This window comes from Deinococcus puniceus (assembly GCF_001644565.1).
Classification (GTDB): Bacteria; Deinococcota; Deinococci; order Deinococcales; family Deinococcaceae; genus Deinococcus; species Deinococcus puniceus.
In genome coordinates this window covers 1,794,113-1,907,774 of the sequence record NZ_CP011387.1, presented here as the reverse complement: position 1 = coordinate 1,907,774, position 113,662 = coordinate 1,794,113, and the positions used below count along the sequence as shown (strand labels likewise).

Below are 113,662 nucleotides of genomic sequence, written 5' to 3'. Positions count from 1 at the left end.
CGGCGAAGTGGTGAGCATCGTGGACTGCCCGCATTGCCGCGCCCGCATAGAGCTGGCCTTCGAGGATGAGGAGCCGGAAGACGTCTCACTCCGCTAATCTGTCTAGGCAACATCGTTTGCAAAGCTTAAGCTGCGCTAACCTAGCATCCGTAAGGAGATAGACATGACTACCATTCAATTTGAAAACCCTGAAACGGGTGCAACAATCGAACTGACCAACCCAGAATTGGGCGAACTCGTGATAGACGACGAAACGGGCGTGGAATACGAAGTAGTGTCGGTAGATCCGCCCCGGCTGGCACAGGCCCCGCAAGAAGCCGAAGACTGGGGCGAGTGAGTCTAGGGCGTTGGTAGTCGGTTCAAGTTTCTGCCGCTGCTGACGCTCTTTTTGACTGCTTCTGGGACGGTGACGCGCAGGTTGGAAGGAATGCCCGCTGTGGGTGTCCTGAACCGAATGCAGCGTGACCGTCTTTTTTCTGTGTTCTGCCTGATTCTGGAGGTTTCCTATGGCCGATCTCGCCATTATTTATGACCGCATTCGCCCCGACGAAAAAATGTTATTTGAAGCCCTCGACGCTCTTGGTGTGGCCTACGACAAGGTTTACGCGCCCCAACTGACGGTGACGTTCGATGATGCGGGCCGCGCCGCCGTGCCGTGGAAAGTGGCGCTGGAACGCTGCGTTTCTCAGTCTCGCGGGCACGCCGTCACGCGGGCGCTGGAAGGCCTCGGCGTGCGCGTGGTCAACCCCAGCCACGTTATAGAACTGTGCGGCGACAAGTTGGCGACCAACGCGCGGTTGGCGGCGGCGGGTCTGCCTACGCCCCGAACGGCGGTGGCCTTTGATGGAGAAGCGGCGCTGGCCCTGATTGAGCAGATGGGCTACCCCGTCGTCATTAAACCCACTGTCGGCTCTTGGGGCCGCATGGTCAGCCGGGTCAATGACCGCGACGCCGCCGAAGCCATCATCGAGCATAAGGAAGTGTTAGGCGGGCCGCAGCATCAGGTCTTCTATATTCAGGAACTGATCCGCAAGCCCGAGCGCGATATTCGGGCCTTCGTGGTGGGCGGCGTGTGCATCGGCGCGATTTACCGCACCTCCGAACACTGGATCACCAACACGGCACGCGGCGCGAAGGCCAGCAATTGCCCTGTGACGCCCGAGATAGAAACACTGGCGCTTCAGGCTGCCGCCGCCGTACACGGCGAAATCGTAGCCATCGATCTGGTGGAAGACCCAGAGCGCGGCCTGCTGGTCATCGAGATCAATCACACGATGGAATTCAAGAATTCGGTGTCTACCACAGGCGTCAACATTCCGCGCCTGATGGGTGAATACGCGCTGGGGCTGATCGGCTAGGGCCAATAAGCTGAGCTCCACGGCGTGAGCTGAAGATTTGCTGTGTGGGCGGCGGTTTCCTGAAAATGGGAGCCGCCATTTGTCTTGATCTAATTCTCCGTGTTCAAGCCATTTCAAGCACACTTGACTTCTCAACACTGTCGGTTCATCATAACCATCTTATGAATGAGACAGTTGCGAGCTTGAAACTATGACGGACATCGAACCGCTCGCCAACGCGCCCAACGCTGAAACGCCCAACAACCAAGCGGAAGCCTCGGCGGAAAACCGCGCCGCCGCCGTGCATCTGGGTCAGGCCATGAAACGGCTGCACCGCCATATCAGCAGCCGTGTGATGACCGGAATGCAGGACGAATTGCAGGAACGCGACCTGAGCTTCACGCAAATTGCCGCGCTGCATCAGCTCCGGGCGCTCAGTCCGCTCACGGTCACGCAGCTTTCCGAGCGTGCCCGCTTGAGTGTGCCCGCCGCCAGCCACCTCGTAGAACGGTTGGTGCAGCGCGGGCTGGCTGGGCGGCAAGAAAACCCCGAAAACCGCCGAGAAAAGCTGGTGGCCCTCACCGCTGATGGCCGTGACGTGCTGACCCGCATGGACGCCGGATTCGTAGACGCCTATATCTCGGTGTTTTCCACGTTGCCCGCCGAGTCTATTCACGCCGCAGACCGGGCCATTCGCACCCTGCTGGATCAGCTTGACCTGAACGATCCGGCTCTGTGCTCTGTCCATTCGTCCCAAACGTCCCTATCAGAACCCGCCCCGGAGAACACATGACCGCACCCACCCAACCCGGCGAACCCGCTGGGCGCATCGATTACGCCAAAACGCTGGATTTGCCTACCAAACGCCTGATCTTGGTCGGCGTCTTGCTGGGCCTGTTTCTCAGCGCCCTTGACCAGACCATCGTGTCCACGGCCATGCCCAAAATCGCGCAAGACCTGAACGGTTTTAGCCTGTATTCGTGGGTCACCACCGCGTATCTGCTGACCAACACGGCGCTCGTGCCCATTTACGGCAAGCTGTCTGATTTGTACGGACGCAAGCCCATTCTGATGATCGGCATCGTGATCTTCCTGATCGGCAGCGCCCTGTGCGGGCTGGCAGGCGAACCCTTCTTCGGCAACCTGTTCGGCGGCGGCATGATGCAGCTCGTGGTGTTCCGTGGCCTGCAGGGTGTGGGCGCGGCAGCGCTGGGTGCGGTGGCGTTTGCCATCATCGCCGACTTGTTCGAACCCATTGACCGTCCCCGCTATCAGGGCCTGTTCGGAGCCGTCTTCGGCCTCAGCAGCGTCATCGGGCCACTCTTGGGCGGCTTTCTCACCGATCAGGTCAATTGGCGCTGGGTGTTTTACGTCAACTTGCCCATCGGCCTCATCGCTTTGGCGTTCATCTACTCCAAGATGCCGCGCCTCGCTTCCGGGTTGCAGGCCAAAGTGGACTGGCTGGGCGCCTTCCTGATCTTGGTCTTCACTATCCCGCTGCTGCTGGCGCTGACTTGGGGTGCGGACGGCAATTTCGCTTGGACAAGTCCCACCATTCTCGGCTTGTTCGCCCTGAGTACGGTGTCTCTGATCGCCTTCCTGTTTGTCGAAAGCCGCCATGAAAGCCCCATTTTGCCGCTGAGCCTGTTCAAAAACCCCACCTTCGCTTGGGGAGCTTTGGCCCGTTTCATGATCGGCGCGGGCTTTTTGGGGGCCATCCTGTTCCTCAGCTTGTACTTGGTGCAGGTGCAGGGCGTGTCGGCCACCGCCGCCGGAACCGCCACCATTCCGCTCACGGTGGGCCTGATTATCGGGGCCATCGGCAGCGGGCAACTGGCCAGCCGCGTCGGGCGCTACAAATTCCTGATGCTGATCGGCCTGATGACCTCGGCGCTCGGCTTCTTCTTCCTGTCCACCCTGAATGCCGATTCCTCGTATGGCAGCGTTATTACCCGCATGGTGTTGCTGGGCCTCGGCCTCGGCCCCGCGCTGCCGCTGTATACCACTGCCGTCCAGTTGGCCGTCAAGCCTTGGGAAATTGGCGTCGCCACCAGCGCCGGGCAGTTCTTTCAGCAGATGGGCAGCACCATCGGCACAGCCATTTTTGGGGCAGTGCTGACCGCTGGCCTGACCTCTAATCTGTCCACTCAATTTGCGGCGCAGGCGCAGGCCAACACGGGCAGCGTGGCCGCGCAATTGAATACCATTGGCACACAGATCAAAAACGGCACGGGCGGCACGGGTGACCGCAATGCCGCGCCCCGCAGCCCCGAACAGATCAAGGCCAGTTTTGACGCCCTGCGTGCCAACGTGACCAAAGCCATCGAAACGGGCGACGCGGCGGCAATTAAGGCCATTGGGAGCAGCGCCCTGCCCGCCGAGGCCAAAGCCCAACTCACCAACATTCCCACAGGCGGCGTGCCTGCACAGGCCCGCCCCGCTGCGTTGGCCGGAGCCTTAAGCGGCGTCAACGACGGTGAGAAGATTGCCGTCGCCAGTGCTCGCGCCCAAAAAGTGGCGTTTGCCGACACCATCTCCACCATCTACCGCTACGCCATCATCGTGGCTATCATCGCTTTCCTCGCCACCCTGATGATGCCCAATCTGGCGATTCCCACCCGGCCCAAGGGTGAAAAAGCCGCGCCCGTTCACGTTGAGGTTTGAGGGTGAGAACGTGAATCGTGGAGGGTAGAACGTAGGAAAAGACCATCATCCGAGTTGGGAAGAGTGGGGGAGAGGCGAGCAGGACGGCCTTTCTCCCACTCTTCCCTAGGCTTTTCCCGCTTCCCACCCACCCTTCTCGACAAGCCCCCGCCCCCGCCTTTGCGTCCCGCGTACACTTGGGGCATGACGCACCCCTCTGCCGATGCCCCCGCCGCCTCTCTTGTTGCTCCTGTGGCCGACATCGGCGTGATCGGCCTCGCGGTGATGGGCGAAAACCTGATTCTGAACATGGCGAGCAAGGGCTTCACGGTGGCGGCCTTCAACCGCACGGTCAGCAAAGTCACGGCATTTACGGGCGGGCGGGCCAGTGGCCTCACCATCGTGGGCGCGGATTCGGTGGAAGGCTTCGTGGCGCTGCTCAAGCGGCCCCGCAAGGTCATGCTGATGGTGAAGGCGGGCGCGGCAGTCGATGAATTCATCAATCACGTCAAGCCCTTCCTCGAACCCGGCGACATCATCATTGACGGCGGCAACAGCCACCCCGCCGACTCCACGCGGCGCACCAAGGAACTGTCTACCGAAGGATTGCTGTTTATCGGTACGGGCGTGTCGGGCGGCGAGGAAGGCGCACTGACCGGCCCCAGCATCATGCCGGGGGGCAATCCGCTGGCGTGGGAAGCCGTCAAGCCTATTTTTCAGGGCATTGCGGCGCGGGTCGAGGACGGCACGCCCTGCTGCGACTGGGTGGGCGAGGAAGGCGCGGGCCATTTCGTGAAGATGGTTCACAACGGCATCGAGTACGCCGACATGCAGATGATCGCCGAGAGTTATCACCTGCTGCGCGATGTGGCGGGCCTCAGCGCCCCCCAGATTGCCGACGTGTTTGCCGAGTGGAACCGGGGCGAACTGAATTCCTACCTGATCGAAATTACCGCCGACATTCTGACCAAGATTGACGACAAGACTGGACAACCGCTGGTAGACGTGATTCTGGACGCCGCCGGACAAAAAGGCACGGGCAAATGGACGAGCGTGGCCGCGCTGGACGCCGGAAGCCCCGCCGCCACCATCACCGAAGCCGTGTACGCCCGCGCCATGAGCGCCCTGAAAGAGGAGCGCATGGCCGCCAGCCATTTCCTGAAAGGCCCCGAAATTGTAGCGCTCACCGATCAGGCCGCGTTTATCGAAAATGTACGCCAAGCCCTCTACGCTTCCAAAATCGCTGCTTATGCACAGGGCTTTCAGCTTCTGCGTCTGTCGGCCCAAGATGCAGGCTGGACACTGGATTTCGGCGCAATCGCCCTGATGTGGCGCGGCGGCTGCATCATTCGCGCCCAGTTCCTAGACCGCATCAAGGAAGCCTATGATGCCCAGCGCGACTTGCCGAACCTGCTGCTGGCCCCCTACTTTCAAGAGGCCATTCAGGGCGTACAAACCGCGTGGCGTCAGACGATTGCGGCTGCGGCCCTAAGCGGCATTCCTACGCCTGCTTTTGCCAGTGCGCTCGCTTACTACGACGGCTACCGCACCGCCAAGTTGCCTGCCAACATTCTTCAGGCCCAGCGCGACTACTTCGGGGCACACACCTACGAGCGCACGGACGGCCCACGCGGAGAGTTTCATCACACCAACTGGACGGGACGCGGCGGGGAAACGGCGAGCAGCACGTATAACGTCTAAAAGCTGATGTAGAGGGTGGATCGTAGATCGTGGGGAAGGCCAAACCACGTTCCACGATCCACCTTCCATTCACGTTCTACACTCCACCCATGACTCCTCAGCCCGTCAATCTCGCCGCCGCGTTTGCCAGCTTCGCTGAGGTCTACGCCCCGCGTGTGGCCGCCGAACTGAACGGGCAGATGGTCAAACTGGCCCAGATTCAGGGCCGCTTCGTCATGCACTCTCACCCGCACGAGGATGAGCTTTTTCTGGTGCAGCGCGGCGAACTGCTGATGCATTTTGAAGACGGCCCCACCCGCACCATCCGCGAGGGCGAGTTTATAGTCGTGCCGCGTGGCGTGCGGCATTGCCCTGACGCGGTGGACGTGTGCTGGGTGCTGCTGTTCGAGCCTGCCAGCACCCTGAATACGGGCGACGTAGGCGGCGAACGCACCCGCGACGCCGTGCCACTGGCGGTTTCTACAGATGAGGCCCAGTCTTGACCCGCGCCCTGTACTACGAAGACGGAACGCACTTAACCTTCGACAGCGTGGTGAATGACATCAACGGCTCTGAAGTCGCGCTGGACGCCACCGCCTTTTATCCCGAAGGTGGGGGGCAAAATGGGGACGCGGGCTGCCTGACGTGGGCCGGGGGGACGGCTGCCGTACTGGACACCCGCAAAGACAAGGCCACCGGGCAGATTTGGCACCTGCTCAAAGACCCGCCGCCGCCTGTGGGCACGCCCGTTGCGGGACAGGTGGGCGCGGCGCGGCGTTGGCGGCAGATGCAGCGGCACAGCGGCGAGCATCTGCTGGCGCAGGCGTTCCGGCGCGTGAATCCGGCGTTCAGCGTGGCGGCGGTGGGCATGAGAAACCCCGAATGCACGCTGGATTTGGAAGGCGACCCAGCAGAAATTCATGTGCAGGCCGCCGAAGCCCTGCTGCGCGAAACCTTGGGCCGCACTGATTTGACGCTAGAGACGCCCACCGTTTCCGAAGACGACTTGCACCTGTACGCCCCGCGCCGTGAAACCAAAGTGCGTGGGCAGGTGCGCCTCGTCATCTTCCGGGACGGGGCAGGGGAAGCCTTCGACGTGAGCGCGTGCGGCGGCCTGCATGTGCCGCGTGCCAGCCTCGCCGCCCCGGTGGTGATTCTGCGGACAGAACGCATCCGGGCGGGCCTGACACGGGTGGTGTTCATGGCCGGAGAGGAAGCCGCCGAATACCTGACCCGCGTGTACGAGGAAGCCCGCGCCCTCGCTCAAGGCTTCAGCGTGCCGGTAGACCGCTTGCCCGAACGGGTGGCCGCCGTGATGGCCGAACGGGACGTGCTGAAAGCCGAAGCCGCCGCCCTGCGCGACACGTTGGCCGGAGCGTTGCTGGGAGCCGCACCCATAGAAATCGTGAATGGCCTGCCCGTCCGCTGCGTCACTCTGGACGATGTTGCCCTGCTGCTGCCCACGCTGAATGCCGTGCCAGATGGGGAAGTCGTGCTGGCCTTGGCTCCGGGCGGGCGGTGCGGGATGGCTACGCCGCTTGCCGATGTGAATGCGGGGGCCGTGTTGGGCGCAGTGCTGAAGGCGACAGGTGGCAAGGGCGGGGGCAAACCCGCCATCGCACAGGGCACGACGCCTCAGTCAGACGGTTTTTTTGCAGCCGTTAACGACGCTTTATCGGTTCTCGTCTTTCAGCAAGTTCCCGAAGCTCAACCGGAGATGGTAGGAATGCTGAAGCCCAAGCCCTCGAACGAAGCTTAACAAGACCCACGTAAAAGCCTGACGCACCCGCCCACCCCGCCCTTCCCACGATCCACTCTCTACACTCCCTTCACCGCCACCGCACGCAGCCTTCGGTAATCCGCCACCCACTCCGCCCCAGTCCATATCTTCGGGCGGGCGTAAGCTTCGGCCTCGGCCAGCACTGCTTCCCGGTCTGCGGGACTCAACGGAGCCAGCCACGCGCTGCCGAAGCCTTCCAGCCATGCGCGGAAGCCGTCTTCTCCCCTTAGCCCGGTGGGGCGGGCAAACCAGTGGGTGCGCTCTACACGCAAGCCCGCCGATTCCAGGAGCGTCGCCAGTTGCGCGGTGGTGGGAAAGACCCACGGGTGAGGCAATTCGGGCAGGCCAAGCGTGGTGGTGGCGTGATTCACAGCGTCTATCACGGTTTGCACGTTGCCCGCGCCGCCCATTTCCAGCACCAGCCGCCCATCCGGTTTCAGGGCCTCGGCCACCCGCGCAAACACCGTGTCCAGCGGCTTCATCCAGTGCAGCGCGGCGTTGCTGAATACGGCGTCAAATTCGGATTGGTAGGCCAGCGCGTGCGCGTCTGTCACCTCAAACGTCAGACCAGCAACAGTGTGGGCAACCCGCGCGGCGGCGATCATGTCGGGGCTGGCATCCACGCCCAGCACCGCCGCACCCGACTGGGCCATGCGGGCGGTCAGTTCACCCGTGCCGCAGCCCAAATCCAAAATGCGCTCGTGTGCCTTCGGTTCCAGCCAACTCGCGGCAAGATCGGCGCTGGCCTCGAACACGAAAGCATGGCGGGCGCGGTACTGATCGGCGTCCCAGTGGTCGGCGGCGGCAGAGACAGAGGCAGGGTCAGTCATCGTCTGTGTACTGTAAGGGCTGGCCAGCTCAGGCCGCGCAGAGAAGATGCAGAGAAGATGTGGAGCGAGGGTTGACTCGGACAGGCTGCGCCCCCGCCGGGTGTACCCCCATCCCTGTCCCGCAGGCTGTCTCCGACTTGTGATTCACTGTATTTGTCAACAGGATGCTCACCCCCATCAGATAATCGGCCAGATGATCGGCGTCTTCACGCTTTGAATGTGACTCACCGAGTCGTCACGGTTCCTCTTCCCGCCTGTCTTCCAGCAGCATTTCTCAGCCTTGCCCGGAGGTTCTATGAATCGTTGTTCTTCGTTGCTGGCCTTGTCGCTGGCTCTGGCGTTTCCATCTGCGTTGGCGGGAAGCCTGACGGTCACGCAGTCCTACGCCCTCAATAACGGGGTGGCCCAAGACGCCGCGTGGTTCCGGGACGGCAAGCGGGTCGCCATTGCCGTAGAAAATACGGTGGTGATCGCTGACCCGGCAGGCAAGGCTCTGTCTACCCTGCGCGGCCCCACCGAACCCGTGACCCGCCTGAGCGTCAGCCCAGACGGCACGCTGGTGGCCGGACGTTCCGACGGTGTGCTGTACGTGTGGCGCGTGGCGGGCGGGGCAATAGTGCGGCGCTGGCCGCCTGTGGGCGACACCAAATCTTTTCCGGTGGTGCGCGGCGCGTTCCGGGCCGACAATTCCTTGTTGCTGTTGCAAGACGATCAGGACGCGCCCTTGCTGGTGCTGAATCCGGCAACCGGGGCCACCACCCAACTGGCCGAATACGGCCCCGAAGACCTGATCACCTCTGCCGACGGCAAAACGGCGCTGGTCGTGGATTACGGTAAGGCCTTCATCACCGACACCGCCACCTTCAAAAAGAAAGGCCCCAGCGCCACCTACACCAAAATCGGCAACGCGGCCCTCAGTCCGGACGGCACGGTGGGGGCCATTTCGGGCGACAGCGGCAAGGTGCAGATTCTGAGTGCCTCTGCCCCCGCCCGTACCCTTACCACCAGCCTGAAGGTGCCCGGAATCGCCTTCCTGAACAGTGCCAACCTGCTGCTGATGGAAGGCGGCAGTCTGGAGCAACTGGCCGTCGCCACGGGCAACAAGGTGGGCAGCGTGCTGAAGTCTCCGCTGGAAGAAGACCGCCTGATCGTGTCGGCAAGCGGCGTCGCCATCGGGCTGTCCAGCAATTTTCCGCCCAGTGTGTTGGCGGTCACGCAGCCTGCCGGAAGTAAGATCCTCGGCTTCCCGGCCAGCAAAGTGCAGAGCGTCGGATTGACCGGAACGCAGCCCACCGCGCTGCAATACAACGCGGGCACGGTGCTGGGCAGCGCCGCCGCCAACAACCGCCCGCTGGAAACGGGTGACGCCGCCGTGCCGATCTTGGCTTCGGCGGCGGGCGTGACGCTGGCCCTGATCGATGCCGAAGACGGCTACGAGGTCGGGCTGATGCAGGGGAGCAAGCTGGTGTCCGGCCCAGCCCTCACCGACTTCGAAGACGATCTTCAACTCTTTCAGATCAGCTCTGACGGCAAGTTTTTGCTGACCCACGACGGCTACACGCTGGCCGTCACCGATCTGGCCCGCAACACCACCTCTGTTCATAGCGCCGAAGACCTCGATTTTGGAGATGACCTGTTCGATCTGGTGGCGGTCAGCGCAGACGGCAAGGAAATCGCCCTCGTGACCTACGACGGCTACGCCCTGCGCGTCAATGCCCAGACCGACGAGATCACCACCGAGGCCCAGTTGCCCGAAGGAGCCGAGGCGAACCTCCTTGACCTCGCCCCAGACGGCACGATTGCCCTCGGCCTGCGCCGCGACGATGAGGCCGAGGTCTGGCTGTTCAAGAAGAACGCCACCACGCCGTTCAAGCAGCTCAAGTTTTCGGGCTGGGTGGATGACCTGCGCTTCAGTCCCAGCGGCAAGGAACTGGCCCTGAATGTCAGCGGCGCTTACTCCGGCATCATCGTTCTAGACCCCAGCAGTGGCACGGAACTGGCCCGCAGCGTGCCTCTGTCTTTGTACGACGGCGGCCTGACGTGGAATGCAGGCGGCACTCAATTGCTGGTGGGGCGCGGCGTCAACGGCAAAGTCGCCAGCGTGACCTTGCTGAATTTCAAACGCTGAACGGGACGGATGTCAGCGAGGGGAACTGGGGTAGAGACGGCCCCCGGTTCCTCTGTTTCTGGGAGGTGATCCTGATTCCGATTGAAAGCGCCATAGTTTGGCGCTTTAATCCGAGCAGAGCGAGGAGGAAAGAGTACGGGCTACGCGATATGGAGCCGTATCCGGTGCTGTCCCGGATATGGCGGAATGGAGCGGAGTCCGTATGAGGTGTTGGAGATGAGGCAGTGAAGGTGACTGGGCAACAGAGGGTCAACGCCCAAACGCGCCCGCTCTACTTCGCCGCTTGCTCCAGCTCCCGCAGATGCTCGATGCGGTTTGCTGTGCCGGGATGACTCTGCAATAGGTTTTCCAAGGAATTCCCCTCCTTGACGCTGTTTTCATCGGCCTCGGCGTCGTCGGCTTCTAGGCGGGCCAAGATGTCGCGCAGGGGCTTGGTGGTGCCGTACTTTTCCAGCATAAAGGCTCCGGCCACCTCGTCGGCCTGCGTTTCGGCAGCCCGCGAGTAGCCGCGTTGCAGCAGGGCGGCGGGTACGGCGGCGGCGAAGGTTCCGGCACTGATCAGATCGCCCGTGACCACCGTGGTCAGCAGCGTCAGCCCCAGCGCCTGATACACCCCCGCCAGCCCGTGCCTGCTGGTCACGTGGCCGGATTCGTGCGCCAGCACGCCCATCAGCTCGCGGTCACTGCGGGCCAGCGCCACCAACTGATCGGTCATGACGACTGTGCCGCCCGGCAGCGCGAACGCATTGGCCCCCAGCGGAAAGCCGCCGAAGCTGTCCTCTCCCTCGGTTTTCGGCTGGCCGTCGCGCAGCAGCAGGCGGTACGGGTACGCGCCGCCCGCCCAACCCACCACCTGCCGGAACCCGCGCTGCAACTCGGCCTGCCGCGCCGCACTCAGTTTGGACGGCCCCAGATACGGCGGCTGATCCAGCAATTCCACCGTTTCCCGGTCAAAGGTGGCCAGCACGTTGGGGGGCGTGGCTGCCGCAGCGGTGCGGGCTATGGCGGGCAGGCCAAAGGTAATAAAACCCCACACGAACGCCGCCATGACCGCCAGAGCGCCCAGCGCCAGCCCCCAACTGCCCTCCAGTGTCCGCACGGCGCCCAGCATCCGGTTGCGGCGGGTGCGCTGCTCTATGGCCCGAATCGCCGTGTCGTCTGCCGTTTCAAAGCGGGTTCGGTCTGGAAATTTCAGCACCCGGCGCACGCCCGGCAGCGGCGGCTCTATGGTCACCTGTGTCAACGGCCAGCGGGCTTCTGTGCCGCCAGCAATGCCGTCACTGTCGGCCTGCAGCGTCACCTGATCGCCCTGAACGGTCAGCCGGGCGGCGCGGTCACGGCTGCTGCGGCCATCAAAATAAATGCCCTCTATCTGCACGCGCTCAGGTGCATGGTCGGCTCCGTTGCCCGTCATCAGAACCCCAGATTGATGTCGAGAAGTTCGGTGGCGGCCTCGCCCAACGCATTCTCGCCCGGCGTCGCATCGGCGGCGAAGTCGTCGAGGCTGGCAATGGCCAGAACCTCTATCCCGCCCAGCACGTAGCGGGAGCGGCGCACGGCGGCCCAAGGCGTGGCCAACCCCAGCGTCAGCACCTGCACGGCGGCGTTGCTGAGGCCGATCCACGCCAGCATCCACGGGCTGAATGTTGCGCGGGTTCGCACCACGCCGCCCAGTTCGAGGCTGTTCAGCACCAGCTTCAGCGTCGCGCCCCGGATGTACTGCCACGACAAGGAGTAGGCCGCCAGAAAAGCCAGATACAGCACGGCTATTCCGGCAAAAGCCCCCAAAAATCCAACGTCGGTACTGTCCGAAAAAGGATTGTTGGACGAGAGCAGGGCGAACCCCGCGATCAGGGGCACAGCCAGCACCACCACCGCCCCGATGACCAGTCCCAGCGCCGTCAGGCCGATCACATAAAAGTTGCCCACATCGCCCCGGAAGGTGGCGCGGGCGCGGCCAAACGCGGCGTGTTCGACCTGATAGCGCCGCTGCATGTACCACGCCCAAGGCAGGGCCAAGCCGCTGGACAAGCCCGCCGCGATATTGGCGACCCCGTAGGCCAGATACGCCCCGCCTGCCTTGCCATGAAAGCGGAAATTCAGTCCCCGGTGCGCTGTGCTGGCCGCCAGAAAGCGCATGGATTTCATGACCAACCACGGATACAGCGCTACGAAACCAACGCCGATGATGCCCACCACCCATTCCCAGCCCTGAAACTGGAGATTGGTGGCCAGCGTGTACGCACCGAAAAACGCCGAGACGATCAGGTAGCTGCGCAGCAGGGCCAGCGGGTTGGCGGTGTATTCGAAGTTCTGGCCGTCTACCCACGTATGCCCGTAAAAATACTGCCGGGTTCTGACTCTGGCCCACGGCAAATACAACCCCAGCGTCACGATGGTCAGTGCCGTATTGACGATCCACAGCCGGAAAAATTCGCCTGACGTTCCAGTAAAACCGACAGGATAGGTGCTGATGGTGGGGGGAGGAGTGGGCGCGGTTGGAAGGTCAGGGGCCAGTGAATCTCGCCCCGGCTTGCTCAGGTTCACAGCGGGCGCATCGGTCTGACGCTCCGGCGCAGGGGAAGAAAAGGTGGGGTCAGACATGGGGGCAGTGTAAAGTCTGCGGGGGACACAGCAGGTCAGGTTTGCCTGTCTGGGGCCAAGGGGTTTGGCCGTGAGCTGTCTGCCCCCGACCTATTTGACCCCGAAACCGAAAAAGCGGGGCGACCCTTCGTTCTGGCCTGCGCCCCGCATCCACTTGATTTTTTTTTGGAGCCTGAAGTGCTCAGGCCCGCCCAGTTATACGGACTCCGCTCCATTCCGCCATATCCGGGACAGCACCGGATACGGCTCCATATCGCGGAGCCCGTAGTCTTTCCTACTCGCTCCGCTCGGATTGAAGCGCCAAACTACGGCGCTTTCAATCGGAAGCAGTGTTACCAGCGGTTGCCCCCGCCCCGGCTCTCGCTTCCCCCGCCCATCGGTGCGGGCGCGGCCTTGGTCACAACCACGTTTTTGGCTTGCGGGCCTTTGCTGCCCTGCCCGGCTTCCACTTCGAACTCCACTTCGTCGCCCTCGTTCAGCTTGCGAAAGCCGCCGCTCTGAATGGCGCTGTAGTGGACAAACACGTCTGGATTACCAGGATGCTCGATAAAACCGTAGCCTTTCTCGATATTGAACCATTTGACTCGCCCTTCTGCCATAACTCTCCTTGCTTCTCCATGAACCTGCCGCCGGGTCACTGGCCCACTGGGTCAGCGCCGCCAAATGGGGCCGGGGTAGAGATAGTCGGCAGTATCGCATAGAGACGGCCCGCACTGTGCCGAGAATGCGGGGAACATTAAAGGAAGCACGCCTGCCGATGCAAACCAACGAATTCCAGTGGCTCAGACCGATGTTAGTAAGGAGGAGGGTTCCATTGCGCCTTTTTGCCTGTCTCCTGTATTTTATCTGACCAAAAGATCAATAAAAGGCCTGTGCCGCTGTAGATGCCGCACTGCTCCGCCACCTTCACTCATGTTGTTCGGACTGAGTAGGCAGGTGCCATTTTCCTGTCCCTGTGTCCACTGCTTTAGACGGGCCTGTTCGTTCTCTGAGTTGGACGGCTTCAATGCTCATCAGATGCACCGATCTCGCGCCTCAAGCGGCGGCTCATGCGTATACTCCACCCATGACGGCGGCACGCGACAACTCTCTGGCTCCCAGTTCCGCCATTCCCGGTGCGGGCGGCGTGGTGTTCGATGCCCTAGGGCGCGTGCTGTTGGTGCGCTACCGGGGCAGCGGCGCGTGGGCTTTTCCCAAGGGGCACGTAGAACCGGGCGAAACGCTGGAACAGACCGCCGTGCGCGAGGTGCAGGAAGAAACGGGCGTCCGTGCCAGCGTGGTTGCGCCGCTGCACGTGACGCAGTACACCAATGACCGGGGCGAGGCCCGCCAGATCCACTGGTTCAGAATGGTGGTAGAGACCGGCGCTCCTACCCTAGAACATACCTTTGCAGAGGGCGGATTCGCCGAACCTGCACAGGCGCTCTCCCAGCTTTCCTACCCCGAAGATCAGCAACTCTTGCGTGCCGCGCTTGCCCAGTTGGGCGGGTAGGCCGCCACTCTGGAGGCCGAATGCCGCTCTACGCTCTCGCCGAATCCTCGCCCGATCTTCACCCCAGCGCCTTTATCGCCCCCAGTGCCGACCTGATCGGGCGCGTGAGTGTGGCCGAGGGAGCCAGCGTGTGGTTCGGTGCCGTGCTGCGCGGCGACCTCGAACCCATCGTTGTCGGCGCGGGCAGCAATATTCAGGACGGAGCCGTGCTGCACAGCGACCCCGGCTTTCCCTGCACGCTGGAAGCAGACGTGACCGTGGGGCACCGGGCCACCGTGCACGGGGCATGGTGCGGCGCGGGCAGTCTTGTGGGGATGGGAGCCACCATGCTGAACGGCAGCCGACTGGGAGAGGGCGCGGTGCTGGGGGCCGGGGCGCTGCTCCCCGAGGGCCGCGAGGTGCCCGCCGGAATGCTGGCGGTGGGCATTCCGGCGCGGGTGGTGGGGCCAGTGGCCGCGCCCGCCAATGCCGACAGGTACAGGCAAAACGCGGAGCGTTACCGGGCCGAGTTGAGACCCGTTCAGGCCGAGGCCGGGGCATGACCGGACGCGACGACGCCCGCAAACGCCCCGGCAATGGGGGCCGAGGCGGGGAAGACCGGAAAGACAGGCGGGAGAAAAAAGGCCAGTTGCCGGAACTGCCCACGAATGGGGGAGATCCTCCGCCAGAGCTGACCGCAGACGCCGCCCTGGTGCCCACTCCGCCTGCCAAACTGCCCCGCAAAACTGTCGTGCTGCCCGATCCTGCGGCCAGTCTTGCCGCACCTGCCGACAGTCTCAGCATCGGCCCAGTTGCCGACCCTGTTGTAGCTGCCCGCCCCGGCGAATCTGAAAACGACCCACCCGAACCCGGCCCGCCCGAGATTCAGAATTACGACGGTCAGGACGATCTGGCCGATCTGACACCCGAACTCGTCCCGATGTTCCCCGGTGCTGGCCCGTTTCTGGCGCGGTTTCTGCCCTATTCGCCCCCCACCCACGCGGGCCTGAATCAGAATTTTTGCGACCTGCACGCCTTCCTGAAGTATCTGCATGAGGCGGCGTGGTACGGCTACTTGCACGCCAGCTTGGGCGACCAAGCCGCGTATGTGCTGCTGTTCGAGGGCCGCACGGTCACGGCGGCGGCGGCGAGTGCCACAGGTGAGCAGGCGCTCGGAGAACTGCTGAATCTGTACGAGCAGGGTGCGGCTCTGAGCGCCCATCCGCTTCCAGCGGTGCTGGCGCATGTCCTCAGCGGCATCGGCAACCGTGCCTGGAAGTTTAACCTGACCGAGGATTTTACTGGACTGCACGCCCGCCCCACCGGAGCCATCTTCTATGCACGCGGCGAAATCGTGGCCACGTTGCCCGCCACCCTGCCTTACGAGGGCGCGTTTCCGGCCCCGCTGCGCCCCCAAACCTTGATTCTGCCGCGCAGCTTGGCGGGGTGGGCGCACCACCAGTACACGCTGACCCTGCGCGGCAAAGACTCCATGAACGCTATTACTGGCATGTATCAGCAGTTTCGCACCCAGCACGGCCTGGCTGGAATCGCCTTTTTACGGGCGCTGGGCGAACGCCTGACTCCCGCCGAATACGCCATGAGAAGCGACGTGGCCCTGCACGATCTGGAGCCACTGGTGCAGGAATTCATCAAGACAGGGTGCGTGCGGGAAGGAGGCTGACGGCTGCGCGACGCGGGGTGTCAGAAAAGCGTCTAAGGGTCTAAGAAAAGAGTTCAAGTCAAGCTAGAGCAGGTGTCCCCGCGCCTCTTGCGACTCCTAGAGCTGCGAAACAGAGGGAGCCACTTGGCCACCGAACCCGCTCCAGCACCTTAGAACCTTGTCCTTTATGCCCTTAGACGCTACACCCGCCTCAGCGCATCGTGCGGGGCAATTCCTGCGAGGCCAGAATTTTCTTCGGCTCGCGGAATTCTATGTTTTCCCACTCGCCTTCCTCGATCACTTCTAGGGCGGGATTCTGGCGGCGAAAGTGGGCCACGAGGTTTTGCACGAGGTCGTCGGGCGTGCTGGCAGCGCTGGTGATGCCTACCGAAGTCACGCCCCCTAAGTCCAGATTCACCACATCGGTGTCGGTTTCTAGGCGGTAGGCGCGGCCACAGGTATCCAAGGCCAGTTCCAGCAGACGCATCCCGTTGCTGGAATGCGTACTGGTCAGCACCAAGAAGGCGTCCACGTTGGGCGCGATGTTCTTCACGGCGTCCTGACGGTTTTTGGTGGCGTAGCACAGGTCTTCGCTGGGTGGAATCACGAGAGCCGGAAAGCGGGCCTTCAGGATGTCTACGGTGCGGCGGGTGTCGTCCACGCTGAGGGTGGTCTGGGTCAGCACCACGAGGCGGGTAGGGTCGGGCACTTCCACGGTGTGCGGATCATGCAACCCTTCGCCCGTTTTGCCCAGCACGCCCACGAGTATGGTGTTATCGGGGGCTTCGCCACTTGTGCCGATCACTTCCTGATGCTTGGCACTGTCCCCGATGAGCAAGATGGTGTAGCCCTCGCGTGCATACTTTTTGGCCTCGGTATGCACTTTGGTCACCAATGGGCAAGTGGCGTCAATGGTCGCCAACCCCAGTTGCCGCGCTCGCTCGCGCACCAGTGGACTGATGCCGTGGGCGCTAAACACAACGGTTTCGCTTCCGGCGGGCAGGGCGTCTATATTGTCCAGGCTCTCCACGAAATGCACGCCGCCCTGCCGCTCCAGCCGCTCTACCACCGTGTGGTTATGCACGATGGAATGGTACACGGTCACGGGTTTGGCCTCCTCGCGGGCCGCCCGCTCCACCGCGCCAATCGCCATGACCACGCCCGCGCAAAAGCCGCGTGGTTTGGCCAGATACACCCGCTGCACTGTCATTAAGCTAGACCTCTCACATGCCCAGTGTAGGTCTAAGCGGTGCGCCTAAGGGTGGGATAAACGGGAAACGGGCAGATCAGCTGGAGTCGCCGCGCTGCCGGACGCCACATTCCGCATCCACCATTCACGCGGTACGGGGCGGCTGCCGTTGGCCCACACGTCTTCAAAGCTGGCCTGCTGTCCCTGCACCGCCGCCGGGTCAGAGGTCGCCAGCGCCGCTTCCGCCAGCCCCAGCCCGCCCCACGCGCTGAAATGGAAGTTCATGCTGCCCGCCAAGACCATCCGGCCATCCACCGTCAGGGCTTTGGTGTGCATGGGGAAGGTGGTGTAGCGGGCCTCGAACAGGTCTTCTTTGCCCAGTTGCCGGGCCATCAGGCGCACCAACGCCGCTCCGCTGCGGTTGGCGGCCCTGTCTATGCCGTAGTCCACCATCAGCACCCGCACCCGCACGCCGCGCCCAATCGCGTCCACCACGGCCCGCAGGTACACGGGCAGGGTGTCGTAGGGGCATTCGTCGGGACTCAGGTAGGCGTACCAGCAGGGCAGCAGCGGGCTAAAGGAGGCCTGCATCAGGTCGATCTGGGTGGTGGCGGCCCCCAACAGGCCGAGGTGGGCGCGGTCTGCCTGATCGAATCCGGGGCGGCGATGCAGCATGAAAGCCCGCGCCGTGCCTGTGGGGAGGGCGTGGCGGGCGGCGGCGGGATGGGTCACGGGGCCGGGGTCGCCCAACGTGCAGGCCGCACTGACCTGCTCTGGGCGCACATCTGCGGGGCAGCGCACCTGCCGCGAGTGCCGCCACAGGTCGTCGAAGGCCGCCACGCCGTCTTGCGCCACTGGCCCACTCATTCTCAGTCCTAGGTCGTGCAAGTCGTGCAGGCCGCCATTTCGTTCGTTTTGGGGCAAATGGGTATCGGTAAAGTTGAAGCCCGCCACTGTCAAATTCTGCCCGTCGATGACGTGTAATTTCACGTGGCTGTGCGGAAAATAGCGGTAATTGAGGACGCTGAGGCTCCAGCCCACTGCCGCATCTTCTAGCGGCACGCCCAGCGCCCTCAGGTCGCGCACCAACGCCAGCGGCATGGTCGCCCAGTCGGCCCTCTGCAACTCGGGAAAATTGCCCAGCATCAAGCGCACGCTCATGCCCTGCGGATAGGCGGCGGGGTTGGCCTGCACCCGCCCGTACAGGTCGCGCACCGCCCGCGCCACCGTCCAGCCGGGGCGGCCCTCGCCCGCGTGCCATTCCATGCTCGCCAGCAATACCTCGTTTTTTGCCTCCCGAATCTGCGCCGCGATCTGGTCGAAGGCATCCACCGGCGTGCTGGGACTGCGCGGCAACCGCTGGTACTCCACGAAAGAATTGCCGCACGACAAATCCGGGCGGCCTCCCGCTGTGGTTACGCGCCACACGGCCAATTCCAGCGGGTCGGTGGGCGGCAGGCAGGCTACTTCCGGCAAATTCAGCGGCGCGGCGGGCGACGCCGTACCCAGAAACAGGGGCAATTCGGTGGCGTGGGCTTGGCCCAGCAGGGCGAGGGTCATCAGCGTCAGCAGTCCAGATCGTTTGCACCAAAACAACAAGCTGAGGACAGAGACACGCATGAATGCCCCACCCTATCCCCTAAGCCGTGAGACAAAAGCCGCAAATCTGACGAGTTGTTCATCTTGGTGCGGGTCGTCTGGACAGCTCGGTCAGCATGAGGTCAACCCACCCGGCGCGGCCTATGCTGAAGCCGATGCAACGACTTTCAGGTGGGCCAGCCAGCCGCAGACGGGCGATTCGGGCGCGGCGGGGCTGGATGTGGGCAGGCATTATTTTTGGCGTGCTGATCGCCCTGTTTTTGGCTTCAGCCCTGCGCTCCAGCCTCGCGCGGAATGCACAGCCTGCGGGCAATCTTTTTCTCGTGTCTCCGGCGTGGAATATCGCCCATCAGGGCGGCGAGTTGCTGTGGCCCAGCAATACGCTGCTGGCCTTCCGTGAAGCGGCGGCGCTGGGTGTGCAGATGCTCGACACCGATATGCACGCCACCGCCGACGGTGTGCTGGTCTTGTCTCATGACGAAACCGTAGACCGCCTCACGGATGGCAAAGGCCGGATACGGGAGCTGACGCTGGCGCAGGTGCGGGCGCTAGACGCTGGGGCACGCTTCAGCCGCGACGGGGGCAAGACCTTTCCTTACCGGGGGCAAGGCCACACCATTCCCACGCTGGAAGAAGCGCTGGCCGCCCACCCGGAGTTGCCGTGGATCATCGAAATCAAGCAGGAAGCGCCCAGCCTCGCCGCCCCGTTTTGCGCCGTGCTGCGTCAGAGAAAAATGACCGAGCGCGTCATCGTCGCCAGCTTCAGTGACCGTGCCCTGCAAGAGTTCCGCGCCGCCTGCCCCGAAGTGACCACCTCTATGACCGAACGGGAACTGCGCCCACTGGTGATTTTGAGCAAAGTGGGACTAGGAAGCGTGGGCCTAGCAGGGTTGGCCCCCGCTGCGGGCCGTGCGGCACAGGTTCCGGTGCGGGCGGGCGGCATAGAAGTGGTCACGGCCAGCTTTGTGGCCCAGATGCACGCACGCGGCATTGCGGTGCAAGTCTGGACTATCAACGAAGAGGCCGAGATGCGCCGCCTGCTGAGGCTGGGTGTAGACGGCATCAACACCGACAGACCCGATCTGCTGAAGCGCGTGCTGGCCGAGGAGCAATAACTCTAATCCACCACCGTAAAGCCCAGCACTTCGGCCTGCTCTACAAAAAAATTGATGTTCTCGGTCAGCGTCTGTGCGCCGAGGCTTTTGCGGTGATGCTCGCCGGTGGCCGCGATGATCAGCGTTTCGGCGAGGCAGGCAGGCACTGCGCCCTCGCCAAATTGCAAGTCGATGCTGGTGGTCATGGAGCCGGGGGGCCGCACCACACCGCCGGGAATCACGCGCACGCCGGGAATGGCCTCCACGCTCACGTCCACATCGGCGGGCCGTCCTTCATCAAAAATCCACGCGCCCGGTTTCACATGCTGAGGAAAAATGACCGGATTCGGGTCGCTGGTGGCCGTAAACATCAGGTCGGCCTCGCGCAGGGTGTCGTAACTGGTGGTCGTGATGATTTCGGTGTCCTTGTTGGCCCGGCGCAGGGTGGTCGCGCTGCGTTCCAGCTTCTCCAGGTCGCGCCCCAGCATGATCACCTTGGCGACTTGCGGGGCAATGGTACGGGCAATGCCAAAGGCCACCACACCGTTTGCGCCCACTACAGCGGCAGTGGCGGCTTTCAGATCGCGGCCCGAACCTTCAAAGTGGGCCAGAATGCCCGGAATGGCGGCCTTGATGGTGCCGCTGGTATACGCGCCGCCGTTGGTGATGGTGATGTCGGGCACGGCGGCCTGCACGTCTACGCCTTTATTGCCCACCACGCTCCAGAAGGCTCCCAGCCCGAACACTTCGGCCCCCAGTTCACGGGCCAGCCTCGCGCCCTCTATGGCGCGGCGGGTGGCGAGTTCGGGTGCGTCGCGGAAGCGGTCAGGCAGGAGCGGGCTGCTTAGCAGATAACAGCGAATTTCCTTCCCCTCTACCGTGCGGATGCCGTGCAGCTCGCCCACTTTCATGGGCCGCACGTGGTCGGCCAGATGGCGCACGCTGGCCTCACTGACCAGGCCGCGTTCCACCATCGGCTTCAGCCAGGAAAAGCGTCCCACCGACCAGAAATCCTTGAGGGTCATGGGGTGGATCATGAAGGCGGCCACCACCACGTCGGCGCGTTTTCCGGCCATCGGCACTTCCTCGCCCACTCGCGGTTCGGTGCCGTCCAGCATGCGGCCCAGGTTTTCCTTGAAGCGCCAGGTGGCGGCCACCAGCAACCCCAGCGCCGCCAATTTGGCCGGAACCCCCAGCGGCAACAGGGCTACTGCCCCGGCAAACGCCGCCAGGCCCGCCAGGGTAGCCGCGCTGATATAGCCCCAGAATCCAGCTACAGCCGCGAACACCAGCACGGGCAGGGCCGCCGCCCACAGCGGCACGGCTCCGGTGGCCGACAACCCCGCCAGCACGCCCAGCAACACCAAGTTGCCCCGGCCACGCGGCAAGGTGGGGCCGTACAGCGCACGCGGCGGGTTCAGGTGGCCCAGATACGCCGCCAGTGCCGCCAGAACCATGACGCTGGGGTTATCCAAGCTGGACGCCATCAGCACCGCGATAAACCCTTTTCCGGCGTCCAGAGTGGCTGTGGCTGCGGCCAGCCCCGGCCCCACGCGCCGCAACATGTTTTCTATGCCCAGATTGTGGGCATTACTGACCCGCGAATCCACGCCAGAGCGCCGTAGCAGCCAGTCTCCGAGCGGCAAACTGCCCACCAGAAAAGCAACGACGAGCAGCAGCGCGGAAAGAAACAGCATGAGCGTCAATATACCCCGTCTGTGAATTGGGCTGGATCGCCGCCTTTGCATTGCCGCCTCTGCCACGCCCACTTTCCTCCGTCCTCACCGCCTCGTCAGGTCTGCGGCCTAAACTGAGAGGGATATGAAACGCCCCCTACTGCTGCTGGGTTTGGCCGCCGCTCTCGCTTCCTGCGCCCCCGCCCTTGTCGGCCCTCCCACCGGGCGCATCGTGAATACCAGTAACGGGCAGGAGGGCACCGTCAGTTTTGTGGCAGGCTCGTTGCAACCCCGCAGCGGCGCGGGGCGGCTGGAAAACAACGTGACCATTCAGATTGGTGAGCAGACTTACGTGGGCCGCACCGTGATCATCGATACGGCCAGCCCTGTGCCCTCACCCTTCGATCTGGGGTTGCAGTTCAATTTCGGCAACACGTGGAACGGCACAGGCGACCGCGATCCCTACTACGGCGTCGGCGGCACGGCCCGCACCCCTGCCCCCCGCCTCGTTTCGCGCACCGGCAACCTGATTGCCCGCACCGATGGCAACGCCTCCCGCACCCTGACCTGCACCCTGACCGTAGACGCGCAGGAGCACGGCTACGGCGAATGCACCGACAGTGGTGGCGTGCGCTACGCCCTGCAATTCTGAATCAGGAACAGCGCCCGGCGGTGGTGTGCTTGTGCGGAAGCACGCGCTTTCTGGCCCAGTTCGACGCGGCGAGCTTGGCTGAAACGTTGGCAGGGCGAATCGTCCTCAGTCTCGGCAGTCACCGCACGCCAGATGCCGAGGCTTTGGCCCATCTGAATGCTGTGCAGCAGGCGGACACGTTGGCCCGGCTCGCCACCCTTCACCGTCACAAAATCGATCTGGCCGATGAAATCTTGGTCATCAACGTGGGTGGATACGTGGGCGAAAGCACCCGCGCAGAAATTGGGTATGCACAGCGGACAGGCAAGCAGGTGCGGTATCTAGAAGGAACCTGATCTGAAGGGAACATAACCTAGAAGCACCATGAAGAGACGCGGAAAGCTTGAGCCTCCGCGTCTTTGTGCTGGAATTTTGTGTTGGAGTAGGTTTTACGACTGCTGGTACATCACGGCCCGCTTGACTTCCTCGATCAGTTGCGTGATTGGGATGTCGCGGGGGCACGCTTCGGTGCAGTTGTAGGCCGTGCGGCAGCGCCAGACGCCCGTGTTCTGGTTCATGATGTTCAGGCGTTGCTGGGTGGCTTCGTCGCGGCTGTCGAAGATGAAACGGTGCGCCTGCACGATGCTGGCGGGGCCGAGGTAAGACCCGTTGACCCAGAAGATCGGGCAGGAGGTGGTGCAGCACGCGCACAGGATGCAGTTGCTGGAGTGGGCCATGCGCTCGGCCAGTTCCGGCGACTGGATCCGCTCTGCGGCGGGTTCCGGCGACTCGTTGATGAAGTAAGGCATGATCGCCTTATACGAGTCGAAGAACGGCTCCATGTCCACCAGCAGGTCTTTTTCCACCTTCAGGCCGCGAATGGGCTCCACGGTAATCGTGTCGCCACTCTTTTTCACCACGTCGCGCAGCAAGGTTTTGCAGGCGAGGCGGTTGCGCCCGTTGATGAGCATGGCGTCGCTGCCGCAGATGCCGTGGCCGCAGGAACGGCGGAAGGTCAGGCTGGGATCCATGTACCATTTCACGTGGTTGATCACGTCCAGCACGCGGTCTGCGGCCTGAGCCTCCACTTCGTAGGTCACCCAGTGGGCTTTCTTGTCTTTTTCGGGGTCAAACCGCAGCACTTTGACCTTCAGGGTCATCATCGCCGCAGCGGTAGCGGGCGTGCTGGGAGTGAGTTGTGCTTGGGTCATGTCAGTCCTTTTGGAAGGTGGCCCGTGGAGTGTGGATCGTGGTCGGTGTTGTTCCCACGTTCTCCGATCCATCTCCCACGTTCCCAATTAGTACACTCGGGGCTTAGGTTCAAAGGCCCGCGTATACCCTTTCAGGCTCACGTCCTTGTAACCGATCAGCACGTTATTGTCGTTGTTCAGGTCTTTATAGGCCATCGTGTGCTTCAGCCAGTTGGCGTCGTCCCGTTCCATAAAGTCCTCGCGGTCATGTGCGCCGCGCGATTCGGTACGGTTCAGGGCGCTGGCCGTCATCGCTTCGGCGCAGTCCAGCATAAAGCCGAGTTCCATGGCTTCCATCAGTTCGCTGTTGTAGCGCTGGCTGGGGTCAGACACGCTCACGTTCTTGTAGCGGGCCTTCAGTTCCTTCAGAATCTCGACTTGCTTCTCCATATCCGGGCCGTTTCTGAAGATACCCACGTTGTTCATCATGGTCTCTTGCAGTTCCTTGCGGATCAGGGCAGCGTTTTCAGTGCCGCTGGCATTCTTCATGCGGTTCAGCATGTCCTTGCTCTCGGCTTCGGGGTCTTCGGGCATGGTGGCGTAGTCCACCTGACGGGCGTACTGCGCGGCGTAAATCCCGGCGCGGCGTCCGAACACGATCAGGTCTCCGAGGCTGTTGGTGCCCAGGCGGTTCGCGCCGTGGAGGGACACGCACGCTTGCTCGCCCGCCGCATAGAGGCCCTCGATGCTGCCGCCGTGCCCGTCGCTGAGGCACAGGCCGTTCACGTCGGTGGGAATGCCGCCCATCGCGTAGTGCGCCGTGGGCTGAATCGGCACCAAGTCCTTAATCGGGTCGAGGCCGAGGTACGTGCGGGCCAAGTCCGTAATTTCGGCCAGCTTCTGCTCGATGGTTTCACGCGGCAGGTGCGTCAGGTCAAGGTTGATGGCGTCGCCGTCGCGGCCCACGCCCCGGCCTTCGCGGATTTCGGTGATGATGGAGCGGCTCACGATGTCGCGGGGCGCAAGGTCTTTGATGGTCGGCGCGTAGCGTTCCATAAAGCGTTCGCCCGTGCTGTTGCGCAAGATTCCGCCCTCACCGCGAATGCCTTCGGTGACCAGAATACCCAGCTTAGAGAGGCCCGTGGGGTGGAACTGATAGAACTCCATGTCCTCAAGGGGCAGGCCCTTGCGGTAGTAAATGCTCATCAGGTCGCCCGTGAGGGTCAGCGCGTTGGACGTGATCTTGAAGATGCGCCCGTACCCGCCCGCCGCCAGAATCACAGCTTTGGCGTGGTAGGTATGAATCTCGCCCGTAGACAGATCGTAGGCCACGACGCCCCGGCAACGCCCGTCTTCGATGATCAGGTCGGTGACGTGAAATTCGTTGTAGAAGGTGGTTCCGGCTTTTACGTTCTGTTGGTACAGAGTTTGCAAAATCATGTGGCCGGTGCGGTCTTTGGCGTAGCAGGAACGCTCCACGGCGGCCTTGCCGAACTCGCGGGTGTGGCCCCCGAACTTGCGCTGGGCAATCTTGCCTTCCTCGGTGCGTGAGAAGGGCAGGCCCATGTGCTCCAGCTCGTACACGGCTTCAATCACGTCTTTGGAGAAAATCTCGGCGGCATCCTGATCGGTCAGGTAGTCGCCCCCCTTGATCGTGTCGAACATGTGCCATTCCCAGTGGTCTTCCTGCACGTTGCCGAGCGCCGCGCCCACTCCGCCCTGCGCCGCGCCCGTATGGGAACGGGTGGGGTACAGCTTGGAGATACAGGCCACGCTGACATTGCCCTTGGCGGCGTACAGGGCGGCCATCAGCCCCGCGCCGCCTGCTCCCACCACCAGAACGTCATAACGATGATGCATAGTTGGTTTCCTTTATTCGGGTGAGAAGGGTGACGGCTTAGAAAGGCCGTTCAAATGGAGAACAGACCAATCGTGCCGAATGCGAACACCACGGCGATGACCGTATAGAACAGGCCCTTGACCCAAGCCCGGTTGGGCCGTGACCGCACGTAATCTTCGATGGAGTAGCGTGCGCCGTTGGCTCCGTGCATCAAGGACAAGGCCAAGATCAGCCAGTCGTAGAACTTCCACGCCGGGTTGCTGAGTTTGCTCACCACGGCATCAAAGGTGGCGTCGGCTTCACTGACCTGAATAAACGTCATGTAGATGTGGCCCAAGATCAAGAAGATCAAGATCAGACCGCTGATCCGCATGAAGATCCACCAGTTCAGTTCGGCGTTGGAGTGCGACTGCTGCCGCGCGTCCATAAAGGTGCGTGCGCGAATCATCAGAAGCCTCCGATCAGGCGGGGATACAGGTGGTAAGCCGCGTACAGGGCGCTCAGGACACTGAGTACCATCACGCCGTACCACATCTGACGCTGATAGGCCACGCCCGCGCCCGTGAAGTCCATGACGATGATCCGCAGGCCGTTGAAAGCATGGTAGACCACGCCCGCCGTAATGAAGACCAGACCGATACGGAACGGCCACAGGTCATAGGTGTGATGGATAGCCATATAAAAACGCTCGCCAAAGATGAATGATCCGATGCTGAACACATGCAGCAACAGATAAGACAAGATCGCCAGCCCGGACAGACGGTGGAGCAGGAAGGCCCACTGCCCCTCTCTTCCTCGGTACATTCCTCAGTCCTCCTCAACAGTTCGCGCCTACCGCACCGCTCAGATCACTGCTTGGCTACTTCCGAGTCGGTGCGTTTCCTCTGTGGGTGAAAGGTTCACGCCACCATGTCAGACTGCTCTAGAATACCACCCAAACAGGCAAAGATCAGGTTGCCACTGCGGTGTTTTGCCAGTCTGCCCCGCATAGATGGACGCGGCAAACACAGGACGGCTTGGCCTAGAACGGTCTGGGATGGCAGTAAATCTACGGTTCTTTTGCACTGGGTCTATTCTCTCCCGTATGACTCAAAACACCGTGCTTCCTGATGCAAATGCGGCGGGGCTGTGAGCCATTCGGGGTGCATCAAACTCGGCTACGAATAGGGTAAGGTAGCGGCCTATGACTCTCGGCGCTTCCCCCCCTCCCAACGACGGCGAGTACGCCCGGAAACTCGCGCTGGCTATTCTCGGCACCTTGCAGTCCAAGGGAATCTTGACGGCTGCCGAGGTGGATTCCATCATGCTGGCCGCCCGCCGCGCCGCGCAGACTGCGGCCACGCAAAACGCCGCCCGGATCGCCCAAACTACAACCCTGCCCCCGGTCAAGTTGGCCGCGCCGCGTGCCACTCAGGCCGCCGATGCACCGTCTGGCACGGCAGGCTGGGTCAGCGTGGCCGGAAGCCAGTCGGTCATGCCCGCGACGCCTATCACGCAGGCCCAGATCACGGCGCAGGAAAACACCTTTACGCCACGTGTGCGACCGCCTCAGCCCGCTCCGGAACCTACGCCCGAAGCAGCCCCAGCACAGCCGGAATCTGCTCAGCCTGAATCTGCACAGCCGAAAGGGGAAACAGACGCCAAAATGGATAAGCCCCCTGTCATTGACATGCAGCTGGATTGAAGCAGTCCGTCCTGAAATGCTGGACAATCTAAGATTCAGAGTGGGGGAGACAAGGCAGTCTCTCCCACTTTGGGTTTCTGCTCCGGCCAGTTTGCCCATGCCGCGCCGAGCAGGATCACGCCCGCCGCCACCCAGACCGCTCCGGCCAATCGCTCGTGCAGCACAGCGGCGCTGAGCAGCAGGGCCACCGCAGGCGCGAGGGTGTTCCAAACGGCAGTTCGGGCCGCGCCCAGAATGTTGGCTCCGTTGGCCCACGCCAAGTACGCCAACACATTGGCCCCCAGTGCACTCACCACGATGCCCAGCACGGTCAGCGGCGCAAGTTGATTCAGGTCATGCAGGTGCGGCACGGCCCACAGCAAGTAAGGGAGACAGCCCAGTAGGAGGCTGAACGCTACGAACGGCAGCGCCCCCAACTGCGCCGTGAGCGGGCGGTTGAACAGTGTGTAACTGGCCCACGCGCCCGCTGCCGCCAGCACCCACCCCAACCCGCCCAGCGAAACAGTGGCCCCCGGTTGCAGCGTAACCGCGAGCAACCCCAGCAGTCCTGCGAAGGCCACCGCCACGCCCGCTGCCTGTCGCCCACTCACTTTTTGGCCCAGCAGCAAGCCCAGTGGCAGCACCAGCACCGGCACGACTCCCGTGACTAGGCCGCCTACGCCCGCCGGGTTGGCGCGAATAGCGGTCAGAAAGAAGGCCTGAAACAAGGTATTGCCGAGGAAGCCTACGGCGGCCACCGCCAGCCACGTTCGGGCGTCCCAACGCGGCCAGCCGTGCGCCCGCACACTCAGCGTCACCAGCACACTCCCGGCAATAACAAAGCGCCCCACGTTGATGGTTTCGGCGTTGGTGCCGCCCAGCAGGGCTTTGAGGAGCACCACGTTCGCGCCCCACATCACCACGGTCAGCAGCACGCCCACCAGTGCCCGCCGTTGCAGGGCCACAGAAGGGGCCGTCATGAGCGGCGGCCAGCGCAGAAGAAGGCCCACCAAGAGGCGCTGAATTGTCGCGGAGTCACAGGCCAGAGCATACGCGGGCCGGATTGTGGGTGTCCCGATAGGCTGTCTGGTGGGGAGTCATAAGCAAGCAGAAGCGGGCAGCCTTGGCCACCCGCCCCGAGTTGTCGTCCGTGTTTACAGACTCACCGTATCGTTCTTGCCCATGTTCTGCTGCTTGCCCGTAATCGCGCCCTTCGCCATCTGAATAAAGCTGCGAATTCTGCCGTCGCTTTCCCAGTATTCCGCGCCGTGAGCGTGAATCTTGATCAGTTGGATGTTCGGGTCTTCCTTGCCGCCCTCGAAGTACGTCTTGTAAAAGTCGTTCCAGAGTTCGTCCAACTTGGCGCGGTCTTCCACCAATTCGGCCCGGCCCGTCAGGCTTACGTAGTTGCCCTTTTCGGGGTTGGAAAAGCTCAGATTCACTTCGGGGCGGTGGCGCATATCGTCAGTCGATTCGGCGTCTTTGTTGCCTAAAAACCAGATGTCGCCGTCAAATTCCTGCTCCTGCGTGGTCATCGGGCGCGAGTGCAGGCGGCCTTCCGAGGTGATGGTGGTCAACATGGCAAACTTCACGTCTTTGATGATGGCCGCGACAGCCTTGATGCTCTGCTCGGGCGTTGTTCCGGTGGCGTTCTGATCGTCGCTCATAGGCCGAGCTTGGCACGCCGCCTGCGCCGGACTTTGGCGGCTGAGGCACCGTCTCAATACCTTCTGAACTTTAGGTCAAGAAAATGGATAGACCGGGTGAGGGAACGCGGCTTACGCTTTGGCCGTTTTGACGTGGGCCGTATCGGGCACGTTTCTGACCAGCAGAACGCCCAGCATGAAGAAGGCGGCGGCGATCCCGAAGACCAATGTGTAGCCCAAATTGTCGCCCTGACGGTTGCCCCAGTCCAGCAAAGCGCCTTGCGGAGCGCCGATAAACTGCGGCCCTACGAAGGCCACGTGCCAGATGCCCATGTCGCGGGCATACGATTTGGCGCTGGGCATGGCGTCGCTGCCGAGGGCCCAGTCCACGCTAGTAAATGCGCCGAAGCCGAGGCCGAATACCACTGCCAACGCCAACGCCGTACCGAATCCCGGCGCGATCAAGAGCAAAATGGCTGTCAGGGCCATCGTGGTGCCCGCCACGTAAATCACCGGTTTTCGGCCCACCCGGTCGCTGATCCGCCCGCCCAAAAACGCGCTGAGGATAGAGGCCACGATGATGCAGCCTGCGAGGAGTGAACTCGCCGTCACGCCGTCTTTTTGGTTCAGCACATCTACGCTGTAGTACTGCAAAAAGGGCTGCACGCTGTACTGGCCCAGCGCAAACAGTACCCGCGTAATAAAGACCCACAGGAACGGCTGGTAGGAAAAAAGTTGTTGCCAAGACAGGGTGGGGCCAGCCGCCAATTCGGGCGCAGGGGTCGCGGTTTCGGGGACGCCGCGCATGGTGATCAGGGCGGGCACGAGCAGCACCACCGCGATGACCGCAAACGAGACGAAGACGGGCAGATTCAGCGTGCCCACCGCGAAGGCCACCACCGCGCCCAGCAGTTGGCCCACCGCTTGAAGCATGCCCATGACGCCGCTGTAGCGCCCGCGCAAACTGGGCGGCACCAGTTGTGGAATCAGGGCGCTATACGGCGCGGTGGCGTAATTGTTGCCGAACTGCACCAGCAAAAATCCCAGCACGTACACCAAGAATCCATTCGTGCCCGTCATCAGGGAGGCGGCCAGAGCCATGACGCCGAGGCCCGCCAGATTGACGGCTAAGCCCAGCCGGATATAAGGCAACCGCTTGCCCGTGCGGTCAGAATGTGCGCCCACCAGCGGCGGCAGCACCAGCGCCATAATCGCGCCCACCGCCGTCAGAGCGCCCAGATAGGTGCCTTTGTTGGCCTCGCCCACGAACCCCACCACGTTGGCCGGAATAAGAATGATCAGGAGCAGGAGCCAGTGAAACGCCGTGCCGAACCAAAACGCCGAGAGCGTCCACGGCGACACAGTGGGCGCGGCGGGCGCAGGGAGTGAAGAGAGGGTCATGTGAGGCGAGTATAGGACGGGCCGGGTCTGCTGCCTGTCTCGCAGCCTGCACCCGACTCACCTTGTTCACCCTAACGCCCGTTTGGTACCTCGCCCAGATTCGCTATGCTGCCAGCCTATGACCAGTTCCAAACTGAATAAGTTGTATCCCAGTGCCGAAGCGGCGCTCAAGGACATCGTGGCCGACGGGCAGACGGTGGCGGTGGGCGGCTTTGGCCTGTGCGGCATTCCCGAAGCCCTGATTGCCGCCCTACGTGACAGCGGTGTGCGCGGCCTGACCGCCGTGAGCAACAATGCGGGCGTGGACGGCTTCGGGCTGGGCTTACTGCTCGCCACCCGCCAGATTTCCAAGATGATTTCCAGCTACGTGGGCGAAAACAAGGAATTCGAGCGACAGTATTTGGCCGGAGAACTGGAACTGGAATTCACGCCGCAGGGCACGCTGGCCGAGCGCATGCGGGCAGGCGGCGCGGGCATTCCGGGGTTCTATACCAAAACCGGAGTCGGAACGCTGGTGGCTGAAGGCAAAGAACACAAGGACTTTGACGGCCAGACCTTCTTGCTGGAGCGCGGCATCGTGGCGGATATCGCGTTGGTGAAAGCGTGGAAGGCCGACGCTTCGGGCAATCTGGTGTTCCGCAAAACGGCCCGCAACTTCAATCCTCTGGTGGCGACGTGTGGACGGGTCACGGTGGCCGAAGTGGAAGAACTGGTAGACGTGGGCGAGCTAGACCCCGATCAGATTCACACACCGGGTATTTACGTGCAGCGCCTGGTGCTGAATGCCGCCCCTGAAAAACGCATCGAGCAACGTACCACTTCAGCAGGGACGGTGAAGCTCTAATGGCTTGGACACGCGATGAAATGGCCGCCCGCGCCGCGCAGGAATTGCAGGACGGCTTTTATGTGAATCTGGGCATCGGCTTGCCCACGTTGGTTGCCAACCACATCCCAGCCGGGATTGGGGTCATGCTGCAATCCGAAAACGGCCTGCTGGGCATCGGCCCCTTTCCCACCGAATCGGAAGTCGACGCCGATCTGATCAACGCGGGCAAGCAGACGGTGACGGCCTTGCCGGGGGCCAGCTTTTTTTCCAGCGCCGACAGCTTTGCCATGATTCGGGGCGGACACATCAATTTGGCGATTCTGGGGGCCATGCAGGTCAGCGCGGCAGGCGACCTTGCCAACTGGATGATTCCCGGCAAGATGGTGAAAGGCATGGGCGGCGCGATGGACTTGGTGGCGGGCGTGCAGCGCGTGGTAGTGCTGATGGAACACACGGCCAAGGGCGGCGCACCCAAGATTCTGGCCGAATGCGACCTGCCCCTGACGGGCAAAGCGGTGGTTGACCGGATCATTACCGAACTCTGCGTGCTGGACGTGACTGGGGCAGGGTTGCGCTTGGTGGAGCTGGCTCCGGGCGTGACGCTGGAAGAAGTGCGAGAGAAGACAGGAGTGGCGGTGCAAGAGCAGTAGAAAGAGCAGTTGTCCTCCCCTCAAGGGGGCGTTGCACAGGCACGGGGGGGGGTCACCTTCCAACGTTTACGTCAAAACCCCCCAGTCTGCTTCGCAGCCAGCCCCCCTTAGAGGGGAGCGCAACAGCTTTTAGTCCTCCCCTCTAAGGGGGAGTGTTGCGTCAGCAACGGGGGGTTCACCCAGAAACTCAACTCCCTCTCCATCCCTCGCTTTCCTAACAAGCGTTTGTTAGACTCTCCATCTCAACCGCTCCGCCCTTTCCACAAGTAGTCCCCGGAGGCTTCATGACCCAAGCTCCACCTCAACCCGAACTTTCGCCCGCTACGGCAGCTTGGGCCGATGCATTAGAGCGCCTTGCCGCTGACCGTCTGCGCGTGCATGCGGGCGGCGGTGCCAAGGCCCAGCAGCGCCAGCACGATAAAAACCGCCTGACCGCCCGCGAACGCATCGCCCGCCTGACCGACTCCGAAACGCCCTTTGACGAGCTGATGACCTTTGCAGGCTGGGAAATGTACGCAGACGTAGGCGGCTGCCCCAGCGGCGGCACGGTCACGGGCATCGGCCAGATCGGGGGCCGTCCGTGGATGGTCATCGCCAACGACGCCACCGTGAAGGCGGGCGCGTTTTTCCCTATTACCGCCAAAAAGGTAATCCGGGCGCAGACCATCGCGCTGGAAAACCATCTTCCGGTGGTGTACTTGGTGGATTCGGCAGGCGTGTATCTGCCCATGCAAGACGAGATTTTCCCCGATCAGGACGACTTTGGCCGGGTATTTTACCTGAACGCCCGCATGAGCGCACGCGGCATCCCTCAAATTGCCGCGATTATGGGCAACTGCGTGGCAGGCGGCGCGTATCTGCCCGTCATGTGCGACACCCTGATCATGACCGAGGGTTCGGGGCTGTATCTGGCGGGGCCTGCGCTGGTGCGGGCGGCCATCGGGCAAGTCGTGGAGTCCGAGGAATTGGGCGGGGCCTCCATGCACGCGGCCATTGCCGGAACGGTGGATTACAAGGAACCGGACGACGACGCGGCTTTGAGGCGGGTGCGGGCGCTGGCCGACCTGTACGCGCAGGGCGACCCGGCACCGTGGGCGCGGCGGCGGGCGGAGGTTAAAGCCGCCCCATCACGCGACCTGACCGATCTGGTGGCTTTCGACGGCTCCAAACCCTATGACGTGCGCCACCTCATCACATCAATCACCGATGGGGGAGAGCTGCACGAATTCAAGGCCGAATACGGCGAAACCATCGTCTGCGGGTTTGCGCGGATGGGCGGCTATCCGGTGGGCTTTGTTGCCAATCAACGCACCGTCATCAAAAAGAAACTGAAGGCGGGCGGCGAACCCGGTTTACGTACCCGCATTGAGGTTGGTGGCGTCATCTACGGCGACAGCGCCGACAAAGCAGCCCGTTTTATTCTGGACGCCAACCAAGCGGGCGTGCCCCTGATTTTCCTAAGCGACGTGACCGGGTTCATGGTGGGCCGCGACTCCGAGCAGGAAGGCATCATCCGGCGCGGCGCGAAACTGGTGAACGCCGTCAGCAACAGTGTGGTGCCCAAAATTACGGTCATCACGGGCGGCAGTTTCGGCGCAGGCAACTACGCCATGAACGGCAAAGCCTTCGGCCCCCGCTTCCTGTTCGCGTGGCCCAGCGCCAAATACGCCGTCATGAGCGGCAACGCGGCGGCCAAAACCCTGCTCGATATTCAGTTGGCGGCCCTGAAACGCAGCGGCCACGAACCCGACGACGAGGAACTCACGCGCCTGTACGACGAAGTGAAGTCCAAATACGACACCGAACTTGACCCCCGTTACGCCGCTTCCCGCTTGTGGGTAGACGAAATCATTGAACCCAACGATACCCGTGACCGCCTGATACGCGCCCTCGAAGCCTGCGCGGGCAATCCGCATCAGGACGAGTTTCGAGTGGGTGTATTTCAGGTGTGACGGCAGGGGTTTGGCAGATACGCAGTGGGCGGTCTAAGAGACTAAGAAAGGCAAAGGCAGTCTCAGACGACTTTTTTGAACGCTCTGCCCACTCCGAAACCCAACCGCCCCAGCACCTTCGACCTTTAGACCCTTAGACGCAGCACCCACCAACCTGACCGCCCCACACACTCCCCCGGAGGCTCCACATGACCAGCACCCTAAACCGGCCCACCCCCAGCCCCAACGTCGAACCCATGAACGACGACCAGCGCACCATCATCAGCGCCCTGCGAAGCTTCCTGAAAAATAAAGTGGAACCCGGAGCTGCCGAGCGTGACCAGACCAGCGAATTCCCGATGCAGATCGTGAAGGAACTGGGCGAGATGGGCATCATGGGGGCGCAGACGCCGGAAGAGTACGGCGGCACGGGTTTGGATACGGCCACGTTTGCCATGATCATCGAAGAAATCGCGGCGGTGGACGGCAGCCTGTGCCTCACGGTGGCGTCTCACAATTCGCTGTGTCAGGGGCATATTCTGGTGGGCGGCACCGAAGCTCAGAAGCAGAAGTTTTTGCCTGCGTTGGCGAGTGCGGCCAAACTGGGCGCGTGGGGCCTGACCGAACCCGGCAGCGGCAGCGATAGCGGCGGCCTCCAGACCCGCGCCGTAGAACAACCCGATGGAAGCTGGATTCTGAACGGTTCCAAGAACTTTATTACGCAGGGCAGCGTGGGCGGCACCTACGTGATTCTGGCCCGCACCGACGCCGCCCGCGCTGGCAAGGGCAAAAACGACGGCATCAGCGCCTTCGTCTTCAACCGCGATGAGGTCACGGGCTTTTCCATTGGCCGCAAAGAAGACAAATTAGGCCTCCGCAGCAGCGACACCGCCCAACTGATTTTTGAAGATATCCATCTGACTGCCGATGCCTTGCTGGGCGAGCGCGGTAACGCCTTCAAGGACGTGATGGGCGTGCTGGACGGCGGGCGCGTAGGGATTGCCGCGATGGGCTTGGGCCTGGGCCGCGCCGCCTTCGAGTACGCTGCCAAATACACGCTGGAGCGTCAGCAGTTTGGCAAACCCATTGCCCTGAACCAAAACATCGGGTTTCGCTTGGCCGATATGGACACCAAATTGGAAGCCGCCCGCCTGCTAATTCGCAAGGCCGCCGACCTGAAAGACGCTGGAATGAACTTCACGGCGGCGGTGGCCCGCGCCAAGTTGTACGCCACCACGGTAGGCGTCGAAGCCTGCGACGAGGCCATTCAGATGCTCGGCGGCTACGGCTACGTCAAGGAATATCCCGTAGAACGCTTCTGGCGCGACAACCGCCTGACCCGAATTGGGGAAGGCACCGACGAAGTGCAGCGCCTCGTGATCAGCCGTGATGTGCTGAAGCGCTTCGCTGAGTAATCGCACCAAAAACAAGCAGGCCCGCCGGAAGTCATTCCTAGCGGGCCTGCTTGTTTTTGGTGCTTGCTGGATGGTGTTCTAGAACGAACGGGTCACCACGCGCCCGCTGCCGCCCATCGCCAAGGCCGCGCCGCCGTTCACGCTGACCCGCACGGCTCCGGCGTTGCCTGCCCGGATAATCACGCCTGCGGGAAAGCTTTTGGAGGTTCCGGCAGCGGGCGTGCCCTCGAACAGCAGGCGGCCCGCTTTGTCGGTAATTCGAGTCCACGAGGGAGCAGAAAAGGTGACGCGCACAGCGGCGGCGGGCGAAGGTGTGGCGGGTTTGGCTGGCTGTGCGTTTTGCGGCGGGGTGGCCTGAGCCGCTGCGCCCGTTGCGGGTTTGGGCGCGGCCTGCGGTGTATTAAGATCGGCCAAGCTACTTTGACCCTGTGCCGTCGGCAGCAACCGCGCCCGCAAATTGCGCCCCGTTTGCAGCGAAATAGTCTGATTGATGCTTTGCCGTCCGCTGTATTCCACGCGCAGCACAGCGTTTTGGCGGGCATCTACCGGAAACGACTTGACTGGGGTTTTGCCCAGATCACGGTTGTCCAAAAAGACCCGCGCACCGGGCGGCACGCTGCTGACAGTCAGGCGCACGGTGCGGGTCAGGGCGGGCGTGGTGGCCGGAGTCTTCTGAGGCGCGGCGACGGCGGTGGGCACTGGCGCGGCGCTGGGGCGATTGAATAGGTAGTATCCGGCTGCACCCAGAATGACGGCGGCGGATGCCAGCCCAGCCAGAGCGGCAGGCCCCAGCCCCAGCCCGCGCCGCGCCGCCTGATTCCGTACTGCTTGGCTCTGGAGCGACTGCGCGATTTCAGGAGAGGCAGGCAACAAGCGGTCAAAGTCGCTCAGTAGGGGGGCCGGGTCTACGCCCAATTCGCGGGCGTAGCGCTGCAAATAGGAGCGGGCAAAGGTGCGCTCTGGCAGCAGCGCGGTGTTGCCGTCCTCCAGCGCCCGCAGATAGTCACCGCGAATCTTGGTTTTCAGGGACAATTCTTGGGTGCTGAGGCCTTGGGCTTCGCGGGCGAGTTTGAGGGTTGAACCGAAGCTCATGTACACCACCTTACGCTTTCTTCATCATGATTGTTGTGGCCCTGTCGAGGCAGATGCTTGGACTGACTTGGGATCTACTTGCCATCCTGTCATAGCCGTTCCAGCGGTGTCCGTACACTCCATAACACTCGGCTGTCACGGCTATGAGCAGTGGCCGCTCCGAATTACTCAGAGCGGCCACCACGTTTATACCCTCGCCTGAAGGCCGTATCAGCCGTCGAAAGGTTTGCCGATGGCTTTGGGCGCGGCGCTGCGGCCCGTGAAGATCAGGGCGATGATGGTGACCACGAAGGGCAGGGCCGATACCAGCGTGGGCGGCAGCAGATCGGTGCCCCCCAGTTGAATGGACAGCGCTTGCAGGAACCCGAAGAGAAGCGTGGCCCCCAGCACGCCCAGCGGTTTCCACTGCCCGAAGATCAGCGCGGCCAGAGCGATGAACCCCATCCCGGCGCTCATGTTCCGCACGTAGGAATCGAGGTTGCCGATGCTGAGGAACACGCCCGCCGTGCCCGCCAGCACGCCCGACAGGATCACGGCGCTGTAGCGCATCTTGCGGACGTTGACGCCCATGCTCGCCGCCGCGCCGGGTTGCTCGCCCGTCGCCCGCAGGCGTAGGCCATACGGCGTTTTATACACCACATACCAGATGACGGCCACCGCGATAAAGGCGAAGTACACAGGCGGCGAAAAGCGCAGTTCGCCCACGCCCCACAGCGGCAGGCCGTAGTCCACCTTGGGGCTTTCGGTGCTGCTGCCGTACAGGGCGGCCAGAATAACGGGCGGCACACCCAGAGCGAGCAGGTTGATGGCCGTGCCGCTGATGACCTGATCGGCGCGGTATTTGATGCTGAGGAGCGCGTGAATCCAGGCCACGAATCCGCCTACGAGTGCCCCGGCCAGCCAGCCCACCCAGGGCGACAGCGGCCCCAGCGCAGGCTCGATCTGCTTGGTAATGATTGCGCCCGTGAGTGCGCCGAAGATGATCAGGCCTTCTAGGGCGATGTTGACCACGCCGCTGCGTTCTGAAAAGAGGCCGCCGAGTGCTGTGAGCAGAAGCGGGACGAAGGATCGGATAAAGATGGCGAGAAAGGACACGCCAAAAATCTGAGCGAGAAGGTCTTGCATTTACTTGCCCCCTTCGCGGGTCTTGGCGTCCGAGGATTGGGCGACATTCGGGAGTGGCGTCCCTTGCTCAGCCTTGGCCAGATTCACGTCCAGCCTCGCTGCGTCGGGTTTGCCGGTGGTTTCTACCGCCTTCAGCAGTTGCGGGGGTGGCGGATCGGTCACGCGGCGGCTGAGGAATCCGCCTGCGGCGATGAACAGCACGATCAGGGCCTTCAGCACCGTCACGATGTCCTTATTAATTTTTTCCAGCTTCAGGTCGACGTCGATGCCGCCCGTGTCGATGGTGCCGAACAAGACGCTGGCGGCCACCACGCCTACCGGGGTGCTTTGGCCCATCAGCGCCACCGCGATGCCGTCGAAACCCACGTTGGCGGGCATGTTGCCCTTCAGGCGGTATTCGTCGAGTGCGCCGCCGTTGACGTAGTGCGTGCCCGCCAATCCCGCGAACATTCCTGCAAAGGTCATGGCCAAAATGGTGTTACGGGCCACGCTGATGCCGCCGTATTCGGCTGCTTTGGGCGACAGGCCCACCGCACGTAGCGCGTACCCGGTGGCCGTGCGCCACATCAGGGTTCCGAAGGCGGCCACGCAGATCAGCGCGATCAGGAACGAAGCGTTCAGCTGGCTGCCCGCGATCTGCACGGGAACGCCCACCCGCCACGTGACCGCGCCGATGACCAGTCCGGCGATCAGGGCCAGCAGCGTGCCGTTCTTGACTTTGTGGCGGCCCAGAATCCAGCGGCCCAGCGCAAAGGCGATCAGACCAAAAATCAGGCCGAGACTCATGACGGTTGCGCCGTCCGTGCCCACGTTGAACAGTTGCAGCAGCGTGGGCAGGCGTGCGCCTTCTTGCAGTTCCTCGCTGCGGGCCTCAAACCCCTCGGCTTTGAAGGGCATGTTGTATTCGCGGCCCAGGAAGGGGAAGGTTTCGCTGCCGATCAGGAAAATAAAGATGGCCGACGCGATGTAATTGAGCATGATGGTATTGATGACTTCGCTGGAGCCGAAGCGGGCTTTGAGCAGGCCGGGAATGGCCCCCCAGATCGCCCCACCCAACGCCGCGCCCAGCACCGACAGCGGCAGCAAAAACCAGCCCAGCCCAGCTGGAGCGTAGACGCCCACCAGCATCGCGCCGATGGCTCCCATGGTCAGCTGACCCGGAGCGCCCACATTAAAGAGGCCCGTGCGGAAGGCGAACGCCACGCTGAGGCCCGTGAAGATGAGCGGGGTCGCCAGCTTGAGGCTGTCTAGGAACGGGTTCAGGCGGGTAATGGGCGCAAACAGCGTGGAGTACACGAAATACACCAGATCGGTTTTGGCCAGCCAGCCGCCCCACAGCCCCAGCGCCGCGCCCGTGCCGTTGACGGCGGGTTGCACCAGCAGCACCACGATGGCACCCACCAGAATGGCCAGCCCAATCGCCACAGTGGGTACCAACAGCCCGCGCAGGCGGTTTAGGCGATCCCACCAGACCTGCCGCGCACTGAGGCCCGCGCCCGCCGCGATCAGTCCGGCCAGCATGGGCAAAAACAGCCCCAAGTTCATGCCGCCGCCCCCGTAAAAGTTACGCAGGGTGCGTTTTGCTCCGGGCCTCAGCGTGTTGTCGGCGGCAATGCGGGCCGATTCTGCCCCCAGCACACCGTTCAGGAGCAGCACGGCGGCCAGCGCGGTCACGAAGCCCAGCAGGCCCGTGACCCAAAACCAGCGTTCCCGGCGTAGCGCACCGACCAGCGTGGCCAGCATAAACAACAGGGTGACCCAGCCCAGCGCCACAGTCGTACCGGAAGAGGGCAGCCTCACCTGAGGGTCACTGGTCAGGTTCAGGGCCGCGCCGCTGAGGTGCAGCAGCACCGCGTTGCCGTCAAAAGAGCGCCCCAGCACGGCCAAGGGCGTTAAGACCAGACCCGCCGCCGCGACCCCACTGACAATCAGTGCGATCCGCGACGCGACGGGAGAGGGGCGAGAATCAGAAATGTACGTCACCCCGCCATTGTACGGAAGCGGACTGCCTCTGGGGAAATGCGGCGGGCGCGGAATGTGAGCAAAAACGATTCAGTTTGGATGTTCCCGCGCCGCTTTGCCGTGTTTCGGCACACTGCCCCCGCGTTTGCTATCCTGTGCGGCGCTATGGAACGTACTTTTGCCATGATCAAGCCCGATGGGGTTCGCCGGGGCCTGACGCCCGAAATTCTCGCCCGCATTCAGAAGAAGGGCTACCGCGTGGTGGGCCTGAAACAGATGACGATTGCCCGTGAAACCGCCGAGTCGCACTACGGCGAACATAAAGAGCGCCCCTTTTTCGGGGAACTCGTGGACTTCATCACGGGCGGCCCTGTGGTGGCTATTGCTCTGGAGGGCGAAAACGCCATTCTGGGCTGGCGCGGCATGATGGGCGCGACCAACCCCGCCAACGCCGCTCCCGGCAGCATCCGCGCCGACTTTGCCACCACCACCGGCGAAAACGTGACGCACGGCAGCGACAGCCCCGAGAGCGCAGAGCGCGAGTTGGCTCTGTTCTTCGCCCCCGGCGAACTGCTGTAAACACTTGAATTCGGGAGCGCGGCCACTGCTTCGCAACGGGCCTAAACAGGTTCCGGCGCACTATGGCCACCCCAGAATGTCGGCGGCGAGAGCCTCAGAAATACATTTCTATTCATAACAGTGGGCGAGGGCAGTAGGCAGAATTCTTTAGAATCGCCTGCTTCCCTTGCTTTACGTTCCATTGTGCCCCTTTCGTCACGCGGGCGCTCTGTCCTGAAGTCATCGCCCACCCAACCTCATCAAGAGGGCAAAGAGGATAGAACGGGGACTTCAAGTCAGGAGATGCACAGGTGGGTTCTAGACTTAACGTCTTCTGATGACCCTCGTGCCACTTACAGCAAGGCATTTGTCAGGTGTGGCACATTAGACTGGAGTTGAGTTCATGACCCGCCCCAGCACGCTTTTAGAGAATCAGCTTCTCCGAACCCGTCAACTCGTTTTGCAGTTGGTGGCCGTTGGCTATCTGATTTTCACGATCGGTTCATCTTTCGTAGCCCCGCCCGGCGTGTTCCCGGAGGCCTATCAATACAGCAAATACTGGGCGGATTTAATTTGCTTGGGGGCGCTCGTGGCCCTTTACCTCGCGCCTCGCCGGGTGTTTCAGATCGCGGTGGTCTGTGCCGCTTGTGTGGCGGGCCTTGCCGGGTTGGAAATGTACCGCCTGCTGCAGCACGACCTTCCGCCATACGAGCCTGCCCTATGGATGACCTGTGTCTGTATCGTGGCCTTTGTTCTGATGGGATCGCGCTGGGGCAGCGTGTTCACGGGTGTAGCGCTGTTGATCGTTCTTATCTTTTTGCTCCTGATTCCGCCGTCTACACCACAGTTGACGGCGGCCTGGTTGGCAGGCATGACTGTCGTGGGCGTCATCAGCGGAGTGTGTTACAGAGTGACGCGGTTTATCGAATCCAATCTGGTGATGCATGAAGAAGACCACGCCAAACTCAATAAAGCCCGGTTGGATTCCTTGACAGAGCTTCCGGGCCGGGCCGCTATAGAAGAAGAACTGAACCGGAAGTTGGAATATGCCCGCAAAACTGGAACGCCCCTGAGCTTGTTGGTGGGCGACATAGACCACTTCAAAACGGTGAACGACCATCATGGGCACAACACCGGAGACGATGTGTTGCGGGCTGTTGCCAAACGCTTAAGGCGCAATGTGGGCGGCACGGGCGGCGTGGTGGGGCGCTGGGGTGGAGAGGAGTTCGTGGTGTTGCTGCCGGGCCTCGCCAAGCCCGACGCGCTGGTGCTGGCTGACCGCCTTCGCCGTGAAATTGGCGGCTCCGAATTGGCTGGCCTGAGCATCACCACCAGTTTCGGGGTGGCCTCTTACCGGGGGCCGCACGACACGGCCAACCAGTTGTTCGGGCGTGCCGATCAGGCCCTGTACGAAGCCAAACGCGCCGGGCGCAATTCTGTGCGCTAGGCATTCGGTGTGCCAGAAAGGCCGCACACGGGGCATTCTGCCTGCGAACCGGCCAGCGAACCGGGGTATCTTGCGCCTATGCGTCTGTCTGTTCGTTTGGCCTTGATGGTGTGCGCCGCCGCATTGGCGGGCTGCGGGCCAACACAGCAGCAAGACCTGACGGCCACGGTGCTGTTTACGGCCAGCGGCTCCTTCGACGCTCAGGCCGATACCAAAGACCGCGTGGGCGGCGGCATCCGGCGGGTGCAGTGGACGGAGAAACCTCCGCTGGACGCCGCAGAAGTCACCGTGCGTTACGACAGCGACGCCCGCACGCTGGCGTGGATCATGCAGATCGAAGCCCCGAAGTTCAGCGCTGAGGCTTTGGCTGGACCCGGCGGGGAAACGGTGAATACGGCGCAGGGTGCGGGAACCTTCGTGGCTTCTGGCCGCCTGCGCGACGTGCTGATTTTGCCCACCGACACGGGCCTGACCCTGATGACACGTGGGTACGCGGCACAGGAAGAACCTACGCTGCTGCCCGCTTTTGGCCGCGTCCGGTAGTGTCGATTAAGGTTGTGTTGATCAAGGTTGTGGTGATCAGGTGAGGGCGGCGCACCAGTTTGTTTTATGGGGTACGGCGGCGTTACTGTCGGCGCTCCTGTTGCTGGGGCTGTCGCTGCAACTGGGCCTCCGGACAACGGCGGTGCGTTGGCCGCACCACGTCCTGTTTTTTGCCGTCTGCGCGGGCGTGCTGCTGTCGAGCGTGCTGGCGCTCTGGGCCGGGGCACGTGGCTGGGCGCTGCTGCCCGCGCTGGCCCTGCTGCTGATGATGTCCCGTACCCGTCCGGGAAAATCGGCGCACTGGCGATTGGCGCTGGCGTGTGCGTTGGCTTTCGCAGGCGGAATGTGGGCGGCTTGGTAGGGGAGAAGTCAATCAGGACTCCAAGTGAAGTGATCGGGAACGAACACCAATTTGCCCCGAAACCTAGAGCATTAGTCGAAAGAGTTGTTCGCTGTTGACCGAACAGAGTGAGTGGATTTAACGAGTATTTGGGAGGATGGAAGCGTCAGGAGCTTTTTTCTGATGCTGTAATTCGGACAAATGCTCTAGGAGTGAGCAGAAGAAGTGACCTCCCTGTTGCCCTGACCTGTTGTCCCTGAAAATAATGCGGCCTTAGCCTTCCACGTCGTCCCAGCCAAGCCAGAATCTCTTCCTCTGTACAGCCTGCAAGGTGGCGCTGAACGGCGCTGCTCTGCGAGATCAGGTCAATGATGGCAACTGAGTACTCAGGCGTTGCGTTCTCCAGAGTTCGTCCCTTTCTCGCCCAAGCTGCTAGCGTACAAGCCATGTGCTTGTCGCCTCACTTCCGTTTCCCCCTGCGTGTGCGCCCATGAGCGTCACCGAAGACCTGCCCAGCGTGCAGTCGGCGCTGCCACCCGGCTTGCCCGCCGTGATTCAGGGCATGCTGTCCCGCCGCACCACCAACGGCCCCTTCCTGCCCGGCCCGGTCAGCCGCGAACATCAGGAAACGCTGATGCGGGTGGCGCAGGCCGCGCCGAGTCATTTCAACTCTCAGCCTTGGCGCTTTGTCCTCATCGAGAACCCGCACACGATAGGCGAAGTGGCCCGGATCGCGGGCGAAAGCATGACCGAACTGATCGAAGCGGGCGTGTTTTTCGAGCGGTACAGACGCTATTTCCGCTTCAGCACCGCCGAGATGGAAGAGCGGCGCGACGGCATTCACATCGACCATCTGCCGGGGCCGCTCAAACCCTTTACGCGGCAGGTGTTCAGCGACGCGGGCCTGAAGGTGATGCGGCAACTGGGCGTACCCAAAAAACTGGGCGAAGACAACCGCAAATTGGTACAGGGCAGTCCGTTGCTGCTGGCCGCCCTGCTCGATAAGGGCGAATACCGCCCCGGCGAACTCAGCGGTTTCTACAGCATTTTCGGGCTAGGCGCGGCCATAGAAAATATCTGGAATGCGGTGAGCAGCCTCGGCATGGGCATCCAGTTCGTCAGTACGCCGATGGAGATTCCGCGCCAGTGGGCCGCCGTGCAGCAGCTTCTGCATGTGCCCGCCGACCTCGAACTGATGGCCGTGTACCGCCTCGGCTACCTGCCCCCCGAACAGCCGCGCCCTACCATCGACTGGAGCAGCCGCCACCGCAAACGCCTGTCTCAGTACGTGTTCCGCGAAACGTGCGACGTGCCGGAAACCGACTCGCCCACTTCCTAAACGTGACTCCTGAACACGGCCAAGAATGAGCGGAACATGCAGGCCAGCTCAAGCTTTCCTGCGTGGCCTCCTCACGGCCTGACGCGCACAATGCCGCTCGGAGGCAACACCATGACCCACACAAAATCAGACGCAGCGAATGCGGCCCAGAGTGGCACCTTCCAGATCGGCGGCGACCTGAGCGTGAACCGCCTTGGATTCGGGGCTATGCGCGTGACCGGGCAGGGCATCTGGGGCGACCCCGCCGACCCCGCAGGCGCACTGGAAACCCTGCGCCGCCTGCCCGATCTGGGCGTGAATTTTATCGACACTGCCGATAGCTACGGCCCCGCCGTCAGCGAAGAACTGATCCGCACCGCGCTGCATCCTTACGACACGGTGGTCATCGCCACCAAAGGCGGCCTGACCCGCACCGGCCCCGACCAGTGGATTCCGGTGGGCCGCCCCGAATATCTGAAGCAGGCCGCGCACCTGTCTCGCCGCCGCCTTGGCGTAGACCGCATAGATTTGTGGCAACTGCACCGGATTGACCCTAAGGTGCCGCGTGACGAGCAATTCGACGCCATTAAGCAGCTGATGGATGAAGGCGTGATCCGTCACGCGGGCCTGAGCGAAGTGAGCGTGGAAGAAATTCAGGCCGCCCAGCAGGTGTTCCCCGTATCTACCGTGCAAAACCTCTACAACCTCGTCACGCGCCAGTCGGAGGCCGTGCTGGACTACTGCGAGACCAACAACATCGGGTTCATTCCGTGGTATCCGCTGGCCGCCGGTGGGCTGGCGCGTGAGGGCAGCGTCCTGAGCAGTGTCGCCGCCCGCCTGAACGCCTCGCCGTCGCAAGTGGCCTTGGCGTGGGTGCTGAAACGCAGCCCGGTCATGTTGCCGATTCCCGGCACAGGCAAGGTCAAGCACCTAGAGGAAAACGTGGCCGCCGCCCACCTGACCCTGACGGACGAAGATTTCCGCGCTCTGGACGAAGTGGGCCAGCAGGAATGGCAGGCACAGCAGGCGAAGAAAGGGAAGAAGGACTGAGGGTGGGTCTAGACCTGAACTTTGGACTGTGAATTTCAAATGATGTAGGGAGAAGTTGAAGTCGGGTTTTATTCTCCCCGGTCAGGCTAGGGCAGATTGCCTCGGCCTGACTTTTCTTGTTCCCGAAACTCTTGGTGTTTGCGCGGCTCAGTCGCATACGGTGCTTGGTGAGGTTGGCCTGTACCTAGAGCTGGGGGTGGCGCGAACCCCCCAGTCTGCTTCGCATCCAGCCTCTCTTGAGGGGAGGGCAACAGCACTCACACTCCACAACCCAACCTCAAACCGTCCTCACCCACAACCCCGTTACGCTGACCGCATGACCAACGGGCCAGAGGGGACGCAGTCGGGCGAAGTGCCGAGAGACGTGATGGAGGCGGCGCAGGCGCGGTTTATTCGGCGGGACGCGGCGCGGGCGGGGCAACTGGAGCGGCTGAACGTAGGCGGCCCGCTGGCTGCCGAGACGCCGGAGCGCATTGAAGGTCGCCTGACCCGTTTGGGTGTACCCCTTGCCGATGCACGGGCAATGGTGGAAGGCCGCGAAGACCCCGGCGGCGTCATGGCCCGCCTGCCCGACAGTGTGCGGCTGGGGCTGGAGCGCGTGCTGGGGGCCAACGATCTGGTGAATGTGGCTTATCTGGACTTGGCGCGGGCGGCGTCGCGGGCGGTGGGGCGCGTAGTCGTTCGGGCGGCGGGCGGGCGAGTCTTGGGCTACGGTACAGGCTGGCTGTGTGGCCCAACCACCATCCTGACCAACAACCACGTGCTGGAGGACGCAGCCACCGCCAGAAACAGCGTGGTCGAATTCGACTATGAGCGGCGGCCCGATCAGACCATCCGGACGCCGATCACCCTGAAACTCGATCCGGCCACCCTGTTCCTGACCTCAGGGGCGCTGGATTACTCGTTGGTGGCGGTGCAGGGCGATACGGCGGCGTTTGGCTGGTTGCCCCTGTTCGGCAGCGGCGACAAGAACCTGATCGGAGAGGCGCTGAGCATTATTCAGCATCCGTCGGGCGAGCCGAAGCAGGTGGCCCTGCGCGAAAACCGCCTCCTAGACCGCCTGCCCGACTTTCTGCACTACGAAACTGACACCGCCCCCGGCTCTAGCGGCAGCCCCGTGTTCAATGACGCTTGGGAAGTGGTGGCCCTGCACCACAGCGGCGTGCCCCGCACCGACGATCAGGGCCGCCCCCTGCGCCGAGACGGCCAGCCCGCGCAACCCGGCGACCCCGATACGGTCATCGACTGGATCGCCAACGAGGGCGTGCGCGTCAGCCGGATTATGGACGACCTGCGCAGCCGCCCCGACGCTGCCGGAAACCTGCTGGTGCAGGCTGTACTGGCGGGCAACCGTCCAGCGTTGGTGGGGCCGCCCGAAACGCTCCTTGATGGGCGGGCAGCACCAGAGGCGGCGCGGGTCTTAGACCTCGGCCCGATTACGCTGGACGCCGACGGGAATGCGACTCTTCCGGTCAGCGTGCGCCTGCGCGTGGGTGGTTCGGCCCCCGCTCCAACGCCGCCCACCGAGGCCCGCCCCTACCTCTATCCCGACGATGAAGCCGAGGCTGCCGCCTACTACGCTGCTCTGGCTACACCGTCTTTTCTGGCCCTCTCGGAACTGGTCACGCGCACGCATGAAAAGCTCTTACCCTACGACCCTGCCGACGAACTGTATCCGTGGGTCGATCTCTGGCCCGATGGCAAGTTGCGAAGTCTGTATTCGGGGCGCGAACACACCGCCGACGAACTGATCGCCGCTGACCGTGCGGCGCAGGCCAGACGGCTGGAGTTGGCCGCCCGCGAGGGGTTGTCTGCCGACTCGCTGGAAGCCGCGTTGCCCTACAACTGCGAACATGTGGTGCCGCAGTCGTGGTTTGCCAAGCGCCAGCCCATGCGCGGCGACCTGCATCACCTGTTTGCCTGCGAACCGGATTGCAACTCGTTCCGGGGCAACACGCCCTACTTCGATTTCCCCGATTACGGCGAGGCCCTGCGAACCGATTGCGGGCGGCGCGATCCCGGCGAGTTTGAACCCGCGCAGGGCAAAGGGGCTTCGGCGCGGGCCACCCTCTACTTCCTGTTGCGGTATCCGGGTGTGGTGCGGCAGTATTCGGCGCGGCACTTGCAAACGCTGCTGGCGTGGCACATGGCCCAGCCTCCCGGTGACTGGGAACGCCACCGCAACGCCGCCATTGCCGAGCGGCAGGGCAACCGCAACCCGCTGATAGACCGTCCGGAGTGGGCCGCAGAGGTGGACTTTGGGGAAGGGCTGGGGCGGTAGAACTGGGGCGCTAGGGGAGAGCCACTCCGGGCATCTTAAGTACGTTGCACTTAACATTGCGAGTTTCCGGAACCCCACCAGAATCTCTCTATTCCCAGTGCAACGTACTCCCTTCGATACTCGCTCCGCTCGGTTCATCTATAGATGAACTTCGACCTACTAAAAAGGCGACCTTTAGCTTGCGCTTCCGCTTCTTGCCTCACTCCGCGCTACCCTGACCCTATGTCTGCCCCCGATTCCTCTCCCAGTCCCGCCAATTCTGCGCCCCCAGTTGCCACCCGTACCGACAAGGGCGTGCGCGGCCACGAGCTTGATCTGCACGTCACCTTTGCACAGGCCTTGCCGCGTGAGCAGGCATTGGCGGCGCTGCTGGCACTAGAAGGCATGACTGTGGAACTCTACGCCCCACACGATCAGCCGGAAGCGCCCGTTCCATCGGCCCGCCTGACGGGGCCACTGCGCGATGCCGAGGCCACCCGCACCGCCCTGACTGGCCTACTCGCCGCCGACGCCCGCGTGATAGAGGTGGGAATGCACGGCTTTTTACGCAGCGTGACTGGGCAAACCGAATGGATGCCTTGGCGCAAAAACGCCGTCTTGCCCCGAAGCAAGGTAGACGACGTGAGCTTTGAAGAAGGGGTCAAGTTTATTTTGGAGTGAGCTTGTGAGGCAATGGCTCAGGCACTCAGCGGCAGCACCCAAGCCCGTGCTTTGGCTCCCCCGTCGTCGGCGGGGCGCAGCACCAGCACTTCCAGCTGGGTATCGGGGCGCAGCAGGTAGGGCAACCATGAATAATTCAGGGAACTGAGGGCAGCGCGGGCTTGCTGGCCTGTATGGGAAATATTGTGCAGCACGACAACGGCACGCTCGCCGCCCGTGCTGACCCATACATCGGCTTTGGCCTGCTGATCTACGCCCAAGAAATCCCGGTATTCAAATTGATAGTCGCGCCTAAGCAGGTGCATTCCCTGTGCCTCCCTCGTGGTCATTTCTCCAACGGCTGTGTTTGTGCCCTTACCCTAACCGCTTTACCCGTTTTGTCAACAAGTCCTTTGTCCCGTCTAGACCGCCTGCTGCTGACGAACCGGCTCAGGAGAGTAGTGTGCCAGATAAACAATGACGAAAAAATCACAACGGTAGAGGTCTGTGGGTCATCGCAGAGCGGAGGGTCTGAGCAGGTTAAAGACAGCTTGAACTGGACAGAGCGTACTTGCACAGTCTTGGCCTGCCGTCCCTCTTTAGAATGACCGGGTGACTCCTGCGCCCGTGTCCGAACTCTTGCTGGAATATCAGGGGTATGTGCTGGCCTACCGTTTGCGGGCGGCGGTGGGCGGGCGAGTCGCGCCTCCGGGCGAGCAGTTGCCGCTGTCGGGATACGCGGCGCGGCGGCTGGAACGGCAAGAATTGGCCCGCAGCCTCATTCGGGTGGGCCTCGCACCGGGCCGCATGGCCGACCTAGACCGCTTGTCGGATGAATTGATGTTCGGATTTTGGCTCAATCCGTCCGAGGTGGCGGCCTTCCTGCGGGCCGCGATTCGGCAGGGCAGCCACCCGGCCTTGGGTGACCCAGACGCCTTTGCCGCGCTGCTGACGCCGGGGGAACAGGGCAGGCTGGGCCGGGCGGGGGTGCGTCTCGTGTGTGCCCACCACCTGACCTGCCTCACGCTGGCCGCGCCCATGCTTGACCCCGACTCGCTGGCGAGCGTCTGGAAACGGGTCGAAGCCACCACACCGCCGCTGTTTATAGATGCTCTTTTTGCAGAAGAGGAGTCGGGCCGGGGTTGACTGCCTTCCTGAACGTCATTCGGGCCTTGTTGCCACGCCGTTGCCCCGGTTGCGACGCCCAACTGGGGGCAGAGGCCGGGCTGTGCGCGGCGTGCCGGGCGGCCCTGATGCCCCGCACAGAGTGGCACAGCCCCATGCGCCCGCAGCCGGAACCGCATCTGGTCACGCTGGGGCGCTACGTGGGCACCACCCGCCGCGCCGTGCGTGCCCTGAAATACGGCGGCGCACAAGACTTGTCGGGCGTGCTGGGAACCGTGCTGGCGCGGGGCATTCCGGCAGAGTGGGGCGTGGCGTCGGTGGTACCCGTGCCGCTCCACTCTGGCCGCCAGCGCGAACGCGGGTTCAATCAATCTCTGTTGCTGGCCGAAGTGGTCGGGCGGGAATTGGGCATTCCGGCTGTGCCTGCCGTGCGCCGAATCCGGGCCACCACGCAGCAGGCCAAGCTGCACGCCACCGAACGCAGCGCCAACCTCGCCGGGGCATTTCAGGCCGATGTCGCCAAGTTGCCACGTGGCCCCGTGCTGCTGCTGGATGACGTGATGACTTCCGGCTCCACGTTGCTGGCCTGCCGTGACGCCCTGACGACTGCCGGAGTGCGCGAGTTTTATTACGCCGTGGTGGCCCGCTGAGGCTGTTTTTATACGAATTCCGTATGATTCCCGTACAGTCGGAAAAGCGCCGCCTGTCCGTCCATCTCCCGGAATCCGTACCTTCTCCCACTCGCTCCGCTCAAATTGAATCCCAACACTACGGGATTCAATCGGAGTTCTTTTCACTCCCCCCGAACCGCCCGCAAATGTTCCCGCTTCCCCTTCGGCCCCGTCCGTTTTTCCACGCTGAGGCCCGCGCCTGCCAGTGCCCGCCGCACCCGTCCCGCCGCGCTGTAAGTAGATAAGACGCCGCCCGGAGCCAGTGCTGCTGCCAACCGCACAGTAAATTCCGGCGTCCACACTTCCGGGTTTCGGTCAGGCGAGAAGCCGTCCAGATACAACGCCGAAGCCCAAGCCTGTGGCAACTCGGCGGTCAGGACATCCATGAAATGCACAGTCAGGCGCACGTGCTCAGCCTGCACATGGACTGTGGACTCACTTCCCCAGCCTTCTAACAGGGCCAACCACGCCGGATGCTCCGCGCCCTCATTGCCCTCGGCTACGGCCCGCAGTACATCTATCGGGGCCGGGTCAAATTCATAAGCGACATACTCCAGCCCTACTGCCCGGAGGGCGGTATCCATCACAGTCGCCCGGAAATTGACGCCCACGCCGAAGCCGATTTCCAACACGCGGGGGGCGGGGTGCAGGTGCGTGCCCGTGCCTTCCACGAACACATGCCGCGCCTGTCCTGCCGCGCCGTGCCGCGATCCATACGACTCGCCAAACCGGGCGTTGAAGGCGGTGCGCGAGCCATCCGGGGTTTCGATGAGGGGGGCAGAAACGTCAGGCATCGGCCAAAGCATAGCGGCACACCTGTTGCGAATGCTCCCGCGAGAGGTATGCTGACGCCACCAACATTTGCCTGATCAGCACTGTTCACGATGCGGCGGCTGTTCGCCTGCTCACTCTCAGACCCACGTGGTCTGGCAGTTTCCCTAAAAGGTCTGGTGGTGCAACTATGCCCTTCCGTATTGTCAGTCTCGCCGCGCACAGTGGCGCGGGAAAAACCACGCTTTCTGAGGCCCTGCTGCACCGGTGCGGGGCCGTTTCACGTGCCGGAAAAGTAGAGGACGGCACCACGCAGTCCGATCATACGGAGGCCGAAAAACGCCACGGCTTTTCCATTACCACCGGCGTGCTGCGCCTGAGCTGCGGCGGCACCGAATTCACACTGCTGGACACGCCCGGTTACGCCGACTTCGTGCGCGAGATTCGTGGGGCGATTCGGGCCGCCGATTCCACGTTGGTACTGGTCAGCGGCGTCAGCGGCGTAGAAGTGGGCACCGAGCGCGTGTGGGCTACCGCTGACCGCTTTGCTATGCCGCGTGTGGTGGCGATTGGCAAGATGGACAGAGACCGCGCCGATTTTTATGCCGTGCTGGCCGACATCAAATCTAGTCTAAAGGGGCCCGTGGCCGCCGCCTATCTGCCGCTGGGAGAGGGTGCAGACTTCCGGGGCGTGGTGGAAGTGCTGACGGGCCGGGTGATTTCGGAGAATCCAGCAGAAGACGCCTCCGCCCTCCGCGCCCCGCTGAGGGAAGCCCGCGAAACTCTGCTGGACGCCATCGTAGAAACCGACGATGACCTGATGAACCGTTACCTAGAGGGCGAGGAACTGAGTCACGATGAGTTGCAGGCGGCGTTCTTGAAGGCTGTTCATGCGGGAACGCTGTATCCGGTGATTCCAGTCAGTGCCGCCACAGGCGTGGGCCTCAGCGCCCTACTCGACCTGATGGTGGCCGGAATGAGAAGCGCCCGCGAGCGCGGCCCAGTGACTGGAACGGACGGCCAGACCCGCGAACCCGTGCCCGAAGCGCCTGCCAGCGCCCGCGTGTGGCGTGTCAGCGTTGACCCGTATGTGGGCAAACTGGCCTACATCCGCGTCTGGAGCGGTACGATTAAACCCGGCGATACGCTGCGGAATACCACGCGGGGCGTAGACGTGAAACCCGCGCACCTGTACGTGGTGAACGGCAAAGACCTGACCGAAGTGCCGGAACTGCGGGCCGGAATGATCGGCGTGCTGACCAAACTCCCCGACTTGCACACGGGCGATACGCTGGCCGACCCCGCGCAACCCATCGAATACGATCCGCTGCTGCTGCCCGATCCGGCGCACACGGTGGCCCTGCACGCCACCACCCGCCAAGACGAAGACCGCCTGAGTGCGGCCATGTCGCGCATTCTGGACGAAGACCCGACCCTGCACTTTACCCGCGAACCGCAAACCGGAGAGCAACTGCTGTCGGGCATGGGCGAGATGCATACCGTGATCGCCATAGAAAAACTGGCCGCGTTGGGCGTCAACGTGACCACCACCACGCCGCAGATTCCGTACCGCGAAACAATTCACGCGCCCGCTCAGGCGCAGGGCAAGCACAAGAAACAGAGCGGCGGGCACGGGCAATACGGAGATTGCCGCATCCGAATAGAACCCGGCGAAGGCTACGCTTTTAAAAGTGCGGTGGTGGGCGGCGCAATTCCCGGCAAGTACATTCCCAGCATAGAAAAAGGCGTGCAGGACGCGCTGCAAAAGGGGCCGCTGGCAGGCTACCCGCTGCAAGATATTCACATCACCGTGACTGACGGCAGTTACCACGACGTAGACAGCAGCGACATCGCTTTCCGGACTGCCGGAATGTTGGCCCTCAGAACCGCTGTACAGGACGCCCGCCCCGCCTTGCTGGAACCTGTGATGCTGCTGAAAGTTCGTGCGCCCGCGCAGTTTACCGGCGACCTGATCGGCGACCTGCAAACCCGCCGCGCCCGTGTGCAGGGCATGGAACCGGAAGGCACGGTCATTACCGTCAGTGCCGTTGTCCCGCAAGCCGAACTGCAAAACTACAGCGCCGACCTCCGCAGCCTGACCGGAGACCGGGGGGCGTATTCGGTGAAATTACACGGCTATCAGGATGTGCCGGAACACTTGGCAAAAAAGGTGATCGAGGAAAGAAGGGGGGCGGGGGCGGAGCGATGATTCGGAGTGTTTTGGTATAGAGTCCTAGCCTATGATTGCTGACGCCCTGTATTGCAAGCTGTATCTTGACGCGAACTTGGGGAAGCGACGCCTTATTGAAGTTGTTGCTCAGATCATCCAAGGTGATATGGCCTTGAGCGAGTTGAAGTCGGATGTATTTGATCTCTATGTCAAAGAGAATGAATCGGCAGTAGAAGGCTCCGGGGATTTTATACAGTTTCGGTTTTATATTGAAGTCGACGTGTCGCAACAGTTTAAGCGCACCCAACAGGCCTACAAGCAGGAGCTGGCTGACTTAATCCAAACCATGTTGAATCTAGGCTTCAAAGTCGTCCCCGCTTGTAGCTTCGAGGACGAATTGCCCCGCAGTTGAATCTACTGGAACTCTGAAAACAGCCCCCGGCGTGAGTGTGTCGGGGGCCAGTTCATTTGTGCATCCATGCCGCACCGCACGTTTTGTGCTTAGTCAACTCCCGCGTGTGGGATGCGGCGTGCGGGTATTCTCCTCTCCAAAATCAATTTCAAAGAAGAGGAATCCTTCTTGGCCTGCATCGGCGGCCTTGTAGCCCATCTGCCGATAAGCCGTGCCTGCCTCACCTATGTTGGCGTACCAAAAAATGTAGCGTAAGGGGCGAGTTTTGGCCCATGCCTCTGCCGCCTTCATCAGTTGCCGAGCGATGCCACGTCTCCGGAAGTCCGGCAGTGTGTACAGATCATCCAGCTTGGCCGTGCGGTGCATGTCCCCGGAGCGCAGATGGCTGCCGTAATCGTGCAGGAAAGCGTAGCCGACCAACTTGTGCTGACCGTCTTCTTCTAATTCTGCAACCAGCACGCCGTACGTCTCAGCCTGACAGGAAGCAGCAAAGCGGCGTGCCAATCCAGACTCGTCATCAACAAAGCCCATATCGAGGAGCATCGGCTTAAGCTGCTCAAAATCGGCAGGCCGAGCCGCACGAATGTCAATAGTCATAGCCCGAACTATACGGCCAGTTCATTTCCAGCCAGCACCCGTTTCCACACCCCACGTCCTACATCCTCAGTCTGCCGCGCTCTCGCCGCCGTTCTTTCAGCAGCCCGAGAATCTGCTTTCCGTCGCTGCTCGAATCTGCTCTTGCATCAAACCAGTTGGGGTAGGTGATGGGCAGCGCGGTGATCATGAACTGGACAAAAAATACGGTCATGCAAGCTTGCCACACCATGCGTTGTCCGCCTGCTACGGCCTGCCCGTAAAGCACACCAGAAATCAGCAGAGCGGCCAATGAAATCAGTGGCCCCGCCAAGAGAGCGACCAGCAGATGATTCGGTTTGAGAGGCCCGAAAGCGCAAAAACCACTCCAGAAGAACAGGGGCGTCATCTCAACCTTCAGTCGTCCGAACGATACAGTGAAGATTCTATGTTTGGACGGCGCTCCGAGGCCAATGACAACGTGATTTTTGGTGGCGATCAGTGGCAATGCTGCATGTCCTAGTTCGTGAATCAGGGCAGAAATAGGCAGAACAAAAGCAAAAATCAGTGCGATAGAGGCGTCCGGCGGCATGGTCACCTGAGGCTAGCAGGCCGGTCATGCAGATGTAAAAGAAGTCAGCAAAAACAGCCCCCGACGCACTCACGCCGGGGGCCATGTTCAACTGTTTCCACTCACCACTGACTGCTTTACTCCGTCGCTACCGACTGGTCCACCGTCTGGGACGCGGGCAGCACCATGCGGAAGTGTCCGGCAGGATTCACCAACAGTTCGGCAATTCGGCGGGCGGGTACGGGCTGTTCACTCTTGAGCAGCAGCTCGTGGTATTCGCCCAACAGGTCGCGGATATCGGTGGCTCCCTGTGCGCTGAGCGGCAGAATTTGCACGCTGGCCCCTTTGGCAAGGCGGCGGGTCAGCGCGGCGTCGTCCATGCCCTGACCGGGTTCGTAGCGCAGGTAGACCACGCCACCGCTCATGCCGGAGCAGATCCACGGGCCGGGGTCGCCCACCACGATGGCGCGGCCTGCGGTCATGTACTCGAAGGCGTAGCCCTTGGCGTTGGCGCGGGTGGCGAGTGCGCCCAGGGTGTCGTCGATGGGCGTGCGGAGGTCGCCGCCCAGCACCACGTCGGCCCCACTGAGGCGCACGCAGAAGCGGCTGTCGGCGCTGCCCTGCACGAAGAATTTGCCGCCGATGGCCCCGTAAGCGAAGCTCTTGCCCACGCTGCCGTCTACCCGCGTGCCCTGATGGTTGCGCCCCTTCAAAATCACGATTTTGCCGCCCAGCGCACTCTTGCCCACGCCGTCTTGTGCGCCGCCGTCCACGTGAATATCCACCGGACTGTTGTTGAATGCGCCGAGGCCGTTGCCGGGAATGCTGCCTGCCTCGAAGTGCAGTTTCACGCGGCGAGCCTGACGGGCGGTGCGCGGGTCGCGGGTCAGGGTGCCCACCAAATGCGTTCCCAGCGCACGTTCGGCGCTTTGCACCGGGCCGTCACGGTAAACGATGTCCTCCTCATCCTCTTCCTCGATGGCTTCCGTGACCCATTCGCTCACCATCTTGGTCATGTAGTTCAGCGGCTTGTGAATGACCCGTTTGCGGCCTCCCACCGACTGCCACGCTTCGGGTTCTTCGGCACGGCTCAGCAGTTCGGTCAGGTCGAGGGCGTCGGTCACGCCGCTCAGCAGGTCGGCACGGCCCACCAAGTCTTGCAGCGAGCCGAAGCCGAGGCTCGCCACCAGCACCCGCAACTCGGACGCGATACCGCTGTAAAAGGCGTGCAGGCGGTCAACTTCGGTGGGCAGCACCCGCGGCACGAAGCGCTTGAAACCGTGTGCTTTGGCCTCTTCCTCCGTCTCCACTTGGGTCGTAATGCCCACGTGGCAGGTGTCCAGTTGGCAGCCCCGGCAGATCGTACAGCCGATAGCCACCATGCTGAGGGTGCCGAAGCCCACGCGGTTCGCGCCCAGCGCCACCATGCGGGCCACGTCCAGCGCGGTCTTCAGGCCACCATCGGCCCAGAGTTCCACGCGGTCACGCATTCCGGCGGCCACCAACATCCGGTGGGCACGCGCCACGCCGAATTCTACGGGCATTCCAGCGTATTTCAGCGCGTGACTGCGGGCCGCGCCCGTTCCGCCCTCAAACCCCGACAGCGTGATGATGTGCGCCCCGGCCTTCGCCACACCCAGCGCAATAGTGCCCACACCCGGCGTCACCGGAACCTTCACGCTGATTTTGGCCTGCGGCGCAATGGTCTTCAGTTCCTCGATGAGCTGCGCGAGGTCTTCGATGGAATACACGTCGTGGTTGTTGGAGGGCGAAATCAGGTCGGTGCCCTGAACTGCGTGACGGGCCGCCGCGACTTTAGCGCTCACTTTCTTGCCGGGAAGGTGGCCGCCCTCGCCGGGTTTCGCGCCTTGTCCCACCTTGATTTCAATCACGTGGGCGCTGTTCAGCATCACGGAGCTGACGCCGAAGCGCCCGCTGGCGACCTGCTGCCCGCGCCAGTGGGTGTACTGGTTCAGCATAGAGGGAATCTCGCCGCCCTCGCCGTTCATCGCCATGATGTTCAGGCGTTTGGCCGCTTCCACGTAGGCGCGGAAGGCCGTTTCACCCTGAGAGCCGAAACTCATGGCGCTGATGACGAAGGGCAAGCTGTGGCCGCCCACCGCGAGGTCTACGCTGTCCGGGTCTACGTCTTCGCGGTCTACCGGAGCCTTGAATTCCAGCAGTTGCCGCGCCGACAGGGGCATTTCCAGTTCCAGCGCCCGAATCCGCTGCTGGTAGTCGGCGGGGCTGATGTCTCCGTTGGCGAGGCTGAAAGCCGCCTTGAATACGCGGGGGTTGAACCGCTGATCTCTGTCCATCGTTTCGCCGCCCGCGTCAAATTTGGTCAGGCGGGTGTGCAAGGTTTTCTCGATTCCGGCGAGGTCGTAACCCTTTTCGCCGCCCCAGAAGCCGCGTGCGCCGATAGCGTTCATCACGTCGGCAGCCAAGCCCAGCGCACTGAAAATCTGGCCGTAGCCGCGCAACTCGTGAATGCCCATCGTAGACATCACTTTTTCTACGCCTTTGGTCAGGCCCGCCACCAGTTTGTTGCATGCTTCTTCGGTGGGGTACAGGGCGTACATGGCGCTCGGTTCCACGGCGTCGGCTCCCAGCCCAATCAGGAGCATTACGTCGTGCAGGTTGCGAATCTGGCCGCTGCGAACCACCACGCTGGTCAGGCGGCGGAGGCCCACGCCAGCACCTGCGCTAGAGCCAGCATCGGTGCGGGCATTGGTCAGGGCCTGTTCCAGCGACCCCACCGCCAGCGCGATGTCTATGGCAGCTTCTCCGTTGGCGTACAGCGCCGTATCGTCCACGATCAGCACTTCCGCGCCGCCACGCACGGCCTCGGCTCCCTGCGCGTGCAGGCGGGCCAAAGCGTCGGTCAGGCGTTCGCCCGCTTGCAGGTTGGGCACCAGCGTCACGGTCTGGAAGTAGTCGCGCACGCCCTGCAACGTCAGCGTGCCGTGTGTTTCGGCCACGACTGTGCTGGGAGCCAAAATCGGCGTCAGCAAATCCACGGAGTTGCCGTCGCTGCTGCCGGGAAGAGGGCGGCGGCCCAGCAGGGCGCGGGTCGAAAAGTGCTCGATTTCGCGCTCGCGGTCAATGGCCGGGTTGGTGACCACCGCCACCGTTTCCTTGAAGAACTCCGCGAGGTTGGGTTTTTCGGCCCGCAGCGCAGGCATCTGACCGTCGAAGCCCAGCGACGCAATCGGCTCTGCGCCCTTGTCGGCCACCGCTTTCACGTACTCTTCGTCCCAGCGTTCCCAGCCCATCGCCGCCCGTTGCGCCTTGGAGAATTCGGGCAGACTGGCTTCGTCGGTGGCGGGAACATGCGGGCCGCTCACGCGCTCATGGGCGTTCTCGAAGTTGTAGCCTTTGCCGTGAACGCGCTCCAGCACCAGCCGCTGCACATTTTCGTTGGCGTGCAGTTTTACGGTGCCGCCGCCTAAGCAGGCCACCATTTTTTCACCGGGGGCAAAGGGAGCCGGGTCGATGACCATGCTGCCCAGAGGAATCACGCCGCGCTCTGAAGACCAGAAGTATTCCTTCTCGGTTTCTCCGAACCACAGCGGGCGCAGACCCATCGCGTCTACGGAAAACACGCACTCGTTGCCGTGCCGCGCAATGATGGCCGCCGGGCCTTGCGCCAGTGGCCCACCGCCTGCCCGCAACCCGATATAGGCACTTTGTAGCGTCGTGGAAAAGCTCTTGACCTCGCTCAGCACGGGCGGGAACACGCTTTCTACAGCTTCCAGCAGGCTCATGCCCCGGTCATGGATATAGCCCATGAGGACGCGGTTCAGGTCTTGGCTGTCGCTGCCGCCCGTGAGAGGCAGGCCCAACTGCGTGCCTTCTTTCCGCAGGCGGTCGATGGTATTGATCTCGCCGTTGTGGGCCAACAGACTGAACGGCTGCACCTGCTCGAAGGTGGACAGCGTGTTGGTGGAATAGCGGTTGTGCCCAATCGTGACCACCGACATGAAATCGGGTTTGGACAGTTCGGGGTAGTAGCGGGGCAAGAGTTCGGCGCTGCCGCGCACCTTGTACACCACCGCGTTGGTGGCCAGGCTGACCACATGCACCGGGTATTTCTGCTCCAGCTCCAGCGCCAGATTAAACAGCTGAGAATCGCGCTCCTGACGGGTTTCGCCCTTCACCATGCCCGCAATCTGCACAAACTGTGGCTCGGTCAGGCGGGCAATCGGCCCCAACGCGTGCGAATAGACCTGCCCCTGACGCTCCAGCGACACCGTGACGCCGTACCGACTGGCCGCCACCCGCAAGGCGTCCAGCAGTTCGCGGGTACTCTGGCCCTGCGGCACAAAAAAGTGACCGACGAAAAAGTTGGGGGAGTCTACATCGGCCACATTCTGGCGGCCTTCTTCCATGTAGCGCTTCCACACGAGGCGCGGAATATCGGTCTGAATGCCCGCGCCGTCGCCCTCGCCGCGCACTTCGCCGCTGCGGTGGGCCATGTGCGCCAGTTCTTCCAACGCCCGCACCACATTGCCGTGACTGGCCTCGCCCGTCTTGCGAATCTTGCACAGAATCCCGCAAGCATCGTGCCCGATCTCATCGAAATTGCCGGGGAACATCGGTTCCAGCCGCGTGCGCTCGGACTGGCGGTACAGGCTATCGCCCGGTTGGTAGAAGGGTCGGTCAGAGTGAGATGGGTTGGTCATGGCATCCTCCGGAGAAACTGGAACGGGGTTGAGATGTGGTGCAGGTGCGGCTTCGTGTCCGGGAGACACCAACAAGGTGCAGGCGGAGCGAAATTATTCATGTATATGGCATAAACCAACCGTCGCGTGTGCAGGCCTGTCCAGATAAAGCGGGTTACTTGTGTAGGCACAGACCTTCATGAAAGCCCAGCCTGAAACCGCATGAAAGAAAAGCTTCTGCTGTTACTCCGTGACGTTCCACATGTCATTTTGTCCCAGATCTATTCAACTGATAGGGGCGGGGCATACCAGAACGGCCACCTCCGACCCGATTGGTCTAGTCTTTTGCCCGTATGCAGGCAGTGCATATAAACTCTCTTCGGGCTGTTATTGATGCAGGCCTCCCGGTACCTTTCCGAAATCGAGCGTCAATTCAGCAGGGGACTGACGGCGGAATCGCTCGTGCGGGCCGCGCTGTGAAACCAGCGGAAAAAGGCGTCCACCACATCCGGATCAAGTTGCTGGCCGCGCTGCTTTTTTAGTTCCAACAGCGCCGCCTGTTCTGTCCACGCGCCGCGGTATGGGCGCACGCTGATCAGGGCGTCGTAGCAGTCGGCCACCGCAAAGATGCGTGCCAGCAGGGGAATATCGGTTCCAGCTAACCCAGCAGGGTAGCCGCCGCCATTCCAATGCTCGTGGTGAGAACGCACGATGTCGAGGGTGCCGGGCAGCACACCGGGAAAGTGGGCGGCCAACTCTGCGCCCAGCCGGGTGTGGGTATGCATGACGTCTTGCTCGGCGGCGTCCAGGGGGCCGGGTTTCAGCAGCACGGCGTCTGGAAGCTGCAACTTGCCCAGATCGTGCAAGTACGCGCCCTGCCGCAGCGCCGCGATATTCTGGGCACTCAGGTTGAGCCAGCGGCCCAAGGCCGTTGCCAGCTCCACGACCCGGCGGGTGTGGCCCTTCGCCTCGCCGCCCCGCGTTTCCATCGCCAGCCCCAACACCAGCAGCGCCCCTTCCTGTGCCAATTGTGTTTGAAGCCGTTGTTGGTGGGTTGCCAAAATAGCGGCGGCCCACAACCCGAACTCCTCGGCCATGACCAGCGACGCTGTCTTGAAGGCGTGTGGGTCGTGCAAATTGTCGAGATTCAGTTCGGCAAACACTTGGCCGTCGATCAAAATGGGCAGCATCAGGTTGGCCTGTAGCCGTTGCGAATGGCCCATCAGATCGCTTTGGGCGGGTGAGGTCGCCGCCAGTTCGAGGTGGCGCTGGTGCAGGGCCGACCCGGCCAAGATTCTGGGCCGCCCTTGCCCGTGCCCTACAGGGTCGCCGTACCAGCTCAACATATTGGAGGCGGGGTAGACAAATCCCAACAGTTCAGGACTGAATCCCACCTGTGCCTGAATTATAGATTCGTCGCCTTCCCGCACCGACAGGCTGCCTGCCTCTGCGCCCGGCACGCACAAGATGGCGGCTTCCAGCAGGCCCTGTACATCGGGCGTTTTGCCGCCTTGATCGGCCAGAAAATGCAGCAGTGCTCGGATGGTCGCCACAGCCGGAGACGCGGCGTTCAGCGGCGACTGTACCAAGGGAGCCAGCGGAAGATGCCACGCGACGGCCACGCGGTTTCGGCCTGCATTTTTGGCGGTGTACAGCAGGTCGTCGGCTCGCTGAAAGGCCGAAGGGCCGTCGACGACCAAGCCGCCTGAGAGGGTAATACTCCGGTCTTGTGCATCTGGTTGACTGGCATGAAAACGCTCGGTCAACAGGCGCGTCACCTCGGTGTGGATGGTGTGTGCCAAGTTCTCGGCTTGCTGCCGCGTGCCCTGAATTCGTACCGCGAATTCCTCACCGCCCACCCGGTAGGCATGTGCAGCTAGGCTGCTGCCCTTCACATGAATGAGGAGCAGGTGGCCAAAGTCGCGCAACACGCTGTCTCCGGCGGGATGCCCGAACCTATCGTTCAACGCCTTGAAATGGTCGAGGTCGAGGAGCAGCAGATAGCGGTCAGGGCCGGACACGTCGGGCTTATCGGTTTCGAAGGCGTAGCGGTTGAGCAGGCCCGTCAGGGCGTCGCGGGTGGCCAACACCTGATAGGTGCGGGCGCTCCGGAACCCACGCCGCATGAGCAGCACCGTGGTGGCCCACAAGGTAAACCCCAGCACACTGAAGCCAAATTGCAGCGCGAGATTGGCCCAGGCGACGCCCGACCAGACGTCGAAGCCCCAGTGGACGATATTGAACATGATGCTACTAGGACTGAAAATCAGCGCCGCGAGGTAGCTGTAGGCCCGTACACTCTGCCAAATCCACGTGGTGTTGGACAGATCGGTCACAGCAGGCCCGGCGTCCAAATCTGCCGGGGGAGTGTAGGTGTGTTGAAGCTTCCGGAAGACAGGCAGACGCAGGTAAACGCCCCAGCGCAGCGCCCCCCCCACGCTCATCACCAGGGCCACATGGATGAGCTTCGGTGTCGTAAATTCGTCACCGAGTAAAACGGTATACACGGTAACGACCAGTGCCAGCGCCAACGCCCGGCTCGTTCCGGCGAAAAAGGCGGCGATGGCCAGTGGCACGCCCCAGAAGTTGACATACAGCCCCGAAGACAATTCGTAGGGATGGGCGAAAAAGGTCAGACTGGCCAACCCGTACACCACTATTCGCAGCAAAATACTTGTGAATGAGGTGGCCCGCGTAAAGGTAAAGCCGATCACTAGGGCAAACATGGCAAAAAAAGCCACGTTGGTAAAGAGTCCATCTACCCCAACCCTCAAGACCTCATCCATCTGGGCCCATCTTGACCTAAGAAGAGTGTTTTGTGAAGTGCCAGAGGGAAAATTACATATATGAGCGGCTTCTGACCCACCGGATGCGATGGGGTGACTACTAGTATTGTTGGCTTGATAGCCCGCAGTTGGTAAATCATCTTTTGGTGCTCGCGTCTGTTCTATTTGCTTCTAGAACGAAGATGAGGCTAGACTGAAACCATATTCACAAAGCGGGGTGGGCGGCCTGTGTATTCAGGGGCGTACATGACGTCTGCCGCGCTCTGTAGTGCGCCGCCTGTATGCAACTCCATCGCCCTTCACCGCCAATTCTGTTCAGACCGATTTAAGGAAGTGACCTAGAGTGGAAACCCTGCGCGTGTCCGGCAAATCTCGCCCAAACGCCGTGGCTGGCGCTATCGCCGCCCTGATCCGAACAGAAGGACAGCTGGAAGTGCAGGCCATCGGCCCCGCCGCCGTGAATCAGGCGGTCAAGGCGCTCGCCATCGCCCGCAGTTATCTGGAGGGCGACCACCTCGACCTGACGGCCCAGCCTGCATTCGTCAAACTCGACCTAGAATCCGAGGAACGCACCGCCCTGAAATTCGTGGTACTGGCACACACGCCTGTGCGCTGAGGTACGTCCGGACAGATGTGCGGTTGCTGAATCCGTCTGCCAAGTCATCTCATAGACTCCGAGTGGGACACACTAAACTGGCGGTGGAGGAACTGCCGCTATGGACTTTCTTGCCTTTCTCGGCCCCTACGGGCCACTCATTCTGATCGTCTTCGTCGCGTCCATGTTGATTCAGGGGTACCTGAGCCGCACCTACGGCAAGTGGAGCCGCATTGCCAATCCCCACCAACTCACGGGCGCACAGGTGGCCCGCCTGATGCTGGACGAAAATGGCCTGCAACATGTCCCGGTGAACGCCGTGCCGGGGCAACTCAGCGACCACTACGACCCGGTACGAAAGACCGTGAATCTGTCTCAGGGCAACTACGCCGTGCCCAGCGTGAGCGCGATGGCCGTCGCCGCGCACGAAGTCGGGCACGCCATTCAGGACAAAGTGCGGATGCCTGCGCTGGTGCTGCGGGGCAGATTGGCTGTGCCGCTGAGCCTCGGCATGAACTTAGCGCCGTTCCTGCTGCTGGCGGGCGTATTTTTGCAACTCACGGGCCTGATCTGGGTGGGCGTGTTGCTGTTCGGTGCGGCGCTGTTCTTCCATCTGATTACGCTGCCCGTAGAGTTCGACGCGAGCCGCCGCGCACTGGCCTACCTAAACGAACGCGGCCTGAACGGTAGCTCCGACACGGCCAACGGCGCACGCACGGTGCTGACCGCCGCTGCCCTGACCTACGTGGCCGGATTTGCGATGGCTCTGGCACAACTGCTGAATGTGCTGGGCATCGCCCGCAGCCGCAGTGACTAAAAGAGGTCGTGGGTCGAAGGGGATGTGGGCGCGTGCCTGCGTCCCCCAGTTTTTGCCCTATTCCTAAACCCGGCATACTGGCCGCCATGCAGCAATTCGTCTATGTGCTGGAAGTGGTGCGCGGCAATGGCTACATTCGGGTGCATTTTGCCCAAACAGCGGGGGCGGCGCAGCGCAGGGCCAGCAAGTATGTGGCGGGCGGCGTCTGGGCCGAAACCGGGCAAACAGGCCAGCCACTGCGCCTTCTAGACGGCCACCGGGAATTGGCGCGGGTGGTGCGGGAAACGGTGGAGTACGGGGGCTAAGGCTGCCCGCCTAAACGTCATTCCCTCTGCCGCCCGCCCCAGCCCCTATGCTGGCCCCCTATGCGCGTTGTTCTGAAGTTGGGTACGAGTGTTCTCACCGCTGGGGGAGACCGGATTCACGCGCCCCGGATCGTGGATCTGATGCGGGGCATGGTGGCGGTGCGGGCGGCGGGCCATGAAGTGGTGTTGGTCACGTCGGGCGCGGTTATTGCCGGGTGGGAGGCGCTGAATTTCCCGCCCCGTGACCGCACGTTGGCCGAAAAACAACTCTTGGCCGCCGTAGGGCAAGGCCGCCTGATGCACACCTACGCCCAAATTGCCGACCTGTACGGCGTTCCGGTGGCCCAAGTGCTGCTCACCGCCGACGATTTCCGAGACCGCACACGCTACTTGAATGCCCGCACCACGCTGGACGCCTGCCTGTCGCGGAGTGTGCTGCCGATCATCAACGAAAACGACACGGTAGCGACGGGGCAACTGAAGGTGGGCGACAACGACACCCTGTCTGCCTTCGTCGCTAATCTGACCGAAGCCGATCTGCTGGTCATCCTGACCGATGCCCCCGGCCTGTACACCGCCGACCCGCGTACCCACCCCGAAGCCACCCTGATTCCCGTCGTGGAGCGCGTAACGCCTGAAATTTGGGCGTTGGCCGGGGGCGTAGGCAGCCACCGGGGCACGGGCGGCATGCACACCAAAATTCAGGCCGCCGAAATTGCCACCCGCGCCGGAACCCCAGTGGTGGTTGCGCCCGGAGACGCCCCCGACGCCCTGCCCCGAATTGTAGGCGGCGAAGGCTTGGGCACGCGCTTTTTGGCTGCCGTCAACCGCCTAGAGGCCCGCAAACGCTGGATTCTGGCCGAGATCGCGCCGGGCCGCGTGTTGCTGGATGAGGGCGCGGCGAGGGCAGTGCGCGAACGGGGCGGCAGCCTGCTTCCCGCTGGAATCGTGGCCGTAGAGGGTGCGTTCGAGCGTGGGCAGACCATCCGCCTTTTTGCGCCCGATGGCAGCGAGGTGGCGCGTGGCCTCACCCGTTACCGCGCTGCCGATCTGTCGCGCATTCTGGGCCGCCAGTCCCGCGAGATAGAGGGCGTGCTGGGCTTCACCTACGGCGCAGAAGCGGTGCATAGGGACGATCTAGTCAGAATTTAAATCGTGAAGCGTGGGTGGTAGATCGTGGAAAAAGCGCAGAACCGGACATCCCCCCGCCCTTCCCCCCATACTGTTGCCCGTGCGTTCATCTCGTGTCCCGCCCATTCCCGCCCTGATCCTGTCCATGCTCTCTATTCAGGGCGGCGCGGCTTTTGCCAAAACGCTGTTTCCGCAGTTGGGCGCGATGGGCACGACCACGCTGCGGGTCACGTTGGCCGCGCTGATTCTGGGATTGATCTTCCGGCCCCGCCTCAGCGCCCTGCGCCGCGCCGATTGGTTGGCCATCCTTCCCTACGGCCTGTCCCTCGGCCTGATGAACTTGGCGTTTTACCTGTCTCTCACGCGCTTGCCGCTGGGGTTGGCCGTGACCCTCGAATTCGTGGGGCCGCTGCTGCTGTCGCTGTTCCTGTCTCGCCGTCCGCTGGATTTCGCTTGGGTGGGGTTGGCCGCCGTGGGCATCGTCATGATCGCGCCGCACGGGGCAGGCAGCGCGGCCCTTGATCCGATAGGCGCTGCGCTGGCGCTTTTGGCAGGTGCCTTTTGGGCGCTGTACATCGTGGCGGGTGGGGCGGTGGGGCGGCGTCTGCCGGGGGCAACGGGTGTAGTCGCGGGTATGGGCATTGCCGCGTTGGTGTCTCTGCCGTTCGGGTTGGTACAGGCGGGCGCGGGGTTGCTGCACCCCTCGGCGCTCCTCATCGGCTTCGGCGTAGCAATCTTATCGAGTGCGCTGCCCTACACGCTGGAGATGTACGCCCTCCGCGCCCTCCCCGCCCGCGTGTTCGGCGTAATGATGAGCATCGAGCCAGCGTTCGCCGCCCTCAGTGGCCTGCTGTTCCTGAACGAACGCCTGACGTTGGTGCAGTGGCTGGCGGTGGCCTGCGTCATCGCCGCGAGTGCCGGAATCAGCCTGACCGGAGTCAGCGCCCACAGCGAGCCAGAGCCGATTGGGTAAGGAGTTTGGCTGGTCGGACGTGAATGTGACCGATGATCTCCAATCGTTTCTTTGCCCACACGAGCCAAAAAAACGCGGAGTGTGACCGTAATAGCCTACGGTCTACACTCCACATGCCCTTTCCTGCTCTTTCCAGCCGGATTGGAAGCCAAAAACACAGCTCCCAATCGGAATTCTTCCTTACAAGTTAAATCCGAACATCCGCATCTGGCGTTTGCCGTCTTCGGTCATTTTGTCTGGCCCCCACGCGGGCGTCCACACGAATTCCACGTTTACGGCATTCACGTTATCTAAGCGGCTCACGGCCATCTCGGCATCGGCACGGATCAGGTCTTGCACGGGGCAGCCCACGCTGGTCAAGGTCATGGTGATATCGATATTGCCGTCTGCGTGAATGTCCACGCCGTAGATCAGGCCCAAGTCCACCACGTTCACGGGGATTTCGGGGTCTTTGACGACTTTCAAGGCCTCGAGCACTTGCTCCTCAGTGGGAAGGCCAGAGACGGCACTTTCATTAGCGGCGGCAGGGGTCAAGTCGTCCATTATTGTCCGCCCTTGACGGTGGGCAGGCCGTCATTGGCCCACGCCATCGTGCCGCCCTTGAGGTTGGTCACGTCGCTGTAACCGTTCTGAAGCAGGAATTGTCCGGCCCGGTCACTCCGCGCTCCACTGCGGCAGATCATGACCAAGGGACGGTCTTTGGGCAGCTCTGCAAAGCGGGTTTCAAATTCGCTCAGGGGAATCAGCGTGGCTCCCTCGGCGTGGATTTCGTCGTATTCGTTCTGCTCGCGCACATCCACCAGCATCGCGCCGCCCTGCACCAATTGTTGCCCTTCGGCGGGCGTCGCTTCGTTCAAAGTTCCGGCAGTCATAGCCCCATGATACCTGAGCAGAGCAGTCGGATTGTGCTGGCTGCATAGGCCCCAGCGTTATGCTGCGTCCATGCCCATCCCGCCCGAAGCTACGCTGATAGACCTGCGCTCGGAGGCGCTGCGGGCCACCCAGCCGTTGGGAAACTATGTCAATAACCCCGTGCTGGCCGTCACTCTGGAAGCTATAGAAGAAGGCCAACACAGCCTCGCCACTGTGCCGGGGCCGCTGCTGGTGATTTGCGAACGCGGCGTGCGCTCTGGCCTAGCCGCCCGGTATCTGCGGGCCGATGGCTTGGACGCGGGACATGTGGCAGGCGGCGTGGCGGGGTTGGTAGAAAAGTAGCTGTTGCATCCGTTGAGAAGCGAGCAACGTGGGCTTGCCCTCGACCCTTAGACAGTCCTCTCCACCCTCTAACCCCAACCCGCCCCACCTTCCCCAGTCTCCCGGCCCGCTAGACTAATGCGTTATGTCGTCTGAGCCTGCCCCCCCCAATTTGATCCAATCTACTGTAGGCCAAAGAACCAGAGTCAAGCCGGAGGTCATGAGTCCGGTGGGCGGCTGGCCTCAATTGCGGGCGGCAGTCGAGGCGGGGGCCGACGCCGTGTTCTTTGGGGTCAACCCGGTAGAAGGCACAGGTTCCGGCTTTCATGCCCGTGCCAAAGTCGGCTTCGACGCCGCCGAATTGCCCGACATCATGCGCGATTTGCACGAACGGGGCGTGCAGGGTTTCGTGACCTTCAACGTGCTGGTGTTTGACCGGGAACTGCGCGACGCCGAGCGGCAATTGATTCACCTTGCCGAAAGTGGCGTGGACGCCATCATCGTGCAGGATCACGGCGTGGCACGGCTGGCCCGCCAGATTTGCCCTGATCTGGCGGTTCACGGCAGCACCCAGATGAGCGTGACCAGTGTAGAAGGCGTGCGGCACGCGGCGCGGTTCGGGGCCAGCCGGGTGGTGCTGGGGCGCGAACTCTCGCTGCGCGACATAGAACGAATTGCCGCTGCCACCGACATAGAACTGGAAACCTTCGTTCACGGCGCACTGTGCGTGTCCTATTCCGGCCAGTGCTTTTCCAGCGAGGCGTGGGGCGGGCGCAGTGCCAACCGGGGCCAGTGCGCCCAAGCCTGCCGCCTGCCCTACGAGATGCTGGTCGACGGCGTGCAGCGCGACCTCGGAGACGCCCGCTACCTGCTGTCTCCCGGCGACCTGTACGCGCTGCATCAGGTGCCGGAACTGGTGCGGATCGGCGTGAACTGCCTGAAAATCGAGGGCCGCTACAAAGACGCCGAATTCGTGGCCCTGACCACCGCCGCCTACCGTCAGGCCGTAGACGAGGCGTGGGCAGGCCTGCCCCTGAGTGTGACGCCGCAGCAGGAGCGCGACTTGGAGCAGGTGTATTCACGCGGCCTTGCCCCGCACTTTATGGCCGGAACCAATCACCAAACCGTCGTGCGGGGGCGTGCGCCGCGTCACCGGGGCGTGCAGGTGGGCGTGGTGCGCGGCCTGACCGAACGCGGCGTGCTGGTGGAACTGTCGGAGGCGCTGAAGCCCGGCGACGGCTTGGTGTTTGACCCGGCCAACTGGCGTGCCCCCGAAGGCCGCGAAGAAGGCGGATTCCTGTACGGGTTGTGGGCGCAGGGCCGCCAACTGAGCGAAGCTGAATTGGGTGCGGTGCGCCCCGGCCAGACCTACGAACTCCGCTTCGGGCGCGGCGCAGTGGATGGCCGCCGCGTGCGCGTGGGCGACCCGGTGTGGCGCACCCATGACCCGACGCTGGTGGCCCGCGTCAAACCCCTGCTGGACGCCAGCGATCCGGTCTATACCCGCCCGATTTCGGCTCAGTTCGTGGGGCAAGTCGGCCAGCCTGTAGCTCTCACCCTCACCGATGAAGCGGGCCGCAGCGTCACCGCCACCCTGCCCGAACCGCTGGCCCCCGCCCGCAACCGCGCCCTTGACGAAGCCAGTCTGAGAGAACAGTTGGGCAAATTGGGCGGCACACCATTTTACCTGTCGGCCCTGACCGTGCAACTCGAAGGTGCGGGATTCCTGCCCATGTCAGCGTTAAATGCCCTGCGAAGAGACGCGACAGATCAACTCCGGGCGCTCCGCCGAGAAGGAAAAGCTCAAGCCGTAGCCCAAACGTCAGCGTCCTTCCCACTCCCCACTGACCACTCCCCACTTCCCGCCCTTGAATCCCGCCTGCACGTCCTTGTCCGTACCCCCGAACAACTGGACGCCGCCCTCTTGGAGCGCCCCGACTCCATCACGCTGGATTATCTGGAACTGTACGGCCTGAAACCCAGCGTGGAGCGCGTGAAGGCGGCGGGAATTGCCGTTCGGGTGGCGAGTCCGCGCATCCTCAAGCCCACCGAACAGAATTTGCAGAAGTTCCTGCTGTCGCTGGGGGCCGACCTGTTGGTGCGTTCCGGCGGCCTGCTGGAAGGCTTGCAGGACGCGCTGGCCGAGTTGCCTGAAGACCAACGCCCCGCGCTGATCGGTGATTTCAGCCTGAACGCCGCGAACGTGCTGACCACCCGCGCCCTGCTGGACTTGGGCTTACAGCGCGTCACACCCGGCCACGACCTGAACGCCCGCCAAGTCACCGAACTGGCAGGCCTTGCCGGAGCCGCCGCGCTGGAAGTCATCGCCTACCAGCATTTGCCCGTGTTTCATACCGAGCATTGCGTGTTCTGCCGTTTTCTGTCCGATGGCACCGACTACACCAACTGCGGCCACCCCTGCGAAACGCACCGTGTGGCCCTGCGAGACGAGCGCGGTGTGGCGCACCCGGTAATGGCCGATGTGGGTTGCCGCAACACGGTCTTCGAGGGCCGCCCGCAAGTGGCTGCCGCGCATCTGGACGGCTGGCGGGCGGCGGGCCTGCGCGACTTCCGTTTGGAGTTCGTTCATGAATCGCCCGCCGAAGTCAGCGAAGTCATTCAGGCCCACCGCGCTTATCTCAATGGCTCGGAGTCGGCCCACACGCTGGCGACGCGCCTAGCTCCCATCGGTGCACAGGGCGTCACCGAGGGCAGTTTGTTCGTGCCCAACAGCTTCGAGTTGCTGCCTGCCTTGCCTGTACTCTGAGCCCTCGCCTCCTGTGAACTTGTCTACGTTGCCCCCATTAGATACCCCCCCAGTTATTTAGATCTCTAGTTTTTAAGTTCATCCCAGTCAAGTAGGCTGCTGTATGTCGGTTTCCTCGCCACACTGTTCGCCTGCCGAGGCGCATCCGGTCAAGACCGAGCGGCACGATACCGACGCCATGACGCACTGCACCAATACAGGCCTGCGCCATGTTCACACTTACCGCGAACACACGCACGGCCTGTTCGTGGCCCGCGCCTTTGACCGGCATCCGCGCATTCGGCATTGGCAGGCACAGCTTCTTCCAACGTTAGACGTGCAACTGTGCCGCTACGACTTCCATCAGGCCCGCGAACACGACTACTACATAGACATTGCCACCATCTCCCGGCCTGTGGGCAACGCCGCTGTATGGGAGGTGCGAGACCATTACCTTGACATCATCGTGCATGAGGGCGTGACCGCCGAACTGGTAGACGCCGACGAATTGGAAGCCGCCCAAGCCGCCGGATTTGTTTCCGAGAACGAAGCCCGCCGCGCTCACGCCGCCGCCGATGCGGTCCTGATCGGCTTAAAACTGGCCCGGTACCATGTGGCCGACTGGCTGGAGGCGCAGGGCGTGCGCGTGGAGTGGATGCAGTCGGAAGGTGTGGGGCAAGCTCAGTCGGCTGAACTGATGTCTTAGGCGGGCGAAACGTGGATCGTAGAACGTAGGAACAGCCAAACCACGATCTACACTCCACATTCCCGCCTGTCACCTTCCCGTGACACGCCGCCCGCTAGCGTAAACCCGTGATCGAAGTCAGCGGGTACACCAAACGGTACGGGCGGCATGAAGCGGTCAGCAACCTGAGTTTCAGCGTGCAACCGGGCGGCGTGTTCGGGCTGTTGGGCAGCAACGGCGCGGGCAAAACCACCACCATTCGGGCGCTGGTGGGCCTGACCCGCCCCACGTCGGGTACGGTGCGCGTGCAGGGATTCGACGTGTGGGCCGATCCGGTGAAGGCCAAAGAAGCCTTCGGGTACATTCCAGACCGGCCCTATCTGTACGGCAAGCTGACCGCCCGCGAGTTGCTGCGCTTCGTAGGCCAGCTCTACCGTGTGCCCAACGCCGACCCCGAAATAGACCGCTGGCTGGAGTTGTTTCGCCTGACCGACTACGGCAACGAATTGATCGAAACCTACTCACATGGGATGCGGCAAAAGGTGGCGATTGTGGCGGCCATGCTTCCCGACCCACCCGTGCTGATCGTAGACGAACCGATGGTAGGCCTCGACCCACACGCGGCGCGGCAGGTGCGCGAGTTGTTCCGGGCGCACGCGGATCGGGGCCGCACGGTGCTGCTGACCACCCACAGTTTGCCGCTGGCCGAGGCGATTTGTGACCGATTGGTGGTGCTAGACCGGGGCAAGGTGCTGGGCGAGGGCACGATGGATGACCTCCGCGCCCGCACTGGCACGGCGGCGGGCGGGGTACACGGCGACAGCCTGGAGCGGATTTTCTTCCGGCTGCTGGAGGAAGAATTGGCCGAAGCGGAAAGCAGGAAGGCCGAGGCGATGGGGTGACGACCCAGCCCTACCGTCCCGCTCAGCCCGCCACCCGCGCCCCCAGCCTGCTGGCGCTCAAGGCCACCGCCTTCGGGCACACGCTGCGGCACGGGCCAAAGTGGGGGTATGCCTTTTTAGTCGTTCTGGCGCTGGCGCTCATCTCGGCGGAAGTCTACGGTACATGGCGCTCACTCCAGTTCTTAGGCCGCTTCGGCTCCATCGGCACCAACGTCTTTGCCCGCGTGCTGGAAATCGGCCTGATCACCCTCAGCAGCGGCGTCACTTTTTCGGCCACCACCACCGCCATTTCCACGCTCTACCTCTCCGACGACCTGAATTTTTTGCTGACCCAGCCAATTCCCACACGCCGGGTCTTTGGCCTGAAGGTCTTTGAGACGTTCCTGAATACCGCCCTCGTGCCGCTGTTCTTGATGCTGCCCCTGCTGGCGACCATCGGCGTGTTTTTCGGTGCGCCGCTGTGGGCCTACCCGGTGATGTTGGTGGCCGCCGTCCTCACGTTTGCCGCCCCAGTCGGCCTCGGCGCACTCTTGGCAGTCGGCCTGATGCGGGTAGCTCCGGTGGGTCGCGTGCGTGAGGTGTCCACGGCGCTGGGCGTGTTGTTCAGCGCAGGCCTGGTGTACGCTATCCGCGCTCTGCGGCCCGAAGTCTTGGTGCAAAAGGTGCAAGACCCGGCGCAATTCGAAGCCCTGATGCAGAACTTCGCCAGCCCCAGCAGTCCTTTTTTGCCGCCTGCATGGGCTTCTCAGGGCATTTGGCAAGCGGCGCAGGGCCAGTTGGCGTGGCCGCTGCTGCCGCTGGCGGTGTTGTCTGGGGCATTGTTGTTGGCTGCCACCGCCCTCGCCACCCGCGCCTATCAGGAGGGGTGGGCGCGGGCGCTGGACTCCAGCACGCCCCAGCTCGATCCCCGCCCACGCCGTGCCAGTGCCGCCGAACGCTTTGCGGGCCGCTCCGGCATAGGCGGCAGCCTCGCCTACAAAGACCTGCGTCTTACCCTGCGCGACCCGACCCAGTGGAGTCAGTTGTTGGTGGTTGTCGCACTGGCGGGCGTGTACCTCGTCAGCGTGAAGTCGGTGCCAATCCCGATTCCACAGTTTCGCGGCATTCTCGGCTACGTGCAATTGGCTTTTCAGGGCTTCATCATCGCGGGGGTGGCGGTGCGCTTGGCGTTTCCGGCCCTGTCGGTAGAGGGCCGCGCCTACTGGCTGCTCCGCACTGGCCCCATCACCCCGCGCCAAATCGTGGTCAGCAAGTTTTTGGGCGTGCTGCCCGTCACGCTGATTTTGGGCTTGGTGATGGGCTTGGTCAGCGCCCACAGCATGAATCTTGGCCCCACCTTGTTCCTGCTCAGTGGGCTGGTCAGCGTCAGCAACGCCTTTGTCATCACGGCGTTGGGCGTGGGCCTCGGCGCGGCGGCTCCCAAATTCGATGCCGACAATCCTGCCGAAATCGGGGTCAGTCCCGGCGGTTTGGCCTTCATGGGCCTCAGCCTCGCGTATTCCGTGCTAGCACTGCTGCTGCTGGCCCGCCCGGTGGCCGGAAGCGTTCTGCGACCTGATCTGTTCCCCGGCTACAGCGCCCTCGCTACACCCGAAGGAATCTTGGGCTTAGTCGGGCTGGCGGTGGCAACGGTCTTCTGTACGCTGGGGGCGCTGCGCTGGGGCTGGGTGCGATTGGATCGGTTGGAGTAGGGGTGTGGGGCATGGGAAAGAGTACGCCGTGCCCGTCGAGTAGATGTTCATGGCCCATAGCTCGTAGCCAAAAGAGTAGCCAAAAAGAGAGGGCGGGAAAGCGCACCCACACGCCCCCGCCCTCTGTTTTTGACCTGTCTACTCTATACAGCCCATACCCTCATTCAGTCGTGAACGAGTTCAATCCCCGCCAACTCTTCCACCTTCAGGCCCCACTGGTTCATGGCGGCCACGAAGGGATCGGGGTCAAATTCTTCCACGTTGTACACGCCCGCTTTTTTCCAAGTGCCCTGAAGCATCAGCATCGCGCCGATCATGGCGGGCACGCCGGTGGTGTAGCTGATGGCCTGTGCCTGCACTTCCTTAAAGGTTTCGGCGTGGTCACAGACGTTGTAGACGAAATGCACCTTCTCTTGGCCGTCGTGCCCGATGCCGCGAGCCTGCACACCGATGCAGGTTTTACCGCTGTAGTCGGCGGCGAGGCTTTCGGGAGCGGGCAGCACGGCCTTCAGGAACTCGATGGGCGCGACTTGCTGGCCACGGAAATTAATCGGCTCGATAGAGGTCATGCCCACCGCTTCCAGCACGCTGAGGTGCTTGATGTAAGCTTCCCCGAAGGTCATCCAAAAGCGGGCGCGTTTGATGGTGGGAAAGTTGACCACCAGCGACTCCAGCTCCTCGTGGTACAGCACGAAGCTCTTGCGGGTCGCGACTTTGGGGTAATAGATGTCCTGTGCGATTTCCAGCGGCTGGGTTTCGATCCACGCGCCATTTTCCCAGTAGCGCCCGTTGGCCGTAATTTCGCGGATATTGATTTCTGGGTTGAAATTGGTGGCAAAAGGCTTGCCGTGACTGCCGTTGTTGCAGTCCACGATGTCCAGATAATGAATCTCTTTGAAGTGGTGCTTGGCGTGGTGTGCGGTAAACACGTTGGTTGCGCCGGGATCGAAGCCGCAGCCGAGAAGCGCCATCAGGCCTGCTTTCTCGAAGCGCTCGCGGTAGGCCCACTGCCACGAATACTCGAACTTGGCCACGTCCAGCGGCTCGTAATTGGCGGTATCGAGGTAATGCACGCCCGTTTCTAGGCAGGCGTCCATGATCGTCAAGTCCTGATAGGGGAGAGCCACGTTGATGACCAGTTCGGGCCGGAAGGAATTGAACAGTTTCACCAGTGCAGGCACATTGTCGGCATCCACGCTAGCCGTACTGAACTTGGTTCGGCTGTTGGGCATGTGCTCGTGAATCTCGGCCACGATCTTGTCGGCCTTGCTGACGGTGCGCGTGGCAATCAGCACTTCCGTGAACACGCTGTCGTTTTGGGCGCATTTTTTGGCAACCACGTTGCCCACGCCGCCCGCTCCAATAATGATGACTCGGCTCATACGCGGCCCAGTGTAACCTGTCTGCGTAAGCTGTCGGCCTCCCCGCTTCCCGGCACTGTGAGGGTTCTGGTCAGGCGGTCTTGCTAGGCTGCCCCTATGAGTCCGCCCACCCCGCCCCCTGCCCGAACCATTACCGATGCCCAGCGCAAAAGCACTTTCCGTACTTTCCTTTGGATTCTGGGTGGATTTGTCGCCACCATCGGCCTGCTCGTCGCCACCTTCAGCTTTCAGGGCCGCGCCGCCCGCGAATACGGCTCCCGCGCCGTGCAGGCAGCCATTGCCAGCAAGCCTTCGCCCAGCATTTCCTACGAGCAGCCCTGCGCCGACTTGCTGAACATGCCGCTGCCCGACACCGTAGACAAGTGCGTGATCAGGGTGATGAGTGGCGCGCCGGAAGCGATTCTGGACGTGGAGGGCGGGCGTCAGTACCGCGTGACAAAGTAATAAGCGGCAGGTGAGATAGATTGCCGGGCTGATATGTAACAATTAGCCTAACAGTCAGATAAACCCACCAGAGTGTATGGATGACCTTGGCTTGCCCTAAATCGGCTTTGGCGCTCATCTCATCTGCATGAATCGTAAGCGTTTCACACTATGAGACATGAAACACCTTATGTTCCCGACGGTGGCGCAAGCCGACGCTTTTGTTCAGGACTTGCAAGCACAGGGCGTCATTCGTCCCGAAATGGGTTCGGCGTCCATCAACCGCCGTAGCGCTATGTCTGGTGGCACCATGACCGACAGCAGCATGGCCAGCACGACGGGCGTAGCGCCGCACACCGATGTTGTTGACGGCAGCGCCGAAGACGCCGGAGCAGGTGCAGTGAAAGGCACGGGCGTCGGCGCGGCTGTGGGTGCAGTGGCCGGGGTCGTGGCTACGATTGCCACGGGCGGTTTGGCAGGTATTCCCGTCATTCTGGGCATGGCGGCCCTCGGCTCCGGCGTGGGTGCAGGAGTAGGCGCAGTGGGCGGCGCGGCAGGCGTGGACGAAACCAACGGTATGGGCCACACCTACGACGTAGATGACGATCACTATGAGCGGATGAGCAGCACGGTGTCCAGTGGTGGCCGCGCCGTCGCCATCGAAGATTCCATTCCACATGATGTGGTGGCTGCCGCTGCCGCCCGTCACGGTGGACAGTTCGTCTAAGTCCTGCGCTTTACCCTCAATCAAAAGAAGGCCGCTCCGATGTGGATGCGGCCTTCTTTCGTTGTCGACTGGGCGAATAACTGGGCGAAGATCAGTCCGAAGCGTTGACCGCCAACGGAGCGCCAGCGGCATTCACGTCGTTGACCAGTCCACCGTCGTCACGAGTTTTGGCGACGGCGATGGCATAAATCAGCAGGCCGAACAGCGGTTTGGCGAGAACATCGGCGATGGTGTAGCCGACTTGCACGCCCACCACGGCGCTTGAACCCACGATGCCCAGCATCGGCAGAATGTAGGCGATGGGGTACACGCCCCACGACAACAACAGCAGCAGCCGCAGGTTCCGCACCAGCACTTTTACTTCTGCGGATTGGCGCTCGGTGGCGCGGGCGAGTTCCACCCACAGGATGTACAGGATGTACAGGAAAGGAATGGTGCTGAGCGTGCCCCACAAGAAGCGCGTGCCCGTATTGGTGGAAATTTCGCCGGGATAGCCCAGAACGATCATCAGGGTGGCGGCCACGGCCAAGCGCAGAATCAGGCTGTTGGCCACGTTGCGGGCGAGGGCCAGCACGGCAACGGCCTCAACCAGCAAAAGGGGCACAGTGAGCAGCCAGTCTACGTAGCGGTAGGCATCGTTGAAGGGCACGCTCGTCGGTGCATAGACGCCCGCCGCATTCAGCGCGTAAGCCGCCTCGAAACTGTTGAAGATTCGCACGTAATGATAGGCAGCGATGGTTACCACGACGCCGCTGATCAGGAGGGCGATCCGGTATTTGGGAGCCACGCTGGAACGTGCCAAGAAGAAGAAGATGGCAGACGCGCCCATTGCGGCAATAGCGAACGAGAAGAAGTTGTAGATAAGGTTGAACTGACCTGCGGTGAGGGTTGGCCCTGAAGTATCTGGCCCGCCAACATTGGTTTGGGCAAGCGCGACGCCCGCAAACAGGACGGCAAGGAATGGCAGCACACGTTTCATCATTGTTCCCCCAGAAAGCGCTGCATACAGCTGGTGATACGGATTCCGATTCAAAGCGCCATAATGTGCGCTTCAATCCGAGCGGACTGGCACAGCACGAAGTGAGCGAGTGGGAAAAAGTACGGGCTACGCGATATGAAGCCGCAGAGGGGGCTGTCCCGGTTGTGGCGGAATAGAGCGGAGTCCGTATAACTAAACAAAATGACAGGTCACAACCGCACACGGCGATTGAGTTGGTTTGGGCGCTCGAGCACCACTGAGTTTCTGGCCGAACTCATCATGCTCCTGCCCTTAATCAAATTTAATGATGATCTCTTACAGTCTGATCTAGTGACCAGAACCAACACTCTTTAAACCGCCAGTCATCAAAAGGAGCAGTGTGAAATTCCCATCGTAATGTCGCTTCTGGGATTGACTCACTGATGTTTAGGGACATTTGACTACTGAAAGTTGACGAGCTTCCAGCTTTTAGCCTTTGCCTCGTTCGTCTATTAAGCTGTACAGAGATGCGTTCTTCCCGCCTGAAATTGCCGCCGCGTTGGCTGATGTTGCCCCTTGCTCTGGCGGTGTTGGTGGGCCTCGGCCTGAATACTCGCCAGAACCGCAGCGCCGATTTGGCGGCGGCCCGTGCCTATGCAAGCGCCGTGCAAACAGCGGCCCAGCGGGCGTGGAAGGCTGACCCGGCCCAGCCTTTTTTGGAAGCGGGCAGCAGTGAAGACTGCCGGGGCGCGTACCGGGGCGGTGTGGCAGAGGCCAAAGTCAGCACCTGTACGGTCACGCGCCTGCCCAACGGCTTTGAAGTCGACGTGACGCTGGGGCAGGCGCAAGTGACGGCCACGACGTATTAAAACCGCACACGCCCCGCACTATTTCAGGTTGCGCTTTTCAAACAGGCCAGCAGTGTCGGAGTGCGTTTTCATGGCCTCGGCATTGGCGCTGATCGCCCCTTCCAGCACCCCCACGATTTCGGCCAGCGGTAGAGTAAACACGCCCGCTTCTCCGGCATCGAAGGCGCTTCGCCACTGCTGGTAGCCGCTCTGGTCGGTGGGGATTGCCGCGTGTGCGTCTATCAATTCGGTCAGGCACGCTTGGGCCGCCGCTTCGGTAAGGGGCAGGTGGCCCAACTCGGTTTGCAGGCCGCTGGGCGTCAGTGGGTTATGGAGGCGCAGGCCGTCCAATTGAACGTGTAGCACGGGGCCGCCGGGCAATTCCTCGCGTTTCAGAATCAGGGCTGTAGACGTGTCCTCGCCGGGGCGGGTGCGGTAAGTCCAGCGCTGGCCGGGCGCAAAAGGGGTCATGTGCTTACTGTACGGCCCGCCATGTAGGAGGGGAATCGGCGTTTTGGCGGAGCTTGGGCAATTGCTTTGGCCTGCGTTAGCCTTTCCCTATGACTGACTCCGTTGATACTGACTCTGTAGGTGTCGCAGCGTTGTACCTGTCGGATGTACGGGCACGAATGCGTAGCGTGAAGGCGCTCGGAGACGGTGCGCTGGCCCAACTGCGGGAGACGGAAATCGGCACGGCGTTGTCGGCAGAAGGCAACAGTGCCGGGGTAGTGGTGCAGCATCTGGCCGGAAATATGCGTTCCCGCTGGGGTGGCCTGAGCCACGGTTATACGGCGGCGGAAGGTGAAACAGGGACACGCAACCGCGACGCCGAATTTGAGCCGCGCCTAGCGAATCTGTCTGAAGTGCTGGCCGAGTGGGAAGCGGGTTGGGCTGTGTTTTTCTCTGCTCTAGATCACCTCACGCCCGCCGACCTGACCCGCCCGCTGACCATCCGGAGCGAGGTGCATACCGTGCTGGAAGCCATTCAGCGGCAGGTGGCGCACTACAGCGGGCATGTGTATCAACTCATTTTTCTGGTCAAAACGTTGCGTGGTGCGGAGTGGCAGACCCTCAGCATCGCGCGTGGAGAGTCGGCGGCGTTTAATGCACAAATGCAGGAGCGGCAAACACCGGAGCGGCAAACACAGGAGCGCAACGGCTGACGCTCCAGCCCTGTCTGACCCGCCCGCCTGTCTGTTCCGGCCCGCCGCGCGATACTGCACGCCATGAGTGCCGATGGCCTGCCCGAACGGTTTGATGTGATGGTGTACCCCGCCGCCGAATTGCGGGGCGAACTGCGGGCACAACCCAGCAAAAACTACACCACCCGCTACCTGCTGGCGGCGGCGTTGGCCGAGGGAGAAACCCGCGTGGTGGGCGTCGCCACCAGTGAGGACGCCGGGGCCATGCTGCGTTGCCTTGCCGATTGGGGCGCGGGCGTGGAATTGGTGGGCGACGACGCCGTGATCCGGGGATTCGGCGCACATCCGGCGGCGGGCGTAACCCTCAATCCGGGCAATGCGGGGGCAGTGGCCCGCTTCCTGATGGGCGTGGCGGCGCTGACCACGGGCACGACCTTTGTCACCGATTACCCAAATTCGTTGGGCAAGCGGCCCCAAGGAGATTTGCTGGACGCCCTAGAGCGGCTGGGCGCACGGGTCAGCAGCGACGCTGGAAAACTACCCATTTCTCTCTCCGGGCCAGTGCGCGGCGGCCCAGTGGAAGTGAGTGCCGAACGCTCCAGCCAGTACGCCAGCGCCCTGATGTTTTTGGCCCCGCTGCTGCCCGGCGGCCTAGACCTGCGCCTGACTGGAGACATCAAAAGCCACGCGCCACTGCGCCAGACGCTGGATACGTTGGCGGCGTTTGGAGTGCAGGCCAGTGCCAGCGATGCCCTCAGCCGGATTTCTATTCCCGGTGGGCAACGTTACCGCGCAGGCCGCGTGTTGGTGCCCGGCGACTACCCCGGCAGCGCTGCACTCTTGGCGGCGGCGGCCACCCGCCCCGGCGTGCTGCGCCTCAGCAATCTGCGCGAGCATGACCTTCAGGGTGAGCGCGAGGCCGTAGACGTACTGCGCCAGATGGGGGCCGATATTACCCGTGAGGGAGACACCCTGACCGTGCGCGGCGGCCTGCCCCTGACTGCCGTGACCCGCGACGGAGACGGCTTTACCGACGCTGTACAGGCGCTGAGTGCTGCCGCTGCCGCTGCATCCGGCACCACCACTTGGGAAAACGTGTATACCCTGCGCCTCAAGGAGTGTGACCGCATCAGCGACACGCGGGCCGAACTGGAACGCTTGGGCCTGAGCACTTCGGAAACAGAGGACAGCCTGACCATCACGGGAACTGAGCGAGTCGCGGGCGGCGTAACTGTCAACGGGCACGGCGACCACCGCATGATCATGCTACTCACCCTGCTGGGGCTGAGGGCCGAGGCTCCCATTCGGATCACGGGCGCACACCACATCCGCAAAAGCTATCCGCAGTTTTTCAGGCATCTAGAGGCGCTTGGGGCAAAGTTCGAATATTTGCCGACTGACGCGCACTGAGGGAGCGAGCATTCGTCCCCAGCTTTAAGGGGGGTGTTATGTGAGCAACGGGGGGGGTTGTCTTCCAACTCCGCCCAATTTTTACACCGCGTTCCAGAACTGAGGCGCAGTCAGTAAAACTATTTATGCTGAGTTCAAGATTCAACCCGGTGCAAATAGAACCGTTTGAATCGGCCCAGCGCCAATGCCAAGCCGTGAAAGCCTAGCGCCACTGCTTTCACACTACAGGAGGTTTTGCCCGTGACTCAGCCCAATCTGTACAGCACCCCTGACCTTCAAGGCGATTCGTCCGCATGGATGAGCTTTATCTGGATCGCGTTCGGCCTCAGCTTCTTCATGATGCTCGTGGGCGTGTATTACCTGCCCGTAGATTGGTGGATCAAAGGCTACTTGTACATGGGCACGATGTTCCTGACGGCCAGCACGCTGACGCTGAGCAAGAGCCTGCGTGACCGCCACGAACACGAACGGCTGGTGAACCGCGTCAAGAGCGCCCGCACCGAACAGGTATTGAGCAAATACGGCGAATAAAGTCTGGGCAGCAAAATAGTTAGGGCAGCAAAAGCAGTGGGACAGGGCCATGACGCCTTGTCCCACTTTCACGTTTGAGCTGGTAGCCGTTATTCTTCGCTGCTGTCGCGGTTCTCGCGGGTTCGCCCGTCGTGGGTGCTGTCGTTGCCGTCTACTCCCGCAAGCAGATTGGTGTGCAAGATGGCCGGAACGCCGCCCGCCGTACCCCCAACGATTCCCGGAACGCTGCTGGCGTTGCCGTTGGCGATGGCCGGAACAAACGTTTCGTCGTTGTCGCGCCGCTCCTCGCCTTCTACCGCCGAGTTGACCCGGTTGCCCGCGTCCTGCTCGATTTCTTCCACACTCTTGCCGAGAGGTTCGTTGCCGTAGCGGTTAGAGTTGTCAGTCATAGGTTCAGTGTGCGCGCGCTCCTTGCGGGGCAGCGTGAGTGCAGCTTACGGGCCTCTTCATGCGTGAAGGCCCAGTCAGGCTAGAGGGCGCGAACTGTGAAGAGAGTCGGTATGCTGCATAACACAGTGAATGTCACCTCGCACGCCGCCCCTTCCTTCATCTTAGATGCCCCCACTTGTGCCGGAATTCTCCCCACAGGAGCAGACGCATGACTGACCGCGCCCAATCGGCCCTGAAAGCCACTGGAATGGATGAAACCCCTCTCGCCTCGCTGGAAAAAGATGACGCCCTTTTTGCGCTGACCGCACAGACCCTGCTGTTTCAGGATGGCGGCGGCACCCGGCGCGTGACCCTGCGCGACTTGACCCGCATTCACAGCGATCAGGAAGGCATGTTGCGCGTAGAAACACCCGCTGGAACGGCGCTCACAGCCAGCCTGCTGGGTTTCGATGCCGCCCGCGTGCAAGCCTTTTTTGCTCATGTGCGCGACACCACCGCCCGCGCCAAGCAGCAGGCCGCTGCACCTCTGCCCACCTCATCTTTACCCAGTGGGGGAGAGAAAACTTTTGTCAACGCCCCGGCAACTCCCGCAATCGCGGTGGCCCCACCACCTGTTGCGCCAGAATTCCCGAAGCCTACACCGTCAAAGCCAGAACCCCGCACAGCCCCGCCCACCATCGTCATTGGCGACTCTGAAGCTGGGGATGAGGAAGCTGGGGCCGACGCTCCCGCCGCTTCCCCGGTCACACGCACCGTCGTCAGCCCTGCTCCCAGCACTCCTGCTCCGAATCTGACCAAGCCCACGGCGGCTTCTGCTGCGGCCCCCGTGCCTCCAACCCATACCACTCCACCCCCGACCACCCCAGCGCCCACTTCCCAACCAGTCGTCATTTCTTCCAGCGGATTTTCGCCGTCTAGTACGCGGCCTACGGTGCCGTATGGTTCCGGAACGGCCAGTCCAGCCGCTGCTGCGGCAACTCCCGCACCCAAAGCGGCTGCACCAAAAGTGGCCGCACCAACAGTAGCTGCGCCGACTCATCCCGTTGCGGCGGCCCCCACGCCTACAGCTCCCGCGCTTCAGCCCACCGCCATCAAAACCCTGCCCACGCGCAGCGCATCGGTCAGCGGGTTGTACGCTCAGGCCGACGCGGTAGAAGCGTTGGTCAGTCGCCTGCGGATTCTGGGTGTGGTGCTGGGCGTGTCGGCTATCGCGCTGGCCTTCTTCCTGTTCACCGCCGGGCAGGGTCTCAGCGGTATCTGGACACTGATCGCAGGTGGCGTGGGCGGCATTGCCCTCCTGACGTTGGCAGAACTGGCCCGTTTGTTGGTGGGCATTGCGCGGGCCACCGGGAATGGTGGCGGTTCAGACAACGGATAACAACAGACAACGGATAACGACAGATAACACGGCCAACGGATAACGCCTCCAAAGGACGATGTGGCCAGGAGTACGGTAGTCTCACGCCGATGACCTCCGACGCCACCCCACCCCACTCAGCTTTGACGCCCGCCCAGCAAGAAGCCCGTGATCTCCTGATAGAAACCGTGCGGATTCCCTCGCTGTCGGGGGAGGAAAGTGCGGCGGCACAGTTTTTGACCGAGTGGATGACGGCGCACGGCTTCACGGCGCACGTAGACGAGGCAGGCAACGCGGTGGGCGAGCGGGGCAGCGGGCCTTATACGGTGGCGCTGTTGGGGCATATAGATACCGTGCCGGGCGACATTCCCGTGCGGGTGGATGAATCCGGCGTGCTGCACGGGCGCGGTAGCGTGGATGCCAAAGGCCCGTTCTGTGCCTTCGTGGCTGCCGTGGCTGCCCTGCCGCCCCAAACTCTGGCACAGGCCCGTTTCGTGTGCATCGGGGCCACCGAGGAAGAGGCCCCCAGCAGCAAGGGCGCACGCCACGCCATGCATACGCTCTCGCCCGACGCCGTGCTGATCGGAGAACCCAGCGGCTGGGCGGGTCTGACGCTGGGCTACAAGGGCCGCCTCGTCGCCAAATTGCGCGTTACCAAAGACAACTTTCATACCGCCGGGGAGGGCACCAGTGCCGCCGATGACCTCACCGAAGCTTGGTTCAGAATCCGGGCGTGGGCGGCGGGCGTGGGCGCGTACCGCCCCGGCATTTTCGATCAGGTGCAGGCCACCGTGCAGGATTTGGGCGCGTCGGGCGACGGGCTGACGCAAAGCGCGTGGGCCAGTGTGGGCCTGCGCCTGCCGCCGAGCCTGCCGCCCTACGCCGCCGAGGACGCCGTGTACGACGCAGTTGATGAGCTGACCACCGATATCACTTTTACCGGACACGAGAGCGCCGTGCGCCACCCCAAAGACAATGCCCTGACCCGCGCCCTCCGCACCGCCATTCGCGCTCAGGGCGGCACGCCTACCTTCAAAGTAAAGACCGGAACCAGCGATATGAACGTGGTGGCCGAACTGTGGCCCGTGCCCACGCTGGCGTATGGCCCCGGCGACAGCAGTCTGGATCATACGCCCGAAGAACGGCTGGACTTGGCCGAATATGACCGCGCCGTGCTGGTGCTGACCGACGCACTGACCCGCTTGGCCCAAACGGCGGCAGCCACAGCGTCAGCGTCTTCTTAGAGCAGTGGCCCTCAAGATGACTGGGGTTCACGGCTCAGAGCGTTGGCCCCAGCACACGGAGTTTTAGCGCCTCACCCTTGACTGGGACAGCCCGAAGGCGGGGGGACTCGCAGAGCTGCGCCAACAGAGGGAGTGAATGGGCAAGGCCTCCCAGACAGCGTTTTTCTGTAGCCTGCTTTTCTGGGGGACAATCTGTCCGAACCATCGTCAACCGCGTCTTCTTAAACACTTTCTATGCACGGCCTCATCAGGCGTCCATGACGGCGGGTCAGTCTGCCTGAACGCATGGAACCCGTCACGCTCATCCTGATTCTGTTCGTGGCGGCGCTGGTGCTGTTTGCCACCGAGTGGCTGCCCATCGACGTTACCGCCCTCTGCCTTCTCTCGGCCCTGCTGGTGTTGGGCCTGATTCAACCCAAAGTCGCCTTCGCCAGCTTCGGCAGCGATACCGTGCTGACCCTCGCCTCTCTGTTCGTGCTGACGCGGGTGCTGCTGCGGGCGGGCGTGATCGAATGGATCGGCATGACCCTGACGCGGCGGGCCAAGAATCCCACGGCGCTGCTGCGGGGGCTGCTGGGAACTGTGACGGGCGTGAGTGCTTTTACCAGCAACACCGCCACCACCGCCGTGTTTTTGCCTGTGGTGGCGGGGGCTTCCCGGCGGGCAGGCATTCCGGCCAGCCGGGCGCTGATGCCCTTGGCCTTTGCCAGCATTCTGGGCGGCACGATTACGGTCATCGGCACGAGTACCAATCTGGTGATGTCCGGGGCGCTTCCGGCCAGCGGTCTGGCCCCACTGGGCTTTTTCGAGCTGGCATGGGTGGGCATTCCCTGCGCTGTCATCGGCCTCGCTTACCTGTTCTTCGTGGCCCCGCGCCTGCTGCCCGCCCGCGACACCGAACTGGCCGAAGGCGTGCGGGCGTATCTGGCCGATCTGACCGTGGCCCCCGCCAGTCCGCTGATTGGTCAGAGCTTGCGCGAAAGCGGTCTGGGACGCGATTACGGCCTGACGGTGGTGGCCGTGCGCCGCGCCGGAAGCACCGACAGCAGCTACGGCCCCGGCCCGGATTTCGTTGTTCAGGAAGGCGATACCCTGACGGTGGAAGGCCACACCGAGCGCATTCTGGCGGGAAAAACGGCGCTGGGTGTGGTCAGCCGCAGCGAGGAAAAGCTGCTGGCCCTCGCTTCTGCCGAGGTTGGGGCGGCGGGCGGCGCGGCCCGTCCGGGCGATGTGCGGTTGGTAGAGGCCGTGGTGATGCCCGGTTCCAGCCTGCTGGGACGCACCCTGCGCGAAAGCCAGTTCCGGGAACGCTACGGGGCGTCGGTGTTGGCGCTGCATCGCCGCTCCCGCACGCTGGCCCGCGCGGGCACTCGGCCCCGTTCAGACATGAGGGCAGACATGATCGAGCGATTGGGCCGCACCCGCCTGCAAATCGGAGATGTGCTACTGGTGCAGGGAAGCGCCGCCCGCATAGACGCCCTCGGAGAGCATCTGGTGGTGCTGGGCGACCTGACCGAGCAGGTGCGCGACCTGCGCCGTGCGCCGCTGGCGTTGCTGCTGTTCGTGGGCGCGGTGCTGGCGGGCGGCCTCGGGTTTGTACCATTGGCGGTGGCGGCGGTAGTGGCGGTGGCCCTCAGCGTGGCCCTGCGCCTGATCACCCCGGAGGAGGCTTACCGCAGCATCGAATGGCCGATTCTGGTTCTGGTGGCCTGCATGCTGGCGTTCGGCACGGCCTTCGAAGCCACTGGCGCGGCCAAAGTGCTGACCACTGCGCTGTCGGGCGTGCTGGAACCGCTGGGGCCATACGGGCTGCTGGCGGCCCTGTTCGCGGTCACGGTGGCCCTTACGCAGCCCATGAGCAATCAGGCCGCCGCGCTGGTCATGCTGCCGCTGGCGATTGGCACGGCCACCGCGCTGGGCTACGATCCGCGTCCCTTTGCCATCGGGATCACGGTGGCGGCCAGCAATTCCTTCATCACGCCGCTGGAGCCGTCGTGCATGCTGGTCTACGGCCCCGGACGCTACACCTTTTTAGACTTCGTGCGGGTGGGCGCGGGCCTCACGTTTGTGACGTTCGTCGTCGCCATGCTGATCATCCCGAGGGTCTGGCCGTTTTAGAGTCGGGCCGATAAGGAATGTTGAGACAACGCAACAGGCGGGCAGCCAGAATTTCTCAGCTTGCCCGCCTTAGTTTTGTGCCTCAACTTCCCTTCAGATGAACAGAGGTTCGTCCGGGTCGTCGGGCAGGGGGCGGCCTTTGCGGGCCAGCAATGCCGCCGTGGTGCCGATGCCGACAAGTGCGCCGACAGCCAGCACCACCAGCGTCCACGTCAAGACGAGATGTGAGCGATCCGGTGAGCGGTCTGAACCCATAGCAGCAGCATAACAGCCCCCGCCCCGCTAAACCTGAAATCTGAAAGCTTACCCACTATTGAGGAAGCCGGGGGTAGGAGTGGGGAGGCGAGAAAAGCGGTGAATGAGCGCCAGCGATTGCCCTTCTTTCGACCCCAGACCCCTGACGGCCTGACACAATTTATGAGAAAGCGTCCCCGGTAGGGGACACTTTCTGTTTGTGAAGACCGAACATGCCACCGGGGACGCCTCCCGACTGTACCAAGCGATCCTGCCCCACCTCCACCCCGCCCTGTGGAACGACGTCCGCAACGCCCGTACGCTGGCGTGGATGGTCAGCGGCCTGGTGCTGTCCCAGAGCGTTTCCATTCCCTCCTGGCTGCCGCACATCCACTCCCAGGCCACGGTCGCCCAGAGCACCGAACGTCGGTGCCGCCGGTGGCTGGAGAATCCAGCCATCGACCCTGGCAGCGTGTATGGCCCCCTCATCACCCGAGCCCTGCGGGATTGGGGCCCGCATTCCCTGACGCTGGCGCTGGACACCAGCATCCTGTTCGGACGTTTCTGTCTGATCCGGGTGGCCGTCCTCTACCGGGGACGAGCGGTACCGCTCGTCTCCCGCGTCCTTGAGCATGCCAGCGCTCAGGTCAGTACCGAACACCTCCTGCCCATCCTCGCTGAAGCCAAAGGTCTGCTGGATTTTCTTGGGCTGCGTGATGTTCGGCTCCTGGCCGATCGGGGCTTCTGCGACACGGCGCTGATGGGCTGGCTCCGCGTCTGCGGATGGCACTTTCGCATCCGCATCAAATCGAGCCTGATTCTTGCTGCTCCAGACGGGCAACGGGTCTGCACCATCGGCGAGATCAAGCTCGCGGCGCGCGAAACGCGCTGCTTCCACAACGTCACCCTCACCGGACACCGATTCGGGCCGGTGCATGTCGCTCTGGGCCGTCCCACGGACGGCCCAGAGCAGTGGCAGGTCGTCAGTGATGAACCGACCAGCCTCGGAACGTTTGCTGAATACGGCGAGCGCTTTCAAATCGAGGAGGGATTTTTGGATGACAAGAGTGGCCTCTTCGGTCTGGAAGACTCCAAACTTCGTGATGCCGCCAGTCTCGAACGCCTGATCCTGATGATCTCCGTGGCCACGCTTCTGCTCGTCTCCGAAGGACTCCAGATCGTGCGGCAGGGTGCCCGTAGAGCCAGTGATCCCCATTGGAACCGCGCCCTGAGTTATTTGAAGCTTGGTTTACGCGGCGTCCACTTCGCGCTGAGCCGGGGGCGGGCAGTACTCAACCGCCTGACTCTCCAAGGGGGCGCCGATCCGGCGCCTCCCGGACATCGCAAGAAATCGCATGTCAGTTCTGTGGACGCTTTAGAAGGCGGCTGGGTGCTCAGATTTCGCTCTCCCTCATAAATTGTGTCAGGCCGTCAGCCCCAGACCCTCAGATACAGCACTCTTAGACCCCCCACCTAACAGCCCGCTCCTCAACCCTCAGTGCCCCTCAATCCGCGCTGGACAGCCCCACCGCCCCCGCCTGAGCTTGCGGCTTATCCAGCTTGCGCGGCAGCCTGCGCCACAGCGCCGCTACCGCCAAGGCTCCCAGCGCGGCCAGCGTCACCAAGCCCCAGCGCGATCCCAGGAGGCCAGTGGTCGAAATCAGGCTGCTGGCGATTAAGGCTCCGGGCGGCCCCATGCCCACCAGCACGAAGGAATACAGGCTCATCACGCGGCCACGCAGATGATCGGGCAGGGTCAGTTGCACGGTGGAATTGGCGCTGACCAACAGGGTGAGCATGCCGAAGCCGCAGACGGCGAGAATAGGCGTGGCGATGACCGGGCCGGGAGCGAAGGCCAGCGCGACGGTACTGACGATCAAGATAATGCTGCCCACCCGCAGATTTTTCAGGGGATTGGGCTTGCTGGCCTGCCACAGCGCCCCCGCCATCGCGCCCACGCCAAAAGCCGCGCTCAGTACGCCGAACACAGCTTCACGCGCATCGAAGACCACGCGGGCGTAATAGGGAATGATCACGTTGAAATTGATGACCGTCAGGCTGAGTGCGCCCACCAGCAACATCACGTTCCGGACGGCGGGTGTGCCGCGCACGTAGCGCAGGCCTTCGCGCACGTCTTCGGCCATGCTGCCGTGCTGCCCACCGTCGCGGGCCGGAAAGGGCAGGGTGGCAATAACGAACAGCACCACGAAAAACGACGACACATTCAGGTAGAAGGGGAGAGCCAGCCGCGAAAGATTGTCGGGATTGCCGCCCGCCAGCAGCGTCACGCCCAGCGCCGCCACCACCCCGAACAAGGCTTGCCCGATGGTGCGGCTCACATTAAACGAGAGGCTGTTGAGCGCCACCGCGTTGGGCACGTCGCTTCTGGGCACAAAGTCCACCACCATGCTCTGGCGGGCGGGCATATCGAAGGCGTTGGCTGTACCGCTGATGAAGGCCAGAACCATGACCAGAGGCAGGTTGACCACGCCCAGATGGGTGGTGACGGCCAGCGCCGTTGCCGTGATGAGCAGGGTAATTTGCGTTGCCAGCAAGACCTGTCGGCGCGGCACCCGGTCTATCACTGCGCCCGCATACAGCGACAAGAGCAGGCTGGGCGTGAACTGCGCCACCGTGACCCATCCCAGCGCCGCGCTGCTGCCGCCCGACAGCTCCAGCACCAAGTATTGCTGGGCGGTGGCCTGCATCCACGACCCCACCAGCGAAAGAAGTTGGGAAAACCAGTAACGGCGGTAATGGGGGTGACGTAGGGCGCTGAAGGTTCGGCTGCCCCACGCGTGGGCACGCGCAAGCATTCACGCAAGATAGGCCCGGAGCGCCGGGGCTGTGGCCTGAGCGCTGGCCTGAACTGTCCTTCAGTCAGTCATGCGGGACGGCACGGGGCAAGTATGGGGGCAGCATCGGCGTCTTCATGGTTGGCATGGGGGACTTGGCAGGCCAAAGGTGCGCGTGTTACGGTGCGTCTATTCCTGTCCTGAGTGTCACCTGAAGAGAGCTTGATCTTCGGTGGCCCGCCCTCCAAAACCCCCTGTGAGACCCGTCTAGTGCGCTACGTTCTCTCAATTCGCCGTTCTGTGTTGGCCCATTTGGTCACGGTTGGCTTGCTGCTCGGTGGGGGCCTGTCTGGTGTGGCAAGCGCGACAGGAGGGTCTGTTTCTTCCCCAGTCACCGCCCCGTTGACCGTGACTGTGCAACCCGGCGACACCGCCTACGCTCTGGCACGGCGGGCAGGGATCAGCCTGGAAGCGTTGCTGGCCCTAAATGGCTTGACCCCGAACGCAGCGGGCGGCGTGGATGTGCGGGCGGGCCAAGTGTTGCGAATTCGGGACTTGCCGCCCCATGTGGTGCAGCCCGGTGAAACGTTGTATGGGCTGGCCCGCCGCTACGGAATCACGGTAGACGCGCTGCTGGCCGCCAACAGTTTGCCTGCGGGCGTGGTGCTGAGCGTCGGCCAGAGCCTGCGCCTGTTCGCGCCTGTGGCGGCTGTGACTGGCGCGGCTTCGGCTGTGGCCCCGGCACCCACCATCGCCGCGCCCCCGACTTCCCCTCCGACTGCTCCTCTCGTGCCTGCTCCGGCCTCCGTTCTGACCGCCCAGAGTCTGTCTGTGCCAAGTTCCAATGCACCCCAGATTCAGGGTTCCAGCGTGGCCCCGAGCATTCTGCCTAGCACATTGCCTCCTCCACTGCCCAGCACCTTGCCTACCGACTGGCGCGGCGCGGCTCTGGCCTTGCTGGGTACGCCCTACGTGTACGGCGGAGCCACCAGAGTCGGCACCGATTGCAGCGGCTTCGTGCTTCAAGTGTTTGGCCCGCTGGGGCTACAGTTGCCCCGCCGTAGCGCGGATCAGGCTCAGGCGGGCTTGCCCGTAGACGCCGCCGCCCTGTTGCCCGGCGATCTGGTGTTCTTCGACACCGAGGGACGCGGCGCAGTCACGCACGTGGGCATTTATCTGGGCGAAGACACCTTTGTGAATGCCAACAGCTACAGAGGTCAGGTGGCCGTAGACAAACTGATGTCTGACCGCTACTGGGCGGCGCGGTATGTGGGAGCGCGGCGCGTGTTGCCTGAGGCCTTGGCTTACAGCCGGTAAAGCGGGCAGAGGCGCACTCCATCTGCCGTACCCCCGCGTTCAGGCCAGTGAAAGACCGCCCACTGTACTAGGCGGCTCAGTGGTGGGCGGCTCAGGACTGGGCGGTTCAATCGGTGCAGTCTAAATTCAGGAGTCGTCGGCGGGTTCGGTCTGATCCAAGATGGCGCGGTACTCTTCCATATTCTCGCCTTCACCGAGTTCTCTGGCAATTTTTTCTATGGCGAGGCGCACCACTTCGCTCTTGCTGATCAGCCGTTCTGGGCTGGACAATTCATACGCTGTGCGCGTCAGCAGCGCGTCCTGCTCGTCGCTGATGACCACCTGCAAGCGTTTACGGTCTTTCTTGGGCATGACGCTCCTGCTCGGCCCTCGCTGAATGACACTCGCTGAATGACATGGGAAAGCGTGGGGAGAATATGAGAGGGGAGGGCGGGAAAGAATCCGGGATACCACAGCAAAACGGTTGAAACTTGGGCCTGTGGGCAGCGTAGCACGCATGAACAGTGACCTCAACATCACCCTCACCTGACTCAAGAGGCGGCCCTGAGTAGCAGAAGTGAGGTGAGTCTGACTCTACCCCCAAAGGAGGAAAGCAAAGTCGGTCTAGACGCGCAGTGAGTATCGTGTGTAAGATGCACCTGTTACGAGGACATCCGCCAACGACACTGGCCTTGTTGTCCTTACCCCCTGCCAAGCTCGACTGGCACACCAACTCTACCCCCCCGCGCCCCCGCGCTGTAAAAGGAAACCTCATGCAACTGACCCCACTGCACATTCAGGGAGGCCGCGAACTTGGCGGCGAGATCGCCGTTCAGTCCAGCAAAAACGCGGCCTTGCCGATTATTGTCGCCAGCCTCCTCAGCAGTGAGCCGGTCACTTTGCACGGCATTCCGCGCCTCAGCGACGTGGATACGATTCTGGATTTGGCACACCATATCGGCACGCGGCACGCTTGGGTCGGCCCCAACAGCCTGAGCCTCTATACCCCCGAAATTCTGAACACGCACGCGCCCTATGCATTGGTCAGCAAAATGCGGGCCAGTTTTATCATCATGGGCGCGATTCTGGCCCGCGCGGGGAAGGCCACCGTGAGCATGCCGGGCGGCTGTGCGTGGGGGCCGCGTCCGGTAGACCAGCACGTCAAGGCGTTCCGGGCATTGGGGGCGCAGATCACCGAGGACGGCGGCGACTTTGCAGCCGAGCGCACCGGCAGCCTGAATGGCACGTTTGCCTTTGAGCTGCTGACGGTGGGCGGCACCCATAACGCCGTGTTGGCCGCTACCCTCGGAGACGGCGTGGTGGTGCTGGAGAACGCTTCCATCGATACCGACGTGATCGACATGATCGAGTTCCTGAACAGCCTCGGCGCACGCATCGAGGGCGCGGGCACCAATACCCTGACCATTCACGGCGTACCCGCCCTGCGCGGCGGTGAATATACCGTGATTCCTGACCGGATCGAAGCGGCCACCTTTATGATCGCTGCCGCCGCCACCCGCAGCCGCATTACGCTGACCAACGTGCGCCCCGATCACCTGCGGGCCGTGACCGAAAAACTGACCGAAATGGGCGTGGACATCACGGAATCGGGCAAAACGTTGGTGGTCGACGCTACTAACCGTGACCTGAAACCCGTGAACGTGACCACCCAGAGTTACCCCGGTTTTCCCACCGACGTGCAGCCGCAGATGAGTACCCTGCTGGCGACCATTCCCGGCACCAGCGTGGTGCAAGATCCCGTGTACCCGGATCGCCTGACGCATGTGGCCGAGCTTCACCGCATGGGCGCGGATATTACGGTCAGCGGCTATACGCAGGTCATTCAGGGGGCCAAGCTGCATGCCGCACCCGTGAAGGCCGCCGACTTGCGGGCTGGAGCCGCCCTGTTCATCGCGGCCCTGACTTGCGAGGGCGAAACCGTGATCGACGGGGTGCAGTTTTTGAACCGGGGCTACGAACGCCTGGCCGAGCGCCTGCGTGGGCTGGGAGCTGACGCCCGCCAGCCGGAGCCAGCCTTAGCCAGCGCCATGGACTGAGATTTTAGAGCAGTTCTCCGAATTACGCCACCGAAAAAAGGGACTTTCGCTGGCTCCATTCTCCGTCCTGCTCGGTAAAATTCACTCGCTTCGCTCGGTCATTATTATGACAAATGCTGTAAACTTGAATAAAAGCGCCTGCTCCGGTGATCTGGAGCGGGCGCGTTCTTTTCTCAAGCTGTACCCTAAGGCTATGAGCCATCCTCCCCCGGTTTTTTGGGAAATGACCGAAGAGGAGTACCTGCGAACAGAGCCGCTGAGTCCGTTCAAGCGGGAGTTTGTGGCGGGGTACGTGTATCCCCTCCACGGCGATGGACTCTATGCACAGGCCGGGGCCAGTAGCGCACACGGCGAAATCGTTCTCAATATCGCAGCCACCCTCTTGGGCGCGGCCCGCCGTCAGGGATGCCGAGTGTACGCCGCCGATATGAGGGTCAATACCTCAAGTCCCACCGGAAAACGGGTGTACTTTTACCCCGATGTCGTCGTGACCTGCGAACCGATGACCCCTGAGAGCGTCGTCAGTCAAGCGCCTTGTCTGCTGATAGAAGTCCTCAGTCCGAGTACGGGCCACACAGACCGCACCGACAAAGTGTGGGCCTATACCAGCTTGCCCAGCCTGCAGATGTACTTGATCGTCAGTCCTTCCCAACGACACCTTCGGGTGATTGAGCGCACGGCTGACGGCTGGCAGGAAACCGAGCGGCGCGGTCAAGAGGCCGTTGATCTGGCCTGTTTGGGGAGCACTTTGACGCTGGATGAAGTGTATGCGGGAGTGTTGAGCTGATCGGTAGATCAAGCCGCAAGGGATCGAGCAAGAGTTTCCACCACTCTCCCAATCGCGTGTCAGGCGGCGTGGAGGTGTTGTGGTACAGGCTGCACCTCGGTCAGGACGTACAATTCTGTGTGTTGTGCCGCTCGGTGCTGAGCCGCTCGCCACGTTAATTGCGGCTGCTCCTGACGGACGAGTAGCACCGCATGAAGAGCCTCCACCACACACCAGGCCCAGTTATCTTGAGCCTGAATGGTTCGACAGCGGCAGCGTGCTAGACCGAGATTTTGCTTCATCAAGCGGTGAATCACTTCCACGTCCCAACACCAGTACCGCTGTAAAGCTGGAAGCCACTCGGCCTATCATTGGGTTGGACAGCCTCGTTCGGCTCGCTCGCTTTATCCACCGCAGCGGAGCTGCGGCTCTTGTAGAGGACGGTCACCTATGCCCGGATCGAATCTCCCCCCCCGTCGACCCTCTGGCTGAGCCTTTCTCCAGCACGTCAGCAACGCCTGCTCCAGGTGTTGATTCGGTTGCTGGAACGGCAATTACAGACCACCACATCGGAAAAGACGCAGGAGCCTCATGACCGCGTCCATTGAAGTGCGACGTCATCACAAGATCGAGGTGAACCACCTCGACCGGCTGGCCATCGTTTACGTGCGCCAATCCACGCTGGCCCAACTTCAGCAGCATCAGGAATCGACCCGTCTCCAGTACGCGCTCGTCCATCACGCCGCCACTCTGGGCTGGGCTCCAGAACGCGTGCTGGTCATCGATGATGACCAGGGAAAATCTGGAACGAGCGCCGCGGGCCGTCCGGGCTTCACCCGCCTGGTGACCGAGGTGAGCCTCGGTCACGTTGGGTTGATTCTCGGCATTGAGATGAGCCGACTGGCCCGCTCGAACCGCGACTGGCACCACCTGCTGGAGGTCTGTGCCTTATTCCAAACTTTGATTGGAGACACAGACGGGATCTACAATCCGGCCGACTACAACGATCGACTGCTCCTCGGTCTCAAAGGCACGATGAGTGAAGCAGAGCTGCATATTCTCAAGAACCGCATGCATCAGGGCAAACTCAACAAGGCCCGCCGGGGTGCGTTGGGCACACCGACGCCGAGCGGCTATCTCCGGGATGTGTACGGCCAGATTCAGCTGGATCCAGATGAGCAAGTACAACAGGTGATCCGGTTGATCTTCCGTAAATTTGAGGAATTGGGCACCCTGCATGCCGTACTCCACTACCTGGTGGAGGAACGGATTCAGCTGGGCGTCCGCGAGCGGACGCGCGCTGGTGGGGGCCTCTTGACGTGGCGCCGACCCAACCGGATGACCCTGCAGAATCTGCTGCACAATCCGATGTACGCGGGAGTGTATGCGTATGGCCGACGGCAGGTCGACCCCAAGAAAAAGCTGGCTGGACGAAGCTCGACCGGACGGGTGACACTGCCGCCGAGCCAGTGGCATGTGTTGCTGAAAGAGCATGTGCCCGCGTACATCAGTTGGGAGCAGTACCAACAGAATGTCGCTCGTATGGCCGCCAACCGCAATATCGCATCGTTGTCGGGTGCCCCGAAACGGGGCACTGGGCTCCTCAGTGGTGTGCTGAGGTGCGGACACTGTGGGCACCGGATGGTGGTCTCCTATCACACCGCACTCGGTGGATCAGCATTGCGTTACAACTGCATCCGACAGGTATCGGATTACGCAGGTTCACCCTGTTTCAGCTGTACAGGTGCGGTGGTCGACCACTGGGTGACGGCTCAGTTGCTTGAGGCCTTGACGCCGGTCAGTGTGGCCCTCTCCCTCGAAGCACAGGCCGCGCTGAATCGGGATCGTGAAGCTTTGGATCAGCACTGGCACGCCCGCTTGGAACGGGCGCACTATGAGGCAGAGCGTGCTGCCCGTCAGTATCGGGGAGTGGAGCCCGAACACCGTCTCGTCGCGCGTTCCCTGGAACGCGCTTGGGAGCAGGCATTAGAGGCTGAGCGAACCTTGAAAGAGGAGTACGAGCGACACGTTCATCTGCGCCCACGGCAGTTGACCCCAGCCGAGATCCTTCAGGTACAGACCCTGTCAACGGCCTTGCCCGCACTCTGGTCTGCATCGACCACAACGATGCAGGATCGCAAGGAGGTCCTGCGCCTGGTCGTCAAACAGATCACGCTCTGGGGCGCAGTCAATGATGAGCGAATGGACGTGCGCATCGAATGGCAGGGGGGAAATGTGACAGGGGGTCAACTGATTCGACCCGTCGCCCGGCTCGATCAGGTCAGTACATATGCGGAGCTGTGTGCACGGGTCGAGGCGGGGGTGACACAGGAAAAAACGGCACTGGAGATGGCTGACGAACTCAATGCAGCCGGGCTGCGTCCACCCAAACGTCGAACCACTTGGAATGCGGCCCAAGTTCGGAGTCTGGCTCAACGTCTGGGCCTTCGGTTTTCAAAGGGCACAGATGGACGTGCCGTCCCTTCAAGGCGTCCCCCGCGGGCGGGGGACTGGTGGACGCTGGATGGATTGGCACAGAGGCTGAACATGCCGGTCGTAACGTTGTACGGCTGGCTGCACCGAGACATCGTGAAGGGAGAACAACTGAAACAAGGGGGAACCTGGCGAATCTGGGCGGATGATGCGGAGGTCAGGCGACTCCAAGTCTTGAGAGCTGAACCCATCGGCGCTCGGCAACATCGGCAATGGGTCAGCAAAGCCACTTCAATGCTGGAAGAACCGGAGGTTCGAGATGTATCACCGTAATCGAGTTGGCCCGTCTCGATGCCCCAGCGGGCCTTCCAGGCCCGCAGCAGCGCCCGGACGGTGAAGGCAGCATCAAACGTGCTGAACAGAAAAAAGCAGCTCCATTGGCCGTGAACCTTGCGCCAAATGATGAGCACATCGAAGGCCCCGACGTCACGCGACACGGAGAGCCGACGGACACGCCAAGCGAACTCGGCATAGAGATGGCACCGTTCGGGCGGAAAGCGCTGTGCTAGAGCGTTGAGGGTGAGAGACTCACCCTCAACTTCAACACTCATATTCCGCTTGGCTCGCACCAGCACGGGGATCTGCGTGTCGTGACTGAAGGTCACGACCTCATTTCGTCCGAACTCTCCATCCAGCAGCAGCCCAGTGATGGACACCCCGGCCTCCCGGCACTGCGTGACGGTGTGAATCATCTCTTGGGTCGCGGTGCGGTACGGATACGCAGCGGTCTCCAACAGGCGAGAGACTGTGAACCGCTCCAACAGTGGCGTCGGATCGGTCCCGAACTTCACCAAGGCCGCTGAGGTGAACTGGTGCCCCAATTGAGTCCGCGCCTGACCGCTGTAGTGAAAGTTCAGACCCTCCATCTCCAGCCCCGCGTGCGGCACCATCACAAAGTCAATAGCCAAGAGCGCGCCACACGGCGCGCTCTTGGCTCGACGCTGGAGATCTTGGGTCGTCGTGAACGATTGCTGTGCCAGGGACTGGCACAGCGTGCTTTTCCGGACGGTGCTGTAGGGGGCGATACCACTCACACTGGTGGCACGATTCAACAACGCGGTGACGATGCTGAGCGGTAGGCTGGAGGAGCGAGGCATAGACACTTCGCATGAAGGCCCACGAGACCGGGGAATTTCAATCCCCTCCTCAAGGGCCTTCGTTGCTGTCGCCATAAATCCCTGCGTGGAAACTCTTGATCGAGGCATGACAAAGCGCCTGCTCCAGTGAATTGGGGCAGGCGCTTTTGCTGTACTACAGGGGTTTGAACAGTCACTACACCAACTCGGCCCGCGCTTCCTGCTCTTTGCGGAATTGCAGTTCGTACAAGTCGCGGTACACGCCGCCCGCCGCCATTAGTGCCTCATGCGTGCCGTCCTGCACGATCCGGCCCTCATCCAGCACCACGATCCGGTCTGCATTGCGAATGGTGCTGAGGCGGTGGGCGATGACAAACGTCGTGCGGCCCACCATCAGCGTCTCCAAGGCCTGCTGCACCAGCGATTCCGATTCGTTGTCCAGCGCACTGGTCGCCTCGTCCAGAATCAAGATGCGCGGGTCTTTAAGAATGGCGCGGGCAATGGCGACGCGCTGCCGCTGACCGCCCGACAGTTTCACGCCGCGCTCGCCTACAACCGTGTCGTAGCCCTTCTCGAAGGCGCTGATGAACTGGTGAGCATTGGCAGCGCGGGCGGCGGCCTCGATGTCTTGCGGGGTAGCGCCGGGGCGGCCATATAGGATGTTTTCGGAGACAGTGCCGGAAAACAGCAGCGTTTCCTGCGGCACCAGCCCTACCTGCGCCCGCAAATCTTCCAGCGTGTAGTCCCGCACGTCATGTCCGTCCACACTGAGGTTGCCTTCCGATACGTCCCAGAAGCGGGGAATCAGGTTCACGAGGGTAGTCTTGCCTGCCCCACTTGGCCCCACGAGCGCCACCACTTGTCCGGCGGGCACGTCCAGATTGATGCCGTTCAGAATGGGTGCGCCCTCATACCTGAAGTTGACGTTCTGGAAGGCGACGCGGCCTTCTGCACGGGCCAATGGCAGGGGCTTGGACGGCTGAGGCAAGTCACTTTTTTCGTCCATCAGTTCGAAGATTCGGCCCGACGCCCCCAGGGCTTCCTGAAACTGGTTGAAAATCCCGGTCAGCGCCGCCACCGTGCCGCCCACTTGCAGCGCGTAGATCAGGAAGCTGACGAGTTTGCCAGGGGTCAGGTCGCCTGCCATGACCTGCCGCCCGCCATACCACAGCACCACCGCCAGCGCCCCGAACGTCAGGAAACTCATGACGCCCGCCATCAGGGCTTGCAGTTGGGCACGCTGAAGGGCCGCCACGAAACTCGCCATCACACCACGTCCGTAGCGGCTGCGCTCCACATTCTCGGCGGTAAAGCTCTGCACCACGCGCACACCGCTGATGGCTTCTTCGGCGCTGGCGTTGGCATCGGCGATAGCGTCCTGCACGGTGCGGCTGATCTTACGAATACGCCGCCCGATGGTGAAGGCCGTGCCGATGACGAGCGGAATGACCGCCAACGTGAGCAGGCTCAAGCGCGGGCTGGTGGTGATCAGCAGGATCACGGCCCCGATCAGGCTCACCGTCTGAGCGGCCAACTGCGCCAATGCCGTGCTGGTCACAGTTTGTACGGTGCCTACATCGGCGGTGAGGCGACTGGTGAGGTCTCCGGTTTTGTGGTTGCCAAAAAAGCGCGGCGACAGCGTAATCAGGTGTGAAAACAGCGCCCGCCTCAGATCGGCCACCACGCTGGCTCCCACCCGTGAGAGCAGGTAGGACTGCGCCGCACCGAACAGGGCCGACAACGCAAAAATGCCCAGCAAGCTCAGCACAGTACGGTCAAGGGGGCCAGTGTCGGTGCTGCCCACTTTCAGAAAAGAAGCGTCGATCAGGCGTCCGAACAGGCTGGGAAACACCAGATTCAGGCCGCTGGAAACGAGGGTCGCCAGCAGGCCCAGCACGAACAATTTCCAGTAGGGGCGGGCATAGGCCAACAGGCGCAACAGTTGTTTGGGATCGCGTTTGGGACGCGGCGCGTTGGGGTCTGCATCGGCAGGCAACGCCATAGAACGGCTCGGACGGGACAACATAGGGCTTAGGGTACGCCTCCAGGCGGGGGAAGATGGCCCGCCCGCCTTCAATCCGGAAATCTGAGTTTGCTCGCTAGTCAGCTGAACTGTCCTCCTAGGAGCACTTTTGCTGCTTAGCTCTCAGGATTTTACAAGTGGAGAGGGCACAAGACTCTGTCTCAACTCGGCTTGATTGCAGTGTATGACAGCAAAAAACAATGCGGCGGGCTGCCTACACGCCCACCGCTTCTACGATTGCTAAAACCCACTTGGGCTTAAGCCAACACTGCCCCAGTCTCTACGTACTCCATACCCAGCGCGTCGGCCACGCCCGCGTAGGTCAGCTGGCCCGCGTGCGTGTTCAGGCCGAGGCTGAGTGCCTTGTTGCGGCTCAGAGCGCCGATGCCGTGATCGGCCAGCAGCAGGGCGTAAGGCAAGGTCTGGTTGGTGAGGGCAAACGTGCTGGTACGCGGCACGGCTCCGGGCATGTTCGCCACGCCGTAGTGAATCACGCCGTCCACGAGGTAGGTGGGATCGTCGTGTGTGGTGGCATGAATGGTTTCCACGCAGCCGCCCTGATCGACAGCCACGTCCACGATGACGCTGCCTTCCTGCATGAGTGGCAACATGTCGCGGGTCACGAGGTGGGGGGCTTTTGCGCCGGGAATCAGCACCGCGCCTACCAGCAGGTCAGTTTCGGGCAGCAGGGCGCGGATGTTGGCCTCGCTGCTCATCATGGTGGTCAGCTTGCCGAAAAATACGTCGTCAAGGTAGGTCAGGCGGCGGTGAGACACGTCCAGCACGGTCACTTTCGCGCCCAATCCCATCGCCATTTTTGCAGCATTGGTGCCCACCACGCCGCCGCCCACGATCACCACATGTCCGGCCTGCACACCGGGAACCCCGCCCAGCAACACGCCGCGCCCGCCCACGGGCTTTTGCAGATGGTACGCGCCCGCCTGCACGCTCAGGCGGCCCGCGACTTCGCTCATGGGCATCAGCAGGGGCAGACTGCCGTCTTCGACCTGTACGGTTTCATAGGCAATGGCGGTGGTTCCGGCCTTCAGCAACGCTTCGGTCAGGGCGCGGTCTGCGGCCAGATGCAGGTAGGTAAACAGCAGCAGATCGTCGCGCAGGTAACCGTATTCGCGCTCAATCGGCTCCTTCACCTTGACCACCATCTGGGCGGCCCACGCTTCGTCTGCCGTACCCATCACTGCGCCCGCCGCCACGTATTCGGCGTCGGCAATGCCGCTGCCTACGCCTGCGCCGTGTTCCACCGTTACGGTATGGCCCCGGCGCACCAGCGTTCCCACACCGCCGGGAGTGAGGGCGACGCGGTTTTCTTTGACTTTGATTTCTTTGGGCAGTCCGATTTTCATGGGGTTCTCCTTGGGGTTTGCCAGAGCTGAGCCGCAGTGCTATTCACGCGGCGACACTTGATTGAGATGGCGCAATGCTAGCAGGAAGGCTCGCCGCCGCGATTGCCCGCAGGCCCGCAAACAGGGGCATCGCCGCAATAGCGTTGCGTCAAACTGCTAAACTTGGCCCCAAGATGTCACAATCTCTGCCTGCTTCCGCACGTTCCGGTGTCGTGGAACTCGACGCCATTGACCGGCACATCCTCGCCATTTTGCAGCGCGACGCCCGCATTCCCAATACCGAATTGGCCGATGAAGTGGGCCTGACGCCCGCGCCCACCCTGCGCCGGGTTCGGCGGCTGGAAGAAGAGGGCATTATTCACCGCTATGTGGCCCTGCTTGACCCCAAACAGGTGGGCCGTGATCTGATGGTGGTGGTGCGGGTCACGCTAGACAAACAGACCAAACAGGGCTTCGAAACCTTTGCCGAACATATGCGCAACCGCCCCGAAGTGCTGGAATGCTATCTGTGCTTGGGCGACACCGACTATCTGCTGAAGGTCTGCCTGCCCGATCTGGACGCCTATCAGAAGTTCCTCGTAGACGTACTGGCGGCCATTCCCGGCGTTCGCAATACGGCCAGCACCATCGTCGTCAAGCAGGAAAAATACACGACAAGTCTGTCGCTGGACTAGCCCTAAACAGCAGTTGTCCTCCCCTCTAAGGGGGGCGTTGCGTGAGCAACGGGGGGGTTCGCCTTCCAAGTCCAAGTAAAGTCGCGTGCAAACCCCCCAGCCTGCTTCGCAGCCAGCCCCCCTTAGAGGGGAGCGCAACTGCTTTAGTCCCCACCTCCAAGGAGGGGGCGTTGCGTCGGGGGTTCGCCTTCCGACCCAAAGCGGTTTGCCCCTCTCATCTTCCCCTTCTCTATACTCCGACCATGCTCCGTAAACGTTCCGTCGGCCTGTCTGCGCTCGGTTTGCTGCTGATGGCCTGTGCCCCCCAGGCCAGCAAAGTTCCCGCCAAAGTTCCGGCTTCGGTTCCCGCTAAAACGCCCGCTGCATCGGCTCCCGCTGCCGCACCTGTCGTGTACGCGCCGCTGCCCTACCTCAGCACCACTCCGGTTCGCACCTTCACCAAAGCCGAACAAGTCATCGCGCCCGGCAAGCAGTACCGCGCCGTCCTCAAGACCAGCAAGGGCGACATCACCATCGACTTGAACGCGGCGGGCAGCCCAGTGGCCGTCAACAACTTCGTGTTCTTGGCGCTCAACCGCTTTTACGATGGAACCCGGTTTCACCGCGTCATAGACGGCTTCATGGCGCAGGGCGGCGACCCCCAGAGTGTCGACCTCTCCAAGAAAGCCGCGTGGGGAACGGGCGGCCCCGGCTACCAGTTTTCGTATGAGGTCAACAACAAGTTGCGTTTCAACTCGGCAGGCGTGCTGGGCATGGCCCGCTCGCAAAGCCCGGATTCTCAGGGCAGCCAGTTCTTCATCACCCTCACTGACGCCGACTTTCTGAGCGGTCAGTACACCGTGTTTGGCAAAGTTAGCGCCGGACAAGATGCCCTCGCCAAGCTGACACGCACAGCCAGCGGCAACGATACGCCCCTCCCCGGAGCCGTGGCCGACACCTTGCAGAGCGTCACTATCCTCGCGTCCAAGTAACCCCAGCCACACACTCGGCGCGGCGGGAACTCCGGTTTGCGCCGCTTCTCTTGGCCTGTCTGGTACGCGGCCCTGCCCTTCTTAGATCCTCAGACCCTAGACCCTTAGACTGCCCCTCCAAGCCAACCTCAACAGTCGTCGTTCCACCTTCCCACCGCCTTCCCGCTACACTCCGTCTATGACTTTGTTGCGCCGCCTTCTGCCCGTTGCCGCTGCCGGAGCCGCCCTGTATTACCTGCGCGGCGTATACCGTTTCCGCGATCCAGTGCGCCTGCCGCCCGCCGATGCCGACACGGTTCTGGCTCCTGCCGATGGCCTGGTGTGCCTGGTCAAGCGCGTGACAGGCGGGCAACTCTACGCCGATTCCGGGTCACATCCCATCCCAGTGGGCGATCTGACGGGCTTGCCGGACGCCGCTCCTGATGGCTGGCTGGTGGGCGTGTATATGGGGCCGCTGGATGTGCATTTTACCTATCACCCGGTGGGTGGGGCCGTGGTGCGTGCCCACCACACGGGCAGCCGCCAGAACACGCCGCTGCTGTCGGCTGGGGCGGCGGCCTCGCTGCTGGCCGGGCGTCCCGCCGACGTGTTGGGCACACGCGGCACGCTGGAAAACGAGCGGCACGCGCTGACCACCCATACCATTCACGGCGAAGTAACGACAACGCTCGTTGCCCCCGGCAGCGGCCTGAATGCCACCACCTACACCCGCGAGGCCGACACGGTGCGGGCAGGCAACAAGAGTGCCTTTTTGGATGAAGGCGGCCTGATCTTCCTGTTGCTGCCCGCCGCCTTCACGCCTCAAATCAGCGTGGGGGAGCGCGTGCTGGGCGCAGAAACGGTGGTGGCGCGGGCCGAAGCATGACTGTGGCGCTGGCAAGTCCGAGCACCTCTGGCTGGATGCAGGCCATCCTGTGGGGCATTCCGATAGCTATGGCGGCAATGGCTTTCGTGCCTGATCCACCCGAGGCGCCCACCGTGCCGCATTGGGGACTCCTTGTGGTGGCGGCTCTCATCGCTGCCCTATTTCAGCTCGCGCCGCACCGCCTGCGCTACCGCCTGACCCCAACTGGGTTGGAAATCAATCGTCTGCTGGGCACCACGCTGCTCCCTTATGCCGGAATGCAGGCCAGAGAGACGGCAGGAAGCTTAGGCGTTCGCACGTTTGGCACGGGTCTGCCGGGCTATCTCACTGGGGCATTTTCCTTCGGTTCAGACGGCGTGCGTTCGGTCACGGCGTTGGCTTCGGTGATGTCGGGTGGAGTGTTGCTCGGCGTTCCGGTCAACCATGAAGCCCCAGCCCGTCCGTCGTTCATTCTGCCGTCTAGGCCAACATCTGTAGCCGAACCGTTTCAGTGGTATTTCTTGACCCCCGCCGATCCTCAGCAGTTTCTGGACGAATTAGCGCGGCGTGGTGCGGTGGTGGCCCAATGACCCTCACCCTGCTGCCCGATGTGGGCGACTTGCTGCGCCTCAGCCCCCAGTACAACGCGGGCACGGTGGTAGAACTCATGCGGTTCTTGGGTGCGTCCGAAGTCTGGTGGGCCACTGGCTCTGACCCCGATCACCCCCTGCGCGACGCCCTGCCCGCCGCCCGGATCGGCATTCGGGACGTGGCCCCCGAGTGGGCTTGGGCCGACGCCGAATACCATCAACTCACCAACTTTTTAAATCAATACCCGCAAGGCCGCGAACGGTTGCGGGCGGCGGGGCAGGCCGAACGCGCCCTGAGTGCCGCCCTAGCCGAACCCCTCAGCGCACACCGGGCCATCAGCCCAGAGCTTCTGGACGCCGCCCGCGCTTACCATGACGCCACCCGCACGGCACTCGACGAAGGCCCCGGCACGCGCTGGCAGGAGCGGCGGTTGTCGGAGTTGGCAGCGGCGCTGCAAGGTCAATCGGGCGTTGTATTGGTGGCGCTGGACGATTTACCGGGCTTGCAAGCTCTCTTGCCCCTTTCTGTTCTCCCTGATCTGACCAACTTTGCCCCCGGCGAACCCAGCCGCGTGCGGGCGCTGGCAGACCGGGCGTGGCAACTGAACGAGGGTGACGATTTGGGGGCGCTGCTGGCCGCCCTAGACCGCGAACCCGGCGACGCGGTCACGCCCAAAGCAGAACTTGATGCCGCTGCCGCCAGCATTCACCTTGCCGTTGGTGATCTGGTAGCCGCCCGCGCCCTGCTGGAACGTGCTGCACACGGCCTGACCGACTTGCCCCGCAGCCTGCCCGGTCTGACGCTGGCCCGCTTGGGTCAAGTCCGCGACGCACAGGGAGACCGTGATCTGGCCGTGCGAACATACCGCGCGGTGCTGGCCCTGAGCCACGCCCCCACCATTGCCCGCGAAACGGCGGAAGCAGGCCTAAAGGTGCCGTTCAGTCTGGAGATTCCGGCCACCGATTAAGCTTCAGCGCACCCGTTCCAGCCACCACGCCCGCACATCCAAGCGTTCGGAGTGCAGCAAGTGGGGCTGGCCTTCCAGCGTTACGCCCAAGCGGTCAGCCAGCGTATTTTCGGCAATTTCGGCCTCGGCACGGCGCAGGGGCCAAGGCGTGTGGTGAATGTGGCCCCGGTAGACTCGGCCCGTTTTATCGGCGCTGTACAGGGCGAGGCGGTTGGTCAGCCAGTCTTCCAGCGTACCGGGCGCGGCCTGAAACTCCGGCCCTACCGGGTGGTAAGCGGCGGCAAACCGTCCCGCTGGGGCGTCGGCCTGCGTGCGGGCGCTGGCATAGCGCGTGACGCCGTTGTCACGCTGCATCCACATCTGGGCCAAGTTGTAGGGCAGATGAAAAAAGGTGCGGGCCAGCAGCACAGGCAGCGCTTCGGGAATGTCCAGACTGTAAAACCACACGCCGGGCACGCCGTCTACCGTCACATACGTCCTCAGATTCAGTTCCGGAAAGGCGCTCAGGCGGGGCACATCGGGCGCGAGGCGGGGGGCGACGCCGCTCATGCGGAAGGGAACGACGCCTAAGTACGCTTGCCCGCCGCGTGTGTCTACCTCTACCCCCGCTGGAAGAGTCCGGGCAATCATCTCAGGATTCACCGCCCAGTGCAGAAAACACAAATCGTGCCACTGCATCCGCAAAATCCAAGGGCCGCGTGCGGGGGGCAGGGGAGAGGGGCCAGAGGAAATCATGGGTGCAGTCAAGCACATAGGTGGGAGTCGGAATTGTCTGAGAGGCTGCCTGAAAACAGGTCAAGTGTGGTTCAGATCAGCTTCGAGGCAGAGTCCAACAGAGTTCTAAAACCGGCTGTGCCCCTTTTTCCCCTTGTTTGCTTACCGCTCCCCAGTGGTCTGCCCCACGCTCACTTCTCCGCTGCGGCCACTGCTGCTCTGCCCGCTCCCAGTTTGCCCACCGCTGCCCGTCATCATCAGGCCCAACTGGGTTTCGGTGGCGTCGGTGGCGTTCACTTCTCCGGCAATCTGGCCCTCGTACATCACCAGAATCCGGTCTGCAAGGTTCATCACTTCGCCCAAATCGGCGCTGATGAGCAACACGGCCAAGCCCTGATCGCGGGCCTCAACGATTCGGGCATGAATAAATTCGATTGCGCCGATGTCTACGCCGCGTGTGGGTTGGCTGGCAATCAGAATCTTCGGGCCTTTCCTCATCTCGCGGGCCACGATGATCTTCTGGGCGTTGCCGCCGCTGTAGCGCCCCGCTTGCAAGCTGGCACTGCGCGGGCGCACGTCGTATTTCTCCGACAGGTCACGGGCGTTTTGCTCAATCACGTCCAGATTCAGGAGGCCGAAGCGCCCGGCGAAGGGAGCCTGATCGTGTTCGCCCAGAATGAAGTTTTCGGCGGTGGTCATGTCCAGCACCAGCCCGCGCTCGTTGCGGTCTTCGGGAATGTGCGACAGGCCCGCCGCCTCTACCTCGCGCACGCCTTTGGCACTCTTGCCCAGATAGGTGATCGTGCCGCCCAGCGTGGGAATCAGGCCCGTGATGGCTTCCACCAGTTCGCTTTGGCCGTTGCCCTCCACGCCCGCGATCCCCACGATCTCGCCCGCCCGCACCTGAAACGACACGTTGTCCACGGCGTTCTTATGCTCGCCCTTCACGGTCAGGTTCTTCACGTCCAGCGCGACTTCTCTGGGCTGAGCGGCGGTCTTGTCTACCCGCATATTCACCTCGCGGCCCACCATCATGCGGGCCAACGTTTCAGTGGTGGCCCCGGCGCTGGGAATAGAGCCGATCATCTTGCCGTCGCGGATCACGCTGATGGTGTCCGAGATGTGCAGCACCTCATGCAGCTTGTGGCTGATGAAAATGACCGCGTTACCGCTGGCCGCGTACTGGTTTTTCAGGAAGTCGAACAGTTCGTCGGTCTCGCTGGGGGTGAGTACGGCGGTGGGTTCGTCCAGAATCAGGATGCGTGCGCCCCGGTACAGCGTCTTCAGGATTTCTACTTTTTGCTGCTTGCCCACCGGAAGGTCTCCGATCAGGGCGTCCGGGTTGATGTCGAAGTTGAATTGCTTGACCAGCTCGGCCACCTTGCGGCGTGCGCCCGCGATATCAATTCGCCCGCCCACCGTCGGCTCTGCGCCCAGAATCACGTTTTCGGTGACGGTCAGGGTGTCCACCAACATAAAGTGCTGAAACACCATGCCGATGCCGCGTGCGATGGCGTCGGCGGGGCTGTTCAGGTTCACGGTTTGGCCGTCTACGACAATTTCGCCGCTGGTAGGCGGCTGAGCGCCGTACACGATCTTCATCAGCGTGCTTTTGCCCGCGCCGTTTTCGCCGCACAGGGCATGCACGCTGCCCCATTTCACGGCCATAGAAATATTGTCGTTGGCAAGCACCAGCGGAAAGCGTTTGGTGATGTTCCGCAGTTCCAGCGCATTTTCAGAGTTGTGCCGAACCTCGCGCAGCACGTCGGGAGTGGGGGCGGTCATGGATACAGTGTAGCGGGGCCGGGGCTGAGGATGAAGGCGCTGAGAGCTGCGATGTCACGCACACAGATTTTTTGAAGCTGCCGCCTTTGCCACTCACCACTGACAACAAACAGCAGTCCCAGCACCCGCAAACAAATTCACGCCTCGCCGTCTCAGCCGTCCGTCAGAATGTGGGGCATGGAATCATTCTGGATGGCCGTCACGAATCTGGGGCGAGATGAAGTATTTATCGTGGCGTTGGCGCTGTATACGTGGCTGGTCAGCCCACGCGGCGGGCGCAATCTGGGCGTGGCCTTTGCCCTGAGTTACTTGGTCAACACGGCCCTGAAATTTGGCCTTGACCTGCCCCGGCCCTTTACCAACGACCCGGCGGCGGCCAGCGCGGCGGCCAAAGCCACGGCGGGCGGCCCCGGTTTGCCCAGCGGCCATACCCAAATGGCGGCCACGCTCTGGGGAGGCATCGCCCTGCAAGTGCGGCGGCCCGGCGTGTGGGTAGCGGCGGGCCTGCTCATTGCGCTCATTTCCTATTCCCGCCTTGCCCTCAACGTGCATTACCCCAGCGACGTAGTGGTGGGCTTGCTGCTGGGCGGTCTGTTTGCCCTCATGGCCGCCCGAATCCATGTGCCCGACGACACTGCCGTGCGCTGGGGCGTGCCCGCATTGCTGCTGCTGGTGGCCGCTTTTCTGCCCGCCGGAACACCCCGCGAATACGGGACGGGTCTGGGTCTGCTGGCCGGATTCTGGTTTGTGCGCCCCTCCTTTGCTCCGCCCCGCGACGTGGCTGGCCGCCTCATCGTGGCGGTGCTGGGTCTGGTCTTGGTGTTCGCGGTCTTCTTCGGCCTCGGGGCCTTGCCCCAAAGCGTAAAAGACATCGGGCTGGTGCGGGCACTCCGGTACGCACTGTTGGTGTGGGTGGCGGCGGAAGGGGTGCCGCTGGTGCTTCGGCGCTGGATGCCCAAAAACGAGTAGTGATGAGTAGTTAGTGGTGAGTGGAGACTGCAAAAAGAAAAGATCAAGCTCAAAGCTTCTGACTTTTATCCCTTGACCTTCTCACTGACCACTCACCGCTCCCCACCCTCCGTCCCTTGTGTCCCGTCTCACTTCATTTTCTAAAGCATCAGAGGTAAGATACCCGCATGACCACCCCCGACCAGCAACACGCCCAGCAAGCCGACGCTCAGGCTCCCCAGCAGCAGGTTCTGGTGCCGCTGACCACGCCCGAAGACGTCGATCAGTTCCTGAAAGAGCATCCCCTCGCCGCCGTCTTCAAGGCAGGCACTTGCCACAAAACCATGCAGGGCTTTGGCGTGCTGGAGCAGTTTTTGCAGCGCCACGAGTTGCCCGTGGGCTTTATCCGGGTCGTTGATTGGCGTCCGGCCAGCAACCACGTGACCGACCTGACGGGCCTTGTTCACCACAGCCCGCAACTGATTCTGTTTAAGGAAGGCCAGCCCCAGTTTGAAGTGAACAACTGGGACATCACCCCCGAAGCCCTAGAGCCTGTATTTACCGCTGAAGTTCCGGTTCGGGCCGGACAAGGCACCGTGTCCACTGACGATAACGTGGAACCCTACCGCCGCCTGATGAACGACTTCGTGGAAGGCCGCCTGAGCGATTGGGCCTTTCAGGATCAGTACGTGAACATGTTCCGCGACGACGCCAGTCTCCGCAGCCAGCGGGAATTTGATCTGCTGTCGCGCTTGTTTGGCGACCCCGACGCCTATCACGGCGGCCTGCACCAGTTGGGCCAGCCCCAGCAGCGCGGCGACCTGAAGGCCCGCGTACAGGAATTGCTGACCGAACTCGGTTAAGTCCCTCGCAGGCAGGCTTGAGCTTGAGCGAGTGGAGCGAGAAACGAAGAAAGTACGGCGCATTAAAAATGGAGCGGTTCGGGTGATGTTCTTGAAACGCGCATCTGAAGTGCGCCGTACTTGACCGGATCAGACAGAGCGAAGGTTCTCGGGTTCCACCCGACACTGTCCGCACTTCGGACGACGATCATTGACCATCTAAAGCAAATGTACGTCCTTTGCAAACTTTCTAACTGCTCACTTACATAAAGTTAAGTTTTTCATAGGTCTCACGTTCGACCCAGCCGTATTCGGCGGGCTGGACGTGAGATTTTCGACGTGTGTAAGCGGGCGGTAAGACGATTAGCAGTGAGATAGAGACGTTCATTTTCTGCACACCGCCCACTTAGTTTTCTCAGAAGAAGTTTTCAAACGGGTTGCTCAGAACTTCCGCTCGACCTGATAACAAGACCGCCCTGCCACGACAGCGAACCAGCAACTTCCATTCATTTTGATCGTAGGTACCCTGCCCATGTTGACCACTCTGCCTCTGCTCCCCGTGCCGCAAGACCTTGCGGTGTACTCTCACCTTTCCACCAACCATTACCCTTGGACAGAAGTCACCGCCGACCTCGCCGTACGTCAGACACAAGGCTTTACGGGGGTATTCGACGCCATGCAGGGCCAGCGGTGGGCACGGTTCGTGTGGGTACGCGGCCAGATGCGCGGCGGGTTCACGGCGGGCGGTGAGGTCAGTTGGGCCACCATGATGCGCGGATTGCCGCAGGCCAACGTCAGTTTGCAGCAGCAGGAGCCGGTGGTGGCCGAGATGGTCTGGAGTTGCCGTCAGGCCAAACCTGTCCCCCTGCGCGGCGCGTGGCCCGATGTGCAGGTCACGCTGGAGCGCGAACGGTTTTTCGGAGTCCTGGTGTCGGGAACGGCGTGCAGCTACTGGGAAACCGGGCGGATGCTGGGCGGTACTGTTCCCAAAGCGGGCGCGGCCTGCGTCACGCTGTCGCCGCCCGTCATCGATGACCGCCCCACGCTGCTGGCCTTCTGGATGGAACTGATCGCCGTGACCCACCGCGCCTTTCCGTTGGATGAGGCTTGGCGTCAGGTCAGCATCGGACTGGCCGTCGATCATCCTTGCCTCGATCCGTTCGCACAGGAAGTGCGCGTGCTGGGCGGGGTCTTGCAGGTCGATCAGGAGGTGGGCGTGAGTGAGCTGCGGCCCGCGCTTCTGGCGGCGTACCGCGCCACCCTGACCCGGCTGGGCGTGCGCCTCGCCGATCTGCCCCTCGCTTCTTTGCGTGAACAGCCCGTATGGGCCACTGCTGGACTGGAGGTGACCGCATGACCGCGCCTACTGGACAACCCAACCCCACTGGCCCGCTGAGCTGGCCGAACGATCTGCAAGACGCCACGCCGCTGCCGTTTAACGTGTGGCGCGTGATGCATCAGGTGAACGGTGAGCGAGACGCGATGGAGGTGGCGCGTCTGGCCCGCGTGAGCCTGCCCGAAGTGCTGGACGCCGTGACTCAGGCCGCCCGCTGGTCAGGCCGCGCCGCACAGCGCGAACAGCCCGTGACCGAGCAGGCCATCAAGGAAATTCAGCAGTGCCTGATGGTGGTCGTGGGGCCGATGGGCGAATTCATGGTGGACGACGCCTTTGAAGACTTGGGCGAGGACAACGTGACCCTCAGCCAACTGCTGGGGCATCTGGCGACCCAGCTGGGCGAGAGCCGCGTGCAGGCCTTCGTGCGGCAACTGCGGGCGCGGGGCATCGCGTGATTCGCCTGCGCCGTTCCAGAGACGGGCCACGACTTCCTCTCCCTGAATCACATCCCACCTCGCAGCGCCATTTCTCTGCCCCCACCACAGGCCGCGCCCCTCTTCTGCCCAGCGGTCTAGGCTTGGGCAGCCCCCACCGGAAGGTCATGCCATGAAGTACACCGTCATCATTCGCCAGCCCGTATCAGACGAGGTTCGCCCTACTCTGGAAAAACAGCTCATGGAACGCTTCGGCCTGTCGGGCGATCAGGCCCAGCGCCTCTCGGCCCGCCGCTCTGGCCGCCTGATGAAACCCACCGGACGCGCCCGCGCCGACCTGCTCATGCGGGTGTTTCAGGATGTGGGCGCGCAGGTGGCGATGGAAGAAGTCCGCGAAGAAACGGGGATGTTCAGCGATCCTTTTCAGGCGGTGGCGACTCCTACGCCCGCGCTGGCAGGCTGGGGCAACGGCCAGACCGACGAGGTTCCGATGGCCCCCAGCCGTCAGGGCGAAACGCTGGCCGAACTGATTGCCAGTGCGCCCCGCGGCGAGGGTGGACGGCAGCCTGCCAGCGCACGTGCGGGGCTGGCCGAAGATGACAACTGGGCCGATCTGGCCGCGCCTCAGCCCTTGGCCCCCAATCTGGGCGGACGCGACAGCAGCGACCTGAACAGTCTCTTTCCTGCGGGCGCCGCGTTCCCTGACACGACGGTGTTTCCCGATCCGTTTGCACCCCAACCCACTGGCGCTCCCGTGACCGCTTTGCTGGACGGCCAACCCGGCCCCCAGCAGTCCGGCGCGGCGGCGCAGGCCAGCGCTCCCGCCGACGTGTGGTCTGACTTCACGGGCGCACTGACCATTGCCGACGCCAAGCCCCGCGAGGAAGCCGCCGCCGCAGAAACGCCCTCCGCCATGTTCCTGACCGCCGTGAACGAGGAAAGCCGCAGCAATCTGGGAACGCGGCGCAGCTTGGCCCAGCAGCTGACCTTCGGGGCGCTGGCTCCGCTGGCCCTGTCCACCGCCGTGACGCTGACCCTGCTGAGCCTGACCCTGCCCGGACTACAGCGCCAGTTGGTGGCCCAGAACGCACAGGCCGTGGCCGTGGCCGTGGGTACCAGTCTCGATACCCGCGACCAAGAAACCGTAAACGCGCAGCTGGACGCTCTGCTGGCACGCTCGGCGGTAGGATTCGTGCGTGTGGAGCTGCCCGACGGAACCACCTACTTCCGGGGCCGCGACCCGCGTCTGGACGGAACCCTGCAGGGCAGCGTGGCCAAGTGGCTGGTCGACAACCCCATCACGGGCACGTTCCAGACCTCGGGCAGCGCCGCCGACAGCTACCGCACCCAGTTGCAGCAGCTCGAAGACGTGGGCGCAGGCGACTCGGCGCAGGCACAGGAGCTTCGCCGTCAGGCCGAAGACCCCGCCAACCAGCGCAGTGACCGCACGCCCTACGTGGTCAGCCGTCTGGGCGTCATCGAGGGCGAGAACGGACAGCGCACCACCACCTCGGCCACCGACAAGAACGACAGCCTGCTGTACCGAATCGCGGTAGGCGTGCCCAACGCACAGGCCGCCATCAACCTCCGCAACACGCTACTGCTGGTGCTGGGCGTGTCGCTGCTGGCGTTGGCGTTGGCCGCCGCCCTCGCCGTCCGTGCTGCCCGGCGCGTGGTGCAGCCTATCGAGCGCCTTGTGGCTGTGGCCGACGCCATCAGCATGGGCGACCTGACCCGCCCCGTGCAGGCTGACCGCAACGACGAAATCGGTGATCTGGCACAGGCACTGGAGCGCATGCGCCTGAGCCTTGAAGCCGCCATGGATCGCCTGCGCCGCCGCAAACGCGGGTAAGCTTTTCTTCAACACTCAGCGGAGCAGGCGGCAAGGGTGCAAAATCACCTCGCCGCCTGCTCCGTTTGGTGTGCCGTTTGGTGTAGACGCGGTGACTGAGCGCCAGCGATTGCCCTGCCTTGCCCTTCCTTAGCCCTTAGACGCCCCTTCCCGTCTCTCCTCTACAACCAAAAATGAACACTCCCTCAAGGCCCTGCCAGAGGCAATTCTGACCCCAGCCCTGGAACGCAACCTTTACCTTGGAGTCATGACTGCCCAAACGCCGCCGCCCGCTGCCCCCACTAGTCGCCCCAAACGCCGCGCCAACCGCGCCCTGGGCTGGACGGTGGCGGGCTTAGCCCTGCTGGGCGCACTGGCCGGAGCCACTGCCTACACGGGCACGCGCACCCAAGACATCACCGAACAGGCGGTTCAGGGCATGGTCACGGCTCTGGACGCCAGCGGTGTGGCGAGCGTAGAAAATTCTAAGTATCAGCGGGGATTCACCACTTCCACGCAAACCATGACCGTCGTGCTGGGCAACGGCGAGGACGGAGAGCAACCTGTGCGCCTGCTGGTGACCAACCGCATTCAGCATGGGCCTCTGCCGGGGTTCAAATCGGTGGGGCAAGCCCTGATCGATACCGAGGTGCGCTTTGAAGACGCCGCCCTGCAAGCCCGCATGACCGAAGCTTTGGGCGGCAAACAGCCTACCCTTCGGACGGTGGTGGGCTTGGGCGGAACCTCCACCACCGATCTGAATATTCCCGCCGGAACCCTGACCGAAGCGGGCGACACGGTAAACTGGCAACCGCTGACGGCGCAGTCCAGCGTGAGCGGGCTGACCTCGCGGCTGAATCTGAACTGGCCGGGCCTGACAGTGGCGGGCGAGACGGCGGCGACCCTAGGTAAAATAGCCGTGACCAGCGACATCACCCGCCGATCCAAGGACGATCTGCTGGGCGTGGGCAAAACCAGCGCCACGCTAGACAGCCTGACCATTGCGGGCGGCGCGGCCCCGGTGACTGTAAAGAACATGCGGCTGGGCAGCGAGGGCCGCCTGAACGGTGGGGCGCACTACGACGGCACGCTGACTTACGACATCGGGCAAATCGAGGGCGCGGGCCAGACCTTCAAAGACGTGCAGGTGCATCTGGCGGCGCGACATCTGGCGGTTGCGCCCCTGCAACGCCTCGGCAAGCTGGTCAACGACCTGCAAGCGGCCCAGCGTGGCAAAACGACCCCTACACCTGACCTGACCCCAGCGCAGGAGCAGCAGATTCAAGCCGACCTGCTGGCCCTGCTGAAAGAAGACCCCCGCCTCGTGATTGACCGCCTGAGTGTAGGCACCGACAGCGGCCCGGTGGTCTTGACCGGGCAAGTGAACCTGACGGGGCTGGGCCAACTGAGTGGTGAGGAATTGGCCGCGCTGGAGCAGATGCCCATGCTGGCCCTGAGCCGAGTAGACGCACAAGCCAAAGTGCAGGCCAGCGAACCGGCCCTAAAAGGCTTGGTGGAAACCTTCGGCTCTGATAGCCCCTTCAGCGATCCACAGGCCATTCAGCAACTCGTAGACGCCGGATTGGTGACCCGCACAGGCACTACCCTGACCGCCGATCTGAGATTCAAAGATGGTGCATCCACGCTAAACGGGCAATCGTTGGGTGATTTCTAGAACTGATGAGGCTGGCTAAGTTTGGAAGGTGAATCCCCCATTGCTTCGCAACGCCCCCCTAACTGGGACAGCACGAAGGGAGGGGGGCTGGCTGCGAACGGGGGTGTTTACCGTCCGCCGTTCATCTACCGAGAATCGACATCCAGATCAAAAAAAGGGGCAGAGGGCCGTCATTGGCTCCCTGCCCCCAGAGTGTTCGGGCTTTACTTGTTGGCTTCCATGCTGTGCTTCATGTCGCGGATCTGGTCATGGCTGGCCTTCACCTGAGCAAACTGGGTTTCCACAACGGAACGGATGTCAGCGGGCAAGTCGGCTTCTTTCAGCACGTCTTGATAGTTTTCTACCGCCACGTCTTCGCCGCGCTCGCACTCGGCCACCACCTGATAATCACCGCGTCCGGTCACGGCGTCTCGCACGTTCAGCCAAGTGCGGTGTAGGGCCGCGCCCACGCTGCCGCCCTCGCGGGGCTTGTCGCCCAGCCGGGTGATGTGAGCTTCCACTTCGCTGGCAAGTTGACTGCGCTGCGTGCTGCGTTCCAGAAACAGGCTCTTCAGGCTGGCGTCGGTGGCGTGTTCGGCGGCGTCGGCAAAACCTTTTTCTCCGTCACGCAGGGTGCCCAACAGGTATTGCAGTTTGTCCAGCACGGTCTCGTTGTTCATGGTCATGGTGATGCCTCCTAGAGCGTGAGGGCGAGTGCGGGAAACGCGGCGTCCCTTCCGGGTTGACCCCGGTGCGCCCGGCCCGCAGGCCATGAGATGAGAGTACGGGCCACACCCGCGCCGCTTGGCGCGAAAGCACACAGGGAGGATTAACACGACGTTGAGGCAACATTGGTGATGTCCTGAGATTGAGTCGGTCTGGTCAGAAGTTGTGAATTGTCGACTAACCGCTCAGCGCTAGTGGCCTGAAACGGAGCGGGGCCGTATCAGGCCGAGTACACGTATGGCACCAAAAAAGGCCGCACGAAGCGGCCCTTTAGTTGGAGAGAAGGATTAGGGGATGACGGTGGTGGACTCGGCCTTGAAGTTCGTCTGGGCCTGACCGCTGCTTTCGGCGGTGTTGTTCCAGCGCATGGTTTCAAAGTACTGGCGGGCAGCGGTTCCGGTGGGGGCCGTGACCTGCGTGCGGAGCCACAGCACGCCACCGGGAGCGACGCGGAAGGCGGGGTTCAGCGTGACTGTCTGCTGGCCGAGGCCCGTCTCGGCGTTCACGGTGTACTGGCCTGCGCCCGCGCCAACCGTCAGGCGGGTGCTGGTGGCGTTGGTGAAGTCGCTGGTGATGGCTCCGGTCTGGACATCACGGACGGGGGTAGGATCGTAGTAGACCTGCGTGTTGCTGAAGTTGAACAGGCCGGGGGTCTGCTGAACAGGATCGAGGGCACCGAAGTTGTAG

Annotated in this window: 105 protein-coding genes (2 of these 105 cut by a window edge); 67 read left to right on the top strand and 38 right to left on the bottom strand. The window is 62.6% G+C overall.

The genetic code is table 11. From position 1 onward, the window contains the following. The 8 genes from SU48_RS08675 to SU48_RS08640 form a co-directional block, all read left to right on the top strand. Positions 1-97, top strand: the final stretch of a protein-coding gene (locus SU48_RS08675) for a hypothetical protein (protein ID WP_064014910.1). The gene continues 257 nt to the left of window position 1, outside the view; 97 of the gene's 354 nt are visible here — the last part of the coding sequence; the start codon falls outside the window, past its left edge; the stop codon is at positions 95-97. A gap of 66 nt (positions 98-163) precedes the next feature. Next, positions 164-337 (top strand): lysine biosynthesis protein LysW, encoded by a 174-nt coding sequence (lysW, locus tag SU48_RS08670; RefSeq protein WP_064014909.1) that lies wholly within the window; start codon positions 164-166, stop codon positions 335-337. A 169-nt stretch (positions 338-506) separates the two neighbouring features. Further along, a complete protein-coding gene (gene lysX / locus SU48_RS08665; protein ID WP_064014908.1) occupies positions 507-1,358 on the top strand; it encodes a lysine biosynthesis protein LysX in 852 nt (283 codons plus the stop codon). 190 nt (positions 1,359-1,548) lie between these two features. Then, positions 1,549-2,130, top strand: a complete 582-nt coding sequence (locus SU48_RS08660) for a MarR family winged helix-turn-helix transcriptional regulator (protein WP_064014907.1) — start codon at positions 1,549-1,551, stop codon at positions 2,128-2,130. Further along, positions 2,127-4,001: an MDR family MFS transporter gene (locus tag SU48_RS08655; RefSeq protein ID WP_064014906.1), complete on the top strand. Its 1,875-nt coding sequence runs from the start codon at positions 2,127-2,129 to the stop codon at positions 3,999-4,001. Before SU48_RS08660 ends, SU48_RS08655 begins: the two co-directional genes overlap by 4 nt. Before the next feature lie 183 nt (positions 4,002-4,184). Then, on the top strand, positions 4,185-5,681 hold the full coding sequence (gnd, locus tag SU48_RS08650; protein ID WP_064014905.1) for a decarboxylating NADP(+)-dependent phosphogluconate dehydrogenase: 1,497 nt from the start codon (positions 4,185-4,187) through the stop codon (positions 5,679-5,681). Positions 5,682-5,770: 89 nt separating this feature from the next. Further along, positions 5,771-6,163, top strand: a complete 393-nt coding sequence (locus SU48_RS08645; RefSeq protein ID WP_064014904.1) for a cupin domain-containing protein — start codon at positions 5,771-5,773, stop codon at positions 6,161-6,163. Beyond that, positions 6,160-7,419 carry an alanine--tRNA ligase-related protein gene (locus SU48_RS08640; RefSeq protein ID WP_082869725.1) on the top strand — a complete coding sequence of 420 codons (1,260 nt, stop codon included), beginning with the start codon at positions 6,160-6,162 and terminating at the stop codon, positions 7,417-7,419. The genes SU48_RS08645 and SU48_RS08640 overlap by 4 nt, the downstream gene beginning before the upstream one ends. Before the next feature lie 59 nt (positions 7,420-7,478). Here the strand turns inward: SU48_RS08640 and SU48_RS08635 are convergent, their stop codons facing one another. Next, a complete protein-coding gene (locus tag SU48_RS08635; protein WP_064014903.1) occupies positions 7,479-8,270 on the bottom strand; it encodes a class I SAM-dependent methyltransferase in 792 nt (263 codons plus the stop codon). Between the two features lie 295 nt (positions 8,271-8,565). On the opposite strand from SU48_RS08635, the gene SU48_RS08630 reads away from it, so the two are divergent. Continuing rightward, positions 8,566-10,398 carry a WD40 repeat domain-containing protein gene (locus SU48_RS08630; protein ID WP_157451128.1) on the top strand — a complete coding sequence of 611 codons (1,833 nt, stop codon included), beginning with the start codon at positions 8,566-8,568 and terminating at the stop codon, positions 10,396-10,398. A gap of 271 nt (positions 10,399-10,669) precedes the next feature. Here SU48_RS08630 and SU48_RS08625 read toward each other — a convergent pair whose 3' ends face one another. The 3 genes from SU48_RS08625 to SU48_RS08615 all read right to left on the bottom strand — a co-directional run bounded on the left by SU48_RS08625 (position 10,670) and on the right by SU48_RS08615 (position 13,601). Beyond that, positions 10,670-11,812 (bottom strand): M48 family metallopeptidase, encoded by a 1,143-nt coding sequence (locus SU48_RS08625; RefSeq protein WP_064014901.1) that lies wholly within the window; start codon positions 11,810-11,812, stop codon positions 10,670-10,672. Further along, the gene (locus tag SU48_RS08620; protein WP_064014900.1) at positions 11,812-13,002 is read right to left on the bottom strand and encodes a YjgN family protein; all 1,191 of its coding nucleotides are present in this window, start codon (positions 13,000-13,002) and stop codon (positions 11,812-11,814) included. Before SU48_RS08620 ends, SU48_RS08625 begins: the two co-directional genes overlap by 1 nt. 332 nt (positions 13,003-13,334) lie before the next feature. Further along, complete coding sequence (locus tag SU48_RS08615) at positions 13,335-13,601, bottom strand: cold-shock protein (protein WP_064014899.1); 267 nt, start codon at positions 13,599-13,601, stop codon at positions 13,335-13,337. Positions 13,602-14,068: 467 nt separating this feature from the next. On the opposite strand from SU48_RS08615, the gene SU48_RS08610 reads away from it, so the two are divergent. From SU48_RS08610 to SU48_RS08600, 3 genes are read left to right on the top strand one after another with little or no spacing between them, the layout of a single operon-like run. Further along, positions 14,069-14,494, top strand: coding sequence for an NUDIX hydrolase (locus tag SU48_RS08610; RefSeq protein WP_064014898.1), 426 nt, complete (start codon positions 14,069-14,071; stop codon positions 14,492-14,494). Between the two features lie 20 nt (positions 14,495-14,514). Continuing rightward, complete coding sequence (locus tag SU48_RS08605) at positions 14,515-15,036, top strand: gamma carbonic anhydrase family protein (protein WP_064014897.1); 522 nt, start codon at positions 14,515-14,517, stop codon at positions 15,034-15,036. Beyond that, positions 15,033-16,157, top strand: a complete 1,125-nt coding sequence (locus tag SU48_RS08600; protein ID WP_231881577.1) for a hypothetical protein — start codon at positions 15,033-15,035, stop codon at positions 16,155-16,157. Before SU48_RS08605 ends, SU48_RS08600 begins: the two co-directional genes overlap by 4 nt. A gap of 190 nt (positions 16,158-16,347) precedes the next feature. Here SU48_RS08600 and ispH read toward each other — a convergent pair whose 3' ends face one another. Both ispH and SU48_RS08590 read right to left on the bottom strand, forming a co-directional pair. After that, a complete protein-coding gene (gene ispH, locus SU48_RS08595) occupies positions 16,348-17,346 on the bottom strand; it encodes a 4-hydroxy-3-methylbut-2-enyl diphosphate reductase (RefSeq protein ID WP_064014896.1) in 999 nt (332 codons plus the stop codon). 45 nt (positions 17,347-17,391) lie between these two features. Continuing rightward, positions 17,392-18,885 (bottom strand): phospholipase D-like domain-containing protein, encoded by a 1,494-nt coding sequence (locus SU48_RS08590; protein WP_197474634.1) that lies wholly within the window; start codon positions 18,883-18,885, stop codon positions 17,392-17,394. Between the two features lie 194 nt (positions 18,886-19,079). Between SU48_RS08590 and SU48_RS08585 the strand changes: the two genes are divergently transcribed. Beyond that, positions 19,080-20,039 (top strand): glycerophosphodiester phosphodiesterase, encoded by a 960-nt coding sequence (locus SU48_RS08585; protein ID WP_231881576.1) that lies wholly within the window; start codon positions 19,080-19,082, stop codon positions 20,037-20,039. Positions 20,040-20,041: 2 nt separating this feature from the next. On the opposite strand, the gene SU48_RS08580 is transcribed toward SU48_RS08585, so the two are convergent. After that, complete coding sequence (locus SU48_RS08580; RefSeq protein WP_064014893.1) at positions 20,042-21,715, bottom strand: glycerol-3-phosphate acyltransferase; 1,674 nt, start codon at positions 21,713-21,715, stop codon at positions 20,042-20,044. A gap of 124 nt (positions 21,716-21,839) precedes the next feature. Between SU48_RS08580 and SU48_RS08575 the strand changes: the two genes are divergently transcribed. Both SU48_RS08575 and SU48_RS08570 read left to right on the top strand, forming a co-directional pair. Continuing rightward, complete coding sequence (locus SU48_RS08575) at positions 21,840-22,346, top strand: lipoprotein (RefSeq protein WP_064014892.1); 507 nt, start codon at positions 21,840-21,842, stop codon at positions 22,344-22,346. Beyond that, on the top strand, positions 22,304-22,681 hold the full coding sequence (locus SU48_RS08570; RefSeq protein WP_231881575.1) for a hypothetical protein: 378 nt from the start codon (positions 22,304-22,306) through the stop codon (positions 22,679-22,681). The genes SU48_RS08575 and SU48_RS08570 overlap by 43 nt, the downstream gene beginning before the upstream one ends. Before the next feature lie 93 nt (positions 22,682-22,774). Here SU48_RS08570 and SU48_RS08565 read toward each other — a convergent pair whose 3' ends face one another. The 4 genes from SU48_RS08565 to sdhC form a co-directional block, all read right to left on the bottom strand. Continuing rightward, positions 22,775-23,536, bottom strand: coding sequence for a succinate dehydrogenase iron-sulfur subunit (locus tag SU48_RS08565; RefSeq protein ID WP_064014891.1), 762 nt, complete (start codon positions 23,534-23,536; stop codon positions 22,775-22,777). Positions 23,537-23,623: 87 nt separating this feature from the next. After that, complete coding sequence (gene sdhA, locus SU48_RS08560) at positions 23,624-25,375, bottom strand: succinate dehydrogenase flavoprotein subunit (RefSeq protein ID WP_064014890.1); 1,752 nt, start codon at positions 25,373-25,375, stop codon at positions 23,624-23,626. 50 nt (positions 25,376-25,425) lie between these two features. Beyond that, entirely contained in the window at positions 25,426-25,803 is a 378-nt protein-coding gene (locus SU48_RS08555; protein WP_064014889.1) for a succinate dehydrogenase hydrophobic membrane anchor subunit, read from the bottom strand. Next, positions 25,803-26,159 carry a succinate dehydrogenase, cytochrome b556 subunit gene (gene sdhC / locus SU48_RS08550; RefSeq protein ID WP_064014888.1) on the bottom strand — a complete coding sequence of 119 codons (357 nt, stop codon included), beginning with the start codon at positions 26,157-26,159 and terminating at the stop codon, positions 25,803-25,805. Before sdhC ends, SU48_RS08555 begins: the two co-directional genes overlap by 1 nt. A 379-nt stretch (positions 26,160-26,538) precedes the next feature. Here sdhC and SU48_RS08545 point away from each other — a divergent pair, with 379 nt between their 5' ends. Continuing rightward, the gene (locus SU48_RS08545) at positions 26,539-27,039 is read left to right on the top strand and encodes a hypothetical protein (protein WP_064014887.1); all 501 of its coding nucleotides are present in this window, start codon (positions 26,539-26,541) and stop codon (positions 27,037-27,039) included. A 35-nt stretch (positions 27,040-27,074) separates the two neighbouring features. Here the strand turns inward: SU48_RS08545 and SU48_RS08540 are convergent, their stop codons facing one another. The 3 genes from SU48_RS08540 to SU48_RS08530 form a co-directional block, all read right to left on the bottom strand. Next, complete coding sequence (locus SU48_RS08540; RefSeq protein WP_064015949.1) at positions 27,075-27,998, bottom strand: DMT family transporter; 924 nt, start codon at positions 27,996-27,998, stop codon at positions 27,075-27,077. A gap of 174 nt (positions 27,999-28,172) precedes the next feature. Then, a complete protein-coding gene (locus tag SU48_RS08535) occupies positions 28,173-28,685 on the bottom strand; it encodes a pyridoxamine 5'-phosphate oxidase family protein (RefSeq protein ID WP_064014886.1) in 513 nt (170 codons plus the stop codon). A gap of 111 nt (positions 28,686-28,796) precedes the next feature. Further along, a complete protein-coding gene (locus SU48_RS08530) occupies positions 28,797-30,065 on the bottom strand; it encodes an MFS transporter (protein WP_064014885.1) in 1,269 nt (422 codons plus the stop codon). Between the two features lie 133 nt (positions 30,066-30,198). Here SU48_RS08530 and SU48_RS08525 point away from each other — a divergent pair, with 133 nt between their 5' ends. The 4 genes from SU48_RS08525 (at position 30,199) to SU48_RS08510 (ending at position 34,887) form a co-directional block, all read left to right on the top strand. Then, a complete protein-coding gene (locus SU48_RS08525; RefSeq protein ID WP_064015948.1) occupies positions 30,199-30,909 on the top strand; it encodes a CoA transferase subunit A in 711 nt (236 codons plus the stop codon). Then, positions 30,909-31,541 carry a CoA transferase subunit B gene (locus SU48_RS08520; RefSeq protein ID WP_064014884.1) on the top strand — a complete coding sequence of 211 codons (633 nt, stop codon included), beginning with the start codon at positions 30,909-30,911 and terminating at the stop codon, positions 31,539-31,541. Before SU48_RS08525 ends, SU48_RS08520 begins: the two co-directional genes overlap by 1 nt. Positions 31,542-31,825: 284 nt before the next feature. Next, positions 31,826-33,493 (top strand): acyl-CoA carboxylase subunit beta, encoded by a 1,668-nt coding sequence (locus tag SU48_RS08515; RefSeq protein WP_064014883.1) that lies wholly within the window; start codon positions 31,826-31,828, stop codon positions 33,491-33,493. A 188-nt stretch (positions 33,494-33,681) separates the two neighbouring features. Continuing rightward, the gene (locus tag SU48_RS08510) at positions 33,682-34,887 is read left to right on the top strand and encodes an acyl-CoA dehydrogenase family protein (protein WP_064014882.1); all 1,206 of its coding nucleotides are present in this window, start codon (positions 33,682-33,684) and stop codon (positions 34,885-34,887) included. Between the two features lie 78 nt (positions 34,888-34,965). On the opposite strand, the gene SU48_RS08505 is transcribed toward SU48_RS08510, so the two are convergent. The 3 genes from SU48_RS08505 to SU48_RS08495 form a co-directional block, all read right to left on the bottom strand. Next, a complete protein-coding gene (locus SU48_RS08505) occupies positions 34,966-35,979 on the bottom strand; it encodes a helix-turn-helix domain-containing protein (protein WP_064015947.1) in 1,014 nt (337 codons plus the stop codon). A 210-nt stretch (positions 35,980-36,189) separates the two neighbouring features. Beyond that, the gene (locus tag SU48_RS08500; RefSeq protein ID WP_064014881.1) at positions 36,190-37,104 is read right to left on the bottom strand and encodes an ABC transporter permease; all 915 of its coding nucleotides are present in this window, start codon (positions 37,102-37,104) and stop codon (positions 36,190-36,192) included. Further along, positions 37,105-39,087 carry an ABC transporter permease gene (locus SU48_RS08495; protein WP_064014880.1) on the bottom strand — a complete coding sequence of 661 codons (1,983 nt, stop codon included), beginning with the start codon at positions 39,085-39,087 and terminating at the stop codon, positions 37,105-37,107. A 144-nt stretch (positions 39,088-39,231) separates the two neighbouring features. Between SU48_RS08495 and ndk the strand changes: the two genes are divergently transcribed. From ndk to SU48_RS08455, 8 genes are all read left to right on the top strand, one after another. Next, a complete protein-coding gene (gene ndk, locus SU48_RS08490; RefSeq protein ID WP_019012198.1) occupies positions 39,232-39,645 on the top strand; it encodes a nucleoside-diphosphate kinase in 414 nt (137 codons plus the stop codon). Between the two features lie 382 nt (positions 39,646-40,027). Beyond that, the gene (locus SU48_RS08485; RefSeq protein WP_231881574.1) at positions 40,028-41,071 is read left to right on the top strand and encodes a GGDEF domain-containing protein; all 1,044 of its coding nucleotides are present in this window, start codon (positions 40,028-40,030) and stop codon (positions 41,069-41,071) included. A 78-nt stretch (positions 41,072-41,149) separates the two neighbouring features. Beyond that, positions 41,150-41,614, top strand: coding sequence for a hypothetical protein (locus SU48_RS08480; RefSeq protein ID WP_064014879.1), 465 nt, complete (start codon positions 41,150-41,152; stop codon positions 41,612-41,614). A gap of 40 nt (positions 41,615-41,654) precedes the next feature. Continuing rightward, positions 41,655-41,975, top strand: a complete 321-nt coding sequence (locus tag SU48_RS08475; RefSeq protein WP_064014878.1) for a hypothetical protein — start codon at positions 41,655-41,657, stop codon at positions 41,973-41,975. 541 nt (positions 41,976-42,516) lie between these two features. Then, a complete protein-coding gene (locus SU48_RS08470; protein WP_082869841.1) occupies positions 42,517-43,293 on the top strand; it encodes a nitroreductase family protein in 777 nt (258 codons plus the stop codon). Positions 43,294-43,404: 111 nt separating this feature from the next. Next, positions 43,405-44,322 (top strand): aldo/keto reductase, encoded by a 918-nt coding sequence (locus tag SU48_RS08465; RefSeq protein WP_197474633.1) that lies wholly within the window; start codon positions 43,405-43,407, stop codon positions 44,320-44,322. Positions 44,323-44,638: 316 nt separating this feature from the next. Further along, positions 44,639-46,603 (top strand): endonuclease, encoded by a 1,965-nt coding sequence (locus SU48_RS08460; RefSeq protein WP_064014876.1) that lies wholly within the window; start codon positions 44,639-44,641, stop codon positions 46,601-46,603. A 222-nt stretch (positions 46,604-46,825) separates the two neighbouring features. Then, positions 46,826-47,263, top strand: coding sequence for a hypothetical protein (locus tag SU48_RS08455; RefSeq protein WP_064014875.1), 438 nt, complete (start codon positions 46,826-46,828; stop codon positions 47,261-47,263). A 17-nt stretch (positions 47,264-47,280) separates the two neighbouring features. Here SU48_RS08455 and SU48_RS08450 read toward each other — a convergent pair whose 3' ends face one another. Beyond that, the gene (locus SU48_RS08450) at positions 47,281-47,592 is read right to left on the bottom strand and encodes a hypothetical protein (protein ID WP_231881573.1); all 312 of its coding nucleotides are present in this window, start codon (positions 47,590-47,592) and stop codon (positions 47,281-47,283) included. A gap of 262 nt (positions 47,593-47,854) precedes the next feature. On the opposite strand from SU48_RS08450, the gene SU48_RS08445 reads away from it, so the two are divergent. After that, on the top strand, positions 47,855-48,388 hold the full coding sequence (locus SU48_RS08445) for a hypothetical protein (protein ID WP_064014873.1): 534 nt from the start codon (positions 47,855-47,857) through the stop codon (positions 48,386-48,388). Continuing rightward, complete coding sequence (locus SU48_RS08440; protein WP_231881572.1) at positions 48,385-49,017, top strand: ComF family protein; 633 nt, start codon at positions 48,385-48,387, stop codon at positions 49,015-49,017. Before SU48_RS08445 ends, SU48_RS08440 begins: the two co-directional genes overlap by 4 nt. Positions 49,018-49,160: 143 nt before the next feature. Here the strand turns inward: SU48_RS08440 and mnmD are convergent, their stop codons facing one another. Next, positions 49,161-49,832: a tRNA (5-methylaminomethyl-2-thiouridine)(34)-methyltransferase MnmD gene (mnmD, locus tag SU48_RS08435; RefSeq protein ID WP_064014872.1), complete on the bottom strand. Its 672-nt coding sequence runs from the start codon at positions 49,830-49,832 to the stop codon at positions 49,161-49,163. Positions 49,833-49,999: 167 nt separating this feature from the next. Between mnmD and SU48_RS08430 the strand changes: the two genes are divergently transcribed. Both SU48_RS08430 and SU48_RS08425 read left to right on the top strand, forming a co-directional pair. Further along, a complete protein-coding gene (locus SU48_RS08430; protein ID WP_064014871.1) occupies positions 50,000-52,018 on the top strand; it encodes an elongation factor G in 2,019 nt (672 codons plus the stop codon). Positions 52,019-52,049: 31 nt separating this feature from the next. After that, a complete protein-coding gene (locus tag SU48_RS08425) occupies positions 52,050-52,391 on the top strand; it encodes a hypothetical protein (protein WP_064014870.1) in 342 nt (113 codons plus the stop codon). A 93-nt stretch (positions 52,392-52,484) separates the two neighbouring features. Here the strand turns inward: SU48_RS08425 and SU48_RS08420 are convergent, their stop codons facing one another. The 4 genes from SU48_RS08420 to SU48_RS08405 form a co-directional block, all read right to left on the bottom strand. Then, positions 52,485-52,988: a GNAT family N-acetyltransferase gene (locus SU48_RS08420; protein WP_064014869.1), complete on the bottom strand. Its 504-nt coding sequence runs from the start codon at positions 52,986-52,988 to the stop codon at positions 52,485-52,487. 58 nt (positions 52,989-53,046) lie between these two features. Next, complete coding sequence (locus tag SU48_RS08415; RefSeq protein WP_064014868.1) at positions 53,047-53,556, bottom strand: hypothetical protein; 510 nt, start codon at positions 53,554-53,556, stop codon at positions 53,047-53,049. A 116-nt stretch (positions 53,557-53,672) separates the two neighbouring features. Further along, positions 53,673-58,220, bottom strand: coding sequence for a glutamate synthase-related protein (locus SU48_RS08410; protein WP_231881571.1), 4,548 nt, complete (start codon positions 58,218-58,220; stop codon positions 53,673-53,675). Between the two features lie 407 nt (positions 58,221-58,627). Further along, a complete protein-coding gene (locus SU48_RS08405; protein WP_197474632.1) occupies positions 58,628-60,973 on the bottom strand; it encodes a diguanylate cyclase in 2,346 nt (781 codons plus the stop codon). 355 nt (positions 60,974-61,328) lie between these two features. On the opposite strand from SU48_RS08405, the gene SU48_RS08400 reads away from it, so the two are divergent. The 5 genes from SU48_RS08400 to SU48_RS08380 all read left to right on the top strand — a co-directional run bounded on the left by SU48_RS08400 (position 61,329) and on the right by SU48_RS08380 (position 64,806). Beyond that, the gene (locus tag SU48_RS08400) at positions 61,329-61,601 is read left to right on the top strand and encodes a stage V sporulation protein S (protein WP_064014865.1); all 273 of its coding nucleotides are present in this window, start codon (positions 61,329-61,331) and stop codon (positions 61,599-61,601) included. Between the two features lie 100 nt (positions 61,602-61,701). After that, on the top strand, positions 61,702-62,397 hold the full coding sequence (locus tag SU48_RS08395) for a zinc metallopeptidase (protein WP_064014864.1): 696 nt from the start codon (positions 61,702-61,704) through the stop codon (positions 62,395-62,397). A gap of 86 nt (positions 62,398-62,483) precedes the next feature. Further along, positions 62,484-62,702 carry a hypothetical protein gene (locus tag SU48_RS08390; RefSeq protein ID WP_064014863.1) on the top strand — a complete coding sequence of 73 codons (219 nt, stop codon included), beginning with the start codon at positions 62,484-62,486 and terminating at the stop codon, positions 62,700-62,702. A gap of 60 nt (positions 62,703-62,762) precedes the next feature. After that, entirely contained in the window at positions 62,763-63,854 is a 1,092-nt protein-coding gene (gene proB, locus SU48_RS08385) for a glutamate 5-kinase (protein ID WP_064014862.1), read from the top strand. Between the two features lie 124 nt (positions 63,855-63,978). Continuing rightward, positions 63,979-64,806 (top strand): EamA family transporter, encoded by an 828-nt coding sequence (locus SU48_RS08380; protein ID WP_064014861.1) that lies wholly within the window; start codon positions 63,979-63,981, stop codon positions 64,804-64,806. A 180-nt stretch (positions 64,807-64,986) separates the two neighbouring features. On the opposite strand, the gene SU48_RS08375 is transcribed toward SU48_RS08380, so the two are convergent. Further along, a complete protein-coding gene (locus SU48_RS08375; RefSeq protein ID WP_064014860.1) occupies positions 64,987-65,349 on the bottom strand; it encodes a metal-sulfur cluster assembly factor in 363 nt (120 codons plus the stop codon). Beyond that, positions 65,349-65,678, bottom strand: a complete 330-nt coding sequence (locus SU48_RS08370; protein ID WP_064014859.1) for a rhodanese-like domain-containing protein — start codon at positions 65,676-65,678, stop codon at positions 65,349-65,351. The genes SU48_RS08375 and SU48_RS08370 overlap by 1 nt, the downstream gene beginning before the upstream one ends. 70 nt (positions 65,679-65,748) lie before the next feature. On the opposite strand from SU48_RS08370, the gene SU48_RS08365 reads away from it, so the two are divergent. From SU48_RS08365 to SU48_RS08345, 5 genes are all read left to right on the top strand, one after another. Then, the gene (locus tag SU48_RS08365) at positions 65,749-66,021 is read left to right on the top strand and encodes a rhodanese-like domain-containing protein (RefSeq protein ID WP_064014858.1); all 273 of its coding nucleotides are present in this window, start codon (positions 65,749-65,751) and stop codon (positions 66,019-66,021) included. 199 nt (positions 66,022-66,220) lie between these two features. Continuing rightward, on the top strand, positions 66,221-68,767 hold the full coding sequence (locus SU48_RS08360; RefSeq protein WP_064014857.1) for a U32 family peptidase: 2,547 nt from the start codon (positions 66,221-66,223) through the stop codon (positions 68,765-68,767). 103 nt (positions 68,768-68,870) lie between these two features. Continuing rightward, a complete protein-coding gene (locus SU48_RS08355) occupies positions 68,871-69,452 on the top strand; it encodes a DUF402 domain-containing protein (RefSeq protein ID WP_064014856.1) in 582 nt (193 codons plus the stop codon). A gap of 107 nt (positions 69,453-69,559) precedes the next feature. Then, on the top strand, positions 69,560-70,333 hold the full coding sequence (locus SU48_RS08350) for an ABC transporter ATP-binding protein (RefSeq protein ID WP_064014855.1): 774 nt from the start codon (positions 69,560-69,562) through the stop codon (positions 70,331-70,333). After that, positions 70,330-72,024 (top strand): putative ABC transporter permease subunit, encoded by a 1,695-nt coding sequence (locus SU48_RS08345; RefSeq protein ID WP_064014854.1) that lies wholly within the window; start codon positions 70,330-70,332, stop codon positions 72,022-72,024. Before SU48_RS08350 ends, SU48_RS08345 begins: the two co-directional genes overlap by 4 nt. 164 nt (positions 72,025-72,188) lie before the next feature. Here the strand turns inward: SU48_RS08345 and SU48_RS08340 are convergent, their stop codons facing one another. Further along, positions 72,189-73,406 (bottom strand): saccharopine dehydrogenase family protein, encoded by a 1,218-nt coding sequence (locus SU48_RS08340; protein WP_064014853.1) that lies wholly within the window; start codon positions 73,404-73,406, stop codon positions 72,189-72,191. Positions 73,407-73,502: 96 nt separating this feature from the next. Between SU48_RS08340 and SU48_RS08335 the strand changes: the two genes are divergently transcribed. Continuing rightward, the gene (locus tag SU48_RS08335; RefSeq protein WP_064014852.1) at positions 73,503-73,850 is read left to right on the top strand and encodes a hypothetical protein; all 348 of its coding nucleotides are present in this window, start codon (positions 73,503-73,505) and stop codon (positions 73,848-73,850) included. Positions 73,851-74,007: 157 nt separating this feature from the next. After that, entirely contained in the window at positions 74,008-74,556 is a 549-nt protein-coding gene (locus tag SU48_RS08330; RefSeq protein ID WP_064014851.1) for a hypothetical protein, read from the top strand. A gap of 91 nt (positions 74,557-74,647) precedes the next feature. Here SU48_RS08330 and SU48_RS08325 read toward each other — a convergent pair whose 3' ends face one another. Further along, complete coding sequence (locus tag SU48_RS08325) at positions 74,648-75,535, bottom strand: bacteriorhodopsin-like (RefSeq protein ID WP_231881570.1); 888 nt, start codon at positions 75,533-75,535, stop codon at positions 74,648-74,650. A 506-nt stretch (positions 75,536-76,041) separates the two neighbouring features. On the opposite strand from SU48_RS08325, the gene SU48_RS08320 reads away from it, so the two are divergent. Next, positions 76,042-76,383 (top strand): hypothetical protein, encoded by a 342-nt coding sequence (locus SU48_RS08320; protein WP_064014850.1) that lies wholly within the window; start codon positions 76,042-76,044, stop codon positions 76,381-76,383. A gap of 18 nt (positions 76,384-76,401) precedes the next feature. On the opposite strand, the gene SU48_RS08315 is transcribed toward SU48_RS08320, so the two are convergent. Next, positions 76,402-76,833, bottom strand: coding sequence for a hypothetical protein (locus SU48_RS08315; RefSeq protein ID WP_064014849.1), 432 nt, complete (start codon positions 76,831-76,833; stop codon positions 76,402-76,404). An 89-nt stretch (positions 76,834-76,922) separates the two neighbouring features. Between SU48_RS08315 and SU48_RS08310 the strand changes: the two genes are divergently transcribed. The 3 genes from SU48_RS08310 (at position 76,923) to SU48_RS08300 (ending at position 79,445) form a co-directional block, all read left to right on the top strand. Next, on the top strand, positions 76,923-77,525 hold the full coding sequence (locus SU48_RS08310; RefSeq protein ID WP_082869723.1) for a DUF1572 family protein: 603 nt from the start codon (positions 76,923-76,925) through the stop codon (positions 77,523-77,525). Positions 77,526-77,588: 63 nt separating this feature from the next. Beyond that, on the top strand, positions 77,589-78,914 hold the full coding sequence (aroA, locus tag SU48_RS08305) for a 3-phosphoshikimate 1-carboxyvinyltransferase (protein ID WP_064014847.1): 1,326 nt from the start codon (positions 77,589-77,591) through the stop codon (positions 78,912-78,914). Between the two features lie 240 nt (positions 78,915-79,154). Then, positions 79,155-79,445, top strand: coding sequence for a YiaA/YiaB family inner membrane protein (locus tag SU48_RS08300; RefSeq protein WP_064015942.1), 291 nt, complete (start codon positions 79,155-79,157; stop codon positions 79,443-79,445). An 89-nt stretch (positions 79,446-79,534) separates the two neighbouring features. On the opposite strand, the gene SU48_RS08295 is transcribed toward SU48_RS08300, so the two are convergent. Continuing rightward, entirely contained in the window at positions 79,535-79,834 is a 300-nt protein-coding gene (locus SU48_RS08295) for a hypothetical protein (RefSeq protein WP_064014846.1), read from the bottom strand. Positions 79,835-80,043: 209 nt separating this feature from the next. Here SU48_RS08295 and SU48_RS08290 point away from each other — a divergent pair, with 209 nt between their 5' ends. The 3 genes from SU48_RS08290 to SU48_RS08280 all read left to right on the top strand — a co-directional run bounded on the left by SU48_RS08290 (position 80,044) and on the right by SU48_RS08280 (position 84,554). Then, positions 80,044-81,213: a hypothetical protein gene (locus SU48_RS08290; protein ID WP_064014845.1), complete on the top strand. Its 1,170-nt coding sequence runs from the start codon at positions 80,044-80,046 to the stop codon at positions 81,211-81,213. Between the two features lie 89 nt (positions 81,214-81,302). Further along, positions 81,303-82,436, top strand: a complete 1,134-nt coding sequence (locus tag SU48_RS08285; protein WP_064014844.1) for a [LysW]-lysine hydrolase — start codon at positions 81,303-81,305, stop codon at positions 82,434-82,436. 285 nt (positions 82,437-82,721) lie between these two features. Further along, on the top strand, positions 82,722-84,554 hold the full coding sequence (locus SU48_RS08280; RefSeq protein WP_064014843.1) for an SLC13 family permease: 1,833 nt from the start codon (positions 82,722-82,724) through the stop codon (positions 84,552-84,554). Positions 84,555-84,647: 93 nt separating this feature from the next. On the opposite strand, the gene SU48_RS14290 is transcribed toward SU48_RS08280, so the two are convergent. After that, positions 84,648-84,809, bottom strand: a complete 162-nt coding sequence (locus SU48_RS14290; RefSeq protein WP_168733616.1) for a hypothetical protein — start codon at positions 84,807-84,809, stop codon at positions 84,648-84,650. 199 nt (positions 84,810-85,008) lie between these two features. On the opposite strand from SU48_RS14290, the gene SU48_RS13930 reads away from it, so the two are divergent. Then, positions 85,009-86,205, top strand: coding sequence for a transposase (locus SU48_RS13930; protein ID WP_082869722.1), 1,197 nt, complete (start codon positions 85,009-85,011; stop codon positions 86,203-86,205). An 88-nt stretch (positions 86,206-86,293) separates the two neighbouring features. Here the strand turns inward: SU48_RS13930 and SU48_RS08270 are convergent, their stop codons facing one another. Continuing rightward, entirely contained in the window at positions 86,294-87,604 is a 1,311-nt protein-coding gene (locus SU48_RS08270; protein ID WP_064014841.1) for an MFS transporter, read from the bottom strand. 387 nt (positions 87,605-87,991) lie between these two features. Here SU48_RS08270 and SU48_RS08265 point away from each other — a divergent pair, with 387 nt between their 5' ends. Further along, on the top strand, positions 87,992-88,900 hold the full coding sequence (locus tag SU48_RS08265; protein ID WP_064015941.1) for a peptidoglycan endopeptidase: 909 nt from the start codon (positions 87,992-87,994) through the stop codon (positions 88,898-88,900). 126 nt (positions 88,901-89,026) lie between these two features. On the opposite strand, the gene SU48_RS08260 is transcribed toward SU48_RS08265, so the two are convergent. Next, on the bottom strand, positions 89,027-89,251 hold the full coding sequence (locus tag SU48_RS08260; RefSeq protein WP_064014840.1) for a hypothetical protein: 225 nt from the start codon (positions 89,249-89,251) through the stop codon (positions 89,027-89,029). Between the two features lie 401 nt (positions 89,252-89,652). Between SU48_RS08260 and murA the strand changes: the two genes are divergently transcribed. From murA to SU48_RS08245, 3 genes are all read left to right on the top strand, one after another. Next, entirely contained in the window at positions 89,653-90,936 is a 1,284-nt protein-coding gene (gene murA, locus SU48_RS08255) for a UDP-N-acetylglucosamine 1-carboxyvinyltransferase (RefSeq protein ID WP_064014839.1), read from the top strand. A 193-nt stretch (positions 90,937-91,129) separates the two neighbouring features. Next, the gene (locus tag SU48_RS08250) at positions 91,130-91,723 is read left to right on the top strand and encodes a Uma2 family endonuclease (protein ID WP_064014838.1); all 594 of its coding nucleotides are present in this window, start codon (positions 91,130-91,132) and stop codon (positions 91,721-91,723) included. A gap of 570 nt (positions 91,724-92,293) precedes the next feature. Further along, positions 92,294-94,468: a recombinase family protein gene (locus SU48_RS08245; protein ID WP_064014782.1), complete on the top strand. Its 2,175-nt coding sequence runs from the start codon at positions 92,294-92,296 to the stop codon at positions 94,466-94,468. 999 nt (positions 94,469-95,467) lie between these two features. Here SU48_RS08245 and SU48_RS08240 read toward each other — a convergent pair. Both SU48_RS08240 and ald read right to left on the bottom strand, forming a co-directional pair. After that, entirely contained in the window at positions 95,468-97,273 is a 1,806-nt protein-coding gene (locus SU48_RS08240) for an ABC transporter ATP-binding protein (protein WP_064014837.1), read from the bottom strand. A gap of 278 nt (positions 97,274-97,551) precedes the next feature. After that, complete coding sequence (gene ald / locus SU48_RS08235; protein WP_064014836.1) at positions 97,552-98,658, bottom strand: alanine dehydrogenase; 1,107 nt, start codon at positions 98,656-98,658, stop codon at positions 97,552-97,554. A gap of 173 nt (positions 98,659-98,831) precedes the next feature. Between ald and SU48_RS08230 the strand changes: the two genes are divergently transcribed. From SU48_RS08230 to SU48_RS08210, 5 genes are all read left to right on the top strand, one after another. Then, positions 98,832-99,332 (top strand): Lrp/AsnC family transcriptional regulator, encoded by a 501-nt coding sequence (locus SU48_RS08230; RefSeq protein ID WP_064014835.1) that lies wholly within the window; start codon positions 98,832-98,834, stop codon positions 99,330-99,332. Positions 99,333-99,574: 242 nt separating this feature from the next. Further along, the gene (locus SU48_RS08225; protein WP_064014834.1) at positions 99,575-100,303 is read left to right on the top strand and encodes a peptidylprolyl isomerase; all 729 of its coding nucleotides are present in this window, start codon (positions 99,575-99,577) and stop codon (positions 100,301-100,303) included. A gap of 178 nt (positions 100,304-100,481) precedes the next feature. Beyond that, a complete protein-coding gene (locus tag SU48_RS08220) occupies positions 100,482-101,168 on the top strand; it encodes a phosphatidylserine decarboxylase (RefSeq protein ID WP_064014833.1) in 687 nt (228 codons plus the stop codon). Continuing rightward, positions 101,165-101,737: a PH domain-containing protein gene (locus tag SU48_RS08215; RefSeq protein WP_064014832.1), complete on the top strand. Its 573-nt coding sequence runs from the start codon at positions 101,165-101,167 to the stop codon at positions 101,735-101,737. Before SU48_RS08220 ends, SU48_RS08215 begins: the two co-directional genes overlap by 4 nt. After that, positions 101,734-102,705, top strand: a complete 972-nt coding sequence (locus SU48_RS08210; protein ID WP_064014831.1) for a hypothetical protein — start codon at positions 101,734-101,736, stop codon at positions 102,703-102,705. Before SU48_RS08215 ends, SU48_RS08210 begins: the two co-directional genes overlap by 4 nt. Before the next feature lie 3 nt (positions 102,706-102,708). Here SU48_RS08210 and SU48_RS08205 read toward each other — a convergent pair whose 3' ends face one another. Both SU48_RS08205 and SU48_RS08200 read right to left on the bottom strand, forming a co-directional pair. Then, positions 102,709-103,440, bottom strand: coding sequence for a YqjF family protein (locus tag SU48_RS08205; RefSeq protein WP_064014830.1), 732 nt, complete (start codon positions 103,438-103,440; stop codon positions 102,709-102,711). Positions 103,441-103,581: 141 nt separating this feature from the next. Further along, positions 103,582-105,204, bottom strand: a complete 1,623-nt coding sequence (locus tag SU48_RS08200) for an ABC transporter ATP-binding protein (protein ID WP_064014829.1) — start codon at positions 105,202-105,204, stop codon at positions 103,582-103,584. A 177-nt stretch (positions 105,205-105,381) separates the two neighbouring features. Here SU48_RS08200 and SU48_RS08195 point away from each other — a divergent pair, with 177 nt between their 5' ends. The 6 genes from SU48_RS08195 to SU48_RS08170 all read left to right on the top strand — a co-directional run bounded on the left by SU48_RS08195 (position 105,382) and on the right by SU48_RS08170 (position 112,270). Beyond that, the gene (locus SU48_RS08195) at positions 105,382-106,173 is read left to right on the top strand and encodes a phosphatase PAP2 family protein (RefSeq protein WP_064014828.1); all 792 of its coding nucleotides are present in this window, start codon (positions 105,382-105,384) and stop codon (positions 106,171-106,173) included. A 167-nt stretch (positions 106,174-106,340) separates the two neighbouring features. Continuing rightward, on the top strand, positions 106,341-107,015 hold the full coding sequence (locus SU48_RS08190) for a monothiol bacilliredoxin BrxC family protein (protein ID WP_064014827.1): 675 nt from the start codon (positions 106,341-106,343) through the stop codon (positions 107,013-107,015). A gap of 511 nt (positions 107,016-107,526) precedes the next feature. Continuing rightward, positions 107,527-108,351, top strand: coding sequence for a hypothetical protein (locus SU48_RS08185; protein WP_064014826.1), 825 nt, complete (start codon positions 107,527-107,529; stop codon positions 108,349-108,351). Next, on the top strand, positions 108,348-108,785 hold the full coding sequence (locus tag SU48_RS08180) for a hypothetical protein (RefSeq protein ID WP_064014825.1): 438 nt from the start codon (positions 108,348-108,350) through the stop codon (positions 108,783-108,785). The genes SU48_RS08185 and SU48_RS08180 overlap by 4 nt, the downstream gene beginning before the upstream one ends. A 151-nt stretch (positions 108,786-108,936) precedes the next feature. Continuing rightward, positions 108,937-110,616, top strand: coding sequence for a HAMP domain-containing protein (locus SU48_RS08175; RefSeq protein ID WP_064014824.1), 1,680 nt, complete (start codon positions 108,937-108,939; stop codon positions 110,614-110,616). 247 nt (positions 110,617-110,863) lie between these two features. After that, a complete protein-coding gene (locus tag SU48_RS08170; RefSeq protein ID WP_064014823.1) occupies positions 110,864-112,270 on the top strand; it encodes a YdgA family protein in 1,407 nt (468 codons plus the stop codon). 203 nt (positions 112,271-112,473) lie between these two features. Here the strand turns inward: SU48_RS08170 and SU48_RS08165 are convergent, their stop codons facing one another. Together SU48_RS08165 and SU48_RS08160 are read right to left on the bottom strand one after the other, a co-directional pair. Continuing rightward, positions 112,474-112,935: a PA2169 family four-helix-bundle protein gene (locus SU48_RS08165; RefSeq protein ID WP_064014822.1), complete on the bottom strand. Its 462-nt coding sequence runs from the start codon at positions 112,933-112,935 to the stop codon at positions 112,474-112,476. Between the two features lie 327 nt (positions 112,936-113,262). After that, positions 113,263-113,662: the final stretch of a beta strand repeat-containing protein gene (locus tag SU48_RS08160; protein WP_064014821.1), read on the bottom strand. The gene runs 2,312 nt beyond the window's last position; the window shows 400 of its 2,712 coding nt (coding positions 2,313-2,712); its start codon lies beyond the right edge, outside the window; it ends in the stop codon at positions 113,263-113,265.

Coding starts and splice junctions, on each gene's coding strand:
- SU48_RS08585 (WP_231881576.1), top strand. CDS start 19,080: ATGCAACGACTTTCAGGTGGGCCAGCCAGCCGCAGACGGGCGATTCGG.
- SU48_RS08420 (WP_064014869.1), bottom strand. CDS start 52,988: ATGACTATTGACATTCGTGCGGCTCGGCCTGCCGATTTTGAGCAGCTT.
- SU48_RS08580 (WP_064014893.1), bottom strand. CDS start 21,715: ATGCTGTTTCTTTCCGCGCTGCTGCTCGTCGTTGCTTTTCTGGTGGGC.
- SU48_RS08465 (WP_197474633.1), top strand. CDS start 43,405: ATGACCCACACAAAATCAGACGCAGCGAATGCGGCCCAGAGTGGCACC.
- SU48_RS08590 (WP_197474634.1), bottom strand. CDS start 18,885: ATGACCCTCGCCCTGCTGGGCCAAGCCCACGCCACCGAATTGCCCCTG.
- SU48_RS08375 (WP_064014860.1), bottom strand. CDS start 65,349: ATGGACGACTTGACCCCTGCCGCCGCTAATGAAAGTGCCGTCTCTGGC.
- SU48_RS08480 (WP_064014879.1), top strand. CDS start 41,150: ATGCGTCTGTCTGTTCGTTTGGCCTTGATGGTGTGCGCCGCCGCATTG.
- SU48_RS08230 (WP_064014835.1), top strand. CDS start 98,832: ATGTCACAATCTCTGCCTGCTTCCGCACGTTCCGGTGTCGTGGAACTC.
- SU48_RS08190 (WP_064014827.1), top strand. CDS start 106,341: ATGACCACCCCCGACCAGCAACACGCCCAGCAAGCCGACGCTCAGGCT.
- SU48_RS08220 (WP_064014833.1), top strand. CDS start 100,482: ATGACTTTGTTGCGCCGCCTTCTGCCCGTTGCCGCTGCCGGAGCCGCC.
- SU48_RS08195 (WP_064014828.1), top strand. CDS start 105,382: ATGGAATCATTCTGGATGGCCGTCACGAATCTGGGGCGAGATGAAGTA.
- SU48_RS08540 (WP_064015949.1), bottom strand. CDS start 27,998: ATGACGGCCCCTTCTGTGGCCCTGCAACGGCGGGCACTGGTGGGCGTG.
- lysX (WP_064014908.1), top strand. CDS start 507: ATGGCCGATCTCGCCATTATTTATGACCGCATTCGCCCCGACGAAAAA.
- SU48_RS08270 (WP_064014841.1), bottom strand. CDS start 87,604: ATGCTTGCGCGTGCCCACGCGTGGGGCAGCCGAACCTTCAGCGCCCTA.
- SU48_RS14290 (WP_168733616.1), bottom strand. CDS start 84,809: ATGGGTTCAGACCGCTCACCGGATCGCTCACATCTCGTCTTGACGTGG.
- SU48_RS08410 (WP_231881571.1), bottom strand. CDS start 58,220: ATGACCAACCCATCTCACTCTGACCGACCCTTCTACCAACCGGGCGAT.
- SU48_RS08200 (WP_064014829.1), bottom strand. CDS start 105,204: ATGACCGCCCCCACTCCCGACGTGCTGCGCGAGGTTCGGCACAACTCT.
- SU48_RS08660 (WP_064014907.1), top strand. CDS start 1,549: ATGACGGACATCGAACCGCTCGCCAACGCGCCCAACGCTGAAACGCCC.
- SU48_RS08310 (WP_082869723.1), top strand. CDS start 76,923: ATGACTGACTCCGTTGATACTGACTCTGTAGGTGTCGCAGCGTTGTAC.
- SU48_RS08360 (WP_064014857.1), top strand. CDS start 66,221: ATGAGTCCGGTGGGCGGCTGGCCTCAATTGCGGGCGGCAGTCGAGGCG.
- SU48_RS08335 (WP_064014852.1), top strand. CDS start 73,503: ATGAGTCCGCCCACCCCGCCCCCTGCCCGAACCATTACCGATGCCCAG.
- SU48_RS08450 (WP_231881573.1), bottom strand. CDS start 47,592: ATGACCACGAGGGAGGCACAGGGAATGCACCTGCTTAGGCGCGACTAT.
- SU48_RS08620 (WP_064014900.1), bottom strand. CDS start 13,002: ATGTCTGACCCCACCTTTTCTTCCCCTGCGCCGGAGCGTCAGACCGAT.
- SU48_RS08180 (WP_064014825.1), top strand. CDS start 108,348: ATGACCGCGCCTACTGGACAACCCAACCCCACTGGCCCGCTGAGCTGG.
- sdhC (WP_064014888.1), bottom strand. CDS start 26,159: ATGTACCGAGGAAGAGAGGGGCAGTGGGCCTTCCTGCTCCACCGTCTG.
- SU48_RS08630 (WP_157451128.1), top strand. CDS start 8,566: ATGAATCGTTGTTCTTCGTTGCTGGCCTTGTCGCTGGCTCTGGCGTTT.
- lysW (WP_064014909.1), top strand. CDS start 164: ATGACTACCATTCAATTTGAAAACCCTGAAACGGGTGCAACAATCGAA.
- SU48_RS08330 (WP_064014851.1), top strand. CDS start 74,008: ATGAAACACCTTATGTTCCCGACGGTGGCGCAAGCCGACGCTTTTGTT.
- SU48_RS08280 (WP_064014843.1), top strand. CDS start 82,722: ATGGAACCCGTCACGCTCATCCTGATTCTGTTCGTGGCGGCGCTGGTG.
- ald (WP_064014836.1), bottom strand. CDS start 98,658: ATGAAAATCGGACTGCCCAAAGAAATCAAAGTCAAAGAAAACCGCGTC.
- aroA (WP_064014847.1), top strand. CDS start 77,589: ATGAGTGCCGATGGCCTGCCCGAACGGTTTGATGTGATGGTGTACCCC.
- SU48_RS08165 (WP_064014822.1), bottom strand. CDS start 112,935: ATGACCATGAACAACGAGACCGTGCTGGACAAACTGCAATACCTGTTG.
- SU48_RS08370 (WP_064014859.1), bottom strand. CDS start 65,678: ATGACTGCCGGAACTTTGAACGAAGCGACGCCCGCCGAAGGGCAACAA.
- SU48_RS08395 (WP_064014864.1), top strand. CDS start 61,702: ATGGACTTTCTTGCCTTTCTCGGCCCCTACGGGCCACTCATTCTGATC.
- sdhA (WP_064014890.1), bottom strand. CDS start 25,375: ATGCATCATCGTTATGACGTTCTGGTGGTGGGAGCAGGCGGCGCGGGG.
- SU48_RS08545 (WP_064014887.1), top strand. CDS start 26,539: ATGACTCTCGGCGCTTCCCCCCCTCCCAACGACGGCGAGTACGCCCGG.
- SU48_RS08430 (WP_064014871.1), top strand. CDS start 50,000: ATGCCCTTCCGTATTGTCAGTCTCGCCGCGCACAGTGGCGCGGGAAAA.
- gnd (WP_064014905.1), top strand. CDS start 4,185: ATGACGCACCCCTCTGCCGATGCCCCCGCCGCCTCTCTTGTTGCTCCT.
- SU48_RS08615 (WP_064014899.1), bottom strand. CDS start 13,601: ATGGCAGAAGGGCGAGTCAAATGGTTCAATATCGAGAAAGGCTACGGT.
- ndk (WP_019012198.1), top strand. CDS start 39,232: ATGGAACGTACTTTTGCCATGATCAAGCCCGATGGGGTTCGCCGGGGC.
- ispH (WP_064014896.1), bottom strand. CDS start 17,346: ATGACAGTGCAGCGGGTGTATCTGGCCAAACCACGCGGCTTTTGCGCG.
- SU48_RS08340 (WP_064014853.1), bottom strand. CDS start 73,406: ATGAGCCGAGTCATCATTATTGGAGCGGGCGGCGTGGGCAACGTGGTT.
- SU48_RS08460 (WP_064014876.1), top strand. CDS start 44,639: ATGACCAACGGGCCAGAGGGGACGCAGTCGGGCGAAGTGCCGAGAGAC.
- SU48_RS08210 (WP_064014831.1), top strand. CDS start 101,734: ATGACCCTCACCCTGCTGCCCGATGTGGGCGACTTGCTGCGCCTCAGC.
- SU48_RS08355 (WP_064014856.1), top strand. CDS start 68,871: ATGTCGGTTTCCTCGCCACACTGTTCGCCTGCCGAGGCGCATCCGGTC.
- mnmD (WP_064014872.1), bottom strand. CDS start 49,832: ATGCCTGACGTTTCTGCCCCCCTCATCGAAACCCCGGATGGCTCGCGC.
- SU48_RS08605 (WP_064014897.1), top strand. CDS start 14,515: ATGCCGCTCTACGCTCTCGCCGAATCCTCGCCCGATCTTCACCCCAGC.
- SU48_RS08185 (WP_064014826.1), top strand. CDS start 107,527: ATGTTGACCACTCTGCCTCTGCTCCCCGTGCCGCAAGACCTTGCGGTG.
- SU48_RS08535 (WP_064014886.1), bottom strand. CDS start 28,685: ATGAGCGACGATCAGAACGCCACCGGAACAACGCCCGAGCAGAGCATC.
- proB (WP_064014862.1), top strand. CDS start 62,763: ATGCGCGTTGTTCTGAAGTTGGGTACGAGTGTTCTCACCGCTGGGGGA.
- SU48_RS08250 (WP_064014838.1), top strand. CDS start 91,130: ATGAGCCATCCTCCCCCGGTTTTTTGGGAAATGACCGAAGAGGAGTAC.
- SU48_RS08215 (WP_064014832.1), top strand. CDS start 101,165: ATGACTGTGGCGCTGGCAAGTCCGAGCACCTCTGGCTGGATGCAGGCC.
- SU48_RS08575 (WP_064014892.1), top strand. CDS start 21,840: ATGAAACGCCCCCTACTGCTGCTGGGTTTGGCCGCCGCTCTCGCTTCC.
- SU48_RS08455 (WP_064014875.1), top strand. CDS start 46,826: ATGTCTGCCCCCGATTCCTCTCCCAGTCCCGCCAATTCTGCGCCCCCA.
- SU48_RS08225 (WP_064014834.1), top strand. CDS start 99,575: ATGCTCCGTAAACGTTCCGTCGGCCTGTCTGCGCTCGGTTTGCTGCTG.
- SU48_RS08365 (WP_064014858.1), top strand. CDS start 65,749: ATGCCCATCCCGCCCGAAGCTACGCTGATAGACCTGCGCTCGGAGGCG.
- SU48_RS08240 (WP_064014837.1), bottom strand. CDS start 97,273: ATGGCGTTGCCTGCCGATGCAGACCCCAACGCGCCGCGTCCCAAACGC.
- SU48_RS08320 (WP_064014850.1), top strand. CDS start 76,042: ATGCGTTCTTCCCGCCTGAAATTGCCGCCGCGTTGGCTGATGTTGCCC.
- SU48_RS08530 (WP_064014885.1), bottom strand. CDS start 30,065: ATGACCCTCTCTTCACTCCCTGCGCCCGCCGCGCCCACTGTGTCGCCG.
- SU48_RS08485 (WP_231881574.1), top strand. CDS start 40,028: ATGACCCGCCCCAGCACGCTTTTAGAGAATCAGCTTCTCCGAACCCGT.
- SU48_RS08175 (WP_064014824.1), top strand. CDS start 108,937: ATGAAGTACACCGTCATCATTCGCCAGCCCGTATCAGACGAGGTTCGC.
- SU48_RS08315 (WP_064014849.1), bottom strand. CDS start 76,833: ATGACCCCTTTTGCGCCCGGCCAGCGCTGGACTTACCGCACCCGCCCC.
- SU48_RS08500 (WP_064014881.1), bottom strand. CDS start 37,104: ATGCAAGACCTTCTCGCTCAGATTTTTGGCGTGTCCTTTCTCGCCATC.
- SU48_RS08380 (WP_064014861.1), top strand. CDS start 63,979: ATGCTCTCTATTCAGGGCGGCGCGGCTTTTGCCAAAACGCTGTTTCCG.
- SU48_RS08555 (WP_064014889.1), bottom strand. CDS start 25,803: ATGATTCGCGCACGCACCTTTATGGACGCGCGGCAGCAGTCGCACTCC.
- SU48_RS08470 (WP_082869841.1), top strand. CDS start 42,517: ATGCTGTCCCGCCGCACCACCAACGGCCCCTTCCTGCCCGGCCCGGTC.
- SU48_RS08635 (WP_064014903.1), bottom strand. CDS start 8,270: ATGACTGACCCTGCCTCTGTCTCTGCCGCCGCCGACCACTGGGACGCC.
- SU48_RS08600 (WP_231881577.1), top strand. CDS start 15,033: ATGACCGGACGCGACGACGCCCGCAAACGCCCCGGCAATGGGGGCCGA.
- SU48_RS08290 (WP_064014845.1), top strand. CDS start 80,044: ATGACTGACCGCGCCCAATCGGCCCTGAAAGCCACTGGAATGGATGAA.
- SU48_RS08285 (WP_064014844.1), top strand. CDS start 81,303: ATGACCTCCGACGCCACCCCACCCCACTCAGCTTTGACGCCCGCCCAG.
- SU48_RS08425 (WP_064014870.1), top strand. CDS start 52,050: ATGATTGCTGACGCCCTGTATTGCAAGCTGTATCTTGACGCGAACTTG.
- SU48_RS08565 (WP_064014891.1), bottom strand. CDS start 23,536: ATGACCCAAGCACAACTCACTCCCAGCACGCCCGCTACCGCTGCGGCG.
- SU48_RS08645 (WP_064014904.1), top strand. CDS start 5,771: ATGACTCCTCAGCCCGTCAATCTCGCCGCCGCGTTTGCCAGCTTCGCT.
- SU48_RS08520 (WP_064014884.1), top strand. CDS start 30,909: ATGGCTTGGACACGCGATGAAATGGCCGCCCGCGCCGCGCAGGAATTG.
- SU48_RS08515 (WP_064014883.1), top strand. CDS start 31,826: ATGACCCAAGCTCCACCTCAACCCGAACTTTCGCCCGCTACGGCAGCT.
- SU48_RS08625 (WP_064014901.1), bottom strand. CDS start 11,812: ATGACGGGCAACGGAGCCGACCATGCACCTGAGCGCGTGCAGATAGAG.
- SU48_RS08390 (WP_064014863.1), top strand. CDS start 62,484: ATGCAGCAATTCGTCTATGTGCTGGAAGTGGTGCGCGGCAATGGCTAC.
- SU48_RS08295 (WP_064014846.1), bottom strand. CDS start 79,834: ATGACTGACAACTCTAACCGCTACGGCAACGAACCTCTCGGCAAGAGT.
- SU48_RS08325 (WP_231881570.1), bottom strand. CDS start 75,535: ATGAAACGTGTGCTGCCATTCCTTGCCGTCCTGTTTGCGGGCGTCGCG.
- SU48_RS08505 (WP_064015947.1), bottom strand. CDS start 35,979: ATGAGCTTCGGTTCAACCCTCAAACTCGCCCGCGAAGCCCAAGGCCTC.
- SU48_RS08655 (WP_064014906.1), top strand. CDS start 2,127: ATGACCGCACCCACCCAACCCGGCGAACCCGCTGGGCGCATCGATTAC.
- murA (WP_064014839.1), top strand. CDS start 89,653: ATGCAACTGACCCCACTGCACATTCAGGGAGGCCGCGAACTTGGCGGC.
- SU48_RS08245 (WP_064014782.1), top strand. CDS start 92,294: ATGACCGCGTCCATTGAAGTGCGACGTCATCACAAGATCGAGGTGAAC.
- SU48_RS08610 (WP_064014898.1), top strand. CDS start 14,069: ATGACGGCGGCACGCGACAACTCTCTGGCTCCCAGTTCCGCCATTCCC.
- SU48_RS08415 (WP_064014868.1), bottom strand. CDS start 53,556: ATGCCGCCGGACGCCTCTATCGCACTGATTTTTGCTTTTGTTCTGCCT.
- SU48_RS08510 (WP_064014882.1), top strand. CDS start 33,682: ATGACCAGCACCCTAAACCGGCCCACCCCCAGCCCCAACGTCGAACCC.
- SU48_RS08205 (WP_064014830.1), bottom strand. CDS start 103,440: ATGATTTCCTCTGGCCCCTCTCCCCTGCCCCCCGCACGCGGCCCTTGG.
- SU48_RS08170 (WP_064014823.1), top strand. CDS start 110,864: ATGACTGCCCAAACGCCGCCGCCCGCTGCCCCCACTAGTCGCCCCAAA.
- SU48_RS08570 (WP_231881575.1), top strand. CDS start 22,304: ATGCACCGACAGTGGTGGCGTGCGCTACGCCCTGCAATTCTGAATCAG.
- SU48_RS08260 (WP_064014840.1), bottom strand. CDS start 89,251: ATGCCCAAGAAAGACCGTAAACGCTTGCAGGTGGTCATCAGCGACGAG.